The sequence below is a fragment of the Simplicispira psychrophila DSM 11588 genome (assembly GCF_000688255.1).
GTDB lineage: Bacteria > Pseudomonadota > Gammaproteobacteria > Burkholderiales > Burkholderiaceae_C > Simplicispira > Simplicispira psychrophila.
Genome location: NZ_JHYS01000002.1, coordinates 112,804 through 224,074 on the forward strand (window position 1 = coordinate 112,804; position 111,271 = coordinate 224,074).

The following is a 111,271-nucleotide window of genomic DNA, read 5'->3' on the forward strand; positions in this document are numbered from 1 at the left end:
GGCATCACTGCCGAACTGCACTTTCAGCCGTTCGAGCTGAACCCCCACATGAGCGCCGAAGGTCAGGACACCATCGAGCACCTGACGCAAAAATATGGCATCTCCGCCGAGCAAGCCCGCGCCAACGGCGAAACCATTCGCCAACGCGGCGCCGCCGTCGGCTTCACCTACGATCCCGAACGCCGCAGCCGTGTCTGGAACACCTTTGACGCCCACCGCCTGCTGCACTGGGCCGAACTGGAAGGGCCAGCGCAGCAACTGGCTTTGAAGCAGGCGCTGCTCAAAGCGTACCTGACCGATGGCAAAAACCCGTCCGACCCTGTGCTGCTGGTGCAGCTGGCCGGCGCGGCGGGCCTGAGCACCGACCGGGCCCGCGAGATTCTGGCCAGCGACACCTATGCCGACGCCACGCACGCGCGCGAGCAGGAATTTCTGGACGCCGGTATCCATTCGGTGCCCGCCATCATCCTCAACCGCCAGCATCTGATTTCTGGCGGCCAGCCAGTGCAAGTGTTCGAGCGCGCGCTGCGGCAGGTGGCCGGGGAAGTCCCACCCGCTCAGGAAACAACCGCATGAATGCCATTACCACCTATTGCACTGCCGTGGTACTCGCCTGCGCCTCGTTGACCGCCAGCGCACAGGACGCCGCGCTCAGCCCGCAGTACGCGACGTGCATGGACCAATCCGGCGGCGTCACCGTGGGCATGATCGACTGCACCACTGCTGAAACCAGCCGCCAGGACGCACGCCTGAACCGGGCCTACAAGACGGCCATGGCGGCGCAGTCGCCCGAGCGCAGAAAACAGCTGCAAACCGCCCAGCGCGCCTGGATCAAATTTCGCGATGCCAACTGCGATTTTTACAACGACCCCGACGGCGGCAGCATGGCCCGGGTCAGCGCCAATCAGTGCATGCTGACCAGCACGGCCAATCGCGCCCAAGAGATAGAAAAATTCAGCCTGGAGTGACGGGCTGGCTGGCGCAACACCACCCACAGCCGCAGCCCTCAGGACGCAGGCGAGACAATACGCCGGCCTGCCTGCGCCACCGCGCTGGCCACACCTGCTTTTTTCTATCCATGCCCACTCTCGACTGGCTTAACCGCGCCCCATCTTTCACCACCGCCGCGCAGGTACCGTACCGCTTGTTGGACAACGTTTCCACCCACGGCGATCTGCAATCGGCCGCTGGCAATCTGCTGATCCAAGGCGATAACTTGGAAGCGCTCAAGGCGCTGCTGCCGTTTTATCGGGGACAGGTGAAGTGCATTTTTATTGACCCGCCCTACAACACCAAAAGCGCGTTCGAGCATTACGACGACAACTTGGAGCACTCGCAGTGGCTGTCGATGATGCTGCCGCGCCTGCAATTGCTGCGCGACCTACTCAGTGAGGACGGCTCCATCTGGGTGACGATTGACGACAACGAGGGGCATTACCTCAAGGTGTTGATGGACGAGGTGTTTGGGCGGCGGAATTTTGTAGCGACTTTTGTTTGGCAAAAGGTTGATAGCCCAAATGACAATAAACCTGCTATCGCTCCAGATCACGAATTTCTACTGAGCTACGCACGTAATTCAGCCGCAGCCAAATTTCATAAAAAAAGGGCTGAGTCGCTTTTAGATGCCTATGGAATGGTTGATGAGAGTGGCCGGCGCTGTAGAGACCGGCTTCTCAAAAAAAATGGCAAGAATAGTCTGCGCGTTGATCGCCCTTCCATGTTCTTTAAGCTTGATGCACCAGACAACACGCCCGTTTGGCCTATCCATGACGATGGCCGAGAAGCGCGCTGGTCTCACAGCCAACTAGGCATCGACGCGGCACAAGCAGAAGGCCGCTTGATCTGGAAGCAGCGAGAAAAAGCTGGAAAGGTAATTTGGATTCCATACATGCGTGAGTTCGCACCAGATATCCCGATTCGACCGCACCCAACGATTCTTCTTGATGTCAAAACTAGCAGACAGGCAAAGGCGCATCAAAAAGAGTTGTTACCCGATGCAGAACAGTTCGACACCGTCAAACCAGAACAATTGTTAGAGCGTGTTTTCGATATCGCCACCAATCCCGGCGACCTCGTTTTGGACAGCTTCCTCGGATCGGGCACCACCGCCGCCGTGGCCCACAAGATGGGCCGGCGCTGGATTGGCATCGAAATGGGCGAGCACGCCACCACCCACTGCTTGCCACGCCTGCAAAAAGTGATGGACGGCGAACAAGGCGGCATCAGCGCGGCCGTCGGCTGGCAGGGCGGCGGCGGCTTTCGCTACTGCACGCTGGGCGCGCCGATTTTTGATGCCGACGGCTGCATCCACCCCGACGTGCGCTTTGCCACGCTGGCCGCCTTCATCTGGCAGCAAGAAACCCACACCGCCTTCGACCCGGCGCACGCCACGCCCAACACGCCGCACTTGGGAACACACTCTGTTTTTGATAGCTGCTACCGCACGCCCCATAAGGACTTGGAGCCTATTTCACCTGAAATTGACACCGCAGAGCCTGCGCCCGTGCTGGAACCCATCCTGCGCAGCCGCACCGCTTATTACTTGCTGTTCAACGGCATCTTGGGCGACAAGCGCCCGGCCAGCGGCAATGTGCTGACCTCCGCCGTACTCGATGCACTGCTGGCGCTGCACGCCACCACGCCCCACCCCGACGCGCCGCTGGTGGTCTACGGCGAAGCCAACCGCTTGGGCGACGCGCGCTTGGCACTGGCGCGGGTGACGTTCAAACACATCCCGTATGACGTGAAGGCGCGCTAAAGCATGAATACATTCGCTACTGCCAAAGAACTGCAAGTTTAGCTGCGCACGCAATTTCCCAAAGAAGATGAGCGCGTTGAGTGGAAGGGATGGCGCAGCCTGAAGCACCACATCAATGGCCGGGTAGGAGAAGACGTTATCTCCTACGTCTCAGCATTAGCCAACATGGAGGGCGGCACGCTGGTTCTCGGGGTTGCCGATGGGTCTTTACAACTGGTGGACATGGATGTTCATGACCTGACAGCGGACAAATTGAAGTTCCGCTTGACGCAGCATTGCGTCAATCTACAGGCAGAAAAACTAGAGATAGAGGAGTGCATAGCATCCGATACCCATGCGCGCGTGTGGCTCATACGCATTCCCAAACATGCACTGCGCCAGCCGGTGCTGGCACATAGCAAGGCATGGCAGCGTGTGGGCGAAAGCCTGACGGAGCTGCGCGAAGACCGGCGACGCGCCATCCTGACCGAGTTAATTGCAGACCAAGACTGGAGTGCGCACATCGTGGCAGGAGCCACTTTGACCGATCTGGACGCGGCAGCCATTGCCAAGGGGCGCGCCAAATACACCGAGAAGCACCAGAACGAGCGCTGGGCCAGCGAGATAGCGGACTGGAGCGTGGAGCAGTTTTTGGCCAAGGCCAAGATGACAACGCATGGCCAGCTCAATCGCGCGGCCTTGTTACTGTTGGGCCGGGCTGAATGTGTTGATTGGCTGTCACCCCAGCCTGCAGAAATACTCTGGAAGGTGCCCGCAGATCGTATTGCGCTGCCTTTTGGCCCGCCATTCGTACTCACGACGACCGAAGTCGGCCAACGCATACGCAACCCCAACTTCAAGCTCTTTCCTGAAACAGAGTTGCTGGCGGTGGAGTTGCCACGCTACGACGCGCAGGTGATCTTGGAAGGGTTGCACAACTGCATTGCCCACCAGGACTACGAGCAGGCAGGCCGCGTGGTGGTAGAGGAGTGGCAGGGCTACTTGCGCCTGACCAATCCCGGCGGCTTTGTTGATGGGCGTCCTGAAGACTATTTTGATGGTCGACGCTCGCCGGAGAAATACCGCAATTACCGGCTGTTGGAAGCCATGCGCCTGATCGGGATGATCGATCGGGGAGGCTTTGGCATCCGTGACATGGTGGCCACCCAGCGCAAACGCTATCTGCCGCTGCCAGACTATGAAGGCAGCAGCGCCAATCAGACGGTGTTCAACATCTACGGCCAAACCATCGACAAAAACTACAGCCAATTGCTGATGGAGCGATCCGACCTGCCTTTGGAACAAGTCGTCTGGCTGGATCGGGTGCAGAAAAAACACCGCATTGCCGACGACCAAGCTGCCACGCTGCGCCGGGCCAAGCTGATCGAGGGGCGCAAACCCAACTTCTTTGTTTCTGCCCACGTGGCCGATGCCACCAACACCCGCACGCAATACACGCGCAACAAGGGACTGAGCGACCATTACTACAAGACGCTGATCTTGCAGCACATCCAGAAATTTCGGTCGGCCTCAGCGGCAGAGTTGCGCGCCCTGCTGCTCGACAAGCTGCCCGACTCACTGACACCGCAGCAAAAGCTGGTGAAGATCAAAAATCTGCTGGCAGCCCTGCGTTCAAACGGTTTAGAGGGCACCAAGATTGGCGTCACCAGCTCTGGGAAAAATGCACGCTGGGAGATTCGGTAGGGAGCGATAGTCCTTCGGATAGCAGGACGAAAATTCTTCGTATTTATCCGAACAACCAACCGAAAAATAAAAATAAAAACATACATATCAATAACTTACTTCAGATAAAAGCAAAAAAATTATCCGAAGCATCGCTCTTTTTATCCCTGATCCGCATGACCTCCCTCACCCTCAAGTCCTACCAACAAGCCGCCCTCGACACCCTGAGCGCCTTTGCCCGCACCGCGCAGACCCAAGGCCCGGCGCTGGCTTTTGGCGCGCTGGCGGGTCGCGCCTACAACGCCGATGCGTTTGGTGCGCAGGTGCCGTGCGTGTGCCTGCGCATTCCCACGGGCGGCGGCAAAACGGTGATGGCGGCGCACGCCGTACCCCTACTGGCGCGCGAGTGGTGCAGTGTGGATGCGCCGGTGGCGGTGTGGCTGGTGCCCAGCGACGCGATTCGCCAGCAAACGCTCAAGGCATTGCAAACACCCGGTCACCCCTACCGCACAGCGCTCACCGCCGCCTATGGCGAAACGCTGCAAGTGTGCGTACTGGACGACGTGGCGCAAATCGCCCCGCCCGACTGGGGCCGCAGCGCCATCGTGGTGGTGGCGACTATCCAGAGTTTTCGCATTGAGGACGCAAGCCAGCGCAATGTCTACAGCTTCTCCGAAAGCTTTGAGCCGCACTTCAAAGGCGCACAGGCGCAGGACGGCGGGCGCAGTCTGCAAAGGCTGCACGACTTGCACGGCCTGCCCGACGCGGTGGTGACAGCAGCAGACGCCGCCCGCGACAGCACCGGCGTGCTGCAAGGCTTTGTCGGCCAGCCGCGCTGGAGTTTGGCCAACTGGCTGGCGTTGCACCGGCCCATCGTCATCGTGGACGAGGCGCACAACACCAAGACCGACAAAAGCTTCACCGCCTTGCAACGGCTGAACCCAGCGTTCATCTTGGAGCTGACCGCCACGCCGATAGCGCACCAGACCAATGTGCTCTACCACGTCAGCGCGCAAGAGCTGGCCGCCGAGAACATGATCAAACTGCCCATCGTGCTGGCCGAGCACCCCGAGGGCTGGCCGCAAGCGGTGTTCGGCGCCGTTCAAACCCAGCGCCGGCTAGAGGCCGAAGCACTGAAAGACGAGGCCGAAGGCCACGGCTACGTGCGCCCCATCGTGCTGTTTCAGGCGCAGAACGTGGGCGACGAGATGCCGCCCGAAGCGCTGCGCGGCTACCTCATCGACGAACTCCAACTGCCTGAGAACCAAATCGCCGTGGCCACTGGCACCACGCGCGGCTTGGAAGACATCGACTTGGCAGCGCGCCACTGCCCGGTGCGTTATGTCATCACCGTGCAAGCGCTGCGCGAGGGCTGGGACTGCCCGTTTGCCTATGTGCTGTGCAGCCTGCAAAAGCTCACCAGCGCCACGGCGGTGGAGCAACTGCTGGGGCGCGTGCTGCGGATGCCCTACGCCAGCCGGCGCGGCCGCGAGGCACTGAACCGCGCTTATGCCCATGTGTGCGCGGCAGAATTTTCGAGCGCCGCCCATGCACTGGCCGACCGGCTGATAGGCCACATGGGGTTTGAGGCGCTGGATGTCGCCTCGATGATTACCGCGCCGGCGGCTTACCCGCTGTTTGGCGATGATTTTGAGTCAAATCAGCCTCTAGCCCTTATTCCACCAGCGGTAATAGCTACTAATTTTGAAGCAGTTACCGCCAGCCCGGCACTGCTGGCGCTGCCCGGCGTGCAGCTGCAAACCATTGCCGGCACTGAGCAAGTGGTGGTGACCGGGCACATCCCCTTCGCCACTGAAACGCAGCTGCTGACCCAAGTACGCGGTGCCAAAAAGCAGCAGCAGGTGCGCGAACAGGTGGCACAGCACAACGCCTTGGTGGCCGCGCAACAAGCACCCGCGTCGCGCGGCGTGCCGTTTGCGCCGCTGCCGACACTGGGCTACCGCACTGACGCACAAGCGCCGCTGTGGCCGCTGGAGCGCAGCGCGGTGCTAGAAGCCGTTGAACTCGACTTGCTCAGTCCGCACGCGGTGCAGCTGCCGGGTTTTCATGTGGCGCAAGAGTCAGACGTGTTTGAAATCGGCATGAAAGATGCCCGCGTGACACTGCGCCGCACCGGTGCCGAACAAATGCCGATGGAGTACGGCCACAGCAGCATCACCGCGCCAGACTTGGTGCGCTGGCTCGATCAGCTGCTGTTCAAACCGCTGCACTACCTGACGCAAAGCCAGCGCCGCGCCTATCTGGCCGCCGTGGTCAATCACCAACTGCACGCCTGCGGTGTGCCGCTGGTGGCGCTGGCGCAGGCGCGCTTTCAAATGGCGCGCAGCATCGAATCACACGTAGGCGCGTTGCGCGATGCCGCAGCGCAGCAGCAGTTTCGCCAGCGCGTGTTGCAACCGGGCGATGCTGGCGCTTGGCTGGTCGAGCCGGACTGGGCACGGCCCCATGTGTTTGAACTGAGCCGCTACCCAGCGCCTGTGGCCTCGCGCTACAGCGGGCGCTACCAGTTTCCCAAGCACTACTTTCCGGTGCTGGCCGACCTGAAAGAGAACGGGCAGGAGTTCCAGTGCGCGCAGCGCATCGACGCGCATCCCCAAGTGCGCCACTGGGTGCGCAACCTCGCCACTGCGCCCTGCGGCTTTGCGCTGCCCACCTCACGCGGTCGCTTTTTTGCTGACTTCGTCGCCGAACTGGTCGATGGCCGGGTAGCCGTGCTGGAATTCAAAGGCGCGCATTTGGTGAGCGACGCATATGAAATCGAAAAGAGCCAAGTTGGTGCACTGTGGGCACAGGCCAGCTCCGGCCGCGCCGTGTTTGGCTGGCTGACCATGGAGCAGAACGGCAAAGACGTAGCGCAGCAGTTGGATGCGGTGCTGGCATGAACCTCAGCACCCCGCCCAGCACGCCTCCCGCCCCGCCGCGCACTCCATCGACATTGCCCTGCTGGCCAGCGTCTTCGGTGTCGCGACTGTCACCCTGCGTTGAACGGCTGTTGCCGGCGCATTTCGGTGTGTGCTCTGCGCCCTGGGGCTGCTGGTGGGCAGCCGGATCGGTCGGGAGAGTGCGCTGGCACTACGCGAGCCATCACCCGCGCCGCAGATCCACCCACAGGCCCAGGCACAAGGCCGCGCCCACGGCGTACAGCAGGCCGGTGGACGAAAGGGCGTAGGGATAAAACATCAGCGCTACGCCCCACCAGCGCGTGCTGCGCTGGTGGGCCTTTTTGCCATGCCAATACGCGGCCATGCCAATAAGACCAAACACAATGGCGCCGACGATATAGGCCGGACTGGGCAGTTCCAGTCCGAGGGCTTGCAGGGCAGAAAGGGTATCCATGGTAGGAAAGGAGAGCGGTGGCTGCGCACTATCCCACACCGCAGCAGGGCAGGCGCTACGCCGACCGGGAGGCCACCAGCAAACGCTGCTTCACTTAATTTGTCAGCGCCCCGGCGCTACCACCACCGGCACGTCTGCAGGCGCGGGAGCGGGGGCAGTCTGCTGCGCTGCCCAGAGGCGCTGCAATTGCTCCAGTTCGGTATCAAAGCGCTGATGGATGCGGCGTTTTTCTTGCGCCTGACTGCCCAGAAAACGCTGCTGCTCCTGCACGCTTTCGTCGTTTTCTGCCAACTGGCGGCGCAGTGCCATCGGGGCTTTGCTGGGGTTCTTGCGATAGAACTCCATCTCCACTTCCAGCCCCTTGCGCTGCTCGCGCAGCAGCAAGATGTGCTTGGTGGCGGCATTGCTGACTTCATCGACCAGATCAATGGCAGCGGTGCGCTCGATGTCGTGGGTGGCTTTGTCAGGGTAACGCGTGGTCAACACCCGTTCGCGCCGGCGCTCTTCGACCTGGCGCAGACGCTCTTCCTGGTCTTTGCGCCGCCGCACCTCTTGCGCGATGCGTTCATCGTCGGTCAGGCTGGGACCCAGGATGCGGCGTACCGTGCCCGAAGGCCCCAGCTCGCGCTGCTCGCGGTCGATGCATTCGGCAATGGGGCGGTCAGAGGTGAGCTTGCGGCCCTGTTTGTCAACGCAGGTGTAAATGCTGTGGGTGCCGCCATTGGCATTGCTGGCACTCTGCGCGCAAGCGCCACTCCACAGCCCCGCTAGGAGCCCCCCCGCGACCATGGTCTGTACCAGCCTGTTGTTCAAGAGATTTACCTTTCTTCAACACCGTAGCGCTGGCCATAGGCCAGCACCCGCTCATGGTGGGCGACCATATCGGCGCCCGCCGTGTGCGAAAGATACCGCAACAAGTCGGCCAGGGTGGCAATGGCGCACACCTGCAAACCCAACTGGTGGCGCACATACTGCACCGCACTGTGCGCCACGTCGTGGCCGTTCTCGGTGGCCATTTCCTGGCGATCCAGCGCAATGGCGACGGCGTGCGGCGTGGCGCCTGCGGCCTGGATCAGTGCGATCGACTCGCGTGCAGCGGTGCCGGCGGACATTACGTCGTCAATGATCAGCACCCGGCCCTGCAGCGGTGCGCCGACCAGCGTGCCGCCCTCGCCGTGGTCCTTGGCTTCCTTGCGGTTGTAGGCAAACGGCACGTTGCGGCCGCGCCGCGCCAGCTCGACAGCCACGGTGGCGGCCAGCGGAATGCCCTTATAGGCGGGGCCGAACACCATGTCGAACTCGATGCCGCTGTCGATCAGGGCCTGTGCATAAAATTGCGCCAGCCGATCCATCTTCGCGCCGTCATCAAACAGCCCTGCATTGAAAAAATACGGGCTCAGGCGCCCCGCTTTGGTCTTGAATTCACCAAAGCGCAGCACCCCTGAAGCGACGGCAAAACCTACAAATTCTTCTGCCAGACCGCTGCTGTGCGGTGCTTGCGCGCTACCAACCACCATGGGAAATTCCTTGTTCAAGTTAACCAGCCTCAACCTTAACGGCATTCGCTCGGCCACCCGCAAAGGGGTCGAACAATGGATGGCCGCCACGCAGCCGGATTGTATTTGCGTACAGGAGGTCAAGGCGCAGGCGCCCGACGTGCAGGGCCAGTTTGAGCAACTGGCTGGTTTGCAGGGATATTTTCATTTTGCGCAGAAAAAGGGCTACTCGGGCGTCGGCATCTACACGCGCCACGCGCCCAGCGATGTCATCGTCGGCTACGGCTCGCCCGAGTTCGACGCCGAAGGGCGCACGCTGGAGCTGCGCTTTGACACGCCGGCGCGCAAGCTGTCCATCATTAGCGCCTACTTCCCCAGCGGCTCCTCGGGCGAAGAGCGTCAACTGGCCAAGTTCCGCTTTCTGGCCGGCTTCCACCCGCACCTGATGCGCGCCAAAAGCGAGCGCGAATTCATTTTGTGTGGCGACATCAATATCGCGCACCAGCAAATCGACCTGAAAAACTGGCGCAGCAACCAAAAAAACAGCGGTTTCACGCCCGAAGAACGCGCCTGGATGACGCAACTGCTGCACCCCACCGAGGCCAGCGGCGGCCTAGTGGATGTGTACCGCCACCTGCAACCAGAGACCACCGACGCTGCCTACACCTGGTGGAGTAACCGCGGGCAGGCCTATGCCAACAACGTCGGCTGGCGGCTCGATTACCACCTGGCAACACCCGCACTGGCGGCGCTGGCGCGCAGCGAGCACATCTACAAGGCGGAGAAGTTCTCTGACCACGCGCCGATCACGGTGGATTACGACTTTGCCTTGTAGGCGCACCCATCAGCGCACCAGCCAGCACGCGCCGATTTTTGATCAAATGACCTTCAAAGGCATACCAGACAAGCGCAGATAGCTATAAAAAAAGAAGTGCTTCTTCAGCGCCCCAGGTCTTTAGCGCTGACCCCGGCAATGCCCCAGTTCTCTTTGGGCACGTCCTGGATCCAGACACGCACCGCTTCCAGCGGCGCGCCGGTAGCCTCGTGCAGGGCCTGGGTGACTTTTTCAATCACAGCTCTTTTTTGCTCGACGGTGCGGCCTTCGATCATGTAAATCTGGGCAAATGGCATGGTGGTTTCCTTACGGTAATAGGCAGTGAGGGGGCGAGCGCAATGGTGGACGCTCAGACAAAGCGCAGCGACACGCTGCCCATACCCTGCACGCGGAGGCAGACGTTGTCGCCCGCCGCCACGGCCACGGCTTCGGTGATGCCGCCGGACAGAATCACACTGCCCGCTGGAATCTCTTGGCCGCGTGCGCCCAAGTGGTTGGCCAGCATGGCAATCGCCGCCGCCGGGTGGCCCAGCACCGCCGCACCAGCACCCAGCGCCACCGGTTCACCGTTTTTCTCCAGCACGATGCCGACGGTGCGCAGGTCGAGTTGATTCGGGCGCAGCGGCTGGCCCCCAACGACAAAACGTGAGGCCGAGGTGTTGTCGGCGACCACGCTTTTCAGGTCGAACTTGAAGTCGCGGTAGCGGCTGTCGATGACTTCGATGCCGGGCATGACAAAGTCGGTCGCGGCCAGCACCGCGCCAATGTGGCAGCCGGGGCCGCGCAGCGCGTGTTTCAGCACAAAGGCAATTTCTGGCTCGACCTTGGGATGAATCAGTTCGCTGACCTTGACTTCGCCGCCTTCCGAGACGCTGTACTCGTCCACCAAAAAGCCAAACACCGGCGTTTCCACGCCCATTTGCTTCATCTTCGCGTGCGAGGTCAGCCCCGCCTTGAGACCAATGACGCGGGCGCCGCGCCCCAAGTGCCGCGCCAAAATGGCGTCTTGGATGGCGTAGGCGTCATCCCAATCCATGTCGGGATACTGGTCGGTAATTTTGGGCGTGTCTTGGGCGTTGCGCTGGCAGTTGTCCAGGTGCTCGGCGAGTTGGGCGATGGTGGCGGCGGAGAGGTTCATGGGGAAGTCCTGGTCTTGAAAAGGAAAAAAAGAGGGGCGGCCGATGTCGCCATGGCTGCCAGTGCGGCCATTCAATGGCTTTGAAATAACTTGCCCATGCTCTGGCGCCAGCCCCCGGAGGAGGCCGCCGATGGGTCTGGGGTACTCAAGTGCGACAGGGTGTTTTTGACCAGGTCGTAGGCCGGGCGCACTTGCAGGGGCACTTTGGCGCGCACCTGGTCAAAGCGCTCGGCTTTGGCCAACGCCAACACTTCGCCGCGTACGCCGCGATAGGCTTTCAATGCCGCAGCAAATTGCTGCGCCGGCGCCGCGGGTGCGTGACCACGCGGGCTGCGCAGGTAGCGCGCCCAAGTGCTGTCTATCAAGGTGTCGAGTTGGCCAATGCGCTCGACCACCGTCACGATGTCGCGGTAGGCATCGGCATTCATGACGAGGATGTTGCAGGCGCGCAGCTCTTCGATGCAGTCCGCCAGCACATCGACCTCGGCACGCCCGGGCAGCAACTGCGAGGTTTCGCGCTTGAGTTGGCCTATCAGGCCTTGCACGGTGCGCAACTGCCCGTTGCTGGTGCCCAGCCATTCCACCGATTGCTGCGCCGCCGCCGACAGGGCTTGGGCGTTTTGCACCAGGCGCTGACTCAAGCCTCCTTGGGTTTGCGCGGCCACGGCCAGGTCGTTGGCAGCGTTGAGCGTGCGGCCCGAGCGCGCGCGGATGTCCGCCAGCGCCGCACCGGTTTCGCGTGTGCGCTCAATGCCGCCGTGTATGTCTTGCAGCACCTGCTGCAAATAGCTGTCGGCAGCCACGGTGCTGGTGGTGATGCCAGAAATCATCTGGCGGATTTGCACCGTGGCGTCATTGGTGCGCGTGGACAGCTTGCGCACCTCTTGGGCCACCACGGTAAAGCCGCGGCCCTGCTCCCCGGCACGCGCAGCCTCGATGGCGGCGTTGAGCGACAGCAGATTGGTCTGCATGGCGACTTTCTGGATCAGGTCAACGATGTTCTCAATCTCGTCTTTGTGGCGCATGACCTCGCGAAAGCGCTCTTCCAAACCTTGTGCCGATGGCTCCAGCGCGGCAATGCGCTCCATGGTCTGGTTCAGCAGGCCATCGCCATGCACCGCCAGTTCGTGCATCGAATGAACCTCGTTGCGGGTGATGGCAGCCGACTGCACCATCGACGCAACGCTGGCATCCAGCGCGCCCACACCCTCAAGCAACTGCCCCAGAACAGACGACTGCTCGCGCGAGGCGCTGACCACCCGGGTAAACGACGACATCATGCTGGCGTTGTTCACGGTGACATCCAGGGCGTGTTTGTCCAGCCGCCCCAAGGCGCCAGCGTCTGCGCTGCCACCCCACCACCGGCGCCCGCTGCGGGCGCTGCCGACCACCCCGGCCAGAGCCATCAGGGTCAGGCACAAAAGAGCTGCCTCGTGCAACCCGTCCCAAGGGACAGACCACGCGGGCCATGCCAGTGCCGCCAAAGACAGCACCAAGGTCGAACTGAGCAGGGCGCCCATGTGCAGTTTTCGCCTTAGGCCGCCAGCAGACCGCGTGCGCGCGCCATGGTCATGGCGGTGTCTTCAATCATGTCTTCCTGGCCGCCGACCATGCCCCGGCGCCCCATCTCGACCAGGATGTCGCGCGCGGGCACGCCGTATTTTTTCTGGGCGCGCTTGGCAAACAGCAAGAAACTGCCGTACACGCCGGCATAACCCAAGGTGAGCGCGTCGCGGTCGATGCGGATCGGAAAGTCCATGATCGGCACCACCAAGTCTTCAGCCACGTCTTGGATCTTGAAGACGTCCACGCCGGTCTCGATACCCATCAGGTCGCAGACAGCGATAAAGACTTCCATCGGCGTGTTGCCCGCACCAGCGCCGAGGCCAGCCGCAGCGGCATCGATGCGATTGGCGCCGACTTCAATCGCCGCCAGGCTGTTGGCCACGCCCATCGCCAAGTTATGGTGGCCGTGAAAGCCCAGCTCGGTCTCGGGTTTGAGGGCAGCGCGCACCGCGCCCAGGCGGCTCTTGACGGTCTCGGGCAGCAGGTGGCCGGCGGAGTCGGTGACGTAGATGCAGTTGGCACCGTAGCCTTCCATCAGCTTGGCTTGCTTGACCAGGCCTTCGGGGCTGTTCATGTGCGCCATCATCAAAAAGCCCACCGTGTCCATGTCCATCTTGCGGGCCATGGTGATGTGCTGCTCAGAGACGTCGGCCTCGGTGCAGTGGGTCGCCACGCGGATGGTGGTGACGCCCAAGCCGTGTGCCATCTTCAGATGATCGACAGTCCCGATACCAGGCAACAGCAGGGCAGAGACTTTGGCCTGCTTCATCAGCGGAATCACAGCGCCGAGGTATTCCTCGTCGGTGTGCGCCGGGAAACCATAGTTGACCGAACTGCCGCCCAAGCCGTCACCGTGCGTGACTTCGATCAGCGGAATGCCAGCGGCGTCCAGGCCGCAGGCGATGGACTTCATTTGCTCCAGCGTCATCAGGTGGCGCTTGGGGTGCATGCCGTCGCGCAACGTCATGTCGTGGACGGTGATTTTTTTGCCTTTGAGTGTCATGGTGTGTTTCCTTGTCTTTAAGCGGCTACGGCCACGGGGACGATGACGGGAACGAGCGTCAAAGCGCCGCTCAAGATTTCTTCGGCAAACATCTCGGCGGTGCGGGCCGCCGCCGCCGTCATGATGTCCAAGTTGCCAGCGTATTTGGGCAGGTAGTCGCCCAGGCCTTCAACTTCCATGAAGACGCTGACGCGGTTGCCGTCAAACACCGGGCCGTTGACCAGGCGGTAGCCGGGCACATATTTTTGTACCTCTTGGATCATGTCGTGGATCGACTGGGTGATGGCGGCTTGGTCGGGCTCGGTCTCGGTCAGGCAGTGCACCGTGTCGCGCATCATCATCGGCGGCTCGGCCGGGTTGATGATGATGATGGCCTTGCCTTTTTTGGCGCCGCCGACTTTTTCAACGGCACCGGCGGTGGTGCGGGTGAATTCGTCAATGTTCTTGCGCGTGCCGGGGCCAGCGGATTTGGACGACACCGTGGCGACGATTTCGCCGTAGGCCACCGGCTGGATGCGGCTGATGGCGAACACCATCGGAATCGTCGCCTGACCACCACAAGTGACCATGTTGACGTTCATCTCACGCTGGCCGACGTGTTGCTTCAAGTTGACCGGCGGCACGCAGAACGGGCCAATCGCAGCGGGTGTCAGGTCGATCATCATCGCGCCCTGCTCGTTCACTTTGCGTGAGTTTTCGGCATGGACGTAGGCGCTGGTGGCGTCAAAAACGATCTGTACGCCGTCGGCTTTCATGTGCGGAATGAGGCCATCCACACCGTCGGCGGTGGTCTTGATACCCATCTCGCGCGCACGCTTCAAGCCGTCCGATTCGGGGTCGATGCCAACCATCCAGACCGGCTCCAGCACCGCGCTGCGTTGCAGTTTGGCCAGCAAATCGGTGCCGATGTTGCCGGGGCCGATGAGGGCGCATTTGATTTTTTTGGTGGTCATGGGGAAGCTTTCTTTGTCTTACGAATGTCAAATAAAGCGCACTGAGCAGCCACCGATGCCGCCGATGCTGACGCGCAAACTGTCGCCGGCCTGCACTGGAACCATGATGCCCAGCGAGCCGGACAGCACCACTTCGCCCGCCTTCAGGCCCATGCCCAAGCGGCCTAGCGTGTTGGCCAGCCACGCCACGGCGTTGGCCGGGTGGCCGAGCGCCGCAGCGCCCGCGCCGGTGGCGACGATTTCGCCGTTTTTCTCTAGCACCATGCCGCAGGTGCCCAAGTCCACATCGCGCGGATCGACCAAGCGGTCGCCCAGCACAAATACGCCGCACGAGGCGTTATCGGCGACGGTGTCCTGGATTTTGATTTTCCAGTTTTCGATGCGTGAATCGACGATTTCAAAGCAGGCCATCACGCCTTCGGTCGCCGCAATCACATCGGCAGCGCTGACGCCCGGGCCCATCAAATCGCGCTTCAGCACAAAAGCGATTTCGCCCTCGGCCTTGGGCTGGATCAGGGTTTTGGCTTCAATCGGCTGGCCTTCGTTGTAGACCATGCCGTCGAGCAAGATGCCAAAGTCGGGCTGGAACACGCCCAGCATGTTCATCACCGCTTGGCTGGTGACACCAATTTTTTTACCAACCACACGCTCGCCCGCGCCAACGCGCCGGGCAATCAAACGCTGCTGGATGGCGTAGGCGTCTTCGATGGTGATGTCGGGGTGGCGCGTGCTCAGGGGCGTGACGGTGCGGCAGCCGGTGAGGGCGTCGTACAGCTCATCGCCCAGGGTGGAATGGAGTTCAGGGGTCATATTGATAAGCGTTTAATTACTATTAATTTGATAGCTACTAGCGCACGTATTTAAAGGGCTAGAGCCTATTTTTATTCAAAATAAACTGTCCATCGGGCTTGTTTAGAGCTTGATACAGACGTTTTTCATGTCGGTATAGAACTCCAGCGAGTGCACGCCCCCTTCACGGCCAATGCCGGACTGCTTGGAGCCGCCAAACGGCGTACGCAAGTCGCGCAGGAACCAGCTGTTGACCCACGCCAGACCGACCTTCATGCGCTGCGCCGTGCGGTGGGCGCGGGCCAAATCGCGTGTCCAGATGGCAGTCGCCAAGCCGTAGACGTTGTCGTTGGCCTTGGCCAGCACTTCTTCTTCGCTGTCGAACGGCGAGATATGGCAGCAGGGGCCAAAGATTTCTTCTTTGACGACGCGGGCGCTTTCGGACAATCCCGTCCAAATGGTCGGCTGCACCCAAGCACCGCCGGCGTAGTCCGCACCCATATCCGGCACACCGCCGCCAGTGATGACGGTGGCGCCTTCTTCGACCGCCAGTTGGTAATACGACAGCACTTTTTCTTGGTGCTCTTTGCTGATCAGCGGGCCCATGCTGGTGGCAGCATCGTCCGGCAGACCGACTTTCATGCCTTCAGCGCCCAGCTTCAAAGCGGCGACGAATTTATCGAAAATCGGGCGCTCAACATACACGCGCTCGGTGCCCAAACACACTTGGCCGCAGTTGACGAAGGCCGAGCGCAACGTGCCTTCAATGGCGGCGTCAAAGTCGCAATCGGCAAACACGATGGCGGCGTTTTTGCCGCCCATTTCCAAGCTCACCGGGCGCGCGCCGTGGGCGGCGGCCTTCATGATGGCCTCGCCGGTGCGCGTTTCGCCGGTGAAGGTGATGGCATCGACGCCAGGATGGGTGGTGACGAACTCACCGGCCGAGCCAGGGCCAAAGCCGTGCACCACGTTGTACACACCGGGCGGAATGCCGGCGGCGTTCATCACCTCGCCCAACAGGGCGGCGGTTTGCGGGGTTTCTTCCGACGGCTTGACGACCACGGTGTTGCCGCAGGCCAGCGCCGGGCCGACTTTCCACGTCATCAGCAGCAGCGGCAGGTTCCACGGGCAGATCACGCCGACCACGCCGATGGGTGCGCGGTAGCCGTAGTTGATGGCACCCCGGCCATCGGGCGTGGCGGTCTCAAAAAACTCAGTGGGGACGTTTTTAACGATGTCGGCAAACACCTTGAAGTTGGCCGCGCCGCGGGGGATGTCGATGTGGCGCGCCAAGCTCATTGGCTTGCCGGTGTCGGCGCATTCGGCCGCCAGAAATTCATCAAAGCGCTGGTTAATGCCATCGGCCACGGCGTGCAGGCGCTCAACACGCTCGGCCACGCTCATCTGGCCCCAAGGGCCATCCAACGCGGCGCGGGCGGCGCTGACGGCGGCATCGACTTGCGCCTTGTCGGCCTCGTGCACCGTGGCAATGGCCGCGCCTGTCAGCGGCGATTTTTTGTCAAATTGGCGCTCGCTGGCGACGTATTCGCCGTTGATGAAGTTCAGGATGTTTTTCATAGTCAAGGTTCAGTAGAGAGGGCGCGGGGTTCGCAGAAGTCAGAGGTCAAGCCCCAGAACGCGCAAGCCAGCGCGGGCAATGATTTCATCTTGGGCTTCACTGCCGCCCGAGACGCCGATGCCGCCAATGCGCACACCGCCTTCAACTATCGGCAAGCCGCCACCAAAGGCGACAAAGCGCGGGCGCAGCACGATGCCTTCGCGCACCGCCGCCGAGTGCGTCGCCAGCACCTCGGGCCATTGCCCGGTCGGCAGGCCAAAGCTGGCCGCCGTGTAGGCCTTGTCGATGGCAATGTCGATGGAGTGCAGCGGTGCGCCAGGCATACGCACAAAGGCCGCCAGCACACCCGCCGCGTCCACCAACGCAATGTTGACGGGCATGCCCAAGTCGCTGGCTGCCTGCACCGCTGCCGCTGCCGCTTGCAACGCGGGGGCCGCCGCAATGACGCGCTGCACCTGGCTGTGCACAAAAGTGGCGGATAGGGCGGAAACGGAGGAAGTCGAATCAGACATGGACGTGCTCCGGCTTAAAACGCTTTGAGCAGCGTCATGCGCAGCAGCGTGCCTTTGGGCTGTGGCCCGGTGCCGGCTTCAGCGCGCAGCTCTTTGTAGAGGGCGCCCTTGAGCACCGTGCCGGGAGCGAGCGGGTACGCCACTTCAGCACCCAGCGCGTGGCGTGAGGACTTGTTGGTGCTGGCGAAAGGGCCGCTGTCGTTGCTGGTTTGCCATTGGCTGTAACCGACGATGCCGGCCTGCACCGGGCCAAAGGTTTTTCCCAAGCCCCATTCGATGGTGGCCTGGTTGCCATGGCGAAAACCGTTGTCCATCTTGCCGTTGCGCTCAAAGCGCATCAGGGCCGAGCCGGAAATGCTTTTCGCGCTGTCAAAGTAGTAGGTCATGCCCCCCGTCAGCATGGTGCTTTTGAAGCCCTTGCCGGGGGATGCCGGGCGACTGGTGCTGCCGTTGTCCAGCCACACACCAGCAGCGGCCACGGCGTCCCACTGCGTGCCGTGCCAACCGAGTACCAGCGGGCCTAGATAGACATCGCCCACGCCGGTGTGGCGGTCAGTAATAGCCGCGGCACCAATGTCCAGCGAGGTGCGCAGCACTGGCACGATGGCTTCAACGCCGTAGTCGGCGCCCAACAGTTTTTGTCCGGTCATCCAGACAAAGCGGTTGGCCAGCGCCGTCACGCTGCCGGTGTTGGAGCCAGGCAGATTGCTGCTGGAGCCAGGGGCGCGAAAATGGTTGATGTCGTAGTGCACCAGGTAGCCCAGGTAATAAAAACCGGGCGGTGGCACGCTGGAGCCTTGAATGCCTTCCACGCCGGGCACATAGTGGCCCTCAGCCTGCGCCGCCAGGGGGGCCAGCCCCCCGAGCAGCGCCAGCACGGCGGCGGCAGCAAAATGTCGTTGCATAGTTTTTTCTTTCATGCGATGCGTCAAAAAAAGCGGGCGGAGGTGCTCAGGCGATCATGTGTAGACGTCGGTGAACGAGGACACCAGCTCACCCGTGTGGTAGAAAATTCCGCTGCCCAAGCGGTCTTCGCTCCAGGTAGTGACCGGGCGATCCGGCTGCGCCAGGTAACCCAGACCGGCAAAGGTTTCGTTGCGGTTGCCGCTCGGGTCAAAGAAGTAAATGGTCTCGCCGCGCGTAATGCCGTGGCGTGTCGGGGCGACATCAATCTTGACCTTGTTCTTGGCCATGATGTCGGCCGCCTTGAGCACGTCGTGCCATGAGTCAAGGAAGAAGGCGATGTGGTGCAGGCCGCTGGTCGGGCCGCCGACAAAGGCGATGTCGTGCGGTGTGCTGGTGCGGGCCAGCCAGGTGGCGGCCTGCATCTTGCCTTCGGGGCCAACCAAAATCTGCTCGGTCAAGAAGAAATCCAGGCACTCTCGCATGAAGCGGGTGTTGTCTTCCACCGTGTTGATGCCGGCTTCGGGGTTCATCTCGCACATCAGCAGGCAGTGGTCAATCCAGTGCGCACCGGCGCCACGGATACCGTCGGGCCACGGGTCGGGGTTGAGGGTGCCGACGTCGGTGCCGACGTATTCCTTCATGGCGTACAGGCGCATTTCGTGGCCGCTGGGCAGGTTGAACTGCAACATGCGGCCCGTCGAGGGCAGCGCGCCTTCGGCCAGCATCGTCGTCTTGACGCCCCAGGCCTCGATGCGCGTTTGCAGGGCGTCGAGGTCTTCGTCTTTTTCGACTTTGTAGGCGACGTGGTTCAAGCCAGCACGGTCGCTCGGGGTCAGGATGAGCGAGTATTTGTCCCACTCGTCCCAGCACTTCAGGTAGACATTACCGGCGTTGTCTTTCATCACGGTTTTCAGACCCAGAACGTTCTCGTAGTGGTTGACGGCAGCATCGATGTCCATGACCCGAATGCTTGCGTGGCCCATTCTTAGTACACCCATTTCATGTCTCCTTCAGTTGTTGTATCGCGGGGGTGGCTGGGGGCGCCGTGGGCTTGCCCCAACCCAGTGAAAAAGGCTTGTTCAGCCTGCCTGCCACTTCGAGCCGCACCGCTTCGGTGGGCGCCACCCGGCAGGCCAGGGTGTATCCGTTGGCGCGTTCTTGCGCACTGACATGGGCGCTGCTGACCGGCCCGAGCAGGCGCACTTGGCCGGACAGCACGCGCACTTTGCAGACACCGCAGCCGCCGTTGACGCAGCCGACCGGAATGCCTTTGCGCCCCAGGCGCAACATGCCTTCCAGCAAGCTCTCGTCGGTGGTGCAGGCGTAGGTGTCGCCGGTTTGTGCAATCGTGACTTGCACGCGTTCCGGGGCCAAAGCCGAGGGTGACATCGCCAGTCGCTCCTCAGACGCGCCGAAACAGCGGACTGCGCGCGTCTTGCACGTCGGCCGCCGACAGGAATTTTTCGGTGTAGATGTCGCGCTCAAACAGGCGCCCCTGCATCAGCGTGCGGATGCAGGCTTCAATCATCAAAGGCGGCCCGCACAGGTAGGCTTTGTGGCCGGCAAAGCTGCTGCCAAAGTGCGCCTGCGCGGCCTCGTGTACGTAGCCCTTGGCGCAGCTCCAACCCTCACCTGCAGCGCCTTCCGACACCTCCGTCACCTCCGACAGGGCCGGCAAGTAGGTGAAGTTCGGGTGCTGCACCGCCAGCGCGCGAAACTCGGCGTCGTAGTACAACTCGCTGGCGCAGCGTTGGCCGTAGACCAGCGTGATCGGCTGCGTGCAGCCACTGGCCAACAACTCCAAAATCATGGCGCGCGGGCTGGACAGGCCTGAGCCGCCGGCCATGAAGACCATCGGCACCGCTGCCGAACGGCGCACGAAAAATCGCCCGTACGGCCCGGTCAGCGCCACCCGGTCACCTTCCTGGAGTTGCTCGTGCAGCCACGTCGTTCCGGCGCCGCCGGTCACCAAACGCACATTCAGTTCAATCTCGCTGCTGGTGCCGTCGGGGCCAGGCGCGTTGGCAATCGAGAACGCCCGCCCCCCTTCGACACCCGGAATCTGCACCTGCACGTATTGCCCAGCCTGGTAGTGGATGGGGGTGTCCAGCGTCAGGTGCAGCGCCTTGATGGTCGGCGTCAGCTGCTCGATGCGCGCTACGGTGGCGACAAAGTCGCGCACGGCAATCACCTGCGCATCAGGCTCGTCTTCCAGGTCGGCCTCGATGGTGGCGTCGGACAGCAGCGTGGCGCAGCAGGCCAGCGCCATGCCGTCGTCGCGCTCCATCTCCATCAGCGCAAACGGATTCGCCGGGCCGTGGTCGAATTCACCGTCGGTGACCTGCACCTTGCAGGTGCCGCACAGGCCGTGGCCGCAGGCGTGCGGAATGTAAATACCCTGGCGCAGCGCGGCGTCCAGCAGAGTCTGGCCGTCTGCCACTTCAATGGTGGCGCCCAGGGGTTCAAGGGTCAGTTGATAGCTCATGGAGTGTCTGGCCCGGGCGCTGCCTGATGGCTGCGCCCGGGGGATGCCTTGCTTGAACGGGTTAACGAGTTCGCGGATTAGCTGAAAGAACCTTCGATGCCAGTCAGGCCTGGGGTGCGAAAGCGGATCGCATCCTTGTGGATCAGGCCGTTGCCTTCCAGGGTTTTGGCCGGGTCGGGCGTCCAGGGCTGGCCGGACTTGAACCACTCCACCGCATCCCAGTCGATGCGCGCAAAGTCCGGGTGCGCGCCATACACGCCGGGCAAAACGGCTGCGGTCAGGGCACCAAAGGGCGTATCGGCCGGCAGCGGCAGGGCCACCGGCGAGCAGAACATCAGATGGTCTTCCCAGCCAATGAACAGCAGCGGTGCCGGAAAATTGGCACGCACGTCCTTGGCCGGAAATTTGTAGGGCTTGAGGGCTTTGACGCTCATGGCTTGTCTCCTGCTTTCTCCGTAGCGGTTGCGGCGGCAGCAGCAGCGGCGCCAGGGATCGGTGGCAGCTCTTCACCGCGCCAAGCGGCAAAGTTTTTCTGGTCTTCCGAGCCTTCAAAGTCGAAGTTGTCGCGGCCCACTTCCATCTCGTACCAATCGAGCACGGCCATCAGCGGGTCAAACCCTTCAGCGGTCGGATCAACACCAGGCTTGAAGCAGTTGCCCTGGTAAATCTGCTGCACCGGCAGCCAGGCCTGGATGTATTTTTCGGGCTCGTGGTCAAAGATACCCTTGCAGCCGTCACTGCAGAAGTGGTACTTCTCGCCCTCAAACTCGCTTTCGCGGTAGCAAATCTTGGTCGCATCGCCCGGCTCGGTAAAGCCCATCGGGATCTGGCAGGTGGTGCACAGCATCGGCAGCGTGTTGTTATAGAAACGCCGGCCTTCTTCGTGCTCTTTGCGGTAGTGCTCCAGGCGGGGACGGTAGTGCTTGTCGAAGGTGTCGGGGTATTTTTCCGACAGCCACTGCATTTCTTCTTCCTTGGGCACCCAGGTGTGAAAGGGCGCCGCAGCGGTGTAGTTATAGAAAATATTCCACGCCTGGTGGCTGATGTGATCCTTGCCTTCGCACGCCATCTTCCAGCCCAGTGGCTCGCGGATGCCGTAGCGCGCCAAGTCCCGGAACAGCGCACCGCCGTTTTCTTCGGCATACATCTCCCACGCCTCTTTCCAGCTCATCACGCGCTTGGGCAGCATGTAGTCCTGCATCATCGCCACCAGCGTCAGCACGCGGTAGCCGCGCCAGAACCACTTGTCGATCCAGCCTTGCACGATCGGTACGTTGCCCGGGTCTTGCTCCAGCATGAACTTGATGCACTCAATGCCCAGCGTCATGTGGCGCGACTCGTCCGACTGTGCCGAGAAGCCAAAGGTGACGGTGGACAGGTCGCCGTTGTGCGCCGCGCCCGACATGAAGGGCACAAACAGCAAGTTGGTCAGCACGTATTCAAACGAGAAGCTGACGGCGGTCAGAAACTCGAACGGGCCAGCGGTCAGCGCGTCTTCAAAGAACGACTTGGGCACCGACAGGAACCACACGCGGTCAAACCAATGGCTGCCGTTGTGCATGCCGTTGAAGTACTTGTTGTAGTGCGACAGGGCGTGGGTTTCGGTCTGGAAGTGGCGCAGCTCATCTACCGACTGCATCTGCGCCGCAACGCGTGCGCCGGGGCCGGTGAAGTGGCGACCGGCATGGGCAAAGCCACGGTGGGCGTAGTACTCCAGCGGCACCACGCCTTGGATGAACAGTTTCAGCGCGTTGATGTAGCGCGCATCTGACACCCCCAACTGGCCATTGTTTTGCGCAAAGGCCTCGATCACGGCGTAGAGTTTTTTCTCTTTTTCGCCCTGGTACTTCCAGTAGGACTCCATCGTCAGGCGGAACGGGTCTTCCCACTTGTCCCAGTCGTGGATCTTGATGCCTTCGTATTTATCGTAGGGGAACACTTTGTCCATCGGCTGGTAGGTGGTGTCCCAACCCAGGCCGCGCGTCATGGCGGTGTAGCGGTCTTTCAGACCCAATTTCTTTTTGCTAACAGGGGCGTCCATCATGGTCTCCTTGTGTATTTTTCGGGGGTACGGTGCGCGGGTGCGGTCAGTTCAACCAGCTCAGGGAGAACTCGTCGTCGTCTTCATCGACGCGGCCCGAGAGCGTGACCAAATTGACCTGAATTTGCTGCAAATCGAACGGGCGGCCCACGATCTCTTCGATCGTCTCGCGGCGCACCACCAGACGGCCGGGGGCGTCGATCTTCACCAGACCGGGCGACTGCACCGCCACGGCTTCAGGGTTGTCGGCCAGGATGGCCTCGATCACCGGACGGGACTCTTCGTTGTCCTGGAAGGCAATAAAAACTTTGGAAATCACGGGTGTGGTCATGGCTATTCCTAAATTCCTGCGGGCTCAAACAGCCAAGCCGGCTTTGCGGGCACGGGCGTCAAGGGCTTCGCGTACGTCCTGCAACACAGCAGCGCCGCGCTCGCCCAGTGCCATGTCGGCCACGGGCGCCAAGGCCTTTTGGGCCTGCTGCACATAAGACTGGTACCAGCCGGTAATCAGGCTGCAGTTGTCGTCCGACTCGGCGGCAGCTACCTTGATGACCGCGTCAATCCAGCGCGTGGTTTCGGTGTGCCACTCGGGCATGAAGGCCGTCAACATCGACACCGCTGTGCCGCCCTGCGTGGCCAGTTGGTCATCGACAAAGTGGTTGTAGATCAGCGGGAACAGCAAGCCGTCGAGCGCCAGGTTGTGCGCCACAAACAGCTCGAACGGATCGAGCACCACCAGCGTGTCTTCGGCGTAGCGGCGCAGCACCTGCCAGCGCGGGTCTTCCAGCCAGTCCTTTTTGCCGGCGTCGAGTGCGCCCGGCTCTTCCAGCGCCAACCCCAGGCGCGTCAGGTATTGCGCCACGCCCAATTGGTCCATGGCATGGAACATGGCCGGCGCAGTGAACGCCGTGCCGTAGCCGCGTGAGCACACCTGGCAGTTGTTCATGTTGCCGGCCCAAGCCACATGGCGTAGCGGCAGCAGCACTTCGCACGCCTTGGCGCGCAAGGCGTCGGGCATCTTGGCGATCAGGCCGCGCGATTCGACGAACTGGTAGTTCGACTCCATCGCCTCTTGCTGTCGGGCGCGCGCCATCGTCCAGTTGGCGTAATAGAACTGGCGCGGATCGCGCAGTGCATACCAGTCGGCCATCTTGACGGCGGTGCGACCGGTGTCAAACAACTCAAACTCTGGCTCCCAGGTCGGGCGGTACTGGAAGTTGGCAGTCGGCTGCACGCCCAGCGTCGCCTCTTGGTAACGCGAGGCCACCTTGTCACCGGTATACGCAGCGACGCGCTTAAAAGTGTTGCGCAGGGGCTGGATAGTCCGCGCTTGCAAATCAACGTTCATGGGGGTTTGTCTCCTCGGGGTGGATGGAAAGCGGCACGCTGGCGATAGAGGTATTGATGGCTTTAGTCGTGCAACCGGAGCGCCTTCTGGGCGACGCAAAATTCCTCAAAGTCACGTTCGTGCAGCATCAGTTCGACCGACAACTCGGGCCAGCCGATGGAAAACTCGAACTCGATAAAACCATTGCTGCGCCGATTCAGCACACGCACAAACCGGCGTGACACATCACATTCAGGCAGGGTTTCAAAATCAATGTGGGCGGCAGTCTGCATAGGGGCTCCTGGCATGGCTTGGTACGCTGAAGTGCTTGCAGGGAGCGTGCCAGTCCACACCAAAAAAGGCTTAATATCGATAAAACTAGGGTTAGTCCCTAAAAATGCCGCTCTTTTTTCATCTCGAATCGCCCCGCCAGAACGTGACCGCGTGCCCAAGCGACATGTCCTCCGCAGAAACCCTGACACTTGTATTTACATTGGTGCAATGCAGCATGATGAATTCATCACCTACCGCTACAGAAAAGTGCGCATTTGATGAAATTTTTGGTTTTAGGGGTGATTGCGTATGGCGCCAATTTCATTTTTTATCGATAGTTGCACCATGACGCCTCCCTCGCTCCCTGCCCTGCCATCTGATGCCGACTTGCGTCGACTGGTGCACTTTTCCAGCGGCGACGGCCGCATCTGGCTGTCCGGGCAGCGCATGTTGCTGGTACACGCCGCCGCGCTGCAGGCGCTGCGGCGCGAGTTGATGGCCACGCTGGGGCCACAAAACACGCGCTGCCTGTTGCTGCGCGCCGGGTACGCCTCGGGCGAGGGCGATGCGCTGCTGGCGCGCCAAGTGCGTCCTCATGCCTCGCTGTTTGATGTGTTTGCCGTCGGCCCGCAGCTGCACATGCTTGAAGGCGCAGTACAGGTCACGCCGCAGGTGTTTGAGGTGGATGAGGCGGCGGGACACTTTCGCGGTGTCTTTCGCTGGGATCACAGCTGGGAAGCCGAAGTGCATACGCGCGACTTTGGCGTGCAATCCGAGCCGGTGTGCTGGATGCTGTTGGGTTATGCCTCGGGCTACACCAGCGCCTTTTTTGGTCGCCCGACGCTGTACAAGGAAACGCAGTGCGCTGGCGCCGGGCCCAGCCACTGCCTGATTGAGGGCCGCTTTGCCGAAGAATGGCCCGACGGTGATGCCATGGCGCGCGACTACGATCCCGACTCGATGCTGGTACGCCTGGACGAGCTGAATTCACAGGTGCAAGCGCTGCGTACGCAATTGCAGCCCAGCGCCGCCAGCACCACACTGATCGGCAATTCACCCGCCTTCAATCAGACCCTGGATTTACTGCGCATGGCGGCGCCGACCAATGTGACGGTGCTGCTGACGGGAGAAACCGGCGTCGGCAAAGAGCGCGTGGCGCGCGCGCTGCACGCCCTGAGTACGCGCGCGGACAAGCCGTTTATCGCCGTCAACTGCGCCGCGCTGCCGGCCGAACTGATCGAGAGCGAATTGTTTGGTGCCGAGAAAGGGGCTTTCACCGGCGCCACCAGCGCGCGGCCCGGGCGTTTTGAGCGCGCCCACGGCGGCACGCTGCTGCTCGACGAGCTGGGCGAGCTGCCGCTGGCGGCACAGGCCAAGCTGCTGCGCGTGCTGCAAGAGGGCGAGATCGAGCGCTTGGGCAGCGCGCAAACGCGCAAGGTGGATGTACGCGTCATCGCCGCCACCAATATCGACCTAGAACAGGCCGTGGCCGAAGGGCGTTTTCGCCGCGACCTGCTGTACCGCCTGAACGTCTACCCGATCCGCATTCCGCCGCTGCGCGAGCGCGTGGACGACATCGAGCCGCTGGCGCGCCACCTGTTGGCGCAATACGCCGCCACGCACGGCAAACGTGCGCAGGGCTTCACCGAACGGGCATTGAGCGCCCTGCGCGAACACGACTGGCCGGGCAATGTGCGCGAGCTGGAGAATCTGATCGAGCGCGGGCTCATCCTGACCCCACCGGGGGCACTGATTGATGCGCCGATGCTGTTTCCGCAGCAGCACCATCACACCAGCGCCGCCAGCACCACCGTCAACGCCGCTGGCGCGCTGGAATCCGCAGCGCCTGCCGACCCGGCGCAGGCCAGCGCCCTGTACGACACCCTGCAGCGCAGCGGCCTGTCATTGGAAGTGCTGGAAGACACGCTGATCCGTGAAGCCGTGCAGCGTGCCAGTGGCAACCTGGCCGCCGCCGCCCGCGCCCTGGGCCTGACGCGGCCCCAGTTAAGTTATCGCCTGGCGCGCCTGCAAGAGCGTGCCCGCTGATCCTGCGCCGCCCTGGCCTGCCCTGTCATCCTCCGCCCATTCAGCATTTTTCCCTACCATGGCCAAACGTCCTTTTCTCCCTGCTGCGACTGCCGACGACAGCGCACAGAGCGCCGTGATCGACACCTCGCGCACGCTCACCGAGCAAACCTACAACCAGTTGCGCGACGACATCATCGAAGGGCGCCTGGAGCCCGGCAGCAAGCTGCGCATCGAGCACCTGCGCACGCAATACGGCGTCGGCGCCGGCACGCTGCGCGAAGCCCTGACGCGGCTGGTCAGCGACGCCCTGGTCAGCGCCGAAGGACAGCGCGGCTTTCGCGTCACGCCGATTGCCATCAGCGACCTGGAAGACATCACGCGGCTGCGCGTGCACATCGAAATCGAGGCGCTGCGCCAATCCATCCGCCACGGTGGCGACGTCTGGCGCAGCCAGTTGCGCGCCAGCTACGAGGCTATTTCTGCCCTGGAGCAGCCGATTACCGCCGCCTATCGGCGCCAGTGGGAGGCGCTGAACGTGCGTTTTCACGACGCGCTGCTGGCCGGCCAAGCTTCGCCCTGGACGCACAAGGTGCTGCGCGTACTGGCACGCCACAGCGAGCGCTACCGCTGCTGCGCCATCGTCCTGCCCGGTCTAGTGCGCGACGTGCACGCCGAACACACCGAAATTTTTGAACTCGCATTAGCCGGGCGCGAGGCGCGGGCTGCGCTGGCGCTGGAAGCACACATCTGCGCTACGCCACACCTGCTCCTGCAGGCGCTGCGCGATGGGCGACTGGTACTGCCCGGAGGCACATGAACGCGAGAGTTGTAAGGCCAATGAAAGGTCTTTGCGCATTTTTGGCAAAATGATTGGTTTTGCCAACCAATTAGCGTTCCCTGTTCCATGCTCCAGTACCTCACCGTTCCCGTCACTCCGTTCCAGCAAAATTGCTCCATCGTCTGGTGCGATGCCACGCAAGAGGCGGCCCTGATTGATGCCGGGGGCGACATCCCCGTGCTGCTGGCCCACATAGCGCAACGGGGCCTGACGCTCAAGGCGCTGTGGGTCACGCATGCGCACATTGACCACGCTGGCGGTGTCGGCGAACTGGCCGACACCTACGCGCTGCCCGTTATCGGCCCGCACCCCAGCGACCAGTTCTGGATCGACGGCCTGGTACAGCAAAGCGCCATGTTCGGCTTTCCTCCAGCGCAGCCCTTCACGCCCACGCGCTGGCTGCACGACGGCGACACAGTGCAGATTGGCAACGAGACGCTCAATGTGCGCCACTGCCCCGGCCACACCCCCGGCCACGTGGTGTTCCACGCCCCGCAAATCGACCGCGTGTTTGTCGGTGACGTGCTGTTTGCCGGCAGCATCGGGCGCACCGACTTTCCCCAGGGCAACCACCAGCAGCTGATCGACAGCATCGTCCAGCGCCTGTGGCCGATGGGCGATCAGACCGTCTTCATCCCTGGCCACGGCCCCGAAAGCACGCTCGGCCGCGAGCGCAGCAGCAACCCGTACGTCCAGGGCACCTGAAACCGGCGGGCGCTCACGGGCGCGGAGCCAGCGTGCCCGTGCTTTGACCACATGCCACGTTACTCCTATAAAAATAGCTTAAGGCGCTTACCCATCAAGGCCTAGAGGCTGTTTTAACCTTATTTCTATCTCCTGATTCCCGTTGGAGGGTGGCGGCGCAGCGGTTGATTTTGCGCAAACAACATCCAAAATAGAAACGATAACGAGAAAAATTCTCAATACGCGAGGCAAAATCTGGCACTGATCTCATTCAGCCACCAGAAAGGTTTGTCCCATGTCGCTTCGTTCCCTGCTTCTCGCCAGCGCCCTCGCCCTCAGTCTGCCCGCCCTGGCACTGGAATACCCAATTGGCGCACCGCACAACGTCGCCGGCATGGAAGTGGGGGCGGTGTACCTGCAACCCGTGGAAATGGAGCCCGACGGCCACATGCGCAAAGTGGCCGAGTCCGACATCCACCTGGAAGCCGACATCCACGCCCTGGGCAACAACGTCAACGGCTATGCCGAGGGCAGCTGGATTCCGTTTCTGCTGGTCAAGTACCAGCTGACCAAGCAAGGTTCGGGCGAAGTCATCCAGGGCGACATGATGCCGATGGTGGCCAGCGACGGCCCGCACTACGGCGACAACGTCAAGCTCGCCGGCCCCGGCAAATACCACGTCAAGTACACCGTGTACGCCCCCAATGCACCAGAAAACACCATGGGCCTGCACTACGGCCGCCACACCGACCGCGCCACCGGCGTGCGCCCCTGGTTCAAGCCGGTGACGCTGGAGTGGGACTTCACCTACGCCGGTATCGGTAAAAAAGGCGGATATTGAAATGCACCCCTTTTTACGTCAACGCACCGCCCTGGCTTTAGCCGCGGCGCTGTGTACCGGCGCGCTGCCTTTGAGCGCAGTGGCCGCGACCCACACCGATGCGATGCTGGCGCAACTCCAGGCACTGGTCGAGCGCGTCGAGCGCCTGGAAGCACAAAACACACAACTGCGCAGCGCGCTAGAGAGTGACCGCCTCAGCGAGAACGAGCCCGAGCTGGCGACGCGCATCAAAGCCGTGGAAGCGCAGCAGCAGGCGCTGCAATCGCCGGCCAGCAAATTGATCAAAGCACTGGAGGGCATCAGCGTCGAAGGCAGCTTGACCGGCATGGTGCAGCAGGCACGGCGCGGCGACCTGGACGACCCCAGCGCCGGCCACAGCCGCGCCAACTACCGGGGCGATGTCGCCGCGACCCTCCCCGGCGGCACATTTGGCAAGAACACCGGGAAGATTTTTGTGCACGCCCGCTTTGGCCAAGGCGAAGGCCTGGCGCTGCGCCCGACCTACACCGGCACGGCCAACAGCACCACCTTTGGCGGCAGCGACCTGGACGACACGCAATTCACCCTGGCGCAGGCCTGGTACCAGCTGGACATGCCGATCGGCAACGCCAGCAACGGGCGCAAAGCCAGCTTCACGCTGGGCAAGATCGACCCGTTCATGTTCTTTGACCAGAACAGCATTGCCGACGATGAGACCCGGCACTTTGCCAACAACGTTTTTGTGCATAACCCGCTGCTCGACTCGGGTGGCGACCTGGGCGCTGACCGTTACGGCTTCTCGCCCGGCGCCATTGCCGCCTACGAAGACGCCCGCGACAAGGCCCTACCCTGGGGCGCATCGATCGGCGTGTTTGGTGCCGGCAACGGCGCCAATTTCAGCGCCAGCAGCGGCAAGCCGCTGGTCATTGCCCAGGCATGGGTATCGCCGCGCATCAATATGCTGCCCGGCACCTACCGCGCCTACGTCTGGAGCAACGCCCGCGCCAGCAACTTTGACGACAGCGCCGCGCGCCACAGCGGCTTTGGCCTCTCGGCGGATCAGCGCGTCACCGACACCCTGACGCTGTTTGGCCGCTACGGACAGCAGACTTCAGGCAGCGCGCGTTTCAACCGCGCCCTGACCGTGGGCGGTGAGCTGGACGGCTCGGCTTGGGGTCGCGGCGCCGATGGCCTGGGCATGGCCTTGGGCCTGTTACGCACCAGCGGCCGTTTTGCCGCCGCGTCGGTGGCAGAAATAGATACCTACGGCCACGCCGCGCGCGGCGCGGAGCGCCTTGGCGAGCTGTACTACCGCATCCACCTGAACAAGCACGTCGAAATCACGCCCAGCCTGCAATACATGGCACGCCCCGCTGCCGATCCGGACGCCAAGGGCATTGCCGTGGTCGGGCTGCGTGCCCGGGTGGGCTTTTGATGGCACGGTACGCACGCCAACTGCTGGCCTGCGCGGCTCTGACCCTGGCGGCGGGCGCGGTAGCAGCACAAGAGTTGCCCACCTTCCGACTAGAAATGAAGAACGGCCACTTTGACCCGACCGAGGTGGTTGTGCCGGCCAACACCCGCTTCAAGCTGGTACTGCACAACGCCGGCACCGACGCCGAAGAGTTCGAGAGCCTGGAGCTGAAGAAGGAAAAAGTGCTAGCGCCTGGCGCCACCAGCTTTGTGGTGTTTGCCCCGCTCAAGCCGGGCAGCTACCGCTTTTTTGGTGAATTCCACCCAGACACGGCGCAAGGCCGCATCGTTTCCCGCTAACCCGTAACAGGAATCCCCATGGTCAACGCCTTTGTCATCGTCTGGCGCGAAAGCCTGGAAGCCATGCTGGTCATCGGCATCCTGTCAGCCTGGGTCAACGGGCGCGGCGGTGGTGGCGCACGCACCGCCTTGTGGAGCGGCGTGCTGGCCGGCCTGGCGCTGGCCGTGGCACTGGCGGCCTTGATGCAAGGCACGCTGGGCATCCTGCCCGACGAGGGACAGGAGATTTTTCAGACGCTGCTGATCGTGTTTGCCGCCTTGCTGATGACGCACATGGTGCTGTGGATGCGCCGCCACGCCCGTGGCCTGCGCCGCGAGATGGAGAGCGCGCTGGACAACGCCGCCGCACGCCAAGGCGCTTGGGGCATTGCCGCCGTGGCCGCGCTGGCCGTGGCACGCGAAGGCGCAGAAACCGTCATCTTCCTACAAGGCATGGCCTCGGGCGCCGGCTGGGGCGCGTTGCTGCCGTCGGCGCTGGCTGGTTTTGCGCTGGCCGGCGTGACCGCCTGGGCCGCCGCGCGCGGTCTGCGCCTGCTGCCGCAGCACCAGGTGTTGCGCGCCAGTGCCAATTTGTTGCTGTTGTTTGCCGCTGGCATGTTGGTGCTGGGCAGTGACCGCCTGATCAGCCTGAAATGGCTGCCGCCCGGCCCCGATCCACTGTGGGACACCAGCGCCTGGCTGGACGATGGCGCCGGCGCCGGCAAGTGGCTGGCCGACCTGTTTGGCTACCGTGCCCGCCCGGCCACGGCCAACGTGGTGGTGTTCTTTGGCTTTTGGCTGCTGATGGCGGTGCAGCACGGGTGGCCGGCGCGCGCGGTGCCCAAGTCCGCCATCCCCTTGCACGCTGAATGACTACACAGCCCCTGCATTTCATGCCACGCCAGCGACCGCGCACGCGGCTGGCGCGGCTGGGCGACTGGATGGCGCGCCACCGCAGCGCCATTGCGCGCCTGCAGTGGGCCATCGTCGTGCTGTATTTCGTGCTGGTCGCCGTACCGGCCTTTTTGCCGCTGCCGCCGGAAGATGCGCGCATGGCCAACAACTTCACGCGTGTGGCGCAGTTTGCCTTCTGGGGCATCTGGTGGCCGTTTGTCATCGCCTCGATGTTGCTGGTCGGGCGCTTCTGGTGCGGCGTGATGTGTCCGGAAGGTGCGCTGACCGAATTTGTCGGCCGGCCCGGCAAAGGACGAGCCATTCCGCGCTGGATGCGCTGGCCCGGCTGGCCGCTGGTGGGGTTTCTGGGCACCACGCTGTATGGCCAGCTGATCAGCGTTTACGAATATCCCGGCCCGGTGCTGGTGATTCTGGGCGGCTCGACCGTGGCCGCCATTGCCGTGGGCATCGTCTATGGCCGGGGCAAGCGCGTGTGGTGCCGCTACCTGTGCCCGGTCACCGGCGTGTTTGCCCTGCTGGCACGGCTGGCACCGCTGCACTTTCAGGTAGACCGCGCCGCTTGGCAGGCACAACCGGCCCACATCCCGGCGGTCGATTGCCCGCCGTTGCTCAACGTCAGCACGCTCTCCAGCGCAGCGCAGTGCCATTCATGCGGACGTTGCAGCGGTCACAGGGGCGCGGTGGCACTGCGCGGGCGCTGGCCGGGCAGCGAGATCGTCCACAGCCAGCCCGGCGACGTGGGCCGCTACGAGGCGCTGCTGCTGCTGTACGGCATGTTGGGGTTTGCGCTGGGCGCGTTTCAATGGACGATGGCGCCGGGCTTTGTCCAAGCCAAGCAATGGATGGCCACCTGGCTGGTCGAGCGCGACATCTTCTGGCCGCTGGCCGACAACGCACCCTGGTGGGTACTGACGCATTACCCGCAGGTATCCGATGTGTTCAGTTGGCTTGATGGTGCCGGCATCGTCGTCTGGCTCAGCGGCACGGCGCTGCTGGTCGGTGGCCTGGCGCATCTGGCCACCGCCGCCGCTGCCCGCCTGGCGCGCACCGACTGGAAGGTGCTGGCCCTGTGCCTGGTGCCGATGGCCGCAGCAAATCTGTTTTTGGGTCTGTCGATGCTCACGCTGACACAGCTGCGCAGCGAGGGCATTATTTTTACCTGGTTACCTGAGGCGCAGCTGGCACTGCTGGCGCTGGCCTGGGGCAGCGGTATGGTGCTGGCGCTGGCGCAATTGCGCCGTGCCGGGGTATCGGGTGTGCGGACGGTGGGGGCCATCGCGCTGCTGGCCGCCGCTGGCGCCGTACCAGCGTTGCTGTGGATACGCACGCTGGATTTGTTCCGTGTCTGGTAAGACCCACCTCTACAGGAAAATATAGAGTGTTTTAGGCTTCAAGCGCCCACTTGGCAAGCGCTTGAAGCTATGGTTTTTGATAAATCGCTTATCGCGTGACGCGCGTGATCTTCGAGCCCTGCAACGACACGCCAGCTTCCAAACCGGTGTTGGTCAGTACGTAGCTGCTCACCGGCGCCTGGATGGTCTGGGTGTCGATACTGCCATTGGCACCGACATGGCCTGCCGCCACGGTGGCGTCCACACCACCCGACCAGCCATTGCCATTGACAAACTTGTCGAGCGAGTCCTGGGTACTAAACACATAGATCACCGCCTTGGACTGGCCGCCAGCCTGCCAGCCGATGGAGGCGCCGCTGGTGGTGTAGCGGCTGTGCGCCTTGTTGCCGACGCGCAACTGGCCTTCACCATGTTCAACACCGATCACAAAACTGCCGCCAATCACGGCCGGAAACACCAGCACGCCCTTGGCGCGCGCAATCAATTCGCGAGAGCCAGGAGCGGCCTGATAGAGGCGTGACAAGGTGGCATCGACCTGGGCATCCAGCGACACCCGATCCGAACGCTGTGAACCTTGCGCGCTCTCTTTGGTCGTGGTGCAACCCACCATGGTCATCCCTGCAACGCCCACTACCGTAGCCACTACCAAAGTGCGGATAGACAATTTTTTCATGACAGATTCCTTGGTAAAACGTGATGCAGCCATGGTAATGAGGCTGCACGCACTTGACGCAAGGCAGGCGCCAAGTCGGCCTGTGCGCCTACAGGCGGCGCGGGCAAGTCTGCATCAACCGCCTCGGCGCGCCGCCGCATACAAGGCCTGCACCTTGGGCACGTTCTGCTCCAGTTCGCGGATGCGCTGCGGACCGCTGGGGTGGGTCGAGAGGAAGGAGGGCCCACCCTGGCCACCGCTGGCTTGGCCCATCTTGCGCCACAGGGTGACGGCAGACTGAGGGTTGTAGCCGGCGCGCGCCGCCATCTCCAGGCCGACCAGATCGGCGTCGCTTTCATCACCCCGGCTGAATTTGAGGCTGAGCAACTGCCCGCCCAAGTTGGCCGCCAAGCTGCCCAGATCGCCCAGGCCGAGCAGCTGCGCCCCCAGGCGCAGGCCCAGGTTGGTGGCCTGGCTTTTGGCCATCTGGGCGCGGGCATGTTCGCGCAGGGCGTGCGCCATTTCGTGGCCCATGACCATGGCCGCCTCGTCGTCGGTGAGTTGGAGCTGTTCGAGGATGCCGGTATAGAAGGCGATCTTGCCGCCGGGCATACAAAAGGCATTGATCTGTGGGCTGCCAATCAAGTTGACCTCCCAACGCCAATCGCGCGCCCGCGGGTTCCACTGCGCGGCAAACGGCACCAGGCGGCGCCCAATGGCGCGCAGGCGCTGCAACTGCGGATGGTTGTCCGGCGCCAGGGCTTTTTTGGCGCGCGCCTGCGCCAGCAGCTGGCTGTATTGCTGCGTGGCAGCGCCTTCCAGCGTGTCGGCCGGTACCAGCTTGCGCAGGCCGGAGGCGTCGCCGACATCGACCTGCGCCAGCGCTGGCACCGATAGCGGCAGCACCAGCGCCGCGCCCGTGGCCAGCAAAAAACCGCGCCGCCCAGGCCAGAGACGGGAGGACGACGCCAACGAAGGAGAGGGGCAGAAAAGACACATCGGGGAATAATAGAGAAACCGCGCGGCACTGTCACCGCCCCTTCTCTTTCGACCCTGCCGCCCCCTCTCCCGCACGATTGACCATGTCTTCCTCCCCTTCGGCTTCCACGGCGTCCGCGCCCACTGCGGTCACCCCCGTCACCTCCAACCCAGCGCCTCCCCCCCCGCAGCGCCCGCCCTGGCGCCAGACGCTGCGGGTGTACTTGGAGCCGGCCAGTCTGCGGATGCTGACGCTGGGGTTTTCTGCCGGCCTGCCGCTGCTGCTGGTGCTGGGCACGCTGTCGTTCTGGCTGCGCGAGGCCGGGCTGGACCGCACCACCATCGGCTACCTCAGCTGGGTCGGGCTGGCTTACGCCTTCAAGTGGGTCTGGTCGCCGCTGGTGGACCGGCTGCCGCTGCCGCTGCTGACGCGCTGGCTGGGGCGGCGGCGCAGCTGGCTGCTGCTGTCGCAGGGTCTGGTAATAGCGGGATTAGTGGGCATGGCCTTCAACGACCCGCAACTGGCGCTGGCGCCGGTGGTGTGGTGCGCGCTGGCGGTGGCCTTTGGCTCGGCCACGCAGGACATTGCGCTGGACGCCTTTCGCATCGAATCGGCCGATACCGAGCGCCAAGCGGCCCTCGCCGCCACCTACCAGACCGGCTACCGCCTGGCGATGATCTGGGCCGGCGCCGGGGTGCTGTGGCTGGCGGCGCGCGCCGAGGTGGCGGGCACCAGCGGCTACCAACACGGCGCCTGGAAGCTGGCCTATCTGGTGATGGCGGCGTCGATGCTGGTCGGCACGCTGACGGTGCTGCTGTCGCGCGAGCCGGTGCCGCGCACCTTTCCGCCGGCCAAAAACGCGCTGGATTGGCTGCGCGGCGCGCTGGTCGAGCCATTTGCCGACTTCCTGTCGCGCTACCGCTGGCAGGCGGTGCTGATCCTGGCGCTGATCTCCGTCTACCGCATCAGCGACGTGGTGATGGGCATCATGGCCAATCCGTTTTATGTCGATATGGGCTACACCAAGGACGAGGTCGCCGCCGTCACCAAGGTGTTTGGCGTGGTGATGACGCTGCTGGGCGCCTTTGTCGGCGGCGTGCTGTCGATGCGCCTGGGCGTGATGCGCGTGCTGATGCTGGGCGCCGTGCTCAGCGCCGCCAGCAACCTGCTGTTTGCCTGGCTGGGCACGCGCGGGCACGATCTGACCGGGCTAATCTTCGTCATCTCGGCCGACAACCTGGCCGGCGGCATTGCCTCGGCGGCGTTCATTGCCTACCTGTCGAGCCTGACCAATGTGCAGTATTCGGCGACGCAATACGCGCTGTTCAGTTCGATGATGCTGCTGGCGCCGAAGTGGATTGCCGGATTTTCCGGCCGTTTTGTCGATGCCAATGGCTACACCGAATTTTTCATTGGCACCGCCCTGCTGGGCTTGCCGGTGCTGATCCTGGTCGCCCTGGTTTCTCGGATGAAAATAGCCTCAAACGCTTGATGGAATTGCGCTCATAGCTACTATTTCAATAGTCTGGATCGCCTGTCACCCTGCCGCCATTTACCCCAGCTTTACGGCCGCTTCAACACCGCGCGACGCGCGCCAGCGACCATGGCTGCATTCACCTGGATCGCCACACCGCCATGAACGCACACCTGCTGATGATTGAAGACGACACCCGCCTGGCGCAGATGGTGAGTGAGTACCTGGGCCAGTCGGGTATGCAGGTCACGCACTGCGTTGACGGCGGCAGCGGACTGGCGCGCTTGCAGGGGCACGAGGGCGCCGCGCTGCCCGACTTGGTGATTCTGGATTTGATGCTGCCCGACATGGACGGCCTGGACGTGTGCCGGCGCATCCGCACCTTGCCGGGTGCGGTGGCACAGGTGCCGATCTTGATGCTCACCGCCAAGGGCGATCCGATGGATCGCATCATTGGCCTAGAACTGGGCGCTGACGACTACTTGCCCAAGCCGTTCGAGCCGCGCGAACTGCTGGCGCGCATCCGCGCCATCCTGCGCCGGCGCGAGGGCGGGCCGGCGCCCAGCACCCAGTTGCTGCGCTTTGGCACTCTGGAGATCGACCGCGATGCGCGCAGCGTCACTGTGGCGGGGCAAGTCTGTGAACTGACCTCTTACCAATTCGACCTGCTGGTGGCGCTGGCCGAGCGCGCCGGGCGCGTGCTGACGCGCGACCAGATCATGGAAGCCGTGCGCGGGCGCGAACTCGAAGCCTTTGACCGCTCGATCGACGTCCACATGGGCCGCATCCGTGCCGCCATCGAGGCGGATGCCAAAAATCCGCACCGCATCCTCACCGTACGCGGCGTCGGCTATGTGTTTGCCAAGCAGCAAGACTAAATGCAGGTGGATGCTCTGAGCCGGACCCCGCCATGTCGCTGATCCATCTCTTTTCCCGCCGGCTGTACCTGCGCATCTGGCTCGCCGTGGTCGGCGGCGTGGCGGTGCTGACGCTGCTGGTCGGCTGGGCCTGGCGTGTCGCCGCGGAACAGAACGCCCAGCCCCTGGTGTCGCAGGGCAGAGAAATGGTGCTGCGCAACAGCGCCGGCACCCCCTTGGTAGCGGGTCTGGCGACGCGTGTGCCCGGGCCGCCCGACGAGGGGCTGGAGCTGCGCATCGAAAGCGACAACGGCCAGCAATACAGCCTGTACATGGCACCGCGAAACCACCGCAGTGAGCGCGCGGAGCGCGGCCCCCGCGGCGGGCCCGAAGCGGCGTTCTGGACACGCCCGCCATTTGGATTTTTGTGGATGCTGGGCCTGGTCGGCCTGGCCGTGGCCGTCGGCGTGTTCCCCATCATCCGGCGCCTGCTGGGGCGCCTGGACGTGCTGCAGCACAGCGTGCAGCGCTTTGGCGAGGGCGATCTGGCCGCGCGCGTGCCGGTGCACGGCCACGACGAGGTGGCGGACCTGTCACGCCAGTTCAATGCCGCCGCCGCGCGCATCCAGACGCTGGTGCAGTCGCACAAATCGCTGCTGGCCAACGCCTCGCACGAACTGCGCTCCCCACTGACACGCATCCGCATGGGGTTGGAACTGATGGGCGGCAGCAGCCAGCCCTCGCCCGCCTTCCGCGACGAAATACTGCGCAACATTGCCGAACTCGATCAACTGGTCGATGAAATTTTGCTGGCCAGCCGCCTGGATGCCCATGAGGCCGACGTCGGCACCATCGAACTGGTCGATCTGGTGGGCTTGGCCGCCGAAGAGTGCGTGCGCGTCGATGCCGACCTAGACGCCGGCACCGACACGCTGGAGGTGAATGGCGTCGCCAAACTCTTGCGCCGCGCGGTGCGCAACCTGCTGGAGAACGCGCGCCGCTACAGCCAGGGCGAGATCACCGTCAGCCTGCGGCGCAGCACCCACCGGCCCCACATGGCTGAAGTGCGCGTCTGCGACCACGGCCCCGGCGTGCCCGAAGCACTGCGCGAGCGCATCTTCGAGCCGTTCTACCGTCTCCCTGGCGCCAGCGAACGCGCCGGCGGCGTCGGTTTGGGGCTGGCGCTGGTGCGCTCTATCGCCGCGCGCCACGGCGGCCACGTGTCTTGTGAAGATCGGCACCACGGAGGCAGCGGTGCCTGCTTTGTGCTGGAACTGCCGCTGCAGCCGCCTCCACCAACGCCTCAATAGTCCGCCCAGCGCCAGCGCATCACGCCATACAAACTGGCCCCCACCACCAACCCGAGAGCGGCCAGGCCCAGCGCCCAGTTAAAGCCCTGCGCCGGTGAGGCCGCCTGCGTCAGCAACCAGGCCACCAGCGGTGGACCGGCGATCTGGCCAAGGCCATACAGCGCGGTCAGCAGGCCCGTAAAACTGGCGCCCGCTGCCGGCCATTGGCGGCGCGCCTCGTACAGCGCAAAAAAAGTGATGGCGGTGAATGGCAACCCCAGCAGCAAACTGCCCAGGGCAAAACCGCTGCGCCCCGGCCAGACCAGGCCCAGCACGATGGCGCTGGCCTGCACCAAATAGGCCAGCCCCAGCAACACACGCCGATCACGCGCACCGGAAATGCGCGTCGACAGCCACGCCCCCAGCGCCACGCCGGCACCAAACAGCGGCCAGAACAGGTCGGGCCAGAGGGAGCCTTGCGGCAGTGCCGCGCGCGCAATCACCGGCAAGAAAGTCGCGGTGATGATGTAGCCAAAGCCCGCCAGCCCATACGCCAGTGCCAGCAAGCTGCGCTGCGCCATGGGGCCCGGTGTCACCACGGCCTGCGCAGTCGCCGTTTGCGGCGCGGCGGCACCAGCGCGGCGCTGAAACGTCGCCCAGACCACGGCACTCATGCCCACGGCCAGCACGGCAAACACCGCCCACCCCGCCGCGGCTGTCCAGCCCGCGGCCACCATGGCGCTGGCCGACAGACCCGTTAGCACAATGCCCACGCCTGGCCCGCAAAAAATCAAGCCGCCCAACGCCGGCTGGCCCAATTCCATCAAACGCCCCATGCACCAGTTGGTGGTGCCCAAAAATACCAGAGCACTGGCCACACCCGCGCCAAAGCGCAGCGTCGGCCACAACAGCGGCCAGGGCAGCACCAAACCGGCTGTCAGCAACACCGTGGCCACCAGCCCGCCGCGCACCAGCAGCGCATGGCCGGGCATCGGGCCTAGGCGCCGTCCCAGCCAGGGCAAGGACATGAACAGCAGCGCACCGACGAGGTAACCAAAGTAATTGGCCGTGGCCAGCCAGCTGCCGGCGGCGATATCGACCACGCCGTCGTGCAACATCATCGGCAGCAGGGGGGTAAAGGCAAAACGGCCAATGCCCATGGCGACGGCCAGCGCCACCATGCCCGCCCAAGCAATGTGCAAAGCCTGCGTGGCCTGTAGGTTGGCGGGATCAGCAGCGCATGAAGAGGAAGAAGAGTCCATGGGAAGTAGGGAAAATTGCCAGCCAAGAAAGCGCCCTTTATCATCTCGATAAAAGAACGTAATTTATTTAACTATCTTAAATCAAGATAAACAAGGCAGCAGATGGACTTTGTGGCGTTGGAAATTTTTTGCGCGGTGGCCGCCGAAGGCAGCGTGACGCGGGCGGCGGAGCGGCTGCAACGCGTGCAGTCAAACGTCACCACGCGTGTGCGCCAATTGGAGGACGAATTGGGCAGCGCGCTGTTCTTGCGTGAAAACAAACGCATGGCGCTGACACCCGAAGGCCAGATTTTTTTAGGCTATGCCCAGCGGCTGTTGGCGCTGGCCGAAGAAGCGCGCCAAGCGCTGCAGCCGACACAACCGCAGGGCCGATTGCGCCTGGGCGCGATGGAGAGCACCGCCGCCAGCCGCCTGCCCGGGCCGCTGGCGCGCTTTCATGGGCAGTGGCCAGCGGTGGCGCTGGAGCTGTCCACCGGCGCCTCACAAGATTTACTCGATCGCCTGCGCGCCCATACGCTGGACGCGGTGCTGATCGCCTGGCCGCCGGGCCAACCCAGCGACCCAGCGCTCGATGCCGTGCCGGTGTTTTGCGAAGAACTGCTGCTGGCGCTGCCCGCCGACCATCCGCCGATCACCGGGTCGCAGGACGTGCAGCCGCGCACGTTGGCAGTGTTTGAATCGGGTTGCACCTACCGCCGTATCGCCCAGCAATGGTTGGCCGGGCGCGCGCAGCCGCTGCAGTTGTTAGAGCTGGGCTCGTACCACGCCATCTTGGCCTGCGTGGCGGCGGGCAACTGCGCTGGCGTGGTGCCGCGCTCGGTGCTCGATTTGGCGCGCACACCGCCGGCGCTGCATTTGCACCCGCTGCAATCGGTAGACACGCTGCTGGTGCGGCGCAGCGGCTACCGCTCGGCGGCGCTGGATGCGCTGCAGCAGACGTTGCTTGTCAATAAAGTGAGCATATAGCGCACTTATTTATTGGATTTCAAGCGGTTTTAATCTTGAAATCCTTATCTATCAAGCGCTAACAGCTATTGTTTTTATATTGCTCTCCAAGGAAACCTCCTATGCCGACCTCTTTTCTGCGCCCCCTCCCCCTGCGCCTGCCTATCGTCCAAGGCCCGATGACCGGCTCGGACAGCCCGGCGCTGACCGCTGCCGTTTCGGGCGCCGGCGGTCTGGGGATGATCGGTGCCGGCAGCTATTCGCCCGCTGCGATAGCCGACGCTGCGGCGCAAGTGCGCCGCAGCACCGACCAGCCGTTTGGCATCAACCTATTTGTGCAGGACACGCCCACCCCGACGCCGCCGCCGTGGCGCGCGCACTGGAGCGCCTGGCGCCGCTGTACGCCGAATTCGGCCTGCAACCGGCGGTGCCCGCACGCTGGTGCGAAGATTTCCGTGCGCAGTTCGAGGCCTTGCTGGCCGCGCGGCCGGCCGTGACCAGCTTCACCTTTGGCATTCTCGGCAGCGCCGACATGGCACGTCTGAAGGCGGCCGGCTGTTATGTGATTGGCACCGCCACCACGGTGGCCGAAGCGCTGGCCTGGGCCGATGTGGGCGCGGATGCGGTCTGCGCCTCAGGCATGGAAGCTGGCGGCCACCGCGGCAGTTTTCTGGGTGACTTTGCCGCCTCGATGATCGGCACGCTGGCGCTGGTACCGGCGTGTGTCGATGCGCTGCGCCCGCGCGGCGTGGCGGTGATCGCTGCCGGCGGCATCATGGACGGGCGTGGCATTGCCGCCGCGCAAGCGCTGGGTGCCGAGGCGGTGCAGATGGGCACGGCGTTTTTGGTCTGCCCCGAAGCCGCCATTGGCAGCGCCTACCGCCAGGCGCTGGCCGGCGCTACCGCCACCGACACGCGCACCACGCGCATTTTTTCTGGCCGCCCGGCGCGGGCCATCGTCAACCGCATGGTGGAGCAGCTGCGGCCGTTTGAAGACGAGATACCCGCCTATCCGGTGCAAAACGCGCTGACTGGCCCACTGCGCCGCGCCGCAGCCCAAGCCGGTCAAGCCGACTACCTGTCGATGTGGGCGGGCCAGGGCGTGGCTGCAGCCCGGCCGCTGCCGGCAGCGGCGCTGGTGGCGCAATTGGCAGCCGAATGGCGCGCCGCCAGCGCAGCGCTGTCAGCACACCCATAAACAGCAGCCAATGCGCTGGCACCCTCTGCCCCCATCCAGTCGGGACGTGGGGTGGGGGCTATTGAAATCACGATTGCCACCAACGGGTCTTGTCACGCGTGTGGCGCTGCTTGAAACGCAGGTAGACGTTGTCATGGCTCTCGCCCTGCAGGCGCTCGAAGATCTCCAGCACTACCGCGCCCAGCGGATGCAGCGCACACACGTCATCCAGCCGCCAGCGCATATTGCGCAGCGTGTCGTCGGTGCCGGGAATGAAGGCCGACAGGCCATCAAACAGGTTGACGCGGCGCGTACGCAGCGCCTGCAGGGCCTCCTCCTGCTCGGGCGCGCTGGTCGCTGCAGCGCCCAGCAAAAAGCGCTCGGTCTCCTGGAGCTTGACGGTGTTGACCAGCACCACCGCGCTCAAGGCCACCGCGCGCAGCACCGGGTCCTTGGCGTGGTCAATGAAAGTGTCGCAAGCCGCCACCAGCCAGCGCAAGTCCAGCTGCGTGCGCAGATAGGACACCTCGGCCAGCCACAATTGCTCAAAGCGCTCGTAGTGGGCCGGGATATCGACCTCGCGGCGGATCAGCACGATCAGTTGCGCGTGGCGGTACAGCAATTCTGGCTGGCCAACGAACTCACCCCGCAAGCGCAGCAGGTGCTCGGCCAGATCCGGCGCCGAACCGTGCGCATAGACCCGCTCCTGCCCATCTGCGGCCAACACCAACTGTGTTTTGAGTGCTTGCAGGTCCGCCTGCTCCAGCACGGCACCCAGCGCACCGGCCCCTAAGCGGCGCCTGTGGCGGCTGAAAGAAAACCATTTCTCGAACGAATTCTTGCGGCGCTTCATGGTGTGGTGTGGACTGGGCCCTTGGCCGGGCAGAAGTTCATGGGAGTGGCTGCGCTCCGTACCAGCGCAGAAATCGCTGACGCCGCAGCCACCAGCCGCACAGCAGGTAGGCGCGCGCCAGGGCTTCAGGCGCCAGTGGTGAAATCTCGCAGAAATTTCGGCGTATGTGTTCAGCCACGCTCGAGGGCGCTTCGCTGGCATCAATGCTGCCTTGGGATTGGCAAACGTAGCGCATCGCGCCGATCAGGCTGCGCGCGGCCTGCTGCGCCAGCGCCAGCTGCACACCGGCATGGGCGTGGCATGGCGTCAGCCGCAGTGCCTGCGCCAGCGGCAGCAGCGCGGCCGACTGGTCCAGCGCCTTGGGCAGACTCATGCTGGACAAAATACTGTTGCCACGCTGGCGATAGGCCACCCAGGGCCGGGGCTCGTAATAAAAGCTCTGCGCGCGCAGGGCCATGAGCGGCATGGTTGTCATGTCTTCAAAGTAGCGTCCCTGCGGAAAACGCAGGTCTTCGCCCCACAGCGCGCGCCGCGAAATCTTGGACCAGGCATGCAACTCCCCTGTGGTCAGCATGCCCGCCAGCAGCGCGCAGCGATCCTGTACCAGTTGTCTCGCCGGACCCTCAAAGCTGCGCCGGTGCCGTTCGCCGCGCAGCCGGTGCTTGAGTTGCGGACGGGCGCGCCAGACGCAAAAGTCGCACAGCACCACGTCGGGCGCGTGCGCCTGCACGATGGCGCCCAGGCCCTGGATGGCCCCCGGCAACAGCTTGTCATCCGAATCAAGGAACCACAGGTAGTCTCCCTGCGCCGCGTCGATCAGGGTGTTGCGCGCCGCGCTCAGACCGCCGTTGCGCGGGTGCTGCAGCAGTTGCAAGCGGCCGGGCCAGCGCTGGCTGAGTTCTTGTAAAAGTGCCCCGCAGCCGTCGCTGGAGCCATCGTCCAGCACCAGAATCTGCACGCCCTCGTCTTCGCCAACCTGCTCGACGACAGAGGCCAGGCACTCGTACAGGTAGGGCTGCACGTTGTACACCGGCACCAGGATGCTGAGCCAGACCATCAGCGGCTCCGCACGCCAGCCGCCCACGCGGTGCGCTGCGGCCACAGGCCCCGCTCTACGCCCTGCAGCGCGGACCACAGCACAGCCACATAGAACACAAAAAACATGATGCCGCTGTTGTGGTTAAAAAAGGGCTGCGACATGCCAAACACCAAGTAGGCCACGGGCACCACGCAGCCCATGGCGCGCAGCGCCAGCGCATCGCGCCACACGGGCGAGTCCTCAGCGTAGCGGGCCAGGCGGGCGCGGTTAGGCCAGAACATGGCCAGCACCCAGGCAAACAGCGTCGCCTGCAGCAATACGCCCAGGATGCCCACCTTGACCCACACATCCAGAAAGTCGTTGTGGATCTGCGGGTAATGCATCATCTCCGGCCCATATTCACCGGCGTCCACGCGCCGCTGCATCTCGTCAACAAAGCCGTGCGCACCCCAGCCCAGCCAGGGTTTTTGCGGAATCAGCTGGGCGATCAATTTGTATTGCGCAAGACGCACCCCCAGCGAGGTGTTCTCTTGGCCGGTGTGCAGATACCCGGTAATTTCGGTGGTTGCCAGACCAATGCGCTCCTTGAAGCGCGGCGTGAAGCCCAGCACCAACGTCAGCACCAGCAGCAGCCCGGCTGCGCCGGCCAGCAGCGGCACGAACGTTCGGCGGCGAATGCGCCAGACCAACAGCAACCCCAGCGCCAGCACGCCCACCAGTGCCAACCAGCCGCCGCGCGATTGCGACAGCAACGAGGCCGCCACGCCAAGCGCGAGAGCCAGTGCCATCAGCACGCGCCAGAGCGTGCGTAACCCGCGCCAGTAGACCACCAGCGGCACACCGGTCAGACAGGCCAACAGCAGGGCCAAGTTGCCCCACTGGATGGCATTGGTGTAGCCCGTCGCGCGTTCCATGCCCAGGCCCAGGGTCTGCCACAGCGCCAGCACCCCCATACCGAGGCAACCAATGGGCAAACCGATGATGAAAGCCTGCGGGCGCGGCGGATAAGTCGCTGTAAAGAGCAGGCACAACGCCCCCAGCATCCATTTGAGGCCCTTGTCCCAGTGCCCAGAGCCCGTGTCCAGCGACAGCAGGAACCACATGCCGCCCATGCCCAGCAACAGCACAGCCAGCCCCAGCGTCAGCCCCTCGGGCCTGCGCCGCAGCCACGTCGGGGCAAACCACAGCGCCCCTAACAACAGTACCAGCGCGCCGTAGGAGTAGCCCGAGGGCACCCACAACGCCAGCGCCGGCAGCAGAAAAGCGGCCAGCGTGGTTATGTGAAACGGGGCGGTGGACCCGACTGCCGTTGTTACCGTCGGCTTCATGGCTCACCTGCCTTCTGCGTCTCCCCACCCAACAGCTCGCGGTAGCGCTGCCACATGCGGTCGCGCCCATGCGCGGAGAAGGCGCGCTGGCGCGCAGCGTGGCCGAGCTGCTGCGCCAAGGCCGGCTGCTGGAGCAGCCGCTGCAATGCGTCGGCGAGTGCCGTGGCATCGCCAGGAGGCACCAGCAAACCCGTGCTGCCCTGCTCGATAACCTCACGCACCCCCACCACATCGGTGCCGATGCAGGCGCAGCCAGCGGCCATGGCTTCCACCAGCGCCAGCGGCATACCCTCCCAGCGGGTGGACAGTACAAACACCTGCGTGTCCGCCAAGCGCCGGGGCAGGTCGGTCACGTTGCCCAGGAAGTGCACCTGCTGCTGCAGACCCAGGCGACGCACCAACGCCTGCGCCTGCCGTTGCAGCCGCTCGCTGCCTACGCCGGCCAAGTGCAGCGCGGGCGCCAAGCCACGCGCGCGCAATTGCGCTAACGCGTGGATCAGCGTGGCCTGGTCCTTTTGCCGGGCAAAACGTGAGGCCATGAGGATGGCGCTGGTTCGGTCCTGCCAGCGTGCAGGCAGCAGGCTGTCCGGAAAGCGTTCCAGCGCAATCCCGTTAGGAATGGCCAGACATTGCTGCGGCGCAAAACCGCGCTCGATCAGGCTGGTGCGCACGCCTTCAGACACGCCGATACTGGCCTCGGTATGCGCCGCCAGCGCCAGCGCCTGGCGCAGGCGCCGTGGGGTGTAGCGCTCGCGCGCGTTGTGCTCGACATGGAAGATGCGCGGTACGCCTTCCGCTATCGCCGCTTGCCGACCCCAGATGTGATCGCTGAAGCCATGCGCAAAAACCACATCGGGTTGCCAACGACGGATGATCTGGCGCGTCTCCCAGACGGTGAGTGCGTGCAGCCAGTTGGAGACCACCCGCACCTGCAGGCCCTGGGCACGCAGGGCCTCCACGCGCGCGGCCGAAGTGTGGCGCTTGCGCCGCAACACCAGCAACGTCTGCAGGCGCGGGTCACCCTGGGCGGCCAAGCACAAATCCACTGCCACCTGCGTAGCGCCGGAAAACCCTCCGGTGACGAAATGCAGCACTTTCAGCGGGCGCCCGACTGGCTGCGCCCCTGCCATTTGAGCGGTACGACTCACTGGATGTGCGTCAAAAGCTGACCACCACAGCCCACAGCTTGCGGTGCGATCAATGCGCGCTCTGAACGACTTCTCCCGCCTTCAAGCGATACACCGTGCCGCAATACGGGCACTTGGCCGCGCCCGTGTGCGCCACATCCAGGTACACCTTGGGGTGGCTGTTCCACAGCTTCATGTCGGCCTTGGGACTGGGACAAAACACACCGCCCTGATCGTTCAGGTCTTTGGTGAGCAATTCAACAACAGCTTGGGACATGATTCAGACCTTGGTGAGCCAATGGGCGTATTTCGGATTGCGGCCGTTGACGATGTCAAAGAACGCGCTCTGGATTTTTTCGGTGATCGGGCCCCGGCTACCGCAGCCCAGCTCGATGCGGTCGAGTTCGCGGATGGGCGTCACTTCGGCGGCGGTGCCGGTGAAGAAGGCTTCGTCGGCAATATAGACCTCGTCGCGCGTGATGCGCTTTTGCACCACTTCCAGCCCCAAGTCCTTGCAGATATGGAACACGGTGTTGCGCGTGATGCCGTTCAGTGCACCCGCCGACAAGTCGGGGGTGTAAACCACGCCGTTCTTGATCACAAAGATGTTCTCGCCGGCGCCTTCAGAGACAAAACCAGATGCATCCAGCAACAAGGCTTCGTCGTAGCCGTCGTCGATGGCTTCCATGTTGGCCAGAATGGAGTTGGTGTAGTTGCTCACCGCCTTGGCCTGGGTCATGGTGATGTTGACATGGTGGCGCGTATAGCTGCTGGTCTTGACGCGAATGCCGCGCGCCATGCCCTCTTCGCCCAAATAGGCGCCCCAGGCCCAGGCTGCCACCATCAGGTGAATGGTGTTGCCCTTGGGCGAGACGCCCAGCTTTTGCGAGCCGATCCAGGTCAGTGGGCGCAGGTAGCCCGATTCGAGCTTGTTTTCGCGGATCACGGCTTTTTGCGCTTCGTTCACTTCTTCTTTGGTGAACGGAATCTTCATGCGCAAAATTTTGGCGCTGTTGAACAGGCGCTCAGTGTGCTCTTCCAGGCGGAAGATGGCCGTGCCGTCCGCCGTGTTGTAGGCGCGCACGCCTTCAAAAGCGCCGCAGCCATAGTGCAGGGTGTGGCTCAGCACGTGGATCTTGGCATCGCGCCAATCGACCATCTGGCCGTCCATCCAGATCTTGCCGTCACGATCGGCCATCGAGGGAACTACGGGGCTCATGGGATTCCTTTGGGTTCAACAGTCGCAAAACAGAAGATTTTAAGGCGCCGCTCAGCGCCCAGATCGGCAGTGCTGCACCGATGCCTGCTCAAACCCCTCACTCCAGACTGCGCACCGCATCCATGGCCTGTTCGATGCGCTCGACGGCATGGATGGTCAGCCCTTCAATCGGCTTTTTCGGCGCGTTGGCCTTGGGCACTACCGCCACGGTAAAGCCCAGCTTGGCAGCTTCTTTCAGGCGCTCCTGGCCGCGCGGCGCCGGGCGCACTTCGCCGGCTAGCCCGACTTCGCCAAAAGCCAGAAAGCCCTTGGGCAGCGCCCGCCCACGCAGGCTCGACGTGATGGCTAACATCACCGCCAGGTCGGCGGCCGGCTCGCTGATGCGCACACCGCCGACCGCGTTGACAAACACGTCCTGGTCGGCGCAGGCCACGCCGGCATGGCGGTGCAGCACCGCCAACAGCATCGCCAGACGGTCACGGTCGAGGCCCACCGACAGGCGGCGCGGATTGGGCCCGCCGCCATCGACCAGCGCCTGGATTTCAACCAGCAGCGGGCGCGTGCCCTCCAGCGTCACCAGCACGCAACTGCCGGGCACTGGCTCGCTGTGCTGGCTGAGAAAGATGGCGCTCGGGTTGGTCACGCCCTTGAGGCCTTTTTCGGTCATGGCGAACACACCAATCTCGTTGACGGCACCAAAGCGGTTCTTGATGGCGCGCACCAGCCGAAACTGGCTGTGCGTGTCGCCCTCAAAGTACAGCACCGTGTCCACCATGTGCTCCAGCACGCGTGGCCCAGCCAGCGCGCCCTCTTTGGTCACATGGCCGACCAGCACAATCGCCACGCCCGAGCGCTTGGCCATGCGCGTCAGGTGCGCTGCGCACTCGCGCACCTGCGCCACCGAGCCCGGCGCCGACGTGAGCTGATCCGAATACACCGTCTGGATCGAGTCGATCACCGCCACCGCCGGTTGTGTGGACTCGACGGTGGCGAGGATTTTCTCCAGCTGAATTTCGGCCAGCACATTCACCTGGCTGCCCATCAGCCCCAGGCGGTGCGAGCGCAGCGCCACCTGCGCGCCGCTTTCTTCGCCCGTCACATACAGCGTTGGCAGGCCCGTGCGCTGCAAGGCATCCAGCGCCTGCAGCAGCAGCGTCGATTTGCCGATGCCGGGGTCGCCGCCGATCAGCACCACGCTGCCTTCGACAATGCCGCCGCCGAGCACGCGGTCTAGCTCATCAATGCCGCTGGGCGTGCGCGCAATATCGGTGGCCTCGATGGCGCACAGCGGCGTCACGGCCTGCGCCATCGCCAGTCCGGTGAATTGCGCTGCGCTGTAGCGGTGCTTGCTGCCCGCCTCCTGCGCCACCGATTCGATCAGGGTATTCCAGGCGTTGCACTGCGGGCATTTGCCTAGCCATTTGGGACTGGTGCCACCGCATTCGGAGCAGACGTAGTGGTTTTTATCTTTGGACATGGGAGCAAACGCTCTCTAAAACACAAAACCCGTCACAAGGACGGGTTTCAAGGGGTTGTGCAGCGCCTCAGCGGCGCCAGCTCAGGCGGCTGCCAGCCAGTAGCTGGCATTGAACGGGCTGCTCATGCGCAGCGCCAGCGCCGAGATATCGAGCAGCTTGTCGGTCGGCAATTTTTCGGCGACAGAGGTGCTGATCTGAAGGCCCAGCAAGGCGGCCGGCTCCTTGGCCAGCAAAGCCTCGTTCGCCCGTTCTGCCAGGCGGTGGGATGCAGAACGGGCTACAGAAAAGAATAAAAGCAGCGGAAGGCAATTTTGCGATCGCCCCAGTATTCGGCCGCGTCGCGAAACACGTCGAGCAATTGCTCGCGCGCTTCCTTGTCAAACTTGGCGGTGGCAGGAATCTGCTCCAGCACCACGACAAAGCCCGGCTGTGGGCCAGACTTGTGCAACGGGTCGGTCATGCAGTCGGCCAGCGCATCAAAATTCTTGCCAAAGTGCGCAGGAAACATGAATTGCTGGGCAATCAGATCCAGCACGTCCTGTTTGGTCAGTGCATGGGCGAGGTTGGCGTAAAGAAAATGGTGCCCCAGCACAGCGGCCGCATCCTGCAAGTCCTGCACGCGGTGGGCGCGGATGGATTGCACAATGTTGGCGCGCACGCCGCGCAGCGGGGAATCGTGGTCTTTACGAAGTGGTGTGTCCATCTCCGCGTCTCTTTCTTTTAAAGTCCAAAAATTGGGGTCACCCAACACTGGCGCCATCGGCTGCGCCTGGGGGGGAACATGCAACGGCGGCATCAACCACCGTGAAACAAGAGGATGCTGGATTTTTGCGGCTAAGGTCATGGGGCAATTTCGCGAAAGCTGTTGTAGTGGTCAGCGGTGTAATAACAGACGCTCGGGGCGATGGGTTTTCCGCCACAGACAATGCGGCGCGCACCTCGATTGCGTGCGCCGGGGGTTCCTACGGTGTACTCACGGTAATAGCCGCGCGTTTGCGCTGGCAGCAGGCGTTCACGGTTGCCAAAGACCGTGCCATCCTTGTCGTGCGGGAACGGCCCCCCGCGGTAAATCAAGGCATAGGTGGCACGACCTTGGGGCGGCAATTGCGCGAGCGCCATCGGTGCCGGGCGGTCCAATACTGGCAATGCCGGGAATAACGGGGGTGACTTTGCATCTGCCAAGGCAGGAGCGAACACGAATGCGACGCTCAAAATACACGCAAAACCCGCCTTGCACGCGCTGGCGGTAGGGGCCTTCAGCATCAAATAAACCTTTCAGAAACTACGGGTTAACCCGAAATTTCAAGACGCTAGTGTGACGGAAAGCCCCCGAAAACGCAAGCGCCTGCCCAATTCTTGGGCAGGCAAATGACAAATGGCAAAACAGCGTGGCGGGCGTAGCACGCCACCGGCGCTGCCGCAGCTCAGCGCTGCACGTTGGCGTCAGCGACGGTCAGGGCCGTCATGTTGACGATGCGTCGCACCGTGGCGCTGGCCGTCAGAATATGCACCGGCTGCGCTGCACCCAGCAGCACCGGGCCAATCGAAATATTGCCACCGGCTGCGGTTTTGAGCAGGTTGTACGAGATGTTGGCCGCATCCATGTTCGGCAGCACCAGCAAATTGGCATCGCCCACCAAGGTGCTGCGCGGCATCAGCGCAGCGCGCGCCTTGCTGTCCAGCGCCACATCACCGTGCATCTCGCCATCGACATCCAGCCACGGCGCCTGCGCCTGCAGCAACTCCAGCGCCCGGCGCATCTTGACCGCGCTAGGCTGGTTGCTGCTACCAAAGTTGGAGTGCGACAGCAGCGCCACCTTGGGCTTGAAGCCAAAACGCTTCATTTCTTCGGCCGCCAGGATGGTAATTTCAGCCAGCTGCTCAGCCGTCGGGTCGTAATTGACATGGGTATCGACCAAGAACACCTGGCGATCGGGCAACAACAGGCCATTCATGCAGGCATACACACTCACGCCCTCGCGCCGGCCAATCACCTGATCGACGTAGCTCAGGTGCATCGTCGGCGTGCCCCAGGTGCCGGCAATCAGGCCATCCACCTCGCCCTTGTGCAACAACATACTGCCAATCAGGGTCAGGCGCCGGCGCATCTCGATCTTGGCCACCGGCACCGTGATGCCCTTGCGCTCCATCATGCCGTGGTAGGTCTGCCAAAAATCCCGGTAGCGGTGGTCGTTCTCGACGTTCACCACGTCATAGTCGCGCCCCTGCTCCAGGCGCAGACCGAACTTTTCAATGCGCTGAGCGATCACCTCCGGGCGGCCAATCAGCGTCGGGCGCGCCAAGCGCTCGTCCACCACGATCTGCGCCGCGCGCAGCACGCGCTCTTCTTCGCCCTCGGCATAGGCCACGCGCTTCTTGGCGGCCTGCTTGGCGATCATGAAAATCGGCTTCATGGTGGTGCCAGAAGCATAGACAAAGGTCTGTAAATGGTCGCTGTAGGCTGCCATATCGGCAATCGGGCGCTGCGCCACGCCACTGTCGGCGGCGGCTTGGGCGACGGCCGGTGCAATCTTCATCATTAGGCGCGGATCAAACGGCTTGGGAATCAGATATTCCGGCCCAAACGCCAGCGCCTCGCCGACATACGCCGCTGCCACCACCTCGCTTTGCTCGGCCTGCGCCAAGTCGGCAATGGCGTGCACCGCGGCAATCTCCATCTCCATGGTGATGGTGGTGGCACCGCAATCGAGCGCACCGCGAAAGATGTACGGAAAACACAGGACGTTGTTGACTTGGTTCGGATAATCGGTGCGGCCGGTGGCAATGATGGCGTCGCTGCGCACCGCCTTGACGTCCTCGGGCTGGATTTCCGGATTCGGGTTGGCCAGCGCAAAAATCAACGGCGTCGGCGCCATCTTGCGCACCATGTCCTGCTTCAGTACACCGCCGGCAGACAAGCCCAAAAATACGTCCGCGCCTTCAATCGCTTCGCTCAGCGTGCGCTGGTCGGTGACTTGGGCAAATTGCACCTTGTCTTCGTCCATCAGCTCGGTGCGCCCGGCATAGACCAGGCCGACAATGTCCGTTACCCAGATGTTCTCGCGCGGAATACCCAGCTTGACCAACAGCCCGAGACACGCCAGCGCCGCCGCGCCCGCACCCGAAGTCACCAGCTTGACCGCTTTCAGGTCTTTGCCGGCGACCTTCAGCCCGTTCAGAATGGCCGCGCCGACGACAATCGCCGTGCCGTGCTGATCGTCATGGAACACCGGAATCTTCATGCGCTCGCGCAGCTTGCGCTCGACGTAAAAGCAGTCGGGCGCCTTGATATCTTCCAGGTTGATACCGCCGAAAGTGGGTTCGAGCGCGGCAATGATTTCGACCAGTTTTTCCGGGTCTTTCTCGTTGATCTCGATATCGAACACATCGATACCCGAGAACTTCTTGAACAGCACCGCTTTGCCCTCCATGACCGGCTTGCTGGCCAGCGCGCCAATATCACCCAAGCCCAACACTGCGGTACCGTTGGTCACCACGCCGACCAGATTGCCGCGGCTGGTGTACTTGAAGGCGGCTTGCGGGTCTTTGACGATCTCCTCGCACGGCGAGGCCACACCGGGGGAATAGGCCAGCGCCAGGTCGTGCTGGTTGACCATCTGCTTGGTCGCGGCGATAGCGATCTTGCCGGGCTTGGGAAACTCGTGGTATTCCAGTGCAGCGCGGCGCAGCTCAGCGCGTTTTTCGGGAGTGTTGATCGCTGTCGTGTTCTCGGGCATCCAGGGGCTCCAGCTTCGGTAATTGCCAGGCCGCGCGACGGGGTGCTCCAGGCGGGCGGCCATCGGCTTGGTAAAGAGGTGCGATTGTAGGCTGCGCCCCTTTGCCTGTTCGGCACGCAGCGGCGAGAATCCAGCCATGACTGCACTCACCGCCATCGCCTCCTCCGGCCTGCAAGCCGCACAAGTGCGCTCAGGCGCCGCGGCGCACAACATTGCCAACCTGCAAACGCCGCAATTCCAGCGCCAAAGCGTGGCCCAAGAAGCGCGCAATAGCGGCGGCGTCACTGCCAGTGTGGGCAGTACGGGCCCAACCGGCCCGCGCTTGGAACAAGACGTGGTCGCGCAAATGTCGGCCACCTACAGCTTCAAAGCCAACCTGCAGACCCTGCGCACCGCCGACCAGATGCTCGGCACGCTGCTGGACGTGCACGCCTGAGCGACAAGTAATCCGCCGCCAAGGCCAGGATTGCAACGGGACTTGACCCCCTATCAGCTAAGCCCCATTAGCGGCCAGCGCTTTCTGGATGCGGGCTAGAGGCCGATTTGGCTTGAAACTCCACATCCTCATACAACTGCGCCAGCGGCAGGCGCAGACCCACGCTGGCCAGCTCCAGCATGTCGCCTCCGGCCTCGTGCGGGAACAGCACCCACCGGCCTTCTTCGTTGCGACGGAACAGGTCTACGCTGGTGCGCTCGGGGTCGATCAGCAGGTACTCGCGCAGGCTGGGCAGTTTGCGGTAGGCGGCAAACTTGGCGCCTCGGTCGTAGGCCGACGTGGAAGGCGAGAGCACCTCGGCCACCAGCGTGGGCGCGCTCTTGTGCAGCGCCTGGGCGCGGTCGGCGTCGGCGCAGGTGACAAACACGTCGGGGTAGAAGTAAGCGTTGTCCGCCGCCACCCGCAGCTTCATGTCGGAGATGAACACGCTGCACGGCCCGCCGCGCAGGTGGGCGCGCAACGCCACCGCCAGATTCAGTGCCAGCGTCACGTGCGCATCAGACGCGCCCGCCATGGCGAACACCTCACCGTCCAAGTATTCGTGCTTGTCCGTTTGCTGCGCCTCCCAGTCCAGATAGGCCGAGGCGTCGAAGCGGCATTGCGGTGCGGGTTGGGACATGGCGTGCGCTCCAGAGTGAATAGGCATTGTCGTGCAGGCAGGGGGGCAAGCGCAGCCCGAGGCCGCTTTGGCGGCTTTGTCTTTGTATTCGTAGGTTGGGTTGTACCCAACCCAACAGGCCCCCGACCTCTGCTCAAGAAAAATTGATAGCTGCCAGCGCACGTATTCATTGGGTTAGCGACTGATTTGATTGCTAAACTAGCCCCTGTAGCCGGTACAAAGCCACAAAACTCGCGGCTACTCCCATACAAAACGTATCTTTTTCGGTACGATTTGGCATGATCATCCCCATATTAGAAGTGCGCTTCTTTGCGACGGGCGCCGGTACGGAGCCGGTACGCGATTGGCTCAAGGACTTGCCGGCCACAGAGCGGCGCTCGATTGGCGAGGACATCAAAACTGTGCAGTTTGGCTGGCCCTTGGGTATGCCGCTGGTACGCAAAATGGACAAAGACCTCTGGGAAGTGCGCATTCAACTGATCGGACGCATTGCCCGCGTGCTGTTCACCGTGGTGGGCGGTGTCATGGTCTTGCTGCATGGCTTTATCAAAAAGGCGCAAGCCACGCCGGCCAACGACTTGGAGACCGCCAAGTCCCGTTTAAAACAATTAAGGAGCACGCAATGAACCCACATATCGGCAGCAACTTTGATGATTTTTTGGCAGACGAGGGCATCCTTGAAGAAGCCTCGGCCATCGCTATCAAGCGGGTGGTGGCGTGGCAAATTGCGCACGAGATGAAAGCCCAGCGCATCACCAAAACCGCCTTGGCCGCCAAAATGCAAACCAGCCGCGCCGCCCTCAATCGCCTGCTCGATGCACAGGACACCAGCCTGACGCTGACCACGCTCAGCAGCGCCGCCACCGCTCTGGGCAAGCAGCTGCGCATTGAATTAACCTCTGCTTGAGCGAATGCAATACAAAAACCATAGCTGCTAGCGCACGTATCTAAAGGGCTAGAGACTGATTTAACCTAAAATTAGAGTCTGACCCCAATTTTCCTCAGCCACAACCGCCCGGCCTTTTATATGGTCACGCCCAAGCTGTTTGAGGCACTCATTGAGGACATGGCCGATCGTGACTTGCTGGCTCTAGCACGCCAACGCTTGGCACTCAAGGACAGCGCCATCGAGGTGGACATTGACACCCTCTGAGCCGCAAGCTGCGCCCAGCGCCACCCCATACCGGCTCTGAGCTGCACGGCAGCCTGCAACATTGCTACAAAATTAAGCTACGCCAGCAAGGCTATCGCTTGGTTTACAGCGTCGAAGACGGCGCGCTGGTGGTGCTGGTGCTCGCCATCGACAAGCGCGAAGACATGGCCGCGTATCGTTTGGCTGTCGCGCGCCGACTGGCAATGTGACTATTAAAAATCATAGCTGATAGCGCCCGTATCTAAAGGGCTAGAGGCTGATTTAACCCAAAATCCAGCCCTCCACGGCCATTGTGGGCATACGCCAGCATTTGTAAGACCTTACGTTGGCTAATGACATTCATGACAGAACAAAAACGTCACATTGACATTTTGTGCTGTACAGATGTTACGGAAACAGGCTGAAACAGCCGGCCATGTATCCGTATGCAAGTAGATGTTGCAAAAACCGACTTGGCACAGAACCTGCTGATACCCCTGCAGACCTGAAGAATTCTTCTGCAGGTTTTTTTAATAACTCCGAGGAGAGATTTATGAAGCGTTCTATGCAAATGGCCCAGAAGGGTTTTACGTTGATCGAGTTGATGATCGTTGTGGCGATTATTGGTATTTTGGCGGCTGTGGCTTTGCCGGCTTATCAGGATTACACGGTTCGGGCTAGGGTAGCAGAGGGCATGGTTGCAGCTTCGGCTGCCAAGGTGGCAGTGGCGGAAAACGCAGCTTCCGGTTCCGCAAACTTGGGCGCCGGGTATGTGCCTCCCACGGCCAGCAGCAACGTAACGAGCGTTGCCATAGCCGCTGATAGTGGCCAAATCACAGTCACTACTACCGCCAAAGCTGGTGGCGGCACCGTGATTTTCGTTCCGACCGCTGGCGCCGCAGCCCTAGTAGCAGACGCAATTCCCGCAGACCGTATTTCTTGGTCGTGTACTGGCGGTACCTTGGCGCTTAAATATCGTCCTTCCGAGTGCCGCCTCGCTGCTACATAATCATTAAATAATTATCAATTTAATGAATTAATTGAAAATTACTAAGAAAAAGGGCTTTATGCCCTTTTTTTTATAAATAAAATGGTATGAGGGGATGCCAAAATTAGTCAACGGCCTCAATGCAAAAACGCGATTTAATTTTTCTGATAGGGGTGATTTTCACCCTTATACTCCCTAATTTTATCGCTCTCCCCGAAGAGAGCACGATAAGCTTCTCAGCATTTCTTCAGACTGCGGTCTACAGTTTCAGCTTCTGGGCGATCTGGTTTGCGCTGTTTAAAAATGTCGCGACGGCACTTTTTTTTGCAATACCTTTCGTCTTTTGGTGGTTCGCATCTCTTTATGTCCGGCTTGCCTATGGAACACCAATTTCACCGGTTTTCGTGGGGATGGTACTCGACACGAGTGTTACGGAGTTGGTCAGCTTTGCAGCAGCATTTACGGGCTTAGTCGCGGGCTCTATAACCTCTCTGGGGCTTTATCTATGGATTGCCGTCCAGCTTCAAAGAGCAAAAATCGAATGGATTCATCCATCACGTACGTGGATTCTCATTGCGTTCCCGACAGTCTGCATTGCGGCTGGATTGGCGCAGATGCAGACGGTGGTGCAAGACATCACGCTTGATAAAGATGCTGATCCATTCCTCGAAGCACATCAATCTTATTTAATAGATATATGGTCACGTGTTTATCCGATTGATCTTCCACTATCGCTTTTTATCAATCTAAAAGATAACGCGCGAGTGGATAAATTAAGAGGCACTTTCGAGAATTTTAACTTCATGCCTCGTGCTCTCGATCAATCGGGAGCCGAATTAGTCATTCTAGTCATCGGAGAATCTTCTCGGCGCGATCGTTGGAGTCTTTTTGGTTATAGTCGTCCGACGACTCCGCGACTCGATGCTCTTCAAAATTTAGTCAAACTATCTGATGTTATTTCGCTTACAGTTGCGACTCGATCGGCGATTCCGCCAGTATTAGCACGCTATCCAGTCTACGCACCAGACAATCAAACGCCCCAGATGACTGAGCCTTCGGTAGTTAAGGCATTTCAAGCAAGTGGATACAAAACAGCATGGTTATCTAATCAGTCTGCATCCGGCTTTTATGATAGCCCAATTTCCTTCTATGCAAAAGACTCGAATCGGGTTATTTATACAAATCCGGGGAGTTATCTGGCTAAAGGTGCATATGATGAAGCGCTGCTTCCACTATTCCAAAAAATAATCAATGATTCGCCGAATTATAAGCAGATGATTGTTGTGCACACCATGGGCAGCCATTTTAACTACGCCTTCAGGTATCCGGATAATTATAAGCGCTTTGAACCTGCATTCGACGGCATCAAGTATTTCCCAAAGAAATTAATCACAGATAAAGTAGCTGCCAATAATACCTACGACAATACTATTTTCTATACCGACTATATTCTCTCAGAACTCATCGAGTCTCTTTCTAAAACAAAGCGCCGAGCAGTATTGCTATACATATCCGATCACGGCGAAGATATTGATGAACCTGGATGTGAAAACGGTTCTAATGAAAGACTCTCCAGTCGTTCTTTCGAGGTTCCCGCATTCGTATGGTTCAGCGATCAAGCAGCGCTAGCAATGCAAGCGGACATAAATGCGTTGACATCGGTTGCAGGACAACCGCATACAGCCAGAATCGTTCCGCAAACGCTGCTTGATTTGGCACATATCGAAGTCGCTGGAGTTGCAACAGCAAGTCTCCTGCGAAATAGAAGCACGCTACCTAGGAAGGTCTATGCCAATGGTCGTTGGGTGGATTTCGATATGGCAAAACTCAAGAACGCTTGCGTTATCAGGCCATGAACAACAGAAATTGGGATCAGCTTCCAATTAGAAGTCAAAACAGCCGCAAGCCTAATAGAACGGAAACTTGCAAACTAAAGGACACCCACTTAGTTGACACCCGCCCAACCGCCTTTTAAGCTCCCACACCATGACCCGCCCTCGCTCCGCCCTCGTCAGCCTGCCCGATACCGCCTGGTACCACTGCGTCTCGCGCTGCGTGCGCCGCGCCTTTCTGTGCGGGCACGACCACCACAGCGGCCAGAACTTTGAGCACCGGCGCGGCTGGATTGCCACCCGCATCAAAGAGCTGGCGCACATCTTTGCCATTGACGTGGCGGCCTATGCGGTGATGAGCAACCACTACCACGTGGTGCTGCACATCGACAGCGCGCGGGCGCAGCAGTGGAGCACCGAGCAGGTGCTGCAGCGCTGGACGCAGCTGTTTACCGGCCCGCTGCTGGTGCAGCGCTATCTGTCGGGTGCGCGCGCGGCCATGGGGCAAAGCGAGCTGGAGAAAGTGCACGAAATGGCCGAGACCTACCGCACGCGGCTGTTTGACCTGTCCTGGTACATGCGCGTGCTGAACGAGTCTTTGGCCCGGCAGGCCAATGCCGAGGACGATTGCACGGGGCGGTTTTGGGAGGGGCGTTTTAAGAGCCAGGCGCTGCTGGACGAGCAGGCGCTTTTGGCGGCGATGGCGTATGTGGACTTGAACCCGGTGCGCGCCGGCATGGCCGAGTCACCCGAGGCGTCGGATTACACCTCGATCCAGGAGCGGCTGGGCTGTGCACCCGAACCGCTGGCGCAACCCTTGGCGCCCGATCTGCAGGCGCCGGTGGATGCGGCGGCAGAATCACCCACCGCCACAGCGCCCTTGCCGCAGGCACCACTGATGCCCTTTGACGCCACCGGTCGCACGCCCTGGGCGGTGCCTTTTGGCTGGCACGACTATGCCGAGCTGGTCGACTGGACGGGCCGCCAGGTGCACCCGAACAAAAAGGGCTGCATGGCGCAGGGCAGCCCAGCGCTGCTGGCGCGCCTGGGAGTTGAAGCGGACGTGTTCATTGCCATGGCATCGACGTTTCTGCAGGAGTTTGGCTCAGCCGTGGGGACGCCGGCGCAGATGGCGCAACTGTGCGCGCGCCGGCAAACACGGTTTTTGCACGGCATGCGGGCTGCGCGCAAGGTATTTGGGTGAGAGATTGTGCTGGCGGCCCACCACCCTTGGTAGCACCGCCCTAATCTCCGCAGCCGGCACGGTGCGCAGCCACGTAGGTCGGGTTAGCGCAGCGTAACCCGACACCGCGCAGCGCATCAGCCGCCCGTCGGGTTACGCCCTACGGGCTAACACGACCTACAGAGATTTAGGACAACCTGTCGGGTTACGCGCCTACGGGGCTGGGCCAATCAATGGGTTAGCGCGAACTGCACGACACGCTCGCTGAGCCAAATGCCTTGGTGGCGCATTTTTGCGATGGCATCGGGCATAGAAATGGCGTAACCCAAATGCTTGGCTTTCAGCAAAACGCCAATCGAGCCGGTCAACGTCAAATCACATAGCCGGGCAACACGCCGCCCGGCTGTCTCGTCGATACAGACCAAGGGCAATCCAAGGTTCATCGCAGTTTGAATAACCGAAGCTTCGCCCTGATCCAAAGAGTTTTGCAAAAACGCCAATAAAGGCACTGGGGCCGGCTGAATGTCCAACCAATCAGCCCCTTGGAAAGCATCCACCCCAAAGGCATGCGCCCCCCCAGCGCACACCTCTTGTGCAACCTCGTAGGGCACTACTACCCGACGATAAAGAAAGCGCAAAACATCCAAATTGCCCATAGCAGCAGCCAGCGAAATCAGTGGCGTGGTGTTGGTGACCAACACCTCACTGCGCTCAGGCATTGTGAATATCACCCGCCAGCTCGTCTTCGTCCAAATCGATAAGTGGGACACCAAAACGCTGCAACTGCGCCAAGAATGTCACCCGATCCAGCCCAATAAGCTGGGCCGCCATGCCAGAAGACAGGCGCTTCATCTCAAACAACTTGGCCGCCATCGCCAGCTTGGCCTCTTGGACAAAGTCCTCGGGCGCTTGGTGCATGGCGTCCAAATAATGGCGCGGAACGTTAACCACAATCTGCATAGAAAGTCCTGTTCTGTTGCCGAGGAAAGTCTCAATCATAGGTTGGTAGATCGGATTAACGCAGCGTAAGCCGACACCGCGCAGTGCATTAGCAGCCCGTCGGGTTACGCCCTGCGGCCCAACCAAAAATTGGGGTCAGACTCCAATTAAAGGTTAAAACAGCCGCTAGACCAATGGATACGTGCGCTAGCAGCTATGGTTTTTAATCAAATTGCGTTGTGTGTGCGCAGCCATTCCCGCAGGGCATCGTCCATCTTGGCCTGCCAGCCGCTGCCCATCGCCCGAAAGGCGGCCAACACGTCGGGGCTGTAGCGCACCGTCACCGCCTGCTTGGTATCTGCTTTGACGCTACCCACCGGACGCCCGCGCGCCGCCCTGCGCATGGCTTGCTGACCCACTTCGGGGCTGACTTCACGCCCAGCCACGTGCCACACGGCTTGACTCAGATCGGCTTGGCTCAAGTCAGGTGCGTCGTCCGGGTCAACCCAAGACGCCGAAGTGTTTTTGCTCTCGGTCATTGGCTTTCCTCATGCTGATAACTCGGCGTGCCGCGCCGCGCGGGGTCCAAACCAGTCTCGCAGGGCTGCTGGTACTGCATCACCCGTTAGCCAACCCATTGGCATAAAACGTACATGATAGTAATATACAAAAATGATCGATTTCCACCAGATTACCGGCTTCAACTGGGACGAAGGCAACGCCCGCAAGAATGAAAAGCATGGCGTGTCTATGGCTGAAGCCGAGCAGGTGTTTTTCAATGCGCCGCTGTTGATGCTGCAAGACACCGGCCACAGTCAGCACGAACCGCGCCTGCACGCTTTGGGCAAAACGACCGAGGGTCGCGCCTTGCACATCACCTTCACCTTGCGCCAAGCGGGTGCGCTGATCCGCGTTATTTCAGCCAGAGACATGCACCGAAAGGAGCGAGCGATTTATGAACAAGCGCCTTAAACCCCTACCCACTTTCGCCACCGAAGCACAAGAACGTGCGTATTGGGAGTCACACGACTCCAGCGAGCATCTGGACTGGTCACAAGCCCAAAAAGTCGCCCTGCCGAACCTAAAGCCGACGACTAAAACGATTTCGCTGCGCCTGCCGCAGCATTTGCTCGACTCCATCAAAGTAGCCGCCAACGCCCGCGATGTGCCTTATCAGTCGCTGATCAAGGTCTGGCTGCAGGAGAAGCTGCACAGACATTGAATTAATGGTCAAAACAGCAGATAGCCCAATGTATACGTGTGCTAGCAGCTATTATTTTTCAGAAATCGGGGTCAGACTCCAATTAAAGGTCAAAACAACCGCCAGCCCAATAGATACGTGCGCTAACAGCTATGGTTTTTCTCAAAATATCAAACCGGCGAGTGATTTTTAAGCCAGTCTTTCAGCGCGGCATCGATGCGCGTTTGCCAACCGGCGCCCGTAGCCTTGAAGGCAGCCATCACCTCGGGCGAGAGCCGAATGGTGGTGGCCACCTTGGTCGGCGCTTGCTGCGGCCCGCGCTCGCCGGGCTTGCGCTTGAGGCGGGTGAGCTGCGCATAAGTCGCCGGATCAAAAAACGCCTTGGCCGGCTGGGCCTCGGCAAAATCTGCGGCCAGCCACTCACGGGCATCGGGGTCGGCGGCAATGGCGGCATCGATGGCGGCATTTTCTTGCGCGCTGGGCAGCACCAACGTGCGCCCGGATGTGGTTTTAAGAAACTGCTGCGACATAACGCTTTACCTCTCTGGAGTTGGCTTTGCGCAAGCTGATGATGCGCACCGCCGTTTCACGCAACGTGAAGACCAACACATACAAACGCGCATCTATCAGCCCCATGGCCTCCAGCCGCGCCTCGCCATATTGATGGCGGCTATCGACTTTGACGATGGCCGTTTCCCACTCAAACCCGTCGGCCTCATGAAACCAAACTTGGTGCTTGGCTACATTGACGGCCAACTTTTGAGGATCGTGGGTGTAGCGCATTTTCTTTTATTGTAATAGCGAAAAAATAGCGGACGGCGGCGGTAATTTATGGTCAAAACAGCCGTAAGGCCAAGAAGTAGAAAATCAAGCGCGACAGGTCTACACGCTCCGACACGAGGAGAGCATCCTCCTTATCTCTGCAAGGAAAGCCAATGCCAACGAAAAAAAGCAATACCGTGAAGCGAACTCTTGACCTGAAAAAGCCGCCGCTTTTGAGTGCCGAGCAAAAGGCGCGGCTAGAGGCTGTGGCAGCCATGCCGGATGAGCAGATCGACTACACCGACGCGCCCAGCTGCCTCACACCAAGCAGCAAATCACGCTGCGCATCGATGCTGAAGTGCTGGATTTTTTCAAGCACACAGGCAAGAGCTATCAGTCCCGCATGCATGCGGTGTTGCGCTCTTACGTGGAAACACACAAAGCGAATAAGTTTTAAGTCACGTAGGCCGGGTTACGCCCTTCAGGCTAACCCGATCTACCGGGATAGAGCATCAAAACAGCCGATAGCCCAATAAATACGTGCGCTAGCAGATATGGTTTTTGACAACTCAAACCAACGATTGATTTTTAAGCTAGTCTTTCAGCGCGGCATCGATGCGCGTTTGCCAGCCGGCGCCGGTGGCCTTGAAAGCGGCCATGGCGGCATCGTCTTGCGCGCTGGGCAACACCAACGTGCGCCCGGATGTGGTTTTAAGAAACTGCTGCGACATAACGCTTTACCTGTTATTACCTCTCTGGCGTTGGCTTTGCGCGGCGCAGCGTAACCCGACACCTTGCTGGCAAAGCGTACATGATAGTAATATACAAAAATGATCGATCTGCACCAGATTAGCGGCTTCAACTGGGACGATGGCAACGCCCGTAAGAATGAAAAGCATGGCGTGTCTATGGCCGAAGCCGAGCAGGTGTTTTTCAATGCGCCGTTGTTGATGCTGCAAGACGCCGCCCACAGCCAGCACGAGCCGCGCCTGCACGCGTTGGGCAAAACGACCGAGGGCCGCGCGCTGCACATCACCTTCACCTTGCACCAAGCGGGTGTGCTGATCCGCGTTATTTCAGCCAGAGACATGCACCGAAAGGAGCGAGCGATTTATGAACAAGCGCCCTAAACCCTTACCCACTTTCGCCACCGAAGCCGCAGAGCGTGCGTATTGGGAGTCGCACGACTCCAGCGAGCATCTGGACTGGTCACAAGCCCAAAAAGTCGCCCTGCCGAACCTGAAGCCGACGACTAAGACGATTTCGCTGCGCCTGCCCCAGCATTTGCTCGACTCCATCAAAGTAGCCGCCAACGCCCGCGATGTGCCTTATCAGTCGCTGATCAAGGTCTGGCTGCAAGAGAAGCTGCACAGCCATTGAGTTTTTAGTAAACCTGTTGGGTTGGGTACAACCCAACCTACGGGGCGGCGGACGGCGGGCTTCGGCGATGAAATGCGCATCATCAGCCTGCGCAAAGCCAATGCGCGCGAGGTGAAAATTTATGAAAAAACACGCCCATAACATGGCACTTATCGCACCTACGCCCGAGGAAGATGCCCGCATCAACGCCGCCATTGCCGCTGACCCCGACACGCGAGAACTGACCGAAGCAGACATGGCCCACCTAAAGCCACTGCGCCGTTTGGGGCGGCCACCGTCAGCCCAGCCTAAAGTGCCCGTCACCATGCGTGTGGATGCCGACGTGCTCGCAGCCATCAAAGCCAGCGGCTCCGGCTGGCAAACCCGCGTCAACCAAGTGCTGCTCGAAGCCGTGCGCCGGGGCGATTGGCAAGCTGATGGATGATGGTCAAATACGCTGGTAGATGTATTGAGCGCTAAAAACAGCAATCTGAAGAAGGTGCCATCCCGGCATTGGGCACAGCTAGCACACAAAGGAGTGAAGCATGTACAGAGTAGGTAGTCCGTTTTGGCGCTTTTTGGCCAAGCTCGGTATGCCGCTGATCGTGCGCGTGGATGTACTCTTTGACCAAGAAGCAGGCGTCTATGTCGCCACCAGCCCCGATCTGCGTGGCCTAGTAGCCGAAGCCAAGACCAAGGATGAACTGATCGGTGCGGTCTACGATTGCGTCGATCTGTTGCTGGAAGATCAACTCCACCAGCCGCTCAAGCACAAGCCCCTAGCCGCCTGGAGTGGAGATCTGCGCTACGCATGAACGGCTTTTACAGCCGCGTCATTGAAATTCTCAAGGCCAACGGCTTTGAAATGCAGCGACAAAAAGGCTCGCACCAGTCGTGGTGCCGCAAAAATCTGTGCGTGACTGTGCCATGAGGGTCAGACTCCAATTTTTAATCAAAAAGCCTTGTAGGGCTTTAGACATGTTGGTTTTTAGCTATGATTTTTGATTAATCTAGCCTTAGCCGCTCAAACCCATAAATGAAAAATGGTCAAAATATTGACAGACATCAAAAATAGATCAAAGTAAAAATCTATCAGTAACTTTTTGATGCATCCTGTAACTTGTTAATCGCCGCCGCACTAGCGCCGGCGATTTTTGCCACAGTAAGGCTGAATTCAGCGAGCAAGAAAAGGCGCAGCGGTGAAGAAGTTAGTGCATAGCGATATTGTTCTTGGCAAACCTATTGAGTTCTCCATCTACAACGAAGATGGTTCCTTACTTTTTCGCCGTGGTTCGGTCATCCACATGCCGGACCAGGTGTCGCGCTTGCTGATACGTGGCGCCCAATACGACGAAATTGAAACCGACCCCACCGTTTACACCACCAGCAATCCCCGTCCGCCGCCGGTTCTAGAAGATCCACCGCCGTTTGAGCATATGGGAGGATTGCTACTCAACCTCAAGCACGTACTGGCTACCACACTCAAAAGCCCTGAGCAAATAGACGTCACCGCTCGCATCAAAAAAATTGCAGAGTCGGTGCAAAAAGTCTGCCATAAGAGTGTTGACTGCGCGCTGGCGGCCCCTTCGGTAGAGACCCAAATCTCATACATCGTGGTGCATCAGATGATGGGCGCCGTCTTGACCGAGCTGATTGGGCAGGGCAAGGGGCTGGATGCCGGGCAACGGCTGTCACTGATGTGTGCGGCCTTGACCCGCGATTTGGGGCAAATAAAGCTGCAGCCCGAACTGGACAAACATCCGGGCTACCTGCCCCATGACCTGCTCGCGCAGATGCGCCAGCACCCGCAGCACAGCGTCGAGCTGCTTGAAAAAGCCGGTGTCACCGACCCACTCTGGCTGAGCGCCGTGCGCAACCACCACGAATACCTGGACGGAACGGGCTATCCGGAAAGACTCAAAGGCGATGAAATTCCCTTGGGCGCCAAAATTCTGTGCATATCTGACCGCTACAGCGCGATGATCAAAATTCGGCCTTATCGCGCTGAAGCTTACTTTCCACAAAATGCGCTGAAAGAGATTTACCTCAAAAAGGACACGGAAATTGATGAAGAAATTGCGCGCATTCTGATCTCCAAGGTGGGACTGCTATCGCCAGGCACAGTGGTCAAACTCAAGTCGGGAGAGGTTGCCGTGGTTAGAAGCCCCACCGTGAAATCGGACGCTGCCATTGTGTACAGCATCTACGGCAAAGCCGGCATGATTTTGTCTCCGCCTACCCGCCGCGACACCTCGCAACCGGGAAATGAAATCGTGGGCCTTGCGCCTTTATCTCATTACCAGAATGCCGCCGTGTCCATTCGACAGGTCTGGGCTGAATAAAACAACCCCATCGCCCCAGCCAAAAAGCATGGGCCAGCCAACATTTCAGCTATTGAAGCCAAGTGCATTGCCATGAAAATTAATCTCCCGGTGACCGGGCAGGAACAACGCTTTCCTGCCGAAAAGAACATGGTCACCAAGACCAATACCAAGGGCATCATTACTTTTGCCAATAAAGATTTTGTTGAGATCAGTGGCTTCGCGGAAGAAGAACTGATCGGAAAAAATCATAATCTGATTCGGCATCCAGACATGCCGCCGATTGCTTTTGAAATCATGTGGAAAACCTTGAAGCGCGGTTTTCCATGGCACGGCATCGTTAAAAACCGTTGTAAAAATGGTGACCACTATTGGGTCGATGCCCGCATTGTGCCGATCAAGAAAAATGGTGAAATTACCGGCTATATGTCGGTGCGCTCATGCCCTGCGCGCGAGGATGTGGCCGCCGCAGAAGCGACGTACAAAAGCGCGCTGGCCCGCCCAGAAATCATCAAGGAAAAAATTGATGCAAACTGGAAAAAGCACCTTTCGATTAAAAACGGTATTCCACTGTGGATTTTATTTGTCACCCTGCTGATGATTGGCGGTGGCATTCTGGGTATTACCGGCCTGAATATGTCCAAAGCAGATATCCAGGCGATGTACCACGAGGAGATGGTGCCGGTACAAGCTATTCAGCGCATGAATTTTCTGATGGCCGACAACCGTGCACAGGTGGCGCTGGCGCTGAATTTCAAATTTGGCATCCACTCGGATGCGGTGCTGAGCGACGCCTCCAGCAACAATTACGTTCAGCACATTGCCCAGAACAAGAACGAACTGAACCAGATCTGGGCCAATTACATTGGCAAAGTCAAAGACCCGAAAGAAAAGCAACTCGCCGACAACTACATCGAGGCCCGGATGCGTTATGTCAACGAAGGGCTACTACCCGCCAGCGAGGCGATTGAGGCCGAAGATTACCTGCAAGCCCAGCGGGTGTTTTTCACCCGTCTCAATCCCCTGTACGACACCGCCAATACCCGCGCCTCCACTTTGCTGAACTACCTGTTTGAGCGTGGCAACGCCAAGCTGGTGGACACCACGGCCCGAGGTGATCTGATTTTCCGCTTGGCAGTGGCCGGAATCAGCCTCAGTTGCCTGGTGCTGGTCGTAGCAGGCTTCTTTTTCTTTCGCATCACCGCCCGCCCCCTCGAAAAAGCCGTGCTGGCGCTGGAAGACATTGCCGAGGGCAACTTGTCCGACCACATCGAGCCTTCAGGCTATGGCGAGCCAGGGCGCGTCATGAACGCGGTCATGGTCACGCAGATGCACCTCAAAGTGATGCTGCACGAAATCCGGCAATCGTCAGACTCCATCCATCAGCAGTGCCACAACCTCAACCAGGTGATGATGAACTTGGCCGAACACTCGGACGAGCAGCAAGACCGCATCCACCAGACCGTCGATGCCGTCAACGCCTCGCGCGCCGCCATGGCCACTATCAGCAGCCACATGGACGCTCTGCTGGACACCGTTCACGCCGACGACGATGACGCGCTGGCGCCGGTGCCTCCCCCGGCGCTACAGAGTCAGGCGTCCCCAGCGTTCGCACCGACGTTTGAACTGATGCCGGCTGAATTGTTGGCGGTGTTTGGCGATAGCCTATCCCAGCCCCCATCCCCCGCGGCCGCCGCGCTGCCTGAAGCTTTCACCACAACAGCGTTCGCATCCCAGCCCGCACCCACCGCGCTGCGGCAACAATTGCAAACCACTGCCAACGCCGCACGCAGCCAAGCCCTGGGGATAAAAGAAATGTCTGGCCAACTCCAGCAAGTGGCCCGGCTGATTGTGCAAAACAGCGAAGACGTCCAAGGGGCCTGGGCCGCCTCCCAGCAACTGCAGCAAACTGCCCGCGAGCTGGACGAACTGGTGCAGTATTTCGACTGAATCAGGACGGTGCTTGGTGCTGGTGCAGGTTTGCCCCTACATTCATGCGCCTATGACTGAGACTTCTTCTTCCTCTGCGCCCTTTGCCCCGCCCCCTCCTGCTACCGGCCTGCAAGGTCCCAGACGGCGGCTGTTGTATGTGGCGCTGTACGAACTGATCGCCATCGGGGCGGCGACGGCGGGATTGGCGGCGCTGTCGGGCCAGGGCGTGGCGCATTCGGGCGCGGTGGCGGTAGCGGCGTCGGCAATTGCAGTCGCCTGGAATGTGGTGTTCAACGCCCTGTTCGAGCGCTGGGAGTCGCGCCAGCTAGTGCGCGGGCGCACCTTAGCGCGGCGTTTGGCGCACGCGGTGGGGTTTGAAGGGGGACTGGTGCTGGCGCTGGTGCCATTGATGGCCTGGTGGTTTCACATCACGCTGTGGCAGGCGCTGGTGATGGACTTCGGCCTGATCGTGTTTTTTCTTTGCTACACCTTCGTTTTCAACTGGGTGTTTGACCGCATTTTTGGCCTGCCGGCGTCGGCGCAAGTTCCGGTCTGAAAACAGGGTCACGCCCCCAAGGGCAGGTTAAAAATGGTCAGTTTTGGGCCAAAGCCTCGCTACATACAATGAAACTGGACTCAAATGCTGGCGAGACCATGAAACCATCTGACGCCCTTCGGTCACACAGTGCGGCCATTCGCAGCGTGGTAGAGGCACATCGTGCTTGCCATGCACGGGTGTTCGGCTCTGTTCTGCAGGGACGCGACACCGAGCAGAGCGACTTGGACATCCTCATTGATCCGACACCCAAAACTACCTTGATGGAGGTCGCGGCGATACAGGTCGAACTGGAGCAGCGGTTGGGCGTGTCTGTCGATGTACTGACCCCCAAGGCTTTACCCGAGAAATTCCGCCACATCGTCCTTGCCGAGGCGAGGCCGATATGAGCAAGGCTCTGCGTGTGGCTGACTACCTGGGCCACATCTAGCAAGCCATCGAACGCATTGGTCGCTATACCGCAAAGATGGATGAAGTCGGTTTTTTAAACAGTGAACTGGTGCAGGACGCGGTCATTCGCAACATCAAAATCATCGGTGAAGCAGCCAACAATATTCTGCGCGTGGCTGCCGATTTTGCTGCCGCGCACGCTGATATTCCTTGGAAAATCATGTACACGATGCGAAATCGGGTTTCGCACGGCTACGAAGAAATTGATCTCGAGATCGTCTGGCGAACTATTCAAGGCGATCTGCCAGTCCTGCATGGGCTGGTTCAAGAAGCGTTTGCAAGTCTGCAGCCTCCGGCCTGAAGACAGGCGCGCGTTACCAGGGGCACGTTAAAAATCGCCGCCGTGTTGCCACATTTCTTTGTCAAAGCGCACACATTGGTTGCGGCCCAGGTCTTTGGCACGGTACAGGGCGACGTCGGCGTATTTGATGGCTTGCCAGAAGCCGTCGGTGTCCCCGGGGAACTCGGCGACGCCGATGGAGATGGTCTTTTGCAGGATTTTGTCGCCCACGCTGACCTTCAAGGCTTCGATGGACTTGCGGATTTTTTCTGCTACCACCAGTGCATCGCCCGGTTGCACGTCCATCAGCAGGATGAGGAATTCTTCGCCGCCAAAACGGATGACGATGTCCGAATCGCGCACCGTTTTTTTCATGACGATGGAAGTTTCGCGCAGCACCTGGTCGCCGGCGTCGTGGCCGTGCGCATCGTTGACCTGTTTGAAATAGTCCAGATCGCACACCAGTAAGCCAATTTGCGTCTTGCGCCGCAGCACGCCGCTGATGATTTGTGCGGTGTGTTCCTGCAGAAAACGCCGGTTGTACAGGCCGGTGAGTGGATCCACCATGGCGGACTCACGCAGGGTCTGCATCAGGCGCTTGGCTTCGATGACGGACAGCGATTGGTTGATATAGGTTTCGGCTTCAAAGATCTTTTGCGGCGTGCTGCTGTCGAGCAGCCCATGGCGCTTATCGGTGGCAAAACGCAGCTGCACTACCCCCCCGGTGTGACCACCGGCCACCAGCGGAATACAGATGTGTCCGACACCGGGCTGGGGAACAAAGCGCCGACACACGCCGTGGAATTCAAACGAGGAGACGGTGTGCCCGGTATTGACGGCACGGCACTGCTGGCAGTTGCTCAGTACCTCGGGGTCGCAGTGCAGCTGGACATCGCCGATCAGCGCCGGGTGCACCACCCGCATTTCATTTTTCTGCGTGTTGATGTCATAGATGGTGTAGTGCGCTATGCCCAGCTCGTGCTGGAACACGTCGCCCAAGCGGTGGTAGACGTCGTCCAGATCGGCATCTTCTTCAATCACTTTTTTGTAGATGGTCATGCCGTACACGCTGTCGATCAAGATGTTGAACTTGCTCGACAGGGTGCCGATTTCGTCTTGCGACTTGACGGCGACTTTCTTGGCCAGGGTGATGTCGCCCGTGCTGAGCGAGTCGATCTGCCGAATGATGGTGGCAATGGGGCGCTGGAAAGCGACGATGATCCAGCGCACAAAAAACATCAGCAGCGTTGAAGCGATGAGCAGCACGATCAGGATGGCATTGACCGAGTCACCGATGATTTGATAGATGGCGGTGTTGATGTGGCCGTAGGCGCCGGCCATGCGGCTGGCGTGCTGGTTGACCAGGGCCGTGCCCTCGGCCACCCGCGCGCGGGTGTCGTCAAAGCTGCTGGCGACAGTGATGGTATCGGCCGGACGCGGCATTTTGCGCTTGGTGGTGATGTAGGTGTCCAGCGACTGGTCCAGGCGGTCGGTCAGCACGACCATGTTTTGCAGGTATTGCAAGTTGGCCGCCGGTGGTGTGGCCAGGGAGCGCACCACGGTTTCAATAAAAGTGCCGGAGGGGACGCTCTGGTGCAGACTCAGCCGGGCATTGACGGCGCGAATCGCCTTGACATGCTCGCGCAGCGACTGCACTGCCAGCAAGTCCAGGCCGGTGTCGATCTGGCCCAGAAACTGCAGGTCGCGGTCGATGTTTTGCAGGTGGCGCAGCACTTCGTGCGCCGCCTGCTGGTGCGGCATGATCTGCTCGGACACTTGGTGGTATTTGTACTGGATGGCGGTCAGGGCCAGTACGGTGACCACCGCCATGGAGCCAAACCAGAACAGCGTACCCACGGTCAACAGCAAGAATTTTTGCTTGATCGGCAGATCGACAAAGGTCAGCAAGCCGAGCAGACGGCGCAGGCGCAGCCACAGGTAGTTGTCCGAGCGGGCCGTGGTGTCGGTGGGCGTGCTGGCGGGGCTGCGATCGTCAAGCGGCATGACAAAAACTCGGTAGGACGGAGAAAAAACCGGACACGGGTGGGTGCCTCCAGTGCCTTGGCAAAGTCGCCATGAACGGGACCTTGAGGTGGGCCATCATTGCAGCCCATTTGGTAACTTTAATTACAAATAGCCATACATTGTCCCTGATGAATGGGTTTGTGCATAGGAGCAGCAGGGGGCTTTGGCAGCGCGCTCCAATCGCCCGTAAAATCGTTGCCTGCCCAAGGAGCGTTGCACCGGCCAGCCAAAGCGCACACAGCGACCATGGCGCCGTCAGGCTTGGGTGATATGCCTTGAACCGCAACGACGCTCACCTGTTCACGGTTTTTTGCCCAGGTGAGCCCCATGTCTGAAATTTTCCCACCCCCCCTGAAACTGTCGGGCCTGGAGCCCGTCACCATTGGCCCCGGCACGCTGTTTGTCAACGTGGGCGAGCGCACCAACGTCACTGGCTCCAAAGCCTTTGCGCGCATGATTTTGAACGACCAGTTTGAAGAAGCGCTGGCCGTGGCGCGCCAGCAGGTCGAAAACGGCGCGCAAATCATCGACATCAACATGGACGAGGCCATGCTCGACAGCAAGGCGGCCATGGTGCGTTTCTTGAATTTGATTGCCTCCGAGCCCGACATTGCGCGCCTGCCGATCATGGTGGACAGCTCCAAGTGGGAGGTGATCGAGGCCGGCCTGCGCTGTATTCAGGGCAAGCCGATCGTCAATTCGATTTCGATGAAAGAGGGTGTGGACGCCTTCAAGCACCATGCCAAATTGGTGCGCCGCTATGGCGCCGCTGCGGTGGTGATGGCGTTTGACGAAAAAGGCCAGGCCGACACCTACCAGCGCAAGATCGATATCTGCGCGCGCGCCTACCGCATCCTGGTCGATGAGGTCGGCTTTCCGCCCGAGGACATCATCTTCGACCCGAACATTTTTGCCGTCGCCACCGGCATTGAAGAGCACGCCAACTACGCCGTTGAGTTCATCGAGGCGACGCGCTGGATCAAGGCCCATTTGCCCGGCGCCAAGGTCTCCGGCGGCGTGTCCAACGTCAGCTTTTCTTTCCGCGGCAACGACCCGGTGCGGGAAGCGATTCACACCGTGTTTCTGTACCACGCCATCCAAGCCGGTATGGACATGGGCATCGTCAACGCCGGCATGGTGGGCGTCTATGACGATTTGGAGCCGATCCTGCGCGAGCGTGTCGAGGACGTGATCTTGAACCGCCGCGAGGACGCGGCGGAAAGGCTGCTAGAGGTGGCCGAGACCGCCAAAAGCGGCGCCAAAGACGAGAGCAAAAAACTCGAATGGCGCGGCACACCCGAGGCGCCGAAAACCGTCGAAGAGCGCCTGTCGCACGCGCTGGTGCACGGCTTCACCGACTTCATCAGCCAAGACACTGAAGAGGTGTACCAACAAATTCTGGCCCAGGGCGGGCGCCCGCTGCACGTGATCGAAGGCCCGCTGATGGCCGGCATGAGCGTGGTCGGCGACTTGTTTGGCCAGGGCAAGATGTTCTTGCCGCAGGTGGTGAAAAGCGCCCGCGTGATGAAACTGGCGGTGGCGCATCTGATTCCGTACATCGAAGAAGAAAAGCGCCAGGACGAGCTGGCCGGACGCGACGTGCGCACCAAAGGCAAGATCGTCATTGCCACCGTCAAGGGCGACGTGCACGACATTGGTAAAAACATCGTCACCGTAGTCTTGCAGTGCAACAACTTCGAAGTCATCAATATGGGGGTGATGGTGCCCTGCCATGAAATTTTGGCACGCGCCAAGGCCGAGGGCGCCGACATCGTCGGCCTGTCGGGGCTGATCACGCCGAGCCTGGAGGAGATGCAGTACGTCGCTGCCGAGATGCACAAGGACGACCATTTCCGCGTGAAAAAAATCCCGCTGCTGATTGGCGGAGCGACTTGCTCGCGCGTGCACACCGCGGTGAAAATTGCGCCGCATTACGACGGCCCAGTGGTGTATGTGCCTGATGCCTCGCGCAGCGTCGGCGTGGCGCAAAGCCTGCTGGGCGACAACGTCGAGGCCTACATGCAAGAGGTCAACGCCGACTACGACAAGGTGCGCACCCAGCACGCCAACAAGAAGCAGACCCCGCTGTGGCCGCTGGCCAAAATCCGCGCCAACAAGACGCCGCTGGACTGGAGCGCCTACCAACCCCACACGCCGCGCGCGCTGGGCCGGCGCGTGTTCAAGAATTTTGACTTGGCCGAACTGGTGCCCTTCATGGACTGGGGGCCGTTCTTTCAGACCTGGGATCTGGCCGGACCGTACCCGGCCATCCTCACCGACGAAATCGTCGGCGTGGAGGCGACACGCGTGTTTGCCGACGGCCAGGCCATGCTGAAGAAAATCATCGACGGGCGCTGGCTCAGCGCCAGCGGCGTGATGGGGCTGTACCCGGCCAACAGCGTCGGCGATGACATCGAGTTTTATACCGATGAGACGCGCAGCACAGTCGCCATGACCTGGTATGGCCTGCGCCAGCAGACCGAAAAGCACACCGTGGACGGCGTGACGCGCCCCAGCCGCTGCCTGGCCGACTTTGTCGCACCCAAGGACAGCGGCGTGGCCGACTACGCCGGGATGTTCGCCGTCACCGCCGGACTGGGCATCGAGAAGAAGGAAAAGGCGTTTATCGACGCGCTGGACGACTACTCCGCCATCCTGTTCAAGAGCCTGGCCGACCGGCTGGCCGAGGCCTTTGCCGAATGCCTGCACCAGCGCGTGCGCACCGATTTGTGGGGCTACGCAGCGGACGAACAACTCGACAGCAGCGCGCTGATCGCCGAGAAATACCACGGCATCCGCCCCGCGCCCGGCTACCCGGCCTGCCCCGACCACAGCGCCAAACGCGACTTGTTTGCGCTGCTGCGCTGCGAGGAGATGGGCATGTCGCTGACCGAGAGTCTGGCCATGTCGCCAGCGGCCAGCGTCAGCGGTTTTTACATGGGCCACCCGGACAGCGTGTATTTCAGCGTCGGCCGCATTGCCGACGACCAAGTGCGCGACATGGCTGAGCGGCGCGGCCTCGACGAGGCGGAACTGCGCCGTTTGCTGGGGCCGAATTTATAAGCCATCAAAAATAATAGCTACTAGCGCATGTATGGGTTGGATTGCAGATGGTTTACTGTCTGAAACCTTTTAGATACCTGCGCTTATAGCTTCTTTTTTAATAGCTGTAGCGCGGCGTTAAAGTTCTGGCATGTCTTTGCCCCTTGCCCCCCCTCCCACAGATAATCCGGCCCCCCTGACGCCACCAGCCCCCCCGTGGTGGCCTGTGCGCGCGGTGCAGCTGTGGCTGGGCGCCGATGGGTTGCGCATGAGCGCGGCCATGTCGTTTTACGGCATGCTCAGTCTGGCACCGCTGCTGGTGGTGGTGGTGGCGGCCCTGGGCTGGTGGGTGGACCGGGCGCTGATTGAAAACAACCTGCTGGCGCAGATCCGCGCCCTGACCAGCGAACGCATCGCGCAAGTGGTGGAGCAAGCGCTGGCCAGCGCCCAGGCGCCGTCGCAGGGTCTGGTGGCCTCGGCGATTGCGCTGGTGTTGCTGCTGTGGGGCGCAACGGGTGTGTTTGCTGAGCTGCAGGCGGCGCTGGCACGCCTGTGGCAGGAAGAAAAGCCCGAGGTATCGTCGCGTTCCTCATGGCGGACCACGGCAACGATGCGCCTGCGCGGGCTGGCCTATGTGGCCGGGCTGGCTTTTTTGCTGCTGGTGTCGCTGTTGATATCGGCCGCGCTGGCGGTGGCCACCAGCTGGCTGGGGACGCATTTTCCGTATCGCGTGTTGCTGCTGGCCATGAGCGAAGGGGTGTCGTTTCTGTTTGCCACCGGGCTTTTTTTGGGCCTGATGCGCATCAGTGTCGATCCCAAACCACGCCTGCGCTACCTGACGCAGGGCGCACTGATTGGCGCCGCGCTGTTCAGCATCGGGCGCCATGGTCTGGCGGCGTATTTGTCAGGCGCCGCCGTGGTATCGGCCTATGGCGCCGCCGGCTCGCTGGTGGCGCTGCTGGTGTGGATTTACTTCTCGTGCGCCGTGCTGTTGCTGTCGGCGGGTTGCGCGCGAGCGCTGCAAGAGCGGGCTGAGGCGTTGTAGCGGAGAGGCCGGAAATGTCGGGTTAGCCCGCAGGGCGTAACCCGACAGGGATTATTAACGCTTACTTCTCAACGAAAGCGCGCTCAATCACGAAGTCACCGGGGCGCGTGGTATTGCCCTCGTCAAAGCCGGTCTGCTCCAGCAGGTGCTTCAGGTCGGTGAGCATTTCCGGGCTGCCGCACAGCATGACGCGGTCTTCCAGCGGGTTCAGCGCCGGCAGGCCCAGGTCGGTGAACAGCTTGCCGTTCTTGATCAGATCGGTGATGCGTCCCTGGTTGCGGAACGGCTCGCGCGTCACGGTGGGGTAGTACTTGAGCTGCGCACTGACCATTTCGCCCAGGATGTCGTGATTTGGCAATTCTTGCGTCAAGTAGTCGTGGTATGCCAGTTCCTTGACTTCGCGTACGCCGTGGACCAGCACCACTTCTTCAAATTTCTCATAGGTTTCCGGGTCGCGGATGACGCTCAGAAACGGTGCCAGACCGGTGCCGGTGGACAGCATGTACAGGCGCTTGGCGGGCAAGAGGTAATCAATCAGCAGCGTGCCGGTGGGCTTTTTGCCGACGACGATGCTGTCGCCCACCTGGATGTGCTGCAGGCGCGAAGTCAGTGGGCCGTCGGGCACCTTGATGCTCAAGAACTCCAGGTGCTCTTCATAGTTGGCGCTGACGATGCTGTAAGCGCGCAGCAACGGCTTGCCATCGACGCGCAGGCCGATCATGGTGAAGTGGCCGTTGGAGAACCGCAGCGCCGGGTCGCGGGTAGTGGTGAAGCTGAAAAGCCGATCGGTCCAGTGGTGGATCGTCAGCACGCGTTCTTCAAGAAATGCGCTCATGGTGTGGTGGCAGGGAGAGTGAAAAAATAGGGGTCGGCGCGGGCAAGGGTGCCAGGCCATCCATCGCCCCAGGGCCAACGGCACACACCCCGCACCCTGCAGGTCATGGGGCTTATTGTCCGGCAAAGCACCCAGGCCCTTTCCCATAGGCCATGGAAGCTTGAGGCAGGGCAAGAAAAGGCCAGGGCAGGGGCCGCCAGAACACGGCGGAAATGGATCAGAACGGCGCGCTGCCGGGATCGGTATCGAGCGGCGCGGCGGCCGGGCCGGTGACGGTGCCCGGCGTGGACACTGGGGCTGCGGCGGCGGCACCGATGCCGCGCTCGCTCTCGCCGCCCAGCGCTTCTATCAGCTCGGGGATGAATTGGCGCAATTCACCGGTGGCCAGTGCCACATCGGCATCAAAGCCCCCATCGTCGCCGGCATGGCTCGCCGTCGCCGCTTCCAGAAAGGTCAGTTTCTTGATCTGCAGGCCTTCGGTCAGCAAAAACGAGAGGCGATCGTCCCAGCTCAGCGCCAGTTTGGTCGGCAGTTTGCCGGCGGCAATGTGCGCCTGGATTTCTTCGATGTCCAGCGCGTGGCGGGCGTAACGCACCACAGCTTTTTCTTCATCGGCGCTTTTGAGTTCGCATTCGCGGTCGATGCTGAAACCAGGTGGCGCCTCTTGCGTGCTCAGCCAGTGGGCCATCGCCGCTTGGGCGCTGGTTTGGGTGTCCAGCAGCGCCAGCGACAGGCCGGGCAGCGCTTCAGTCAGCGCACTGGCGACTTCATCGGCACGGCCCTGACTGCTGGTATCGAGCACTAAAAAGCGTGCTTCGGTATCGATCCACACCCACATGGCGCCTTGTTTGGTAAACGCCATCGGCAGCAAGTCCAGCTTGGCTTCTTCTTTCAGCTCCTTGCTTTCTTTCTTGCCAGGCTTGCGGCCGGTTTCCTGTTCGATGCGGGCGGCCTTGTCTTGCACGCGGCGCGCCAGCACCGAACCAGGCAGCACTTTCGACTCGACCATGAAGCGCAACAGCCATTGTCCACCGACCGATTCGGCCATCAGGCCATGCTCCTGGCCGCGCGGCGGTGCCCAGCCCCAGGAGCGCTCTTGCGTGGCGCCGCACTCCATGAAAGGCCGTTGGCTCAAGGCGGCTTCAACTTCAGTCAGGTCAATCTTCCAGTGCGGCGCAATGCGGTAAATGATCATGTTTTTGAACATGGAAAACCCTTATTCATCTCTACAGAGGGGACCACAGGCCAGCGCAAAGCCGCACCCGGGGGCATGTGGCCATTGTCTGCGCAGCGAGGTACGACACAACTTTACACAGCCTCACGTCGTCCTCATGGCGGCGACACACAGGCAGAGCACACTACCTCCAAACCGCTGACACGGTCGTACCAGCGGTCCCTTGCTACCGACTCACCAAAAGGATTTCACATGACCTTCTTTTCTCGCACCTTTGTTGCCACGGCTGTTTTGGCCGCTTTGACCTTGCCGGCGCTGGCCCAGACGGCAGCGCCGGCGGCCGCCACCACCCCGGCGACCCAGACAGCCCCCTCGGCCCCCTCGGCCACAGCGGCAAAGTCCGGCGAACGCTCGATGCGGCATATGCCCCACCGGGCAAAAATGCAGGAACGCATGGCGCAGCACCAAGCGCAGCTAAAGCAAAAATTGGAACTCAGCGCCGCCCAGGAGCCGGCCTGGAACACCTTCATCGCCACCATGCATCCCGCCGGCGAGCGCTCGGCCCGTCTGGGCCACTTGAGCCGCGAAGAAATGCAAAAGCTCACCACCCCCGAGCGCATTGAGCGGATGCGCGCACAGCGCAACCAGCGCCAGGCGGAGGCAGACAAACGAACCGATGCCGTTCTGGCTTTTTATGCCGAACTGAACCCGGCACAGCAAAAAACCTTTGATGCACAAACCGCGCGCTATCAGCACCACCTGGGCGGCAACAACCAAATGCGCGGCGAACGTGGCATGGGTAAAAATTATGGCGAACGCGGCATGGGTAAAAACTACGGCGAGCACCGTTGGGATCAGCGCCCACAGAACCAGGCGCCCACCACGCCCCAGTAATTCCTACCCGTCCAGTGCCGTCCCATCGGGCGGTACTTTTTTCTGACCAGCCTCGGTGTGTTCTGCACCGGGGTTTTTTTTCGCCCTGTTTATCTTGAGTGCCTACAAAATAAGCAAATTCACCTGTGTATAACCATGGGGGCAAAATCCGCACAACTACCGACTTATCCACAGAAAAATCAACCCGGCCAAAGTTGTTCGCATTGCGCTGCCACCATACAGAGTAGCCACCCACATACTTGCAAAGTTGGCAAGCTATTGTCCTGACACGAATAAATCAACTTATCCACAGAACAGGGCAAACCCTATTACTACTACTATTTAAAGATAGAAGTCTTAGTAGAACAACCAAACGCGCACCACCAGGCTGGATCAACGTCCACAGATGGGGAGGGGAAATTCCGCGACGGTGTGTTTGTCCAATCGGCGAAAAGAGGCGGGCAATGGCCTGGTGCGCAAAAACAACGGGCCCACCGGCGGCTTGAAGCCGTTCGGATCGGCGCAGCGCCAGCGCTGCCATCGAGGCGGCCCGTCTTAATTACTATCTTTTTAATAGCTTGTAGCGCTTTGGATAGGGGCGTCAGAGGCTGTTTTCATCTAAAAAAATAGCTCCGCCTGACAGCCTGAACAAAGCTGTGGACAGTTCTGGCATAAACGTCTAGTTATCCACAGAAAAAAGACCCGGCGACAGGTTATCCCCGCTTGCGCGACACCGGCGGCAGGGACTGGCGCACACACTTGCTGCGATGGTAAGTGCTTGAATCAAAAAGAAAAAAATAGGTTATCCACAAAAAATGGCAAACCCTACTATGACTACTATGTATTCATAGAATCTATAAAAGATAACTCCTGAAAACAGTGCCAAAAATCAGTCTCCTGCAGATACAGGGACTGTTTATGCATACAGTTTCAAAAGAGAAGATCGCAGCCATGCCCTTCGCAAGGCTCTGTGAGCGTCGATGGGGCGCTCCATGCCTGTGCTGTGTCCCCACCCCTGCCCCGCTACAAGAACGGCTCTTGGCGGGGCATCAGGGGGCTTGGGGAGGGGGTGGAGGCTGCCTTGGCAGGGTCCAAGGCCGTTTTTAGCGGAAAGGGGCTATCCCGGCTAGGCGGCCAGGCAGCAGGAGCTGCGCCGTTTCAGGGCCGTGGCGGGACGAGGTTCAGGGGGTTGCGCAGCAGCCATTCCAGTTGTTCGTGTGGCACGGGTTCACTGAAAAGGTTGCCTTGAAATAGACGGCAACCGGCCTGCAGCAGGGCATCGCGTTGCGCTAGCGTCTCTACTCCTTCGGCGATCACAGCCAAATCCAGACCTTTACCCAGGCCAATGATGGTGTTGACGATGGCGGAGTCGTTGATATCGGTGAGCAAATCGCGCACAAAGCTTTGATCGATCTTGATTTGTTCCAGCGGCATCCGCTTGAGGTAGCTCAGACTGGAATACCCCGTGCCAAAGTCGTCCAGTGAAAAGCCGACGTGGTATTCGCTCAGCGTGGTCATGGTGGCAATGGTGGTTTCCATGTTCTCGACCAGCAGGCTTTCGGTCAGCTCCAGTTTGAGCAAATGTGCCGGCGCCCCGGTGATGGCCAGAATGCGCGCCACGTCGGTGACAAAACTGGCGTGGCGAAACTGTCGTGGGCTGACGTTGACCGACATCGTCAGGTGGCGCAACTGGGGACTGCTGCGCCAGCGTGCCAGCCGGCTGCAGGCCACGTGCAACACCCAACGGCCCAGTGGCAGGATCAGGCCGGTTTCTTCGGCCAGCGCAATGAAGTCGGCTGGCAGCACCAGGCCGCGCTCGGGGTGTTGCCAGCGCACCAAGGCTTCGACGCCGATGAATTGGTCCTGGTGGTTGACTTGCGGCTGGTAGTGCAGCAGAAACTGGCTTTCTGCCAGCGCGGTGCGCAGGGCCGCTTCCAGCTCGGCACGGGCCAGCACCACGGCCTGCATCTGCGGATCAAAAAAGTGCAGGGTATTGCGCCCGGCGGCCTTGGACTGGTACATGGCCAGATCGGCGTGGCGCAGCAGGTCGCCCACGCTGTGCTGATCGCCCAGAAAGGGCGCGATACCAATGCTGGGGGTGCTGCGGTACTGGTAGTGGGCCAGTTTGTAGGGCACGGCCAGTGAAGCCAGAATTTTTTCACCGATGTCCTTGGCGGCCAGTGTCAGTTCATCGAGGTCGGCGCTAAGCGCTTCCAGTACCACCACAAATTCGTCGCCACCCAGGCGCGCCACCGTGTCAACGCTGCGCACGCAGCCGTTCAGGCGCTGGGCCACCTGTTTCAGCAGCAGGTCGCCCATGTCGTGGCCCAGGGTGTCGTTCAGGGTCTTGAAGTTGTCCATGTCGATAAACAGCAGTGCCCCGCCTTGCTGGTTGCGTTGCGATGCGGCCAGGGCGTGGTGCATCCGTTCGGTCAGCAACATGCGATTGGGCAGGCCGGTCAGGGCGTCGTAGAACGCCAGGTGCTGGATCTGGCGCTCAGTGGCCTTGCGCTGGCTGATGTCGGTGTTGATGGACAGGATGGATTCGGGTTTGCCGTCTTCGCTGCATACCAGGGTCAAGCGCACTTCCGTTTCCATCAGTTCGCCACTGCGGTGTTTTTGCGTCCGTTCACCAACCCATTCGCCGTGCGCCAGCACCATCTCGATGGCTTGATGAAAGGGGATCGGATCTTCATAAAGCAGCTCCACCACCGATTGCTGCTGCGCCTGTGCCTGGGGCCAGCCATACATGCGCTCGGCACCCTGGTTCCAGAACAGGATGCGGTATTGCAGGTCGTAGGCGACGATGGCGTCCTGGGCCTTGTCTAGCAGCGTGGCCTGGCGGCGAATGCGTGCGTCGGCTACCTGCCGCTCTATTTCGGCGGCAGCGCGCGCCGCAAAAATCTGCAGCGTTGACGTGACGAATTGAATGTTCTTCAGGGGCTGATGGAACAAGACGAAAATCATGCCCAAAGGCTTTTTCTGGCTGTCGTACAGCTGTTGTCCGGCATAGCTTTGTGCCCCCAGGGGGTACATTGCCTCCACCTGTGGGTACTGCTGGTAGAGCCGGTCCGCGACCACGTGCTGGTGCTTCGTCAGCAGGGACAGGCAGGGCAGGTGTTCCAGCGAGTATTCAGCGTTGGCCTGCAGTTGGCCATTGATGACCAGCGCCAGTGAGGTCATGCGCGGGGGGGGCCCGTCGGCCTGGCCTTCGGATGCGGGCATCAGACGCGCCACGCAGGCGACCTGGGCGCCCATGGCGTCAGCCATGTTGCTTGCCAGTTGAACAAAAAATTCGGTGCCGGTGGTGGCGGAAACGGCCGCTGCGACCTTGATCACCACGGTCTGCAGGCGTTGCTGCTCCTGGCGCGTGCGCAGGTTCATCACGCCAAACGCCAGGTCGTTGGCCAGCTCCTGCAGCAGATAGGTTTCTTCGGTGCCCGGCTGTAGCACCTTGGAGACATACAGGCAGAGCACGCCAAAGGTATGGTCGCCGTGGCGCAGCGGCAGACAGATGCCGCCCTGAAAACCGTGTGCGCGGAGGCGCTCGGCATAATTTTCGTAGGTTGGGTCGGTCAGCAGATCGGGCACCAGAGTGAGCTCGCCGGTGCGCACTGTGGCGCCTCCCATACCGAGGCCCTGTGGCACGTTGTCAGACCACGACAGCTGCAGCGTGTCGAGGAAATGGTCGTCAGGCCCGGCATGGGCCACCGGTTCGATGGTTTTGTACGCATCGTCGTGGGCCAGACCGACCCAGGCCATGCGGTAGCCGCCAACCTCGACCATGATGCGGCAGATGGCGTGTAGCAATGCGCTCTCGGAGATGGCGCGCATCAGCATCTCGTTGCAGGCGCTGAGCAAATGCCGGGCGCGCCCGACGCGCTCGAGGTCGTGTTCGATGCGCCGGCGTTCGGTCACGTCACTGACCATGACCTGGCACCCTTTGTGGCCGTTGAAGTCAATGCAGCGTGCCGACGCCTCGATCTCGAGCACACTGCCATCCTTGCGCCGGTGGCGTGTCGGCAGGTGCTTCAGGCATTGCCCTGGCACCACGGTGTAGGCCGGGGTCTGGAGCGGCCACAAATCAGTCACCGCCATGCCCAGCAGTTCAGCTTCGCTGTAGCCATAGGTGGCCACCATCGCATCGTTCACCGCCAGCAGGGGCAAGCCGTCGTCGTGTGCGTACACCCACATTGGCTGTGGATGGGCTTGGAACAGCCGCCGGTATTGCTGTTCGGAGGTTTGCAATTGCGCTGACATGCGGCGCAGTTGCACCAGTGACTCCATCAGCACCTGCAGATGTTCCACGTCGCCTTGGTCAAATGCATCGGTTTCGTCAGACACCGCGTTGAGTGCTCCGAGCACCGTCTGGTTGGCTCGCAAAGGCACTGCCAGCACCGAGCGGATGGTCTGAGCGTTATCGGCCCAAGCCTGGTTCCAGCCTTCGGCCTGGGTGTTGTTGCACAGCACCGTGCGGCCTTCTTTCAATTGTGCCCAAGCGGTGTGGTTTTGCAGCGGCAGCATGGCACCCAGCGGTCCGGCGCAGGCATGCATCACCAAGTGATCGCCTTCGTGCAGTTCCACCATGGCACCGCGGGCGCCGCTGGCGCGCAAGGCGGCCGTGGCTACCAGCTCCAGCACCTCGTGCAGGCTCAGCTCCATGGAGGATATTTGTTGCTGCACCTGCACCAAATCGGTATGGGTGATGGTGTCCTTTTGAGCGGCCAATGGGGTCTTTTTGTGGGTGTTGATGTCGATGATTTCCCCCTTTTTGTGTAATGCCTTGCCTGCGCCCTCGTCCTCAGTGGCTGCCGGCAGTGCCGTCTGCAGTGCTGCCTGCAGAGCGGCATATTGCTGCGCCAAGCGCTGCTGCATACGGCGCCATTGCAGTTGCAGCGCCGCATGCAGGGCCAGGAGGTGCAAGGCATCGAGCGTTTCGGGCAGCAGGGTGCGCGCCTGGGTGTCCAGGATCACCAGCGTGCCCAACACCCCCTCTTCCGGGTGTACCAGTGGAAAGCAGGCCAGAAAGCGAACGTGGGGCTCGCCCAGCACCAGGGGGTGTTGGCTCCACTGCGGCGCTTGCAGCGTGTCGGCCACGATCCAGGCTTCACGGCCCTGGTGTTGTCCCTCGTCGCACCAGGCCAGGGCCGGCTCGATCTGCGCTGGCGCCAGGCCGACGCTGGCCGTTAAATGTGCAGACGCATGGCCCCAGACGCTGACCAGCGCCATGGGTGTGGCGCCCAAGTGCTGCGACAGCTGGGCGAGTCGTTCAAGCTCTCGCTGGGCGTCCTGCTGAGAAAGATCAGACACGGCGGCGGCGCAGGCTGTGGACAGGGGCTGCATGGCCTAGTGCGCCACTGCGCTCGTAAGGAGGTGTCCCAGCAAGGACAAGGGATGCGAGAGCATGGTCATAGGCAAATGGGCTCCGATGGGTGAGACGGTTCGGTACATGTTGTGTGCAAACATGGGCCGGGCTGTGCCATTTTTTCTTGATGCTACACCGCTTGTTTAGGTGACAGATTTGCTCTGTGTACCGGCCTCGCTCGCCGATGGCGGGTGCAGGAAGGTGCCCGTGTCCGGTGCGCCAGGGTGCCGTCCACTCTGGCGTACCTCCCTTTGGGAGGCTATCCCCTGGTTTTTAAGCCAAATAGGCTGTAAGCCCCCGTCTATCAAGCGCCTGCAGCTATTAGTTTTAATTGTTCTTGGCTGCAGCCCAAGCGCGACGTGCACGTACCGCAGCGGCCAGGTGCTGCAGCACCGGCACGGTCTGCGCCATGCTGATGCAGGCATCCGTCACCGACACGCCCACCTGCAGCGGCTGGCCTTCGATGATGTCCTGGCGCCCTTCTTGCAGGTGGCTCTCGATCATCAGTCCGGTAATGCGCGCATCGCCCGCTGCCACCTGCGTCGCCACGTCGGCGGCGACATCGATTTGCCGCTGGTGTTGCTTGCTGCTGTTGGCGTGCGACACGTCAATCATCACCTGCGGACGCAGACCGGCTTGGCGCAGCAGCGCGCAGGTCGCATTCACGTCGGCGGCGCCGTAATTGGTCTGTTTGCCACCGCGCAGAATTACATGGCAATCGTTGTTGCCGCGTGTTTCAAAAATCGCCGACTGCCCCATCTTGGTCATCCCCATAAAGGCGTGCGCGGCCTGCGCGGCCTGGATGGCGTCGCTGGCTACTTTGACGCCGCCGTCGGTGCCGTTCTTGAAGCCCACCGGGCACGACAAGCCGCTGGCCAGCTGGCGGTGGCTCTGGCTCTCGGTGGTGCGCGCGCCGATGGCGCCCCAGCTCACCAGGTCGCTGATGAATTGCGGGCTGAGCAGATCCAAAAATTCCGTGCCCACCGGCAGGCCCAGCGCCAGCACGTCCAGCAGCAGCGCACGCGCCATTTCCAACCCTTCGTTGATCGCAAAGCTGCCGTCCATGTGCGGGTCGTTGATGTAGCCCTTCCAGCCCACGGTGGTGCGCGGTTTTTCAAAATACACGCGCATCACCAGCAGCAATTCGCCCTGCAGCGCATCCGCCTGCACTTTGAGCTGGCGTGCGTACGCCATCGCCTGGCCGTGGTCGTGGATGGAGCACGGCCCGACCACCACGATCAGCCGGTCGTCCTGGCCTTGCAGCACGCGCGAGATGGCGATGCGGCTGGATTCGACCAGCGCCTGTGCGGCATCGGGCGTCGGCAGCCACTCCTGCAGCAGCGCTGGCGTGATCAGCGGGCGCACCGCCTTGATGCGTGTGTCGTCAATGCGCGTGGTGTCGTGGGTCGAGAGGGCCTGGGGCGCGGTGTGGGTATGGAGTGTGGTCATGCGCGAATTGTCGCGCGCCAGCGCCGGTGCTTGGTTACGCGGGTCTGACCAGCACCTACGGGCTCAAGGCCGGCGAAACGCCGGTTTTTGCCCGGCCCAGTGCTTGGCGTCCAGCCGGTCGAGCCGCACTGTGCCGCCGCTGGAGGGGGCGTGGACGAAGCGCCCTTCGCCGACATAGATGCCGGCATGGTTGGGGGTGCGGCCGCGGCCAAAGACCACCAGGTCGCCGCTGCGCAACTCCTGTGCGGCAATCGGCAAACCCCACTGGTCGAGTTGTGCCACAGTGCGCGGCGGCGAGCGGCCGGCGCGGCTTTGGTAGACGTAGCCGATCAGGCCGCTGCAGTCAAAGCCGCTGTCCGGGGTGTTGCCGCCGTAGCGGTAGGGCGTGCCGACCAAGCCCAGGGCGTGGATGGTGATGTCGTGCGCCTGTTCGTCGGACAGGGGGGCGCTGCGCGGCGCGACTGCGCCGCGCGAAGAGGGGGATGACCGGGAGGAGGAGGAGGGGGCTGTGCTGCAGCCGCCGACCAGCAGCAGCGCCGCAGCCAGAGCCAGGCAGTGGGGTAAACGCATCCCGCAAGGGTAAAGGAGGCTCGCCCTGGTCAGGGCAAGGCGGCTGGCGCCAGAGTGGGGCCTTCTAGGCGCGTGCTCCAGTTTTCTACCACGCCGTGTGCCAGCCGGCCTTCAACCAGCCGGCGCCATGGCGGCGGCAGGGGCAGTGTCGCCAATGCGCTCAGCACGGCGGCATCAAAGGGCTGGTGGTAGAGCACGTCGATGATGCGCACCAGCGGCCACTGCGGCCAGGGGCGGGCGACCAGCGTGAGCGGGTCGCCCGCCTGCAGTGTGCCGGGTTCGAGCACGCGGTAATACCAGCCGGTGCGGCCGGTCTGCTGCACGCGCCGCGCCATGTCCGGCACGCCAAAGCGGTCGTTGAGCTTCCAGCAGGGTTGGCGGCTTTGGGAGACTTCCAGCAGTACGCTGCCAACGCGCACCTGGTCGCCCAGGCAAATCTGTTGTTCGGTCACGCCGCTGCTGGCCAGGTTTTCGCCAAACGCGCCGGGGGTGGCGAGCACCGGCAGCGATCCCAGTTCAGTGCGCCAGGGGGCGTAGTGCTCTTGGGCGTACTGGTGTACGGCTTTGTCGGGGCCACCGTGGACGCGCGGGTCACCCTGCTCGTCGCCTTCCAGGCCCAGCGTGCCCACGGCCACCGGGTCGGTGACGGGAAATTTGGCAATGGCGCTATGCGAGCCCGGCCGGGTGAACGGCACGGCGGGCCCGCGCAGTACGGCGCCAACGTGGCCGAGACAGGTGGCCGTCATTCGCTGAGGTCCGTAGCGGCCGCGGTGGCGGTGGTAGGCGAGCGCGGGTGTTCCAAAAAGAAGCGCAGCATCTCTTGGGTGGCGCTGATGCCGCGGGCATCGGTGTAGCTGCCCTGGGCGTTGCCGCCCGACCATGCGTGACCGGCGCCGTGCAGCACCCAGTGCTCGGCCAGCACGTCCGCGCCTTTGGCGCCAGCCGCGCGGTATACGGTGCGTGTAAAGCGTTGGCCACCATCCGACTGGCCGTTCAGTGCTTCATGCCGCACGGTGCCCTGCTCGCCCAGCGCCGCTTGCAAAGCCGCCTCGACCAGTTGCTCGCCATTTTTGGCGTGTACGGTGCTGTCCGTATCGCCGTGAAAGACGATCAGTGCCGGGTGTGGTGCGCCGCTGGGGTGGGCTGCGGGCCGTCTCTTCGTGGACAGCTTGGCGCCATTGTTCATGGCCGACAGCGCCGCCATCATGTTGTTCGCCGCACCGGCTTGCAGGCCCGAATGCACGCCGACGGCGGCAAATACGTCGGGGTATTCGCGCCCTAGCACGGCCGCCATCGCGCCACCGGCGGACAGGCCCGCGGCGTACACGCGCTGGGCGTCCACGGGGTGGCGCGCCATCACGTCGCGCACCATGGCCACCAGCAACTCGGGTTCGCCTTGGCCGCGGTGCTGGTGGCCGGGTTCAAACCAATTCCAGCAACCGTTGGGGTTGGCACTGCGCGCCTGCGCTGGGTACAGCACCATGGCGTTGGCGGGTGCGGCGGCTTGGTTCATGCCGGTGCCCAGCGCAAAGTCGTCGGCGTTTTGGGTGCAGCCGTGCAGCATTAACACCAATGGCATGGCCACACCGTTTGCCGCGCCCGGGGGGACGTACAAGCGGTATTGGTGGCGTATGCCTTGGTGCATCAACGTGACGCGCTCAAAGCTGTCGGGCGCCTCGCGCACTGACTTGCCCACCGACTCGCCCATGGGCTGCTCAGGGGCTGCTGTGGGGCGTGCCCAAGCGCTGGGCGTGCGCATTTCGCGCACCACGGCATCCTCGACGGTGGCTTTGAGCTTGGAACGCAGGTTGCTGGCGGCAGCAGACCGCGCAGCGGGCCACGGGCCAGCGGCAGGCTTGGCGCACGTTGCAGCGCTAGGGCTAGCAGGGGGAGTAGGGGTAGCGCGGGCTGCGCGGGCCAGGGGAGCTTGGTTGTTCAGCGCGCGTTGAATGGCGGCGGTCGCTTCCATCAGGTTGCCGCTGTGCATCAGCTCGGTGGCTTCGCCCAGCATGTCGGTGAAATGAGGGTTCCAGTCCATGGGGATTCCTTGGTGGTTTGGGAGCGTGAAAAGGTTCTTGAGGGTGTGCATGGAGTTCATCCGATGCGCCCGGCCAAGGCGGCCTTGACGGCGGCGCTGGCCTGAAAAGCGCCCAGCACGGTGACGCTAGCAATCGTCGCCTGCGCCAGCGCGGCAGAGACGTCGTCGTCAATGCTGGCCAGCCCCAGGACGCGGATGTCCAGCGTCTCGCCTGCCGCTTGGCAGGCTTCCAAATCGGTGCGGCTAAAGCGCTGCAAGCCCAGCACCAGCATCTTGCGCGCCACCACTTGGCGCACGGCCTCCGCTTGGAGGGCGAGCTGGTTGCGAATAGCGGTGCGGATGAAGTCGGTGCGGTTGGCATAAAAGCCCTCCGCCACGAGCAAATCAACGTGCCCCAAGTCCACGTAACCGAGGTTGATAGTGACTTTTTCAGACTCCGGCACTTTACTGCGGGGACTGGTCATTGGGTGGATGCTTCCCATGAAATACTCCTTTTGGAATCCATATGGATGGTATATGGAATCCATTTGGATGTTTTCAAGCTTTATCGGACCAAAAAAAGCCCAAAGATTTTTCGGCAGGTGGAGTTGGCTGGGTTATCCGAAAAATAGCAGAGACATGGCTTATGGCGCCTGCTCGGTCCAACGCGCCAACAGCGGGCCGATGGCCGATTTAGTGCAGCGCTGCAATGCCATCAGCAGCGCGTGATTTGGCTCAGTGATGCCCCAGCGTTGGCGCAGTTCGCGTTGCTGGTGCGCGAGTAGGGCGGCGGCCATTTCGGCATCGGCCAGGGCGCGGTGGGCGGTGCCGGTGCGCGGCAGACCGTGAAAGTCCATCAACCCGCCCAGTTGGTGGTTGGGCGCTTGCGGGTGCAGTCGGCGCGACAGCAGCACGGTACAGGCAAAGGGCTGCGGCGCGGGCAGATCGGCCCGTGCCAGCTCGGCCTGCCAGAACTTGCGGTCAAAGGCGGCGTTGTGCGCCACCATCGGCGCATTACCGACAAAGCGTGCAGCGTCGTGCATGACGACCGCCGCCTCGGGCGCGGTGGCCACCATGGCGTTGGTGATGCCGGTGAGCTGGGTGATGAAGGCGGGAATCCAGGCGCCGGTCTGCATCAGGCTATCGAAGCGGTCCACCACCTGACCCCCTTGCAGCAGCACGATGGCCACCTCGGTAGCGCGCGCGCCGTGGGCGGGCGACAGGCCGGTGGTTTCAAAGTCGATGACGGCGATGGGAGACATGCAAAACCTTTCGCCAGAAAAATTGCGCCACTAAAGCCGCTGGTGCTGCACCGTGTGAATTCACGACGTGCGTGCGTGTTCCAGAAAAAACCGCAGCATCTCCTGCGTGGCGCTGACGCCACGGGCGTCGGTTTGGCTGACCCGGGCATTGCCGCCCGACCAAGCGTGACCAGCGCTGTGCAACACCCAGTGCTCGGCCAGCACGTCTGCGCCCTGCGGGCTGTCTGCAGGCGCGTCAGCCGGGGGGGCTGCACGGTACATCGTGCGCGTGAAGCCCTGGCCGGCGCTGGACTGGCCGTGCAGCGTTTCGTGCTGTACGGTGCCCTGCTCGCCCAGTGCCGCTTGCAAAGCCGCCTCGACCAGTTGCTGGCCATTTTTGACGTGCACGGTGGTGTCGGCATCGCCATGGAACACGATCAGCGCCGGCTGTTCCGCGCCGCTGGGGTGTGCAGTGGGCTGGGCTTGGGGGCCCAGTTTGGCGCCATTGTTCATGGCCGATAGCGCCGCCATCATGTTGTCGGCGGCACCCGCTTGCAGGCCCGAATGCACGCCGATGGCGGCAAACAGCTCGGGGTATTCGCGTGCCAGCAAAGCGGCCATGGCGCCGCCGGCTGAGATGCCTGCGGCGTACACGCGCTGCGCATCCACCGGGTGGCGCGCCATCACGTCGTGCAGCATGGCCACCATCAAGCCCAGCTCGCCCTGGCCGCGGCGCTGGTTGTCTGGCTCAAACCAATTCCAGCAGCCGCCCGGATTGGCGCCGCGCGCTTGTTCGGGGTACAGCACCAGCGTGTGGGCCTGCGCCGCAGCGGGATTCATGTCGGTGGCGATGGCAAATTCTTTGGCTTCTTGCGAGCAGCCGTGCAGCATCATCACCAGCGGCATCGGCGTGCCTGCTGCGGCGTCTGGGGGCACATACAGCCAGTAGTGGTGCAGTGCGCCGTTGAGCAGGACGGCGATGCGCTGAAAGCTATCTGGTGCTTCCCGCTCAGGCGGGCTGGTGGCGCTGCCAGCGGCTTGGGGATCAGGCAGCAAGGCGTCGGGCACCTGGGCGCTGCTGTGGATGACAGAGGCGACAGCTGCCGCTGCGGGCGCGCCGATGAATGCGCGCTGCATGGCTTCGGTAGCATCCAGAAAATGGCTGCCGTACATCATCTCGGTAGCCTCACCCATCATGTGGGCGAATTGGGTGTTCCAGTCCATGGAAAGTCCTTGTGGGAGTGTGAGAACGTGATAGCGCTCTGCGGCAGGTCAGGCGGTGCAGCTGACCGGCGCGACCTTGACAACAGCGCTTTGTGAGTGCTGATAAAGGGAATGGAGAAGGCCCATGAAAAAGTCCTTGTGGCATCCGTGTGGAGGGTGCGTGGATGTTTTAAAAATTTTCAGCGAAAAAAAGAACCTACAGGCTGCTTGTCAGCACGGAAGCTGGTTTGCTCTCTAAAAATAGCTTATAGAGCTTATCTATCAAGATGGAGCGATCGATTTTGGCATAAGCCAGAATTTTGCGTTCACAACTTGTTGCACTCCACAGCTTTCTGTCAACAAGAGAAACCCTGTTGGCCACGACCACCTGCCAAGGAGGTGCCCAGGTGCTGGCCGTTGCCCTGCAGCGTTCAGAGATCGAGCTCTTTGTGCTCGCCCAGGTTTTTCGGCGGCGTGCCGGTGATGGCGGCCTTGGTCATCTTGAGCAGCTGCACCATCTTGCTTTCGTCGACGTTCCAGTATTCGGCGTGTTTCACGTTCACCACCAACAGGGCCAGATTCGGGTCGATGGCGCCCTCGGGAAACCAGGCCTTGGCCATGGGGCTCCAGAGGGCCTCTTTTTTGGCCAGATCGTCATTGAAGCTGGCTTGGCCAGAAATTGCCACATAGCGGTCGGCGCTGGGGTCGGCATAGGCTACGCTGACCTCGTTGTCGGCTTGCAGGCGGTCGTGCAGCTCACTCTGGTTGGAGATGAAGTAATACAGCTCGCCGCGATCGTCCATTACCTTATTTTGGGTGGTCAGCGGGTGTGCGTGCATCTGGCCGTTAGCGCCGTGGTGCGTGACCATGCCAATGCGAATGTCCTTGATGAGTTCCCACAGGGTTTCGTGTGCAGGGGTCTTTTTGTCCATGGCGGCCTCCAGAAAAAGGAACAGTGAATAGGCGATTGACTGTAGGCGGCCGCCAAGGCCGCAGGCGTCGGTGCGCTGCGCGTACCCCTGTGGGGTCTGTCCCACAGTGCGGGCGCACTAGGGACAGGGTGTTGCTTCAGGCCTTCTTCAAAAATTCCGACTTGAGAAACAGGCTGCCCAGATCGGTCTTGCAGTCCACGTTGTGGCCATCAGCGCCATCGACCAAGCGGATGCTCTTGATTTTGGTGCCCTTCTTCAGCGTGGACGACGAGCCTTTGACCTTCAGGTCTTTTACCAAAATCACCGAGTCGCCGTCTTGCAGCGGATTGCCGTTGGCATCGCGCACTACGCCATCACTGGCGGCTTCGTCGCTGTCAATACCGGCGACCTGCGGCCACTCGTGCGCGCAGTCGGGGCAGACGTAGTTGTCGCCATCTGGATAGGTGTTCTCTAGGCCGCATTGCGGGCAGGCGGGGACGGTATTGGACATTGGATTCCTTCAAATGTTCTATTAAAAATGATAGCTGTTAGCGCAGGTATTTAAACAGATGCGCAATATAAACAGTCTGAAAGCCTTTAGACGCCTGCGCTACTAGCTCACTTTTTAAATAGCGGGGCGGCGCACCAGCGTGAAGGCGGGCAGGCCATTCAGCAGGCGCTGGCCGTAGCTGGTGCGCGTCAGGCGCTTGTCGTAGCAATAGACATGGGCTTGATCGTCTTCGGTGCGGATGGCGCGGCCGGCCCACTGCGCCAAGCGCATGGCGGTGGCCGGCACTACCAGCTCGCTGAACGGATCGCGCCCGACGGCGCGCAGCCATTCGGCACGCGCCTCGCCCACCGGGTCGTCGGGCGGGGCAAACGGCAGTTTGGTGATGAACACCGACTCGCACAGGCGCCCGGGCAAATCCAGTCCTTCGCCAAACGACTGCATACCAAAAATGATCGACACCAGGCCGCCCGCCACGCGCTCGCGGTGGCGTGCCAGCAGCTGCGTGCGCGGCAGGGCGGTTTGCACCAGTACGGCGGCGCGCAGCGCGGTTGGCAAAGCATCGACGGCTTTGCGCATTTGCTCGCGCGAGGTGAACAGCACCAGCGCGCCCGCTTCGACCCGCGCCAAATCGTGCAACAGCGCTTCGACCATTTCGGCGGTGAAGGCGGCGGCGTTTTTCGGTTCGGCGTGGGTTTCGGCAGCAATCAAGGTGCCTTGCGCGGCGTAGTTGAACGGGCTGGCCACTTCCAGCGTGGTGGCCGCGTCGTCGCCGTGCAGGCCTGATTCGTGCATAAAAAAGTCAAACTGCCCGCAGCTGGTCAGCGTCGCCGAGGTCAGCACCGCGCCGCGCACGCTGCTCCACAGATGGCGGCGCAGCGTGGCGCCGGGCAGGATCGGGCTGGCGTGCGCTTTGACGACGATAAAGTCGCCGTCGATTTCGAGCGTGAACCACTTGGCCGGCGGCACATAGCTGGATGGGGCATCGTCCGGTGCGTGCTGCAACAGCAATTGCGCCGTGGCGTGGGCCTGCTCCAGCCGGGGTGCCAACATGCCAATCTGCGCGTACAACTGCGACAGACGGCGCGCTTCGTCCGGTTTGTCGCGCATTTCGGCGCGCAAGGCTTTGGAGATGGCACGCAGGCATTCCAAAAAGCCATCGGCGTGGTGTGACAGCTGGGCCAGCGGCTCCCGCAGCGCCTCGGGCAGTTCGCCGCGCGGCACACGCACGCGCGTCGGCGGCGGTTTGCTGTTCGGGCCGCCCCAGCGCGGTGCGGGCTGGCGCAGCTCGTTGCCATACACGTCCATCACCAGCCGCGCCAAATCTTGCAGGTGCTGGCGCAGCTGGCTGGCGTGGCGCGGGATGTCGGCAATGTCGCTCACCTGCACCAGTTGGCCGATGCGCAGGCTGCGGCTGGCCAGGCGGTCAATCCAATTGAGCCGGCTCAAATCCATGCTGCAGGCAAACTGGTCCAGCGCGGTGGCGGGCAGGTGGTGCGCTTCGTCCAGCACCAGCAGGCAGTTGTCGAGATCCGGCAGGATGCGCGCGCCAATCGACGACAGCAGCAGGTCGTGGTTGGCCACAATGACCTGCGCGCCGACCAGTTCCTTGCGCTTGTCGTAGTAGGTGCACTGGGCAAACGCCGGGCAGTGCTTGCCGGTGCAGGTGGCGCCCTCAGCGGCGACAGGGCTCCATACCTCAGGCTCGGGCGGGTGGTCCAGGCTGTCGCGGTCGCCATCCCAGGCGCCGGTCGCCAGCGTCTGCGCCATGCTGGCGTAAAACTGCACGCGTGCTTCGGTCTCGTGCTGCGGGCGGGCGGCGGCGGCTTCTTCGGGGAACAGGTCGCCCTCGTCCTCGTCGTGCGCTTCACCAGTGCCGGCCAGGCGCTCCAATTTCAGCTTGCAAACATAGCGTCCGCGCCCCTTGGCCAGCGCAAATTTGAACGGCTCGGCCATTTGCGCCGCCAGCGCCGGCAAGTCCTTGTTGACCAATTGCTCTTGCAGCGCCACGGTGGCGGTGGAAATCAACACCCGCGTGTTGCGTGCCAGCGCCAGTGCCAGCGCCGGCGCGCAATAAGCCAGCGACTTGCCGACGCCGGTGCCTGCCTGGATGACGGCAATGGCGCGCACCGGCGCCACGCTGTCGTCCTCGGACTTGCCCAATTGCGCCATGCTGAAGGTCTGCGCCACCTGTTCGGCCATGCTGCGCTGGCCGGCGCGGCCGCGAAAACCGTCGGTGGCTTGCACCACCTGATCGAATGCTTGCAGGGCCGCCTGGGCCCACTCAGAAGAAGACATAGGGGCGGGAGTGTGGCACGGGCATGGCTTGCTGGCCTACAAGCGGCGGGGTAGGGGTCTCTTACGATGGGGTCACCACGCCCCCATTCCCTACAGGAGCCGCCGCCATGACCGCCACCCAACCCCCTGCCAAGCCGACACTCTCTGAGGCGCCCGCAGCACCTGCTGTGGCGGTGACGGAGCAGCGCAGCGTGAGCACGCGCAAAAAAGAGCCTGACCCGAACACGCCACCCGCCGATGGCACGCACACGGACGATAAAACCCTGCCCAAACTGCCGCACGAACGTGACCAGTCGGTCGATATGACCGACGGCATCCCCAGTGCCGAGATGCAACAGGCGCACCGCGATGTCAAACGCGGCTTGGTGGACACCGATGCCGCGCTGGAGGCACACAACATCGGTAAGCCGGTGGTGCCCACCGAGCCGGCCCAGCCCGGCACACCGGGGCCGGTCGAGCCTGACCACCGATAAAGCAGGGCACGCGGCCTGCGCGCAGAAAAAACGCCGCAAACCAGTGGTTTGCGGCGTTTGTCAGCCGACAGCTGTCAGCCGCAGTGAATTAGTGCACGCCGTTGTAACGCTGTGGGTAGAGCGCATTGAGCTGCAGACCGCTTTCGCCCGGGGCCAGCAGGTCGCCGGAGCGCCGTGCCTGCTGCAAATCCGCTTTTACCTGTGCACGGGTGTTTTCGGCGCCGCTGGTCTGTTGCGGGTATTGGCTGGGGAAGAGTTGGTTGCGTGTCAAACCGCTTTCACCGGGGGCCAGCACGTGGCCTGTGCGCTGGGCTTGCTGCAGTTCAGCGCGCACTTGTGCGCGGGTCAGGGGCTCGGCAGGCGTGGCGGCGAAAGCTGCGCTGGCCGAGAGGGCGACCAGGGCCAGGGAGAAGGAGCGAAGGGAAATGCGTTGCATGGTGGTCTTTCGTAACATGACAGGAAGGCGGGCGATAACGCTGCCGGTTTTCAGGAGGTTGGCAGTGGTAGGAGGTATGTCCTCGGCTGCGTTATCCAGTGCTTTGTATGTTAAAAAAACCTTCCCGACAAAACGATTGCACGCACATTACCGATGTGTCATGGAGCGCAGCTTGCGCTGCAAGGGGCTATCAGCCCTGCGCCTTTTGGTCCACCGCCGCTGCCGCCGTGTTCTGCCCGCGTGTCTTCCACAGCGACACCAGCACGCCACCAGCGATCAATCCCGCCGTCACGCTCAGGCTGACCACCGAGGGAATCTTGCCCACTAGGTTGACCAGAAAAATCTTGCCGCCAATGAACACCAGCACCAGCGCCAGGGCGTATTTCAGATAGACGAAGCGGTGCACCATCGCAGCCAGCGCGAAGTACAGCGCACGCAGCCCCAGGATGGCGAAGATGTTGCTGGTGTAGACGATGAACGGGTCGGTGGTGATGGCAAAGATGGCCGGCACCGAGTCCACGGCAAAAATCAGGTCGGCCATCTCCACCATGCACAGCGCCAGAAACAGCGGCGTGGCCCAGACCACGGCGCCCTTTTTGTCGTCCTCGGCTGGGTGCGGTGCGCGCACAAAGAACGCATTACCGTGCAGCGTCGGCGTGACGCGCAGGTGGCGCTGCAGCCAGCGCACCACCGGGTTGCTGGCCAAGTCCGGCGCGTCGTCGGCGGACATCGACAGCATCTTGATGCCGGTGATGACCAAGAATGCGCCAAAAATATACAGCACCCAGCTGAATTGCGTCACCAGCGCGGCGCCCAAGCCAATCATCAGCGCACGCAGCACGATGGCGCCCAAAATGCCCCAGAACAGCACCCGGTGCTGGTACTGGCGCGGAATGGCGAAGAACGAAAAGATCATCGCAATCACGAACACGTTGTCCATCGACAGCGACTTTTCAATCAGGAAGCCGGTGAAGTAGTCGATGCCGCTTTGCGCGCCCAGCTGCCACCACAGCCAGCCGCCAAACAGCGTGGCCGCGCTGATGTAACCGCCCGACAGCCACAGGCTCTCGCGGATACCGATGGCATGGTCGTCGCGGTGCAGCACGCCCAGGTCAAAGGCCAGCAGCGCCACCACCACGCCGACAAACACCAGCCACAGCCAGGTGGCCTGGCCCAAAAAAGGAGCGTATAAAAATTCGGTCATGGCCGGGTCCTCGGTGGGGTGTTGGTAGCTCAGACCGCACGGCCGCTGGGGTCGGGAGCGGCCTCCGGCAGTTGCCAATGCTGCGCCAGCCGCGCCATCAGGCGATCTTCGGCCGGTGCCCAGTGCGCGTCGGCTTGCGCCAGTTGCCGGCACAGCGCCAGCGTGGTGGCGCGCAGCGCCGGGTCACTCACTTCGTCCAACAGCGTGCCCAGCGCGTGCCCGTCCATCTGGCAGGTGCTGCCCCACTGTGGGTAGGCGCTGGTCAGCAGGTCCTCTGACAGGCCGCGCAGCACTGCGCGCAGCTGCTGTGGCGTCAGCTGCAAACGCGCACCAGCGTGCAGCGCGTCCAGCGCCTGCATCTCACTGTGACAGACATGGCCGTCGGCCAGCATGGCCAGCGCCACGATGCGGGCGGCGGCTTCGGGGCTGTTGGAGGGATAGGTACGCATGGTGGTCTTTCGGTGAAAGTGCAACGGAAGAAAAATCAGTCAAAAATTTCGCTCAACCACGACTTGCGTGGCCGCTGGTTGCTGCTGTGCTGTCCAGGGCGACGATCGTGGTCGTAACGGTCATCCCGGTCGCTGCGACCGGATGGGCGAACGCCAGCAGCCGGGGGCTGCGCAGGCAGCGAGCGCTCGATCAGCTTGTCCAGTTCGCCGCGATCGAGCCAGACGCCACGGCACTGCGGGCAGTAATCGATCTCGATACCGCTGCGTTCGCTGATGACCAAGGTGCTGGCGGGGCAATGGGGGCAATGCATGGTGATCTCCTGAAATAAAAGTGGCAATGGAGCGACTCTAAGAGCCACAAGACTTCAGGAAAATCAGAAAATTGTCACCATCGCTTCGAATAATACGAAGCGTCTTGAAAGAAGCAAACCATGAATTACAAGCACCTGCACTATTTCTGGACGGTGCTGCGCGCCGGCGGCGTCGTGCGCGCTAGTGAGCAGCTACACCTGACGCCGCAAACCCTCAGCGGGCAAATCAAGCTGCTGGAGCAGCGCCTGGGCCAGCCGCTGCTGCGCAAAGTTGGGCGCGGCGTCGAGCCGACCGATGCCGGCCGCCTGGTGATGCGCTATGCCGATGAGATTTTTTCGCTCGGCGCGGCATTGCAGGAGGCGCTGGACAGCGGGCGCGACCTGCGCCGCGCCACGGTGCTGCGCGTGGGCATTGCCGACGCCCTGCCCAAAGCGATCGCTTTTCATGTGCTGGAACCCGCCATGGCGCTGCCCGAGCCGCCGCAGCTGGTCTGCCACGAGGGTGGCCTGACGTCGCTGCTGGGCGAGCTGGCGGTGCACCGGCTCGATCTGGTTTTGTCGGACGTGCCAGCGCCCGCGCGCCTGAGTGTCAAGGTCTATACCCACCTGCTGGGGCGCACCGGCATGGCCTTTTTTGCTGCGCCGCAGCTGCTCAAGGCCGCCGGCCTGACGGCGCGGCGCGCGCAAGCGAGCTTTCCGGCGTGCTTGGCGCAGCTGCCGCTGCTGCTGCCGACCCGCGCTTCAGCCCTGCGCGCGCGGCTAGACGCTTGGCTGCGCCAGCAGGCGCTGGCACCGACAGTGGCGGCAGAGTTTGACGACAGCGCTTTGCTCAAAGCGTTTGGCCGCGAAGGCCAGGGCGTGTTTGCCGCGCCCGCCGTGCTGGCACAGGAAATCGTGCAGCAATACCAGGTGACCCTGCTGGGCCACCCGGAGGATTTGTGGGAAGAGTTCTACGCCATCTCGGTGGAGCGGCGCATTTCGCATCCCGCCGTCGCCGCCATCACGGCCGCCGCCCGGTGCAAGCTGTTTGCGCCTGCAGCGTTGGTCAGCCGTAGCTTGGAGTGAAAGGGGCTACAGAGCCAGGGGCCGCTTACTGCACCAGCGTGGCGCTGAGCGTGATGTGGGGCACGCCAGCCAGTGCCTTGGACAGCGGGCAGTTGTTTTTGGCTTCGGTGGCCAGTTGCTGGAAGGCCGCGTCGTCCAGGCCCGGCACCTTGGCGTTGAGCGTCAGGGCGATGCGGTCAATGGTGAAGCCTTCGCCGTCCTTGACCAAACGGACGCTGGCCGTGGTGTCCAGTGCTTCAGTGGGGTGACCAGCCTTCTCGGCGGCAAAGGCAAACGCCATCGTGAAGCAGGCGGCGTGCGCTGCGCCGACAATTTCTTCCGGGTTGGTACCCTTGCGGTCGTCTTCAAAGCGGCTCTTGAAGCCGTAAGGATAGGCCTTCAGCGCGCCGGTTTCGGTGCTGATCTGGCCTTGACCGGTTTTGCCGGCGCCTTCCCAGTGGATGCTTGCAGTTTTTTCAGACATGGCAGAGTTCCTTTGGACAAAAGGAACATCACAGCATGGCGCCGCTCTGCGGGCTGTCGGCCACGGCCGCGCCGGTGCGGCCGTGCCGTCCTACAACGGTGGCCTCAGAACGTCAGCACCTTGTCGGCGTCCAGCGTCCACTGGGCCAGTTCGGCCAGGGTGCCAATTTCTAGTCCCTTGATCAGTGGCAGATCGGCCAGACCGCGCGCCAAGGCGCAGGTGCGGCACAGGCGGATGGTGACGCCGCAGTCCACCAGTTGCTCGACCAGGGCTTGCAGGCCGCTGCCGTTGCCATCCTGCTGGTTGGGCAGGCCGACAAACGAGGCGTCGGACATCAAGAAAACGCGCAGTTGCACTTCTTCCGTGGGGTGCGCTGCCAGAGCGGTAGCCACGCGCAGGCCAGACAGGCAGCGCTCGCTGCCATAGGGGGCAGCATGGATGATGATCAGGATTTTTTGCATCAGGGACTCCTTGGGATGGTGCTGTTTAACGGCGGATCAGGTAGCGGATCGTCGGCCCGTCCTGCTGGATTTCCAGCACTTCGTAGCCGTGGTTTTTGGCGTCCAGCGGAATGTTGTTGATCGACTGCGGGCAGTCCGACACCACTTCCAGAATCTGGCCGGGCGCCAGTTGCGGCATGGCTTCGAGGGTGGCCACCGCTGGGTACGGGCAGGGCTCGCCGACCATGTCGAGGCGAAAGTCGGGAAGGTAGGGGCTGGTGGATGGGGAGGTGACTGTCATGGGGGTCTTTCAGAGTGCGGTTTGCAGCAGGGCCGCGGCGGTAGCGTTCTGGCGGGCCTTCTTGGCAAAAAAGTGCTTTTCCCACCAGATGACCAGTGCCAGCGACAGGCCGAGCATCAGGTAAGTCGCCAGCAGGCCGCCCTGTGGGCCGAGTGTCTTGAGCAGGTTGACCTTGTCGTAATTGACGGCAATCGTGGGCGCCAGATCGTCCCACACCAGCGCCAAAAGTGTTGAGCCGATGACGTTGCCCAGGCCGACCCACCAGTAGTGCACCTGACCTTCGACGGCGCGGTACATCCAGCCGGTTTCGCAGCCACCGGCCAGCACGATGCCAAAGCCAAACAACAGGCCGCCAATCACCGCATTCGGGCCGGCCCAGAAGATTTTCGGATCCAGCCCCAGCTGCACATAGCTGTACACGCCAATCGTGCTGACCGCCATGCCGGCAAGGATGGCCTTGGCCATCTGCGTGCGCCCGGTGATCCACAGGTCGCGAAAGGCCGAGGTAAAGCAGACCTGGGCGCGCTCGATGATCAGGCCAAACGCCAGGCCAAACAGCGCTGCCAGCCCGAGCTTGGGCGCATCGAACATCTTGGCCACGGCCCAGACGATGAAGGCCAGAAACAGGAACATCCCGAGGCGAAAACGCGTTTTGGCCTGCGCCGCGTGCGCTGACAACGGCTGCGGCGCCGAGACCTTTTGCAGCTTCACCGGGATGCGAAATACCGGCAGCAGGCTGACCTTGGCGCCGGCCAGCGAGCCAATCGCCGTGGCGATGGCAAAGAACCAAGCGTGCAGCGAGAACTGCGGAATACCGGTGAAGAACGCCGCCAGATTGCAGCCCATCGCCAAACGTGCGCCAAAGCCGGCAATGATGCCGCCGGCCAGCGCCTGGAACACACGGATGCGGTGCGTCGGGTAACGCAGCTTGACGTTATTGGCCCACAGCGCCGCAGAAAAGCAGCCGACGAACATGCCGATGATCATCACGCCATCGATGCGGGTCAGCGGTGTGCCCTGCAGTCCAATGAGCTTGAAATAGCCCCAGTGGGACAAGTCCACGCCAGCAAACTGCAGCGCATGTCCGCCCCAGCGCGTGAACTCGCCGGTGACGGCCCAGAAGGTGCCGGTCAGGCCAAAGTAATAGGCCGACAGCACCCCCGCCGCAATGACGGCGGGGACGGGTGACCAAAAGCGCACCAAGTAGTGCTGCTTGAACTGATTCCAGGACATGGGGGGTGACTTTGCAGAAGGGATATAAAAACAAAGGCTCCCGAAAAGGAGCTTGCCGGGCTTATTTTCGTCCTATTGACCCACCGCTGTGATATGCCTTGCTGACATGAAAAACCATGCCCTCTCTCAAGCGCCTTCGCCATCCCCGCTGTCCCTGGTGCCGGCCGAGATCGATTTTGCTGCCGAGGCGGCCCTCGTGGCGCGCCAGTTGATCGGCCTCACGCTGCTGGTGGAGGGTGTCGGCGGGCGCATTGTCGAAGTCGAGGCCTATGACCAAAGCGATCCGGCATCGCACACCTTTGCCGGCCCGACGCCACGCTGCGCAGCGATGTTTGGGCCGCCCGGCTGTGCCTATGTGTACCGCTCGTATGGCCTGCACTGGTGCCTGAATGCCGTCTGCCGCGAGGTCGGCCACGGTGCCGGGGTGCTGCTGCGCGCGCTGGAGCCGACCCACGGCTTGGTGCAAATGCGCGTGCGCCGGGGGCTGGACAACCAGCGCCTGCTGTGCGCCGGGCCGGGGCGGTTGACGCAAGCGCTGGGGGTGGATGCGCGCTGCAACGGCCTGTCCCTGCAGGCGCCGCCGTTTACGCTGTGGCAACCCGCGCCCAGTCAGCCACCCATCCCCATCGAGATCGTCACCGGCCCGCGCATCGGCATCTCCAAAGCGGTCGAGGTACCGTGGCGCTTTGGCGAGCGCGGCTCCCGGTTTCTGAGCCGCGCCTTTGCCGCGCCACGCCGCAGTTGAAGCCGCGGTGGGGCCACCACGCTTTCTTCAACTTTGATGTTGCTTTGCGCGCGTTGGCATTTGCTGCGCGGAAGGCGAAAGAGCCGAAAATTCTGCGGTGAACCCCTGCCCGTCATCAACATCCCAAGTCAACCCAGCCAATCGGCTTTCAAATGCCACTGGGCGATCCAGGCCGGTATCTCTTGGGCTGGCATAGGATGCGCAATGCCGTAGCCCTGTGCTAGGTCACAGCCAATGTCCAACAACATACGGCAGTGCGCTGGCGTCTCAACGCCCTCGGCAATGACTTGTCGCTTGAAGGCGGTGGCCAAACCCAGCACACCCTTGACAATGGCCAGATCTTCTGGATCGACCAACATGTCACGAATAAAGCTTTGATCGATCTTGAGGGTCTGAGCCGGCAGGCGTTTGAGGTGGGTCAGCGTCGAAAAGCCCGTGCCGAAATCATCCAGTGCAAAACTCACACCCCATGTGGCGCACTCCGTGATGACATGGGCCACCAGGCTGATGTCTTCCAGTGCACTGGTCTCCAACACCTCCAACTCCAGCTGACCGGGCTTGACCTGTGGATGGCGCGCCAAGGCCGCTTTCAAGGACTCTGTGAATTGGGGCTGTTGCAAATGGTGCCCGGTGAGGTTGATGCTGACCGGCAGTTCTATCCCGGCACTGCGCCACCACTCGATCTGCCGCAGTGCCGTATCCATCACCCATTCACCCAGCTCAATGCCAATGGCATGGTTCTGAATTTCGGGCAAAAACAGGCCGGGAGCCAATAACCCACGCTGTGGATGCCACCAACGGATCAGTGCCTCGGCCCCCACCACATCACCCGTGCGCAGGTTCACCTTGGGTTGGTAATAAAGCACCAACTCACCATTGCGCAGCGCTTGCTGAATGCGTAGCACCGACGCGTTGCGCAAACGCAAGGTCCGGTCGTGTGCGGTGTCAAACAGGTGGTAGCGATTTTTGCCCGCCATTTTTGCGCTGTACATGGCCTGGTCGGCTTGGCGCAGCAACTGATCCCCATCGGCTTCCTCGATTTGCGGATAAATGGTGACACCCACACTGGCAGAGACACGCAGGCTGTGGCCGTCAAGCTCGATCGGACTGGCCGCAATGTCCAGCAGACGCTGAATCATGGGCACGGCCGACTGAATGCCAGGTAAGTCCACCAGGATGGCCACAAACTCGTCCCGGCCCAGCCTTGCAATCGTGTCACCTTCACGCATGGATGCCTTGAATTGCCCCGACAGTGCCGTCAAGAGCCGGTCGCCCAAGGCATGTCCATGGTGGTCGTTGACGGCTTTGAAGCCGTCCAGATCGAGGTAGACCACGGCCAACTGCAACCCTCGCCGTTTGCTTTGCGCAATGGCGTGTTGCATCCGATCACTTAGAAGCACCCGGTTGGGTAGACCGGTAAGGGTGTCGTAATTCGCCATGTACTCCAGGTGATTTTTATGGGCACGCTGGGAGCTGATGTCCGAAAAACTGCCCACAATGCGCAGCACCTGTCCCTGGCTGTCGCGCTCCACCACCCGACCACGGTCCTGTACCCAGATGACTGCACCGTCTTTGCGCAGCAGTCGATGCTCGGAGTGGTAGTCCATAGCTCCATGCACCACCATCTGGTCAAGCCGTTGTTGTACGATTTGCCGGTCTTGCGGGTGAATCAGGCTGATAAAGAAATCCACCGTCTCGGGAATTTCGCTGGCATCAAATTGCAGGTTTTTGTACCACTGTGGGTTGTGAATGACCCGACCGGTGGGCAGATGCCAGTCCCATATGCCTTCGCGGACAATCTCCATCACCTGCTGCAAGCGTTGCTCGCTCTCGGTGACCTTCTGCTGCGCATGGATTATGTCAGTGATGTCCTGTGCAATCACCAGGATCTGGTTCTGACCGTCCACGCCAAGAAGCGGCTTTTTAATGGAGCGGTAGTGCCGAATGACACCGGTATTGTTATCGCGGCTGTTCTCAAAGACGACTTGTGTCTCGCCCTTGGCCATGATGCTCAGCACGTTGTGGCGGAAAAATTCGGCCATTTCCTGCGGAACGCCAAAGTCGCCGTCGTGTTTGCCAACCATCTGCTGAGGGGTGGTGCCGTAGAGCGTTGCCACCGTGCGATTGCCCAATAAAAAATTTCCTTCGTGATCTTTGAGCATCACCGGGTCTGGAATTTCGTCAACAACGGTGCGCAAGAACAACTCGCTGGCCCGCAGCGCGCGCTCAGCCGCCTTGCGGCCTGAAATGTCAATGTCGAGGCAATACATTTCCGGCTCGCCATCGGAATCGATTTGCATCACGTGGCTGGAAAAAACCTCGACGGCGGAGCCATCCGCACGTTGCATGGTCAACTCAGCTGCTTCAATGGCCGCGCCGCCCTGGCACCAAGCATCCACCAGTTGAATCATCGACGCACGCATGGACGGTGGAATGATCAAGTCTTCCAGCTGCCGACCTAACGCTTGCGTATGCGTGTAGCCGTAGAGTGCTTCGCTGGCCTGGTTCCAGTAGATTACCCGCCGCTGGCGGTCATAGCCTTGCACCGCGATGGATGGAACTTGATTGAAGATCGTGGCCAGACGTTTCTCGTTCTGGGCCAGCGCCAGTTCCGCTTTTTTGAGATCAGAGATGTCACGAACAATGCCAAAGAGGCCAATGAGGTGACCGTCCCCATCGCGCAGCGGGTATTTGCGGTTGTCGAACCACCCCAGCTTACCGTCCTGTCTGGGCATGGATTGCACGGCGTGGGTTACCGCCGCACCGGCCAATACCTGCTGGTCCAACGCGTAATACTTGTCGGCATAGCTCTCGGGGAACAGGTCGTAATTTGTCTGGTCGATCAGGCTCGTCTGCTGCCCCATTGACACCAAAGCCGGACTGGCACCCACAAAGACGTGGTGCCGATTTTTGAAGTAAATGAAGTCGCCCGTGCTCTCCATCATGGCCTGAAAATTGGCCATGAGCGAGTTGTATTCCAGAGAAGGCGCCATGCGTTTGGCTTCCCTCAATTGCAACGCTAGTTGCGTTGCCCCTCCTGGTTGCACGCTGTGGGTGAAGTGGCCGGCAACACACCGAATACGGCCATCGGCGTGGCGAAGACGCAGGTTGATACTGGCTGAGTCGGGCACTGTGTCTGGCAAAAACAGCTTGGCAGCCAGATCTTGATCGCCGGGGTGAATCAGTTCGTCCAGTTCCGGATGGCCCTGCAGCAATTGCTCTGCGGTATAGCCCAGCAGCTGGTGCGGTTGCCCTTTGATGGCCTTCAGGGTGATATCAGGGGTCAGTTCAAAAATGAACAAAACATCAGGTGTGCTCGGCATTGGGCCTAACTTTTAAGGTGACATTTGCTGGTGGTGATCGGAACCAGGCCCTTCCATTTTTGCACGCGCACCACGCTGAAGGGCCCCGGGATTGACCTGATGCCCAGAAGATGGACAAACCTTCAACGGCAGGGCAAAGGAGGACACAGCGTTCAAGCTCAAGGGCATCAAGAGCGTGCTGGCCGGTGAGGGGGGAGCGAAGCGGCTGCCCCACCCCGCCCCACGCTACGCCGGCCCTACAGGTCGAGCGACTTGACCCCACAGGCACTGCGCTGGTGCCTGGCAACCTATCCGCAAGCAACAAGCCGGTGGGCTGGAATGGACCCCCTGATCTGAGAAGTAAAAAATACGAGTCAAAAGTGCCTCTGGCGCTTGTCTGTAAAGCGCTGGCAGCTCTTAAAAATAGAGTCAATCAAACGTCCTGTCGATCTTGCTGCGCAGCGCACAAGCGGCGCAAATGCAGGTGCGCTGCGTCCTCCCAGGCGGCCGGTTGCTGGTTTCTGGCTTGCACATAGTGGTGCGTGAACACGTCCAGATACGCCTCCAGCATTTGCGCCGCTGCGTGGTCGCCGGCCAGTTCCAAGCACAGCGCCGCCACTTCCGAGGTGCAGACATGTGCTTCGCAACGCGAGCGGCGCAGGCGGTAGCGCGACAGCTGCTGCGGCTGCAGACTGAGCACCGGCAAGTTGTCGAGGTACGGACTTTTGCGAAACATCTTGCGCGCCTCGGGCCAAGTGGCGTCGAGCAGCAGAAACAGCGGGCGTTTGGTGCTGGCATCCGATGTTGTTGCTGGCGCTGCCAGCAGCTGCGTCACCAGCCGCCCGGGCGCCACATATTCGCCCGGAAACACCACATATGGCTGCCACTGCGGATCGGCCAGCAGCGCCAGCAAAGCTGGATCGATCTCGGTGCGCGTCCAGCCAAAAGCAAAGGTGTCGGTCACTACATCGGCAATCAGCCAACCGGTGTTGCTGGGTTTCAGCGGCTCGATGTCGGCCATCAGCAAACACACCCCAGCGCGCGCCGCCACCGCCGGACGCAAGGCGCACAGGCAATGGCTGGCCGGCAGACGGCAGCCAGCACAGCGCTCGATGCGCGAACCGCCGCGCGCCAGAAACGGCTTGGCACTGCGCGCCAGCCGAGCAGTGCGCAGGCGCGAAACCGCGTGCGGCGCTACAGCAGACATCACCGCCGCCCCACGCTTTCCAGCGCAAACAGCGGCAGCTCAGCGCGCTCACTGAGCCAGACGCCACCGCCCACTTCCGCAAAATGGCTGCCCAGGCCGCGCCGGTACAGCTGCGCGCGATGGCGAAACATGCGGCCATCGGTAATCTCTTCGTCCAGGATGCCCAGCTCCCAGTCCTCGCGCGTCACGGCTTCGACGTACAACGCGCCTTGGCACAGGGTGCCCAGATTGGCCATCGCCGCTTTGGCATCGTCGGCGCTCAGATACGGCAGCACGCCCTGGCAGATCACCAGGTCAAACGGTGCGCTGGCGCGGTAATTGACCACCGAGCCGCGCTCCCAGCCAAAGCGCTCGCACAGGTAGGGGCTGTATTCCACGCCCTGAAACGTCGCCAGCGGAAAGTGCCGCGCCATCACCTCGCGCCACAGCCCAATGCCGCAGCCGACATCCAGCACCCGCGCCACCGGCACGCGCAGGTAGTGCAGGTAGCTGCAGACAAACGCCCCCAGCCGCTCGACGTGGCCGGGATCGACCACGCTGGTTTTTTTGTCGAAATAAAAGCGCTGGTAATACGCCTCGTCAAACCAACCGTCACTTGCAGATTGCACGCCTCAGACCCTCGTAAAAAAGACGGCCCGCCGGGCCGTCAAAGGGGCGCAAGTATGGCGCACGGCCCCGCCACAACAGGCGCGGGCGCGTGCGCCAAGGGGTGTTAAGCCGCTGCCGGGCGGTGCAGTACGCAGAGCTTGTTGCCGTCCGGGTCGCGCAGATACGCCAAGTACAGCTTGCCGGTCGGGCCGTCGCGCCAGCCGGGCGCGTCTTCGCAGGGGGTGCCGCCGTGCGCCAAGCCGGCCGCATGGAAGGCGGCGCCCTGCTCAGGCGAATCGATATGAAAGCCCACGGTGCTGCCATTGCCGTGGCACGCCGCCTGGCCATTGATGGGGGTGCTGATGGCAAACGTGCCGGTGGGGCTGCGGTAGAAATAGCGCTGCTTGTTGGCCACCCCCGGCGCCACGCCCAGCGCACCCAATACCGCGTCGTAAAACTGCTTCGACTTCTCCAGATCGTTCACACCCACCATCACATGACTGAACATTGCTTTTCCTTCTCAACAGGCCATGCGCCAGCGACATGCCGGCGCTGGCGCATGGTAGCGGCGCAGCGCCTGGGGCCTGCAGCGCTGGTTCGATGACAGTTTTGGGCGGGTGGATAAGGCGGCAGCCGGTCAAAAGCGGTAGATCGCTGCCGCGCCGGTGCTGGTGGGCATACGTTGGACAGGCACCACCACCACGTCACCCCCGGCCTTGAGCACCAACTCGCCCAGGTCGTCCAGCAGGTCATCGACCTGCGGGTCGTCCAGCCTGCGCGCGGTTACCTTGCCGGTGGTGGTTTGGAGGTGGCCGGGAATCAGCCGGTCGGCCTCGATCAGCAGCGTCGCCACACGCCCGGCCACGGCGGCTTTGGCAATATCGCCCAGTGCGTCCGACCCCTGGGCCTTAGCGGCAGCAGCGCCATAGGCAGTGATCAAGCCCGCCAGGCGCTCTAGGTAATCTGCCTGCACCAGTTGCCAGGCACACTCCCGCAGCGCCTCCAGCGGCATGGCATCGGGGTGCACGTCCAGAGCCTCTTTGCGCAGCTGCGGGTTTTTGCTGATCGAGCGGAACAGGTGGTGGTGCTCGGGCAGTGCCGCCAGGATCAGGCCCATCCCGCCCGACGGGCCATAGTGCTGCATCACCGCCTGATCGACCGCGCGGAAAAACTGCTTGGTAGCGTGGGCGCTGGCCGCCTGCTGGACATCGGTACCGTGCCGGGCGGTGTCGTTGCCGAGCATGGCCTCTGCTGTCTGCGCTGTGTCGGCGGGGAGCTGCACTTGCCGCAGGCTATCGCGGTTGCCCTCAAACAGCTTGAAGCTGTTGCGGCTCAGGCCCAGAACCTGGTAGTGGTCGGCCGACTGCGTGATGCGCAGCAGCGGCTTGGTGTGAAAGCTGTCGGCCACCACCACCAACTCGGTCACCGGGCGCGGCAACTGGTAGACGCGGAACACTCCCGGTGCACTCAGCACCGCCAGACCCTCGCTGGTGTGGTTCCAGAACGCATCGTCATTGGCCAGTGCCTCAAACGGCGCCAGCAGCGGCCCCACCTCGCGCTGGGGGTATTGCTGGCGCAGCGACGCTTCCATTTCTTTCATCAGATTGCGAAAGCGGATCGGATCTTGCACGTTGTCAGGGTGCTGCCGGTGGGTCGGCTGGTACAGCGACAGGCAAGGCGCCTCCTCGTTGCGCAACAGAACGCTTGGGTAATCAAGAGCCAAAGAATTCATCGTGAAACCTTCAAAAAAGGGGTGAAAAATCAGCATCAAAATACCAAAAAATAAATTTTTAACAAATTAACGGCTGCGCCAATTTGTAAATGGAATATTTTTTCTAAGCGCCTCTTAGAATTATCGTAGGAACAAAAAAATTTCTAATATTTAAAATGCTTCTATTTATTTCTATAAAGTAAATGAAGTTGCTACGGGTTATTTGTTGTTTTGTTTGTAAAATGTTGAAATTATTGGCGAATCTAGCTGCGCATAAAAATAATTAATATTTATCAGTTTTTGGTGTTTTTATGTTTTTGCCTATCAGGAGGGCGTAAAAATTAAGCGGGGCGTGATTCGCCAAGCGCCTCCCCACCTGCCAGAAGGCGCGCAGGGCCTTGGATGCCGGCGCTGACTTCTCTGGCGTTCAGTGCAGTTCACAGCGCGGTGCGGATGGCGTGATGCAAACCGGCCAGGGCTTTTGCCGCTTTGTGCGTCGGACCCACGGCATCGACCCAGGGCCGGTGGTGCATTGAAAATATCCATCAAATAAACATCAAGCGCTGATGAATAAAGCGTAAGCAGCTATGAAATATGTAGTGCAGAGCAAAAATAAAACGCCTTGGCCGCACCGCCGCTGCGGCTGATTATTTATTATCCAATATTAATTATTAATATTTATTGAATATTAATATCACGTCCCAATTTTATTTTATGCCGTTTTATTTCGTGGCATTGCAATATATTGCAGCCTCTGGCATGGAGGAGCGATGGCAATACCATCCCTCTTGCCGGGAATCAAACAGGGGCTTATTCGGGAAAACCAGATTACGCCAAGTTGAATCAATGTGTAATAATTGCTTTTTTTAAAGAAAGAAATTTCGATGCTTGGCATTACCCCACCGACTAAAACCTTGGCTTTGGCCTTCGCCGCATTTTTGGGCTGTGCCGCCCATGCCAGCGGCACCGTACACGCCCATTGGGATTACCAAGGCGCACACGAGGGGCCTGCCAATTGGGCCGAGTTAGACCCGACCTTTGAAACCTGTGCCAAAGGCGGCAGCCAAAGCCCGATCGACATCAGCAGCACCGTCAAGACGGATTTGCCAAGCCTTAATTTTGACTACCGCAAAACCGAAGCCAGCATTGTGAATAACGGCCACACCGTGCAGGTCAATGTGCCTGCAGGCAGCCAATTCAAGGTGGGCGACCAAACTTACGGGCTATTGCAGTTCCACTTTCATACTCCCAGCGAAGAAACCATCGGCGGCAAACACACCGCCATGGTGGGGCACTTTGTCCACAAAAATGCGGCCGGACAACTCGGGGTGGTGGCGGTGCTGATGCAGCCCGGCCCCATGCCCAGAAACGAGGCGTATGCCCCGATCTTTGACCATTTGCCGCGCCCGAACGAAAAAATCACTGTAGAAGGCATGGAGCTTGATCTGGCTGCGATGCTGCCCGCAGACAAGGGCTACTACAGCTTTGACGGCTCCTTAACCACACCGCCGTGCTCCGAATCGGTCAATTGGATGGTGCTGAAGCGGCCTATCGCGCTGGGCAGCGGCCAAATCAAGGCGTTTCGGCGCCTGTTCAACGCCAATGCCCGCCCCGTGCAGCCGCTCAATGGCCGGGTGATCAAAGAGTCGCTCTAACCGCGCGACTTAGGCGCCGGCCGCCGTCGCCATGCGCAGCTGGCGCGCCGCTTCTTCGTCCCGGGCGTCGTCGATCTCGCGCAGCACCGCTTGCATATCCACATCGGCATGGCTGCGCTCATAGCGGCCGGTTAGCGGCGTCTCGTTGCTGAGCAAGCCGGCTTGGTACAGGCTCCAGATTTCGGCGCCGTACTCGGTCGCCAGCAGCGCCGGGGCAAACTGGCCAAAGAAGTTGCGCAGGTTGCCGACATCGCGCAGCAACATGCGCTGTGCGTGGTTGTTGCCGGCTGCGTCCACGGCTTGGGGCAGGTCGATGATCACCGGGAAGTCCACGCTCTCGCCTTCACCTTCCACCGCACCGTGGGCCAGCAGGATGTTGAACTCCGACAAATCCCCATGCACCACGCCGGCGCACAACATGCGCACCACCTCGGCAATCAGCGTGGCGTGGTGCTGCAGTGCCTGCTCGGGGGTGAAGGACACATCGTTCAGGCGCGGAGCCGCATCGCCATGGGCGTCGGTGACCAGCTCCATCAGCAGCACGCCGTCGTGAAAATTGAACGGCTGCGGCACGCGAACGCCGGCTGCGGCGAGGCGGTAGAGCGCGTCCACCTCGGCGCTTTGCCAGGCTGCCTCTTGCTCTTGCCGGCCAAACTTGCTGCCCTTGGCCATCGCCCGGGCCGATCGCGAGTTCTTGACCTTGCGGTTTTCGGTGTAGTCCACCGCTTGGCGGAAGCTCCGGTTGTTGGCTTCTTTGTAAATCTTGGCGCAGCGCGTCTGGTCGCCAATGCGGACGACAAACACCATCGCCTCTTTGCCGCTCATGAGCTGGCGCACCACGGTGTCGATGAGACCTTCTTCGATCAGGGACTGGAGTCGGGGAGGAGCTTTCATGGGGTCAGATGGTACGTCGCAGAGGGATTTGCCTACGATTTTTAGGTCAAATCGGCCTCTAGCCCTTTAGGTGCGTGCGCTAGCAGCTATCAATACAGTACTGAAACCAGCGCCTTGCTTATGCGCGGATTCGCCAGCCTCAGCTCAATACGCGCCCATGAAATCGCGCTTGCCAATGGGCAAGCCGTTGTGGCGCAGGATGTCGTAGGCCGTCGTCACATGAAAGAAAAACTGCGGTAGACCGTAGCTGGTCAGGTAGGCCTGTCCGCTGAGCTTTTTCTCTTTGGGCGTGCCAGCGCGCAAGATGATTTCACTGCTTTCTTTGCCTTCAAACTGCGCTGCGTTCACGCTGTCCAGAAAGGCCAGGGTCTGCACCAAGAGCGCATCCAGATCGGCAAAGCTCTTCTCTTTGCCTTCAAAGGTCGGCACCTCCACCCCTGCCAGCCGCGCCGAGATGCCGCGTGAAAAATCGGCGGCAATCTGTACCTGCTTGAGCAGCGGAAACATGTCGGGCGCCAGCCGTGCTTGCAGCAGGGCGTCGGGCTCGATCGACTTGGCTGCCGCGTGTTCGCTGGCCTGCGCCAGAATGGTTTTCAAAGCCGTCAGCATCTGCTTGAAGACGGGAACGGAGTGGGTGTACATAGGGCTGGTCATGAGGTGTTCCGGTGAATGGGGAGGGAGGAGCACGGCACAATTTCGCCGTGCCCAGCGAGCCAAAGGCCAAGAGGCACTGTAACCCGCACCTGTGCGAACCCAGCTGCTGCGCGCAGCAGCTTCAGACCTGTAGGGATGAAGACCGCACAGCGGCAGCCCTGTTCACCCCAACCACAGGCGCTGAAGGCACGGCGTTTTGAGTCAAATCAGCCGCAAACGCTTACCCACCAAGCGAAAGAAGCTATCAAAAAATAACTTTTCTTCTGGATCGGTCAGCCCTAGGTTCGCACTTTCCAAGCGGCGAACTCTGGGGCCGCAGGCCGTAGCGCGCCAACACGCCCGGATGCAGCGCCAGCAGTTCCGCCAAGGTCAAGCCGGCAGGCGTGTCGTGAATGCTTTGCAGCAGATCGGTGGCGCGCAATGGAGCTGCCGATGGCGCGATTTGGGTGAATTGCGCCAATGTGGTGTGGCGCGCTGGCTGGAAAATAAGTGGGTGTGTTTTATTTTTCAGTCAAATCCAGAAATAACTTTGAAAGTTATATCTGTATTTGTGGCTTTTATTACTTCGAGTCTTGCACCTTTATAGCCAATTATTTTTGACTCACTAAGGTCATAACTTACTTCGTTGGTAAATGCTGATCTAGCGAGACCATCAGAAAACTCTCTATAGCTAACCGTTACTTTGTTTCCAATTTTCCCATTGTATAAAATTGTCTTTTGGAATGAGTTTTTTATGTCTTTTTTCTCAAATGGAGATTTTTCAATTGAATATTGAAGTTGTTGACAAATTTTGTCAACACATAAACTTCCATCATCTTTTTTTACGAGGACATTTTCAGAATCTTTGTGGTTTACGCTGACTTCAAACCATTGACCTTTTTCATTTTCTTTTTCTAATTGATATGTTCCTTTGAGAAGTGTGTACTTTCCGATTTTATAATTTTCAGGAATGGTTAGTCCCAGTGCATATGTTCTTAGCTTCTGCGAAATAAGCTCCTCGCCAATATTTTTAGTAGCGATATCTCCAGGTGATGGAATTGATATTTGTG

At 61.5% G+C, this 111,271-nt stretch carries 117 protein-coding genes, 1 pseudogene and 1 riboswitch (2 of these 119 running past the window's edge); of the genes and pseudogenes, 47 read left to right on the plus strand and 71 right to left on the minus strand.

The window, feature by feature from the left end; all coding sequences use genetic code 11:
• The 5 genes from Q390_RS0102485 to Q390_RS0102505 form a co-directional block, all read left to right on the plus strand.
• Positions 1–576: the 3' portion of a DsbA family oxidoreductase gene (locus Q390_RS0102485; RefSeq protein ID WP_027994659.1), read on the plus strand. 117 nt of this gene lie to the left of the window's left edge; 576 of the gene's 693 nt are visible here — the last part of the coding sequence; its start codon lies beyond the left edge, outside the window; it ends in the stop codon at positions 574–576.
• Positions 573–968 carry a lysozyme inhibitor LprI family protein gene (locus tag Q390_RS0102490; RefSeq protein ID WP_027994660.1) on the plus strand — a complete coding sequence of 132 codons (396 nt, stop codon included), beginning with the start codon at positions 573–575 and terminating at the stop codon, positions 966–968. Before Q390_RS0102485 ends, Q390_RS0102490 begins: the two co-directional genes overlap by 4 nt.
• Positions 969–1,078: 110 nt before the next feature.
• Positions 1,079–2,758, plus strand: a complete 1,680-nt coding sequence (locus tag Q390_RS0102495) for a site-specific DNA-methyltransferase (protein ID WP_027994661.1) — start codon at positions 1,079–1,081, stop codon at positions 2,756–2,758.
• Between the two features lie 42 nt (positions 2,759–2,800).
• The gene (locus Q390_RS17290; RefSeq protein WP_281174768.1) at positions 2,801–4,441 is read left to right on the plus strand and encodes an RNA-binding domain-containing protein; all 1,641 of its coding nucleotides are present in this window, start codon (positions 2,801–2,803) and stop codon (positions 4,439–4,441) included.
• A 155-nt stretch (positions 4,442–4,596) separates the two neighbouring features.
• Complete coding sequence (locus Q390_RS0102505; RefSeq protein WP_027994662.1) at positions 4,597–7,323, plus strand: DEAD/DEAH box helicase; 2,727 nt, start codon at positions 4,597–4,599, stop codon at positions 7,321–7,323.
• Positions 7,324–7,525: 202 nt separating this feature from the next.
• Here Q390_RS0102505 and Q390_RS0102510 read toward each other — a convergent pair whose 3' ends face one another.
• From Q390_RS0102510 to pyrE, 3 genes are all read right to left on the minus strand, one after another.
• Positions 7,526–7,777 (minus strand): hypothetical protein, encoded by a 252-nt coding sequence (locus tag Q390_RS0102510; protein WP_027994663.1) that lies wholly within the window; start codon positions 7,775–7,777, stop codon positions 7,526–7,528.
• Between the two features lie 102 nt (positions 7,778–7,879).
• Entirely contained in the window at positions 7,880–8,566 is a 687-nt protein-coding gene (locus Q390_RS0102515; RefSeq protein WP_037472014.1) for a hypothetical protein, read from the minus strand.
• Positions 8,567–8,595: 29 nt separating this feature from the next.
• Positions 8,596–9,294: an orotate phosphoribosyltransferase gene (gene pyrE / locus Q390_RS0102520; protein WP_027994665.1), complete on the minus strand. Its 699-nt coding sequence runs from the start codon at positions 9,292–9,294 to the stop codon at positions 8,596–8,598.
• Between the two features lie 10 nt (positions 9,295–9,304).
• Between pyrE and Q390_RS0102525 the strand changes: the two genes are divergently transcribed.
• Complete coding sequence (locus tag Q390_RS0102525) at positions 9,305–10,108, plus strand: exodeoxyribonuclease III (RefSeq protein ID WP_027994666.1); 804 nt, start codon at positions 9,305–9,307, stop codon at positions 10,106–10,108.
• Positions 10,109–10,212: 104 nt separating this feature from the next.
• Here Q390_RS0102525 and Q390_RS0102530 read toward each other — a convergent pair whose 3' ends face one another.
• From Q390_RS0102530 to Q390_RS0102610, 17 genes are all read right to left on the minus strand, one after another.
• Positions 10,213–10,404 carry a 2-hydroxymuconate tautomerase gene (locus Q390_RS0102530; RefSeq protein WP_027994667.1) on the minus strand — a complete coding sequence of 64 codons (192 nt, stop codon included), beginning with the start codon at positions 10,402–10,404 and terminating at the stop codon, positions 10,213–10,215.
• 53 nt (positions 10,405–10,457) lie between these two features.
• Positions 10,458–11,246 (minus strand): 2-oxo-3-hexenedioate decarboxylase, encoded by a 789-nt coding sequence (gene dmpH / locus Q390_RS0102535; RefSeq protein ID WP_027994668.1) that lies wholly within the window; start codon positions 11,244–11,246, stop codon positions 10,458–10,460.
• 71 nt (positions 11,247–11,317) lie between these two features.
• Positions 11,318–12,766, minus strand: a complete 1,449-nt coding sequence (locus Q390_RS0102540) for a methyl-accepting chemotaxis protein (protein WP_084153737.1) — start codon at positions 12,764–12,766, stop codon at positions 11,318–11,320.
• 14 nt (positions 12,767–12,780) lie between these two features.
• Positions 12,781–13,815 (minus strand): 4-hydroxy-2-oxovalerate aldolase, encoded by a 1,035-nt coding sequence (gene dmpG / locus Q390_RS0102545; protein WP_027994670.1) that lies wholly within the window; start codon positions 13,813–13,815, stop codon positions 12,781–12,783.
• A 17-nt stretch (positions 13,816–13,832) separates the two neighbouring features.
• Positions 13,833–14,768, minus strand: a complete 936-nt coding sequence (locus tag Q390_RS0102550) for an acetaldehyde dehydrogenase (acetylating) (protein ID WP_027994671.1) — start codon at positions 14,766–14,768, stop codon at positions 13,833–13,835.
• A gap of 27 nt (positions 14,769–14,795) precedes the next feature.
• Positions 14,796–15,578, minus strand: coding sequence for a 2-oxopent-4-enoate hydratase (gene dmpE / locus Q390_RS0102555; RefSeq protein WP_027994672.1), 783 nt, complete (start codon positions 15,576–15,578; stop codon positions 14,796–14,798).
• A gap of 102 nt (positions 15,579–15,680) precedes the next feature.
• Complete coding sequence (locus tag Q390_RS0102560; protein WP_027994673.1) at positions 15,681–17,135, minus strand: 2-hydroxymuconic semialdehyde dehydrogenase; 1,455 nt, start codon at positions 17,133–17,135, stop codon at positions 15,681–15,683.
• A gap of 39 nt (positions 17,136–17,174) precedes the next feature.
• Entirely contained in the window at positions 17,175–17,648 is a 474-nt protein-coding gene (locus Q390_RS0102565; RefSeq protein WP_084153738.1) for a GlcG/HbpS family heme-binding protein, read from the minus strand.
• Between the two features lie 14 nt (positions 17,649–17,662).
• Positions 17,663–18,553 (minus strand): SphA family protein, encoded by an 891-nt coding sequence (locus Q390_RS0102570; RefSeq protein ID WP_037472072.1) that lies wholly within the window; start codon positions 18,551–18,553, stop codon positions 17,663–17,665.
• Between the two features lie 54 nt (positions 18,554–18,607).
• Positions 18,608–19,552, minus strand: coding sequence for a catechol 2,3-dioxygenase (locus Q390_RS0102575; protein ID WP_027994676.1), 945 nt, complete (start codon positions 19,550–19,552; stop codon positions 18,608–18,610).
• A 1-nt stretch (position 19,553) separates the two neighbouring features.
• The gene (locus Q390_RS0102580; RefSeq protein WP_027994677.1) at positions 19,554–19,943 is read right to left on the minus strand and encodes a 2Fe-2S iron-sulfur cluster binding domain-containing protein; all 390 of its coding nucleotides are present in this window, start codon (positions 19,941–19,943) and stop codon (positions 19,554–19,556) included.
• 13 nt (positions 19,944–19,956) lie between these two features.
• On the minus strand, positions 19,957–21,039 hold the full coding sequence (locus tag Q390_RS0102585) for an NADH:ubiquinone reductase (Na(+)-transporting) subunit F (protein ID WP_027994678.1): 1,083 nt from the start codon (positions 21,037–21,039) through the stop codon (positions 19,957–19,959).
• A 77-nt stretch (positions 21,040–21,116) separates the two neighbouring features.
• Positions 21,117–21,473 carry a phenol hydroxylase subunit P4 gene (locus tag Q390_RS0102590; RefSeq protein WP_027994679.1) on the minus strand — a complete coding sequence of 119 codons (357 nt, stop codon included), beginning with the start codon at positions 21,471–21,473 and terminating at the stop codon, positions 21,117–21,119.
• On the minus strand, positions 21,470–23,080 hold the full coding sequence (locus tag Q390_RS0102595) for an aromatic/alkene/methane monooxygenase hydroxylase/oxygenase subunit alpha (protein ID WP_027994680.1): 1,611 nt from the start codon (positions 23,078–23,080) through the stop codon (positions 21,470–21,472). Before Q390_RS0102595 ends, Q390_RS0102590 begins: the two co-directional genes overlap by 4 nt.
• A 46-nt stretch (positions 23,081–23,126) precedes the next feature.
• Positions 23,127–23,396, minus strand: a complete 270-nt coding sequence (locus tag Q390_RS0102600; RefSeq protein WP_027994681.1) for an MmoB/DmpM family protein — start codon at positions 23,394–23,396, stop codon at positions 23,127–23,129.
• Positions 23,397–23,435: 39 nt separating this feature from the next.
• A complete protein-coding gene (locus tag Q390_RS0102605) occupies positions 23,436–24,428 on the minus strand; it encodes a ferritin family protein (RefSeq protein WP_027994682.1) in 993 nt (330 codons plus the stop codon).
• Between the two features lie 62 nt (positions 24,429–24,490).
• Positions 24,491–24,700 (minus strand): phenol hydroxylase subunit, encoded by a 210-nt coding sequence (locus Q390_RS0102610; RefSeq protein WP_027994683.1) that lies wholly within the window; start codon positions 24,698–24,700, stop codon positions 24,491–24,493.
• Positions 24,701–25,025: 325 nt separating this feature from the next.
• Here Q390_RS0102610 and Q390_RS0102615 point away from each other — a divergent pair, with 325 nt between their 5' ends.
• The 8 genes from Q390_RS0102615 to Q390_RS0102650 all read left to right on the plus strand — a co-directional run bounded on the left by Q390_RS0102615 (position 25,026) and on the right by Q390_RS0102650 (position 33,069).
• Positions 25,026–26,726 (plus strand): sigma-54-dependent Fis family transcriptional regulator, encoded by a 1,701-nt coding sequence (locus Q390_RS0102615; RefSeq protein ID WP_027994684.1) that lies wholly within the window; start codon positions 25,026–25,028, stop codon positions 26,724–26,726.
• A 58-nt stretch (positions 26,727–26,784) separates the two neighbouring features.
• The gene (locus Q390_RS0102620; RefSeq protein ID WP_027994685.1) at positions 26,785–27,525 is read left to right on the plus strand and encodes a GntR family transcriptional regulator; all 741 of its coding nucleotides are present in this window, start codon (positions 26,785–26,787) and stop codon (positions 27,523–27,525) included.
• A gap of 87 nt (positions 27,526–27,612) precedes the next feature.
• On the plus strand, positions 27,613–28,251 hold the full coding sequence (locus tag Q390_RS0102625; RefSeq protein ID WP_027994686.1) for an MBL fold metallo-hydrolase: 639 nt from the start codon (positions 27,613–27,615) through the stop codon (positions 28,249–28,251).
• Between the two features lie 274 nt (positions 28,252–28,525).
• Complete coding sequence (locus Q390_RS0102630) at positions 28,526–29,071, plus strand: iron transporter (protein ID WP_027994687.1); 546 nt, start codon at positions 28,526–28,528, stop codon at positions 29,069–29,071.
• A gap of 1 nt (position 29,072) precedes the next feature.
• The gene (locus Q390_RS0102635; RefSeq protein WP_037472015.1) at positions 29,073–30,485 is read left to right on the plus strand and encodes a carbohydrate porin; all 1,413 of its coding nucleotides are present in this window, start codon (positions 29,073–29,075) and stop codon (positions 30,483–30,485) included.
• On the plus strand, positions 30,485–30,823 hold the full coding sequence (locus tag Q390_RS0102640; protein WP_037472016.1) for a cupredoxin domain-containing protein: 339 nt from the start codon (positions 30,485–30,487) through the stop codon (positions 30,821–30,823). The genes Q390_RS0102635 and Q390_RS0102640 overlap by 1 nt, the downstream gene beginning before the upstream one ends.
• 18 nt (positions 30,824–30,841) lie before the next feature.
• The gene (locus Q390_RS0102645) at positions 30,842–31,675 is read left to right on the plus strand and encodes an FTR1 family iron permease (protein ID WP_027994690.1); all 834 of its coding nucleotides are present in this window, start codon (positions 30,842–30,844) and stop codon (positions 31,673–31,675) included.
• Positions 31,672–33,069 (plus strand): 4Fe-4S binding protein, encoded by a 1,398-nt coding sequence (locus tag Q390_RS0102650; protein WP_245606846.1) that lies wholly within the window; start codon positions 31,672–31,674, stop codon positions 33,067–33,069. The genes Q390_RS0102645 and Q390_RS0102650 overlap by 4 nt, the downstream gene beginning before the upstream one ends.
• Positions 33,070–33,157: 88 nt before the next feature.
• Here Q390_RS0102650 and Q390_RS0102655 read toward each other — a convergent pair whose 3' ends face one another.
• Positions 33,158–33,742, minus strand: a complete 585-nt coding sequence (locus Q390_RS0102655) for a BPSL1445 family SYLF domain-containing lipoprotein (RefSeq protein ID WP_027994692.1) — start codon at positions 33,740–33,742, stop codon at positions 33,158–33,160.
• Between the two features lie 114 nt (positions 33,743–33,856).
• A complete protein-coding gene (locus Q390_RS0102660; RefSeq protein ID WP_051602998.1) occupies positions 33,857–34,720 on the minus strand; it encodes a M48 family metallopeptidase in 864 nt (287 codons plus the stop codon).
• 83 nt (positions 34,721–34,803) lie between these two features.
• Here Q390_RS0102660 and Q390_RS0102665 point away from each other — a divergent pair, with 83 nt between their 5' ends.
• The 3 genes from Q390_RS0102665 to Q390_RS0102675 all read left to right on the plus strand — a co-directional run bounded on the left by Q390_RS0102665 (position 34,804) and on the right by Q390_RS0102675 (position 38,341).
• Positions 34,804–36,192, plus strand: a complete 1,389-nt coding sequence (locus Q390_RS0102665) for an AmpG family muropeptide MFS transporter (protein WP_027994694.1) — start codon at positions 34,804–34,806, stop codon at positions 36,190–36,192.
• 143 nt (positions 36,193–36,335) lie between these two features.
• Complete coding sequence (locus Q390_RS0102670) at positions 36,336–37,052, plus strand: response regulator (RefSeq protein ID WP_027994695.1); 717 nt, start codon at positions 36,336–36,338, stop codon at positions 37,050–37,052.
• Positions 37,053–37,084: 32 nt separating this feature from the next.
• A complete protein-coding gene (locus tag Q390_RS0102675; RefSeq protein ID WP_027994696.1) occupies positions 37,085–38,341 on the plus strand; it encodes a sensor histidine kinase in 1,257 nt (418 codons plus the stop codon).
• Here the strand turns inward: Q390_RS0102675 and Q390_RS0102680 are convergent.
• Entirely contained in the window at positions 38,335–39,582 is a 1,248-nt protein-coding gene (locus Q390_RS0102680; RefSeq protein WP_027994697.1) for a YbfB/YjiJ family MFS transporter, read from the minus strand. The genes Q390_RS0102675 and Q390_RS0102680 overlap by 7 nt on opposite strands.
• A gap of 102 nt (positions 39,583–39,684) precedes the next feature.
• On the opposite strand from Q390_RS0102680, the gene Q390_RS0102685 reads away from it, so the two are divergent.
• Together Q390_RS0102685 and Q390_RS17295 are read left to right on the plus strand one after the other, a co-directional pair.
• Positions 39,685–40,548, plus strand: coding sequence for a LysR substrate-binding domain-containing protein (locus tag Q390_RS0102685; RefSeq protein WP_027994698.1), 864 nt, complete (start codon positions 39,685–39,687; stop codon positions 40,546–40,548).
• A 101-nt stretch (positions 40,549–40,649) separates the two neighbouring features.
• Positions 40,650–41,725, plus strand: a pseudogene (locus Q390_RS17295) (NAD(P)H-dependent flavin oxidoreductase).
• Positions 41,726–41,792: 67 nt separating this feature from the next.
• Here the strand turns inward: Q390_RS17295 and Q390_RS0102695 are convergent.
• The 11 genes from Q390_RS0102695 to Q390_RS0102745 form a co-directional block, all read right to left on the minus strand.
• Positions 41,793–42,557 (minus strand): hypothetical protein, encoded by a 765-nt coding sequence (locus Q390_RS0102695; protein ID WP_027994699.1) that lies wholly within the window; start codon positions 42,555–42,557, stop codon positions 41,793–41,795.
• Positions 42,558–42,594: 37 nt separating this feature from the next.
• Positions 42,595–43,614 carry a glycosyltransferase family 2 protein gene (locus Q390_RS0102700; RefSeq protein WP_027994700.1) on the minus strand — a complete coding sequence of 340 codons (1,020 nt, stop codon included), beginning with the start codon at positions 43,612–43,614 and terminating at the stop codon, positions 42,595–42,597.
• Complete coding sequence (locus Q390_RS17300) at positions 43,614–44,924, minus strand: O-antigen ligase family protein (RefSeq protein ID WP_051603000.1); 1,311 nt, start codon at positions 44,922–44,924, stop codon at positions 43,614–43,616. The genes Q390_RS0102700 and Q390_RS17300 overlap by 1 nt, the downstream gene beginning before the upstream one ends.
• Complete coding sequence (locus tag Q390_RS0102710; protein WP_027994701.1) at positions 44,921–46,024, minus strand: glycosyltransferase; 1,104 nt, start codon at positions 46,022–46,024, stop codon at positions 44,921–44,923. The genes Q390_RS17300 and Q390_RS0102710 overlap by 4 nt, the downstream gene beginning before the upstream one ends.
• 97 nt (positions 46,025–46,121) lie before the next feature.
• Positions 46,122–46,328: a zinc-finger domain-containing protein gene (locus Q390_RS0102715; RefSeq protein WP_037472018.1), complete on the minus strand. Its 207-nt coding sequence runs from the start codon at positions 46,326–46,328 to the stop codon at positions 46,122–46,124.
• 3 nt (positions 46,329–46,331) lie between these two features.
• Positions 46,332–47,270 (minus strand): branched-chain amino acid transaminase, encoded by a 939-nt coding sequence (locus Q390_RS0102720; RefSeq protein ID WP_027994703.1) that lies wholly within the window; start codon positions 47,268–47,270, stop codon positions 46,332–46,334.
• A gap of 97 nt (positions 47,271–47,367) precedes the next feature.
• Entirely contained in the window at positions 47,368–48,747 is a 1,380-nt protein-coding gene (radA, locus tag Q390_RS0102725) for a DNA repair protein RadA (RefSeq protein ID WP_027994704.1), read from the minus strand.
• A gap of 81 nt (positions 48,748–48,828) precedes the next feature.
• A complete protein-coding gene (locus Q390_RS20475; RefSeq protein ID WP_281174763.1) occupies positions 48,829–48,957 on the minus strand; it encodes a hypothetical protein in 129 nt (42 codons plus the stop codon).
• A gap of 68 nt (positions 48,958–49,025) precedes the next feature.
• Positions 49,026–49,451, minus strand: a complete 426-nt coding sequence (locus tag Q390_RS0102735; RefSeq protein WP_027994705.1) for a barstar family protein — start codon at positions 49,449–49,451, stop codon at positions 49,026–49,028.
• Positions 49,452–49,588: 137 nt separating this feature from the next.
• Positions 49,589–50,011, minus strand: a complete 423-nt coding sequence (locus Q390_RS0102740; RefSeq protein ID WP_027994706.1) for a guanyl-specific ribonuclease — start codon at positions 50,009–50,011, stop codon at positions 49,589–49,591.
• Positions 50,012–50,172: 161 nt separating this feature from the next.
• Complete coding sequence (locus tag Q390_RS0102745) at positions 50,173–52,485, minus strand: NADP-dependent malic enzyme (RefSeq protein ID WP_027994707.1); 2,313 nt, start codon at positions 52,483–52,485, stop codon at positions 50,173–50,175.
• A gap of 136 nt (positions 52,486–52,621) precedes the next feature.
• Here Q390_RS0102745 and Q390_RS0102750 point away from each other — a divergent pair, with 136 nt between their 5' ends.
• A complete protein-coding gene (locus Q390_RS0102750) occupies positions 52,622–52,921 on the plus strand; it encodes a flagellar basal body rod protein FlgC (RefSeq protein WP_027994708.1) in 300 nt (99 codons plus the stop codon).
• A 67-nt stretch (positions 52,922–52,988) separates the two neighbouring features.
• On the opposite strand, the gene Q390_RS0102755 is transcribed toward Q390_RS0102750, so the two are convergent.
• Entirely contained in the window at positions 52,989–53,600 is a 612-nt protein-coding gene (locus Q390_RS0102755; RefSeq protein WP_027994709.1) for a Uma2 family endonuclease, read from the minus strand.
• A gap of 278 nt (positions 53,601–53,878) precedes the next feature.
• Here Q390_RS0102755 and Q390_RS0102760 point away from each other — a divergent pair, with 278 nt between their 5' ends.
• The 7 genes from Q390_RS0102760 (at position 53,879) to Q390_RS0102790 (ending at position 58,756) form a co-directional block, all read left to right on the plus strand.
• The gene (locus tag Q390_RS0102760; protein WP_027994710.1) at positions 53,879–54,226 is read left to right on the plus strand and encodes a type II toxin-antitoxin system RelE/ParE family toxin; all 348 of its coding nucleotides are present in this window, start codon (positions 53,879–53,881) and stop codon (positions 54,224–54,226) included.
• Positions 54,223–54,507, plus strand: a complete 285-nt coding sequence (locus tag Q390_RS0102765; protein ID WP_027994711.1) for an XRE family transcriptional regulator — start codon at positions 54,223–54,225, stop codon at positions 54,505–54,507. The genes Q390_RS0102760 and Q390_RS0102765 overlap by 4 nt, the downstream gene beginning before the upstream one ends.
• Before the next feature lie 120 nt (positions 54,508–54,627).
• On the plus strand, positions 54,628–54,753 hold the full coding sequence (locus tag Q390_RS20480) for a hypothetical protein (protein WP_281174764.1): 126 nt from the start codon (positions 54,628–54,630) through the stop codon (positions 54,751–54,753).
• Positions 54,754–54,761: 8 nt separating this feature from the next.
• Entirely contained in the window at positions 54,762–54,962 is a 201-nt protein-coding gene (locus tag Q390_RS20245) for a type II toxin-antitoxin system RelE family toxin (protein WP_281174769.1), read from the plus strand.
• 323 nt (positions 54,963–55,285) lie between these two features.
• A complete protein-coding gene (locus Q390_RS0102780) occupies positions 55,286–55,741 on the plus strand; it encodes a pilin (protein ID WP_281174765.1) in 456 nt (151 codons plus the stop codon).
• Positions 55,742–55,860: 119 nt separating this feature from the next.
• Positions 55,861–57,576 (plus strand): phosphoethanolamine transferase, encoded by a 1,716-nt coding sequence (locus tag Q390_RS0102785; protein WP_027994713.1) that lies wholly within the window; start codon positions 55,861–55,863, stop codon positions 57,574–57,576.
• Positions 57,577–57,706: 130 nt separating this feature from the next.
• Positions 57,707–58,756, plus strand: a complete 1,050-nt coding sequence (locus Q390_RS0102790; protein WP_027994714.1) for a transposase — start codon at positions 57,707–57,709, stop codon at positions 58,754–58,756.
• Between the two features lie 209 nt (positions 58,757–58,965).
• On the opposite strand, the gene Q390_RS0102795 is transcribed toward Q390_RS0102790, so the two are convergent.
• The 3 genes from Q390_RS0102795 to Q390_RS0102805 form a co-directional block, all read right to left on the minus strand.
• Positions 58,966–59,433: a PIN domain-containing protein gene (locus Q390_RS0102795; RefSeq protein ID WP_211250405.1), complete on the minus strand. Its 468-nt coding sequence runs from the start codon at positions 59,431–59,433 to the stop codon at positions 58,966–58,968.
• Positions 59,434–59,446: 13 nt separating this feature from the next.
• Positions 59,447–59,695 carry a UPF0175 family protein gene (locus tag Q390_RS0102800; protein ID WP_027994716.1) on the minus strand — a complete coding sequence of 83 codons (249 nt, stop codon included), beginning with the start codon at positions 59,693–59,695 and terminating at the stop codon, positions 59,447–59,449.
• Between the two features lie 206 nt (positions 59,696–59,901).
• Positions 59,902–60,213: a BrnA antitoxin family protein gene (locus Q390_RS0102805; RefSeq protein ID WP_027994717.1), complete on the minus strand. Its 312-nt coding sequence runs from the start codon at positions 60,211–60,213 to the stop codon at positions 59,902–59,904.
• 133 nt (positions 60,214–60,346) lie between these two features.
• Here Q390_RS0102805 and Q390_RS0102810 point away from each other — a divergent pair, with 133 nt between their 5' ends.
• Together Q390_RS0102810 and Q390_RS0102815 are read left to right on the plus strand one after the other, a co-directional pair.
• Positions 60,347–60,646, plus strand: coding sequence for a BrnT family toxin (locus Q390_RS0102810; RefSeq protein WP_027994718.1), 300 nt, complete (start codon positions 60,347–60,349; stop codon positions 60,644–60,646).
• Complete coding sequence (locus Q390_RS0102815; protein WP_027994719.1) at positions 60,630–60,896, plus strand: BrnA antitoxin family protein; 267 nt, start codon at positions 60,630–60,632, stop codon at positions 60,894–60,896. Before Q390_RS0102810 ends, Q390_RS0102815 begins: the two co-directional genes overlap by 17 nt.
• 149 nt (positions 60,897–61,045) lie before the next feature.
• On the opposite strand, the gene Q390_RS0102820 is transcribed toward Q390_RS0102815, so the two are convergent.
• Both Q390_RS0102820 and Q390_RS0102825 read right to left on the minus strand, forming a co-directional pair.
• Positions 61,046–61,405, minus strand: a complete 360-nt coding sequence (locus Q390_RS0102820) for a BrnA antitoxin family protein (RefSeq protein WP_084153740.1) — start codon at positions 61,403–61,405, stop codon at positions 61,046–61,048.
• Complete coding sequence (locus tag Q390_RS0102825; RefSeq protein ID WP_027994721.1) at positions 61,386–61,658, minus strand: BrnT family toxin; 273 nt, start codon at positions 61,656–61,658, stop codon at positions 61,386–61,388. The genes Q390_RS0102820 and Q390_RS0102825 overlap by 20 nt, the downstream gene beginning before the upstream one ends.
• Positions 61,659–61,995: 337 nt before the next feature.
• Between Q390_RS0102825 and Q390_RS20250 the strand changes: the two genes are divergently transcribed.
• A complete protein-coding gene (locus tag Q390_RS20250) occupies positions 61,996–62,094 on the plus strand; it encodes a BrnA antitoxin family protein (RefSeq protein WP_245606847.1) in 99 nt (32 codons plus the stop codon).
• A gap of 136 nt (positions 62,095–62,230) precedes the next feature.
• On the opposite strand, the gene Q390_RS20255 is transcribed toward Q390_RS20250, so the two are convergent.
• Positions 62,231–62,368, minus strand: coding sequence for a BrnA antitoxin family protein (locus Q390_RS20255; protein ID WP_084153741.1), 138 nt, complete (start codon positions 62,366–62,368; stop codon positions 62,231–62,233).
• Positions 62,369–62,467: 99 nt separating this feature from the next.
• Between Q390_RS20255 and Q390_RS0102845 the strand changes: the two genes are divergently transcribed.
• From Q390_RS0102845 to Q390_RS17315, 10 genes are all read left to right on the plus strand, one after another.
• Entirely contained in the window at positions 62,468–62,767 is a 300-nt protein-coding gene (locus tag Q390_RS0102845) for a BrnT family toxin (protein ID WP_027994722.1), read from the plus strand.
• Complete coding sequence (locus Q390_RS0102850; protein ID WP_027994723.1) at positions 62,751–63,017, plus strand: BrnA antitoxin family protein; 267 nt, start codon at positions 62,751–62,753, stop codon at positions 63,015–63,017. The genes Q390_RS0102845 and Q390_RS0102850 overlap by 17 nt, the downstream gene beginning before the upstream one ends.
• A 121-nt stretch (positions 63,018–63,138) precedes the next feature.
• Complete coding sequence (locus Q390_RS0102860; RefSeq protein ID WP_084153742.1) at positions 63,139–63,441, plus strand: BrnA antitoxin family protein; 303 nt, start codon at positions 63,139–63,141, stop codon at positions 63,439–63,441.
• Positions 63,442–63,541: 100 nt separating this feature from the next.
• On the plus strand, positions 63,542–63,811 hold the full coding sequence (locus Q390_RS0102865; protein ID WP_027994725.1) for a DUF1902 domain-containing protein: 270 nt from the start codon (positions 63,542–63,544) through the stop codon (positions 63,809–63,811).
• A complete protein-coding gene (locus Q390_RS19825) occupies positions 63,808–63,927 on the plus strand; it encodes a type II toxin-antitoxin system HicA family toxin (protein ID WP_156949808.1) in 120 nt (39 codons plus the stop codon). The genes Q390_RS0102865 and Q390_RS19825 overlap by 4 nt, the downstream gene beginning before the upstream one ends.
• 268 nt (positions 63,928–64,195) lie before the next feature.
• The gene (locus Q390_RS0102875; protein WP_156949809.1) at positions 64,196–65,338 is read left to right on the plus strand and encodes an HD-GYP domain-containing protein; all 1,143 of its coding nucleotides are present in this window, start codon (positions 64,196–64,198) and stop codon (positions 65,336–65,338) included.
• Positions 65,339–65,410: 72 nt separating this feature from the next.
• Positions 65,411–67,267: a methyl-accepting chemotaxis protein gene (locus Q390_RS0102880; RefSeq protein WP_027994727.1), complete on the plus strand. Its 1,857-nt coding sequence runs from the start codon at positions 65,411–65,413 to the stop codon at positions 67,265–67,267.
• Positions 67,268–67,319: 52 nt separating this feature from the next.
• Positions 67,320–67,805 carry a PACE efflux transporter gene (locus Q390_RS0102885; RefSeq protein WP_169737258.1) on the plus strand — a complete coding sequence of 162 codons (486 nt, stop codon included), beginning with the start codon at positions 67,320–67,322 and terminating at the stop codon, positions 67,803–67,805.
• Positions 67,806–67,903: 98 nt separating this feature from the next.
• Positions 67,904–68,194 (plus strand): nucleotidyltransferase family protein, encoded by a 291-nt coding sequence (locus Q390_RS0102890; RefSeq protein WP_027994729.1) that lies wholly within the window; start codon positions 67,904–67,906, stop codon positions 68,192–68,194.
• A 47-nt stretch (positions 68,195–68,241) separates the two neighbouring features.
• Complete coding sequence (locus Q390_RS17315; protein ID WP_342666077.1) at positions 68,242–68,556, plus strand: HepT-like ribonuclease domain-containing protein; 315 nt, start codon at positions 68,242–68,244, stop codon at positions 68,554–68,556.
• A 27-nt stretch (positions 68,557–68,583) separates the two neighbouring features.
• On the opposite strand, the gene Q390_RS18975 is transcribed toward Q390_RS17315, so the two are convergent.
• Positions 68,584–70,539, minus strand: coding sequence for a GGDEF domain-containing protein (locus tag Q390_RS18975; protein ID WP_051603002.1), 1,956 nt, complete (start codon positions 70,537–70,539; stop codon positions 68,584–68,586).
• A 220-nt stretch (positions 70,540–70,759) separates the two neighbouring features.
• Positions 70,760–70,861, plus strand: a riboswitch (S-adenosyl-L-homocysteine riboswitch).
• 26 nt (positions 70,862–70,887) lie between these two features.
• On the opposite strand from Q390_RS18975, the gene metH reads away from it, so the two are divergent.
• Complete coding sequence (gene metH / locus Q390_RS17325) at positions 70,888–73,623, plus strand: methionine synthase (RefSeq protein WP_084153743.1); 2,736 nt, start codon at positions 70,888–70,890, stop codon at positions 73,621–73,623.
• Between the two features lie 130 nt (positions 73,624–73,753).
• Entirely contained in the window at positions 73,754–74,647 is an 894-nt protein-coding gene (locus Q390_RS0102910) for a YihY/virulence factor BrkB family protein (protein WP_051603003.1), read from the plus strand.
• Between the two features lie 61 nt (positions 74,648–74,708).
• Here the strand turns inward: Q390_RS0102910 and Q390_RS0102915 are convergent, their stop codons facing one another.
• Positions 74,709–75,482, minus strand: a complete 774-nt coding sequence (locus Q390_RS0102915) for a ferredoxin--NADP reductase (protein ID WP_027994731.1) — start codon at positions 75,480–75,482, stop codon at positions 74,709–74,711.
• Positions 75,483–75,699: 217 nt separating this feature from the next.
• Positions 75,700–76,689, minus strand: coding sequence for a recombination-associated protein RdgC (locus Q390_RS0102920; protein WP_027994732.1), 990 nt, complete (start codon positions 76,687–76,689; stop codon positions 75,700–75,702).
• Positions 76,690–76,908: 219 nt separating this feature from the next.
• Between Q390_RS0102920 and Q390_RS17330 the strand changes: the two genes are divergently transcribed.
• Positions 76,909–77,550 carry a Spy/CpxP family protein refolding chaperone gene (locus tag Q390_RS17330; RefSeq protein ID WP_084153744.1) on the plus strand — a complete coding sequence of 214 codons (642 nt, stop codon included), beginning with the start codon at positions 76,909–76,911 and terminating at the stop codon, positions 77,548–77,550.
• A 1,137-nt stretch (positions 77,551–78,687) separates the two neighbouring features.
• Here Q390_RS17330 and Q390_RS0102930 read toward each other — a convergent pair.
• The 11 genes from Q390_RS0102930 to dinG form a co-directional block, all read right to left on the minus strand.
• Complete coding sequence (locus tag Q390_RS0102930) at positions 78,688–82,839, minus strand: EAL domain-containing protein (RefSeq protein ID WP_245606849.1); 4,152 nt, start codon at positions 82,837–82,839, stop codon at positions 78,688–78,690.
• 382 nt (positions 82,840–83,221) lie between these two features.
• On the minus strand, positions 83,222–84,343 hold the full coding sequence (locus tag Q390_RS0102935) for a 3-deoxy-7-phosphoheptulonate synthase (protein WP_027994734.1): 1,122 nt from the start codon (positions 84,341–84,343) through the stop codon (positions 83,222–83,224).
• Positions 84,344–84,406: 63 nt separating this feature from the next.
• The gene (locus tag Q390_RS0102940; RefSeq protein ID WP_027994735.1) at positions 84,407–84,913 is read right to left on the minus strand and encodes a C40 family peptidase; all 507 of its coding nucleotides are present in this window, start codon (positions 84,911–84,913) and stop codon (positions 84,407–84,409) included.
• Positions 84,914–84,942: 29 nt separating this feature from the next.
• The gene (locus Q390_RS0102945; protein ID WP_027994736.1) at positions 84,943–85,659 is read right to left on the minus strand and encodes an MOSC domain-containing protein; all 717 of its coding nucleotides are present in this window, start codon (positions 85,657–85,659) and stop codon (positions 84,943–84,945) included.
• Positions 85,656–86,951, minus strand: a complete 1,296-nt coding sequence (locus Q390_RS17335) for an extracellular catalytic domain type 1 short-chain-length polyhydroxyalkanoate depolymerase (protein ID WP_051603004.1) — start codon at positions 86,949–86,951, stop codon at positions 85,656–85,658. The genes Q390_RS0102945 and Q390_RS17335 overlap by 4 nt, the downstream gene beginning before the upstream one ends.
• A gap of 56 nt (positions 86,952–87,007) precedes the next feature.
• Positions 87,008–87,415, minus strand: a complete 408-nt coding sequence (locus tag Q390_RS0102955; protein ID WP_245606850.1) for a CopG family transcriptional regulator — start codon at positions 87,413–87,415, stop codon at positions 87,008–87,010.
• 159 nt (positions 87,416–87,574) lie between these two features.
• Positions 87,575–88,192 carry a 3'-5' exonuclease gene (locus Q390_RS0102960; protein ID WP_027994738.1) on the minus strand — a complete coding sequence of 206 codons (618 nt, stop codon included), beginning with the start codon at positions 88,190–88,192 and terminating at the stop codon, positions 87,575–87,577.
• A 60-nt stretch (positions 88,193–88,252) separates the two neighbouring features.
• Entirely contained in the window at positions 88,253–89,395 is a 1,143-nt protein-coding gene (locus Q390_RS0102965; RefSeq protein WP_037472021.1) for an extracellular catalytic domain type 1 short-chain-length polyhydroxyalkanoate depolymerase, read from the minus strand.
• A 410-nt stretch (positions 89,396–89,805) separates the two neighbouring features.
• Positions 89,806–90,306, minus strand: coding sequence for a pyridoxamine 5'-phosphate oxidase family protein (locus Q390_RS0102970; protein ID WP_027994740.1), 501 nt, complete (start codon positions 90,304–90,306; stop codon positions 89,806–89,808).
• A gap of 136 nt (positions 90,307–90,442) precedes the next feature.
• The gene (locus tag Q390_RS0102975) at positions 90,443–90,796 is read right to left on the minus strand and encodes a zinc ribbon domain-containing protein YjdM (protein ID WP_027994741.1); all 354 of its coding nucleotides are present in this window, start codon (positions 90,794–90,796) and stop codon (positions 90,443–90,445) included.
• 114 nt (positions 90,797–90,910) lie between these two features.
• A complete protein-coding gene (dinG, locus tag Q390_RS0102980) occupies positions 90,911–93,091 on the minus strand; it encodes an ATP-dependent DNA helicase DinG (protein ID WP_027994742.1) in 2,181 nt (726 codons plus the stop codon).
• A 107-nt stretch (positions 93,092–93,198) separates the two neighbouring features.
• On the opposite strand from dinG, the gene Q390_RS17340 reads away from it, so the two are divergent.
• Positions 93,199–93,564, plus strand: a complete 366-nt coding sequence (locus Q390_RS17340) for a hypothetical protein (protein ID WP_037472022.1) — start codon at positions 93,199–93,201, stop codon at positions 93,562–93,564.
• 88 nt (positions 93,565–93,652) lie between these two features.
• Here Q390_RS17340 and Q390_RS17345 read toward each other — a convergent pair whose 3' ends face one another.
• The 4 genes from Q390_RS17345 to Q390_RS0103005 all read right to left on the minus strand — a co-directional run bounded on the left by Q390_RS17345 (position 93,653) and on the right by Q390_RS0103005 (position 95,964).
• Positions 93,653–94,000: a DUF4148 domain-containing protein gene (locus Q390_RS17345; RefSeq protein WP_051603005.1), complete on the minus strand. Its 348-nt coding sequence runs from the start codon at positions 93,998–94,000 to the stop codon at positions 93,653–93,655.
• Positions 94,001–94,190: 190 nt separating this feature from the next.
• On the minus strand, positions 94,191–95,204 hold the full coding sequence (locus Q390_RS0102995; RefSeq protein WP_027994743.1) for a TerC family protein: 1,014 nt from the start codon (positions 95,202–95,204) through the stop codon (positions 94,191–94,193).
• Between the two features lie 29 nt (positions 95,205–95,233).
• Entirely contained in the window at positions 95,234–95,653 is a 420-nt protein-coding gene (locus tag Q390_RS0103000; protein WP_027994744.1) for a tellurite resistance TerB family protein, read from the minus strand.
• Positions 95,654–95,688: 35 nt separating this feature from the next.
• Positions 95,689–95,964, minus strand: a complete 276-nt coding sequence (locus Q390_RS0103005; RefSeq protein WP_027994745.1) for a TFIIB-type zinc ribbon-containing protein — start codon at positions 95,962–95,964, stop codon at positions 95,689–95,691.
• 120 nt (positions 95,965–96,084) lie between these two features.
• On the opposite strand from Q390_RS0103005, the gene nhaR reads away from it, so the two are divergent.
• A complete protein-coding gene (gene nhaR / locus Q390_RS0103010; protein ID WP_027994746.1) occupies positions 96,085–97,029 on the plus strand; it encodes a transcriptional activator NhaR in 945 nt (314 codons plus the stop codon).
• A 25-nt stretch (positions 97,030–97,054) separates the two neighbouring features.
• On the opposite strand, the gene Q390_RS0103015 is transcribed toward nhaR, so the two are convergent.
• The 4 genes from Q390_RS0103015 to yedE all read right to left on the minus strand — a co-directional run bounded on the left by Q390_RS0103015 (position 97,055) and on the right by yedE (position 99,466).
• Positions 97,055–97,492: an OsmC family protein gene (locus tag Q390_RS0103015; RefSeq protein ID WP_027994747.1), complete on the minus strand. Its 438-nt coding sequence runs from the start codon at positions 97,490–97,492 to the stop codon at positions 97,055–97,057.
• Between the two features lie 104 nt (positions 97,493–97,596).
• Entirely contained in the window at positions 97,597–97,953 is a 357-nt protein-coding gene (locus Q390_RS0103020; RefSeq protein ID WP_027994748.1) for a DsrE/DsrF/TusD sulfur relay family protein, read from the minus strand.
• 25 nt (positions 97,954–97,978) lie between these two features.
• Positions 97,979–98,233, minus strand: coding sequence for a sulfurtransferase-like selenium metabolism protein YedF (gene yedF, locus Q390_RS0103025; RefSeq protein ID WP_027994749.1), 255 nt, complete (start codon positions 98,231–98,233; stop codon positions 97,979–97,981).
• 9 nt (positions 98,234–98,242) lie between these two features.
• Positions 98,243–99,466 (minus strand): selenium metabolism membrane protein YedE/FdhT, encoded by a 1,224-nt coding sequence (gene yedE, locus Q390_RS0103030; RefSeq protein ID WP_027994750.1) that lies wholly within the window; start codon positions 99,464–99,466, stop codon positions 98,243–98,245.
• 106 nt (positions 99,467–99,572) lie between these two features.
• Between yedE and Q390_RS0103035 the strand changes: the two genes are divergently transcribed.
• Positions 99,573–100,211 (plus strand): DNA-3-methyladenine glycosylase, encoded by a 639-nt coding sequence (locus Q390_RS0103035; RefSeq protein ID WP_051603006.1) that lies wholly within the window; start codon positions 99,573–99,575, stop codon positions 100,209–100,211.
• A 128-nt stretch (positions 100,212–100,339) separates the two neighbouring features.
• On the opposite strand, the gene Q390_RS18980 is transcribed toward Q390_RS0103035, so the two are convergent.
• From Q390_RS18980 to Q390_RS0103065, 5 genes are all read right to left on the minus strand, one after another.
• Positions 100,340–103,534 (minus strand): EAL domain-containing protein, encoded by a 3,195-nt coding sequence (locus tag Q390_RS18980; protein WP_051603007.1) that lies wholly within the window; start codon positions 103,532–103,534, stop codon positions 100,340–100,342.
• Positions 103,535–103,946: 412 nt separating this feature from the next.
• Complete coding sequence (locus Q390_RS0103050) at positions 103,947–104,720, minus strand: tRNA-uridine aminocarboxypropyltransferase (protein ID WP_037472023.1); 774 nt, start codon at positions 104,718–104,720, stop codon at positions 103,947–103,949.
• Complete coding sequence (locus tag Q390_RS0103055) at positions 104,720–105,328, minus strand: class I SAM-dependent methyltransferase (RefSeq protein ID WP_027994753.1); 609 nt, start codon at positions 105,326–105,328, stop codon at positions 104,720–104,722. Before Q390_RS0103055 ends, Q390_RS0103050 begins: the two co-directional genes overlap by 1 nt.
• A 104-nt stretch (positions 105,329–105,432) precedes the next feature.
• Positions 105,433–105,816: a VOC family protein gene (locus tag Q390_RS0103060; protein ID WP_027994754.1), complete on the minus strand. Its 384-nt coding sequence runs from the start codon at positions 105,814–105,816 to the stop codon at positions 105,433–105,435.
• A 129-nt stretch (positions 105,817–105,945) separates the two neighbouring features.
• A complete protein-coding gene (locus tag Q390_RS0103065; protein WP_027994755.1) occupies positions 105,946–107,040 on the minus strand; it encodes a baeRF3 domain-containing protein in 1,095 nt (364 codons plus the stop codon).
• A gap of 863 nt (positions 107,041–107,903) precedes the next feature.
• Between Q390_RS0103065 and Q390_RS0103075 the strand changes: the two genes are divergently transcribed.
• A complete protein-coding gene (locus Q390_RS0103075; RefSeq protein ID WP_037472025.1) occupies positions 107,904–108,674 on the plus strand; it encodes a carbonic anhydrase in 771 nt (256 codons plus the stop codon).
• Between the two features lie 9 nt (positions 108,675–108,683).
• Here Q390_RS0103075 and Q390_RS0103080 read toward each other — a convergent pair whose 3' ends face one another.
• From Q390_RS0103080 to Q390_RS19830, 3 genes are all read right to left on the minus strand, one after another.
• Positions 108,684–109,568: a PA4780 family RIO1-like protein kinase gene (locus Q390_RS0103080; RefSeq protein WP_027994757.1), complete on the minus strand. Its 885-nt coding sequence runs from the start codon at positions 109,566–109,568 to the stop codon at positions 108,684–108,686.
• A gap of 144 nt (positions 109,569–109,712) precedes the next feature.
• The gene (locus tag Q390_RS0103085; RefSeq protein WP_027994758.1) at positions 109,713–110,222 is read right to left on the minus strand and encodes a DUF1993 domain-containing protein; all 510 of its coding nucleotides are present in this window, start codon (positions 110,220–110,222) and stop codon (positions 109,713–109,715) included.
• Positions 110,223–110,729: 507 nt separating this feature from the next.
• A protein-coding gene (locus Q390_RS19830; protein WP_156949810.1) for a hypothetical protein crosses the window boundary here: on the minus strand, positions 110,730–111,271 show its 3' portion. The gene runs 88 nt beyond the window's last position; the window shows 542 of its 630 coding nt (coding positions 89–630); the start codon falls outside the window, past its right edge — the gene reads right to left on this strand; it ends in the stop codon at positions 110,730–110,732.

Bases quoted from the DNA above. Each gene is read 5' to 3' on its own strand.
- Q390_RS0102935 (WP_027994734.1), bottom strand. From the start codon at position 84,343: ATGACCACACTCCATACCCACACCGCGCCCCAGGCCCTCTCGACCCAC.
- Q390_RS0102610 (WP_027994683.1), bottom strand. From the start codon at position 24,700: ATGCAGACTGCCGCCCACATTGATTTTGAAACCCTGCCTGAATGTGAT.
- Q390_RS0102590 (WP_027994679.1), bottom strand. From the start codon at position 21,473: ATGAGCGTCAAAGCCCTCAAGCCCTACAAATTTCCGGCCAAGGACGTG.
- Q390_RS0102595 (WP_027994680.1), bottom strand. From the start codon at position 23,080: ATGGACGCCCCTGTTAGCAAAAAGAAATTGGGTCTGAAAGACCGCTAC.
- Q390_RS0102755 (WP_027994709.1), bottom strand. From the start codon at position 53,600: ATGTCCCAACCCGCACCGCAATGCCGCTTCGACGCCTCGGCCTATCTG.
- Q390_RS0102735 (WP_027994705.1), bottom strand. From the start codon at position 49,451: ATGGACACACCACTTCGTAAAGACCACGATTCCCCGCTGCGCGGCGTG.
- Q390_RS0103020 (WP_027994748.1), bottom strand. From the start codon at position 97,953: ATGCAAAAAATCCTGATCATCATCCATGCTGCCCCCTATGGCAGCGAG.
- Q390_RS0102490 (WP_027994660.1), top strand. From the start codon at position 573: ATGAATGCCATTACCACCTATTGCACTGCCGTGGTACTCGCCTGCGCC.
- Q390_RS0102720 (WP_027994703.1), bottom strand. From the start codon at position 47,270: ATGAGCCCCGTAGTTCCCTCGATGGCCGATCGTGACGGCAAGATCTGG.
- Q390_RS0103035 (WP_051603006.1), top strand. From the start codon at position 99,573: ATGAAAAACCATGCCCTCTCTCAAGCGCCTTCGCCATCCCCGCTGTCC.
- Q390_RS17340 (WP_037472022.1), top strand. From the start codon at position 93,199: ATGACCGCCACCCAACCCCCTGCCAAGCCGACACTCTCTGAGGCGCCC.
- Q390_RS0102955 (WP_245606850.1), bottom strand. From the start codon at position 87,415: ATGACCAGTCCCCGCAGTAAAGTGCCGGAGTCTGAAAAAGTCACTATC.
- Q390_RS0102750 (WP_027994708.1), top strand. From the start codon at position 52,622: ATGACTGCACTCACCGCCATCGCCTCCTCCGGCCTGCAAGCCGCACAA.
- Q390_RS0102920 (WP_027994732.1), bottom strand. From the start codon at position 76,689: ATGTTCAAAAACATGATCATTTACCGCATTGCGCCGCACTGGAAGATT.
- Q390_RS0102700 (WP_027994700.1), bottom strand. From the start codon at position 43,614: ATGGTCTGGCTCAGCATCCTGGTGCCGGTGTACAACGTGCAGCCCTAC.
- pyrE (WP_027994665.1), bottom strand. From the start codon at position 9,294: ATGGTGGTTGGTAGCGCGCAAGCACCGCACAGCAGCGGTCTGGCAGAA.
- Q390_RS0103080 (WP_027994757.1), bottom strand. From the start codon at position 109,568: ATGAAAGCTCCTCCCCGACTCCAGTCCCTGATCGAAGAAGGTCTCATC.
- Q390_RS0102650 (WP_245606846.1), top strand. From the start codon at position 31,672: ATGACTACACAGCCCCTGCATTTCATGCCACGCCAGCGACCGCGCACG.
- nhaR (WP_027994746.1), top strand. From the start codon at position 96,085: ATGAATTACAAGCACCTGCACTATTTCTGGACGGTGCTGCGCGCCGGC.
- Q390_RS0102660 (WP_051602998.1), bottom strand. From the start codon at position 34,720: ATGTGTCTTTTCTGCCCCTCTCCTTCGTTGGCGTCGTCCTCCCGTCTC.
- Q390_RS0102645 (WP_027994690.1), top strand. From the start codon at position 30,842: ATGGTCAACGCCTTTGTCATCGTCTGGCGCGAAAGCCTGGAAGCCATG.
- Q390_RS0102805 (WP_027994717.1), bottom strand. From the start codon at position 60,213: ATGACCGAGAGCAAAAACACTTCGGCGTCTTGGGTTGACCCGGACGAC.
- Q390_RS0103005 (WP_027994745.1), bottom strand. From the start codon at position 95,964: ATGCATTGCCCCCATTGCCCCGCCAGCACCTTGGTCATCAGCGAACGC.
- Q390_RS0103085 (WP_027994758.1), bottom strand. From the start codon at position 110,222: ATGACCAGCCCTATGTACACCCACTCCGTTCCCGTCTTCAAGCAGATG.
- Q390_RS0102505 (WP_027994662.1), top strand. From the start codon at position 4,597: ATGACCTCCCTCACCCTCAAGTCCTACCAACAAGCCGCCCTCGACACC.
- Q390_RS0103015 (WP_027994747.1), bottom strand. From the start codon at position 97,492: ATGTCTGAAAAAACTGCAAGCATCCACTGGGAAGGCGCCGGCAAAACC.
- Q390_RS18975 (WP_051603002.1), bottom strand. From the start codon at position 70,539: ATGCCGCTTGACGATCGCAGCCCCGCCAGCACGCCCACCGACACCACG.
- dinG (WP_027994742.1), bottom strand. From the start codon at position 93,091: ATGTCTTCTTCTGAGTGGGCCCAGGCGGCCCTGCAAGCATTCGATCAG.
- Q390_RS0102550 (WP_027994671.1), bottom strand. From the start codon at position 14,768: ATGACCACCAAAAAAATCAAATGCGCCCTCATCGGCCCCGGCAACATC.
- Q390_RS0102970 (WP_027994740.1), bottom strand. From the start codon at position 90,306: ATGGACAAAAAGACCCCTGCACACGAAACCCTGTGGGAACTCATCAAG.
- Q390_RS0103000 (WP_027994744.1), bottom strand. From the start codon at position 95,653: ATGCGTACCTATCCCTCCAACAGCCCCGAAGCCGCCGCCCGCATCGTG.
- Q390_RS17335 (WP_051603004.1), bottom strand. From the start codon at position 86,951: ATGGACTGGAACCCTCATTTCACCGACATGCTGGGCGAAGCCACCGAG.
- Q390_RS0102655 (WP_027994692.1), bottom strand. From the start codon at position 33,742: ATGAAAAAATTGTCTATCCGCACTTTGGTAGTGGCTACGGTAGTGGGC.
- Q390_RS20255 (WP_084153741.1), bottom strand. From the start codon at position 62,368: ATGTCGCAGCAGTTTCTTAAAACCACATCCGGGCGCACGTTGGTGTTG.
- dmpG (WP_027994670.1), bottom strand. From the start codon at position 13,815: ATGACACTCAAAGGCAAAAAAATCACCGTCCACGACATGACGTTGCGC.
- Q390_RS0102890 (WP_027994729.1), top strand. From the start codon at position 67,904: ATGAAACCATCTGACGCCCTTCGGTCACACAGTGCGGCCATTCGCAGC.
- Q390_RS0102565 (WP_084153738.1), bottom strand. From the start codon at position 17,648: ATGTCTGATTCGACTTCCTCCGTTTCCGCCCTATCCGCCACTTTTGTG.
- metH (WP_084153743.1), top strand. From the start codon at position 70,888: ATGTCTGAAATTTTCCCACCCCCCCTGAAACTGTCGGGCCTGGAGCCC.
- Q390_RS19825 (WP_156949808.1), top strand. From the start codon at position 63,808: ATGAACGGCTTTTACAGCCGCGTCATTGAAATTCTCAAGGCCAACGGC.
- Q390_RS0102585 (WP_027994678.1), bottom strand. From the start codon at position 21,039: ATGAGCTATCAACTGACCCTTGAACCCCTGGGCGCCACCATTGAAGTG.
- Q390_RS0103075 (WP_037472025.1), top strand. From the start codon at position 107,904: ATGCTTGGCATTACCCCACCGACTAAAACCTTGGCTTTGGCCTTCGCC.
- Q390_RS0102880 (WP_027994727.1), top strand. From the start codon at position 65,411: ATGAAAATTAATCTCCCGGTGACCGGGCAGGAACAACGCTTTCCTGCC.
- Q390_RS0102670 (WP_027994695.1), top strand. From the start codon at position 36,336: ATGAACGCACACCTGCTGATGATTGAAGACGACACCCGCCTGGCGCAG.
- Q390_RS0102810 (WP_027994718.1), top strand. From the start codon at position 60,347: ATGATCGATTTCCACCAGATTACCGGCTTCAACTGGGACGAAGGCAAC.
- Q390_RS0102940 (WP_027994735.1), bottom strand. From the start codon at position 84,913: ATGCGTTTACCCCACTGCCTGGCTCTGGCTGCGGCGCTGCTGCTGGTC.
- Q390_RS0102860 (WP_084153742.1), top strand. From the start codon at position 63,139: ATGAAAAAACACGCCCATAACATGGCACTTATCGCACCTACGCCCGAG.
- Q390_RS17345 (WP_051603005.1), bottom strand. From the start codon at position 94,000: ATGCAACGCATTTCCCTTCGCTCCTTCTCCCTGGCCCTGGTCGCCCTC.
- dmpE (WP_027994672.1), bottom strand. From the start codon at position 15,578: ATGACCCCTGAACTCCATTCCACCCTGGGCGATGAGCTGTACGACGCC.
- Q390_RS0102695 (WP_027994699.1), bottom strand. From the start codon at position 42,557: ATGAAGCGCCGCAAGAATTCGTTCGAGAAATGGTTTTCTTTCAGCCGC.
- Q390_RS0102960 (WP_027994738.1), bottom strand. From the start codon at position 88,192: ATGTCTCCCATCGCCGTCATCGACTTTGAAACCACCGGCCTGTCGCCC.
- Q390_RS0102715 (WP_037472018.1), bottom strand. From the start codon at position 46,328: ATGTCCCAAGCTGTTGTTGAATTGCTCACCAAAGACCTGAACGATCAG.
- Q390_RS0102540 (WP_084153737.1), bottom strand. From the start codon at position 12,766: ATGGGCGCCCTGCTCAGTTCGACCTTGGTGCTGTCTTTGGCGGCACTG.
- Q390_RS0102865 (WP_027994725.1), top strand. From the start codon at position 63,542: ATGTACAGAGTAGGTAGTCCGTTTTGGCGCTTTTTGGCCAAGCTCGGT.
- Q390_RS0102630 (WP_027994687.1), top strand. From the start codon at position 28,526: ATGTCGCTTCGTTCCCTGCTTCTCGCCAGCGCCCTCGCCCTCAGTCTG.
- Q390_RS0102575 (WP_027994676.1), bottom strand. From the start codon at position 19,552: ATGGGTGTACTAAGAATGGGCCACGCAAGCATTCGGGTCATGGACATC.
- Q390_RS0102765 (WP_027994711.1), top strand. From the start codon at position 54,223: ATGAACCCACATATCGGCAGCAACTTTGATGATTTTTTGGCAGACGAG.
- Q390_RS0102640 (WP_037472016.1), top strand. From the start codon at position 30,485: ATGGCACGGTACGCACGCCAACTGCTGGCCTGCGCGGCTCTGACCCTG.
- Q390_RS0102965 (WP_037472021.1), bottom strand. From the start codon at position 89,395: ATGGACTGGAACACCCAATTCGCCCACATGATGGGTGAGGCTACCGAG.
- Q390_RS0102580 (WP_027994677.1), bottom strand. From the start codon at position 19,943: ATGTCACCCTCGGCTTTGGCCCCGGAACGCGTGCAAGTCACGATTGCA.
- Q390_RS0102625 (WP_027994686.1), top strand. From the start codon at position 27,613: ATGCTCCAGTACCTCACCGTTCCCGTCACTCCGTTCCAGCAAAATTGC.
- radA (WP_027994704.1), bottom strand. From the start codon at position 48,747: ATGTCCAAAGATAAAAACCACTACGTCTGCTCCGAATGCGGTGGCACC.
- Q390_RS0102995 (WP_027994743.1), bottom strand. From the start codon at position 95,204: ATGACCGAATTTTTATACGCTCCTTTTTTGGGCCAGGCCACCTGGCTG.
- Q390_RS0102945 (WP_027994736.1), bottom strand. From the start codon at position 85,659: ATGACGGCCACCTGTCTCGGCCACGTTGGCGCCGTACTGCGCGGGCCC.
- yedE (WP_027994750.1), bottom strand. From the start codon at position 99,466: ATGTCCTGGAATCAGTTCAAGCAGCACTACTTGGTGCGCTTTTGGTCA.
- Q390_RS0102885 (WP_169737258.1), top strand. From the start codon at position 67,320: ATGACTGAGACTTCTTCTTCCTCTGCGCCCTTTGCCCCGCCCCCTCCT.
- Q390_RS17300 (WP_051603000.1), bottom strand. From the start codon at position 44,924: ATGAAGCCGACGGTAACAACGGCAGTCGGGTCCACCGCCCCGTTTCAC.
- Q390_RS0102815 (WP_027994719.1), top strand. From the start codon at position 60,630: ATGAACAAGCGCCTTAAACCCCTACCCACTTTCGCCACCGAAGCACAA.
- Q390_RS0102685 (WP_027994698.1), top strand. From the start codon at position 39,685: ATGGACTTTGTGGCGTTGGAAATTTTTTGCGCGGTGGCCGCCGAAGGC.
- Q390_RS0102675 (WP_027994696.1), top strand. From the start codon at position 37,085: ATGTCGCTGATCCATCTCTTTTCCCGCCGGCTGTACCTGCGCATCTGG.
- yedF (WP_027994749.1), bottom strand. From the start codon at position 98,233: ATGACAGTCACCTCCCCATCCACCAGCCCCTACCTTCCCGACTTTCGC.
- Q390_RS0102615 (WP_027994684.1), top strand. From the start codon at position 25,026: ATGACGCCTCCCTCGCTCCCTGCCCTGCCATCTGATGCCGACTTGCGT.
- Q390_RS0102745 (WP_027994707.1), bottom strand. From the start codon at position 52,485: ATGCCCGAGAACACGACAGCGATCAACACTCCCGAAAAACGCGCTGAG.
- Q390_RS0102495 (WP_027994661.1), top strand. From the start codon at position 1,079: ATGCCCACTCTCGACTGGCTTAACCGCGCCCCATCTTTCACCACCGCC.
- Q390_RS0102845 (WP_027994722.1), top strand. From the start codon at position 62,468: ATGATCGATCTGCACCAGATTAGCGGCTTCAACTGGGACGATGGCAAC.
- Q390_RS0102605 (WP_027994682.1), bottom strand. From the start codon at position 24,428: ATGAACGTTGATTTGCAAGCGCGGACTATCCAGCCCCTGCGCAACACT.
- Q390_RS0102910 (WP_051603003.1), top strand. From the start codon at position 73,754: ATGTCTTTGCCCCTTGCCCCCCCTCCCACAGATAATCCGGCCCCCCTG.
- Q390_RS0102530 (WP_027994667.1), bottom strand. From the start codon at position 10,404: ATGCCATTTGCCCAGATTTACATGATCGAAGGCCGCACCGTCGAGCAA.
- Q390_RS0102760 (WP_027994710.1), top strand. From the start codon at position 53,879: ATGATCATCCCCATATTAGAAGTGCGCTTCTTTGCGACGGGCGCCGGT.
- Q390_RS0102780 (WP_281174765.1), top strand. From the start codon at position 55,286: ATGAAGCGTTCTATGCAAATGGCCCAGAAGGGTTTTACGTTGATCGAG.
- Q390_RS0103050 (WP_037472023.1), bottom strand. From the start codon at position 104,720: ATGTCTGCTGTAGCGCCGCACGCGGTTTCGCGCCTGCGCACTGCTCGG.
- Q390_RS0102820 (WP_084153740.1), bottom strand. From the start codon at position 61,405: ATGTCGCAGCAGTTTCTTAAAACCACATCCGGGCGCACGTTGGTGCTG.
- Q390_RS0102740 (WP_027994706.1), bottom strand. From the start codon at position 50,011: ATGCTGAAGGCCCCTACCGCCAGCGCGTGCAAGGCGGGTTTTGCGTGT.
- Q390_RS0102915 (WP_027994731.1), bottom strand. From the start codon at position 75,482: ATGAGCGCATTTCTTGAAGAACGCGTGCTGACGATCCACCACTGGACC.
- Q390_RS0102850 (WP_027994723.1), top strand. From the start codon at position 62,751: ATGAACAAGCGCCCTAAACCCTTACCCACTTTCGCCACCGAAGCCGCA.
- Q390_RS0102975 (WP_027994741.1), bottom strand. From the start codon at position 90,796: ATGTCCAATACCGTCCCCGCCTGCCCGCAATGCGGCCTAGAGAACACC.
- Q390_RS0102620 (WP_027994685.1), top strand. From the start codon at position 26,785: ATGGCCAAACGTCCTTTTCTCCCTGCTGCGACTGCCGACGACAGCGCA.
- Q390_RS0102635 (WP_037472015.1), top strand. From the start codon at position 29,073: ATGCACCCCTTTTTACGTCAACGCACCGCCCTGGCTTTAGCCGCGGCG.
- Q390_RS20480 (WP_281174764.1), top strand. From the start codon at position 54,628: ATGGTCACGCCCAAGCTGTTTGAGGCACTCATTGAGGACATGGCCGAT.
- Q390_RS0102665 (WP_027994694.1), top strand. From the start codon at position 34,804: ATGTCTTCCTCCCCTTCGGCTTCCACGGCGTCCGCGCCCACTGCGGTC.
- Q390_RS0102785 (WP_027994713.1), top strand. From the start codon at position 55,861: ATGCAAAAACGCGATTTAATTTTTCTGATAGGGGTGATTTTCACCCTT.
- Q390_RS0102790 (WP_027994714.1), top strand. From the start codon at position 57,707: ATGACCCGCCCTCGCTCCGCCCTCGTCAGCCTGCCCGATACCGCCTGG.
- Q390_RS0102515 (WP_037472014.1), bottom strand. From the start codon at position 8,566: ATGGTCGCGGGGGGGCTCCTAGCGGGGCTGTGGAGTGGCGCTTGCGCG.
- Q390_RS0102800 (WP_027994716.1), bottom strand. From the start codon at position 59,695: ATGCAGATTGTGGTTAACGTTCCGCGCCATTATTTGGACGCCATGCAC.
- Q390_RS0103060 (WP_027994754.1), bottom strand. From the start codon at position 105,816: ATGTTCAGTCATGTGATGGTGGGTGTGAACGATCTGGAGAAGTCGAAG.
- Q390_RS0103065 (WP_027994755.1), bottom strand. From the start codon at position 107,040: ATGAATTCTTTGGCTCTTGATTACCCAAGCGTTCTGTTGCGCAACGAG.
- Q390_RS0102825 (WP_027994721.1), bottom strand. From the start codon at position 61,658: ATGCGCTACACCCACGATCCTCAAAAGTTGGCCGTCAATGTAGCCAAG.
- Q390_RS0102570 (WP_037472072.1), bottom strand. From the start codon at position 18,553: ATGCAACGACATTTTGCTGCCGCCGCCGTGCTGGCGCTGCTCGGGGGG.
- Q390_RS0102680 (WP_027994697.1), bottom strand. From the start codon at position 39,582: ATGGACTCTTCTTCCTCTTCATGCGCTGCTGATCCCGCCAACCTACAG.
- Q390_RS18980 (WP_051603007.1), bottom strand. From the start codon at position 103,534: ATGCCGAGCACACCTGATGTTTTGTTCATTTTTGAACTGACCCCTGAT.
- Q390_RS0102560 (WP_027994673.1), bottom strand. From the start codon at position 17,135: ATGAAAAACATCCTGAACTTCATCAACGGCGAATACGTCGCCAGCGAG.
- Q390_RS0102510 (WP_027994663.1), bottom strand. From the start codon at position 7,777: ATGGATACCCTTTCTGCCCTGCAAGCCCTCGGACTGGAACTGCCCAGT.
- dmpH (WP_027994668.1), bottom strand. From the start codon at position 11,246: ATGAACCTCTCCGCCGCCACCATCGCCCAACTCGCCGAGCACCTGGAC.
- Q390_RS17330 (WP_084153744.1), top strand. From the start codon at position 76,909: ATGACCTTCTTTTCTCGCACCTTTGTTGCCACGGCTGTTTTGGCCGCT.